The organism is Afipia sp. OHSU_II-C1 (assembly GCF_000497575.1).
Taxonomy (GTDB): domain Bacteria; phylum Pseudomonadota; class Alphaproteobacteria; order Rhizobiales; family Xanthobacteraceae; genus Afipia.
This window is the reverse complement of record NZ_APJI01000016.1, coordinates 283905-399247: the sequence shown is the minus strand read 5'-3', so window position 1 is coordinate 399247 and position 115343 is coordinate 283905. Positions and strand designations below refer to the sequence as shown.

The 115343-nt window shown below is 59.3% G+C and carries 107 protein-coding genes, 1 tRNA gene and 1 pseudogene (2 of these 109 cut by a window edge); 36 read left to right on the top strand and 73 right to left on the bottom strand.

Going from position 1 to position 115343, the window contains the following annotated elements; genetic code table 11:
• Window positions 1-719, bottom strand: partial view of a hotdog fold domain-containing protein gene (locus I554_RS0119805; RefSeq protein ID WP_024574641.1) — the 5' portion only. Its footprint begins 79 nt before the window's first position; only the first 719 of its 798 coding nucleotides appear in the window; its start codon is at window positions 717-719; the stop codon falls past the left edge of the window.
• Window positions 720-900: 181 nt separating this feature from the next.
• On the opposite strand from I554_RS0119805, the gene I554_RS0119800 reads away from it, so the two are divergent.
• Together I554_RS0119800 and I554_RS0119795 are read left to right on the top strand one after the other, a co-directional pair.
• Window positions 901-1359: a YaiI/YqxD family protein gene (locus I554_RS0119800; RefSeq protein WP_024574640.1), complete on the top strand. Its 459-nt coding sequence runs from the start codon at window positions 901-903 to the stop codon at window positions 1357-1359.
• Between the two features lie 15 nt (window positions 1360-1374).
• Window positions 1375-3195, top strand: a complete 1821-nt coding sequence (locus I554_RS0119795) for an ATP-binding cassette domain-containing protein (protein WP_024574639.1) — start codon at window positions 1375-1377, stop codon at window positions 3193-3195.
• Here the strand turns inward: I554_RS0119795 and I554_RS0119790 are convergent.
• The 9 genes from I554_RS0119790 to I554_RS0119750 all read right to left on the bottom strand — a co-directional run bounded on the left by I554_RS0119790 (window position 3192) and on the right by I554_RS0119750 (window position 13217).
• Entirely contained in the window at window positions 3192-4406 is a 1215-nt protein-coding gene (locus I554_RS0119790; protein ID WP_024574638.1) for a TIGR03862 family flavoprotein, read from the bottom strand. The genes I554_RS0119795 and I554_RS0119790 overlap by 4 nt on opposite strands.
• Before the next feature lie 2 nt (window positions 4407-4408).
• The gene (locus tag I554_RS0119785; protein ID WP_024574637.1) at window positions 4409-5341 is read right to left on the bottom strand and encodes an SDR family NAD(P)-dependent oxidoreductase; all 933 of its coding nucleotides are present in this window, start codon (window positions 5339-5341) and stop codon (window positions 4409-4411) included.
• 33 nt (window positions 5342-5374) lie between these two features.
• On the bottom strand, window positions 5375-5839 hold the full coding sequence (locus I554_RS0119780) for a MaoC family dehydratase (protein WP_024574636.1): 465 nt from the start codon (window positions 5837-5839) through the stop codon (window positions 5375-5377).
• Window positions 5840-6024: 185 nt separating this feature from the next.
• The gene (locus I554_RS0119775) at window positions 6025-7752 is read right to left on the bottom strand and encodes an AMP-binding protein (RefSeq protein ID WP_024574635.1); all 1728 of its coding nucleotides are present in this window, start codon (window positions 7750-7752) and stop codon (window positions 6025-6027) included.
• Between the two features lie 9 nt (window positions 7753-7761).
• Window positions 7762-8646, bottom strand: coding sequence for a 3-hydroxyisobutyrate dehydrogenase (gene mmsB / locus I554_RS0119770; RefSeq protein WP_024574634.1), 885 nt, complete (start codon window positions 8644-8646; stop codon window positions 7762-7764).
• A gap of 29 nt (window positions 8647-8675) precedes the next feature.
• Window positions 8676-9764 (bottom strand): enoyl-CoA hydratase/isomerase family protein, encoded by a 1089-nt coding sequence (locus tag I554_RS0119765; protein ID WP_024574633.1) that lies wholly within the window; start codon window positions 9762-9764, stop codon window positions 8676-8678.
• Complete coding sequence (locus tag I554_RS0119760; RefSeq protein ID WP_024574632.1) at window positions 9761-10906, bottom strand: isobutyryl-CoA dehydrogenase; 1146 nt, start codon at window positions 10904-10906, stop codon at window positions 9761-9763. Before I554_RS0119760 ends, I554_RS0119765 begins: the two co-directional genes overlap by 4 nt.
• Window positions 10907-10982: 76 nt before the next feature.
• Complete coding sequence (locus I554_RS0119755; protein WP_024574631.1) at window positions 10983-12479, bottom strand: CoA-acylating methylmalonate-semialdehyde dehydrogenase; 1497 nt, start codon at window positions 12477-12479, stop codon at window positions 10983-10985.
• Window positions 12480-12590: 111 nt separating this feature from the next.
• Window positions 12591-13217, bottom strand: a complete 627-nt coding sequence (locus I554_RS0119750; protein ID WP_024574630.1) for a TetR/AcrR family transcriptional regulator — start codon at window positions 13215-13217, stop codon at window positions 12591-12593.
• A 165-nt stretch (window positions 13218-13382) separates the two neighbouring features.
• Here I554_RS0119750 and I554_RS0119745 point away from each other — a divergent pair, with 165 nt between their 5' ends.
• From I554_RS0119745 to fabF, 3 genes are all read left to right on the top strand, one after another.
• Window positions 13383-14153, top strand: a complete 771-nt coding sequence (locus tag I554_RS0119745; protein WP_024574629.1) for an enoyl-CoA hydratase — start codon at window positions 13383-13385, stop codon at window positions 14151-14153.
• A 178-nt stretch (window positions 14154-14331) separates the two neighbouring features.
• Window positions 14332-15525: an acetyl-CoA C-acyltransferase gene (locus tag I554_RS0119740; RefSeq protein ID WP_024574628.1), complete on the top strand. Its 1194-nt coding sequence runs from the start codon at window positions 14332-14334 to the stop codon at window positions 15523-15525.
• Window positions 15526-15655: 130 nt separating this feature from the next.
• The gene (gene fabF, locus I554_RS0119735; protein WP_024574627.1) at window positions 15656-16918 is read left to right on the top strand and encodes a beta-ketoacyl-ACP synthase II; all 1263 of its coding nucleotides are present in this window, start codon (window positions 15656-15658) and stop codon (window positions 16916-16918) included.
• Window positions 16919-16939: 21 nt separating this feature from the next.
• Here the strand turns inward: fabF and I554_RS0119730 are convergent, their stop codons facing one another.
• Window positions 16940-17449, bottom strand: a complete 510-nt coding sequence (locus I554_RS0119730; protein WP_024574626.1) for a helix-turn-helix domain-containing protein — start codon at window positions 17447-17449, stop codon at window positions 16940-16942.
• Window positions 17450-17554: 105 nt separating this feature from the next.
• On the opposite strand from I554_RS0119730, the gene I554_RS0119725 reads away from it, so the two are divergent.
• From I554_RS0119725 to I554_RS0119710, 4 genes are all read left to right on the top strand, one after another.
• The gene (locus I554_RS0119725) at window positions 17555-18532 is read left to right on the top strand and encodes a zinc-dependent alcohol dehydrogenase family protein (protein WP_024574625.1); all 978 of its coding nucleotides are present in this window, start codon (window positions 17555-17557) and stop codon (window positions 18530-18532) included.
• Between the two features lie 120 nt (window positions 18533-18652).
• Window positions 18653-19516 carry a class I SAM-dependent methyltransferase gene (locus tag I554_RS0119720; RefSeq protein WP_024574624.1) on the top strand — a complete coding sequence of 288 codons (864 nt, stop codon included), beginning with the start codon at window positions 18653-18655 and terminating at the stop codon, window positions 19514-19516.
• Window positions 19517-19612: 96 nt separating this feature from the next.
• On the top strand, window positions 19613-19849 hold the full coding sequence (locus I554_RS0119715) for a DUF6496 domain-containing protein (RefSeq protein ID WP_024574623.1): 237 nt from the start codon (window positions 19613-19615) through the stop codon (window positions 19847-19849).
• Window positions 19850-19989: 140 nt separating this feature from the next.
• Window positions 19990-20562, top strand: a complete 573-nt coding sequence (locus tag I554_RS0119710) for a DUF4189 domain-containing protein (RefSeq protein ID WP_024574622.1) — start codon at window positions 19990-19992, stop codon at window positions 20560-20562.
• A 12-nt stretch (window positions 20563-20574) separates the two neighbouring features.
• On the opposite strand, the gene I554_RS0119705 is transcribed toward I554_RS0119710, so the two are convergent.
• From I554_RS0119705 to I554_RS0119690, 4 genes are all read right to left on the bottom strand, one after another.
• Window positions 20575-21453, bottom strand: coding sequence for a transglutaminase family protein (locus I554_RS0119705; protein WP_024574621.1), 879 nt, complete (start codon window positions 21451-21453; stop codon window positions 20575-20577).
• A complete protein-coding gene (locus I554_RS0119700) occupies window positions 21450-23957 on the bottom strand; it encodes a circularly permuted type 2 ATP-grasp protein (RefSeq protein WP_024574620.1) in 2508 nt (835 codons plus the stop codon). Before I554_RS0119700 ends, I554_RS0119705 begins: the two co-directional genes overlap by 4 nt.
• A 52-nt stretch (window positions 23958-24009) precedes the next feature.
• Window positions 24010-27339, bottom strand: coding sequence for a transglutaminase family protein (locus I554_RS0119695; protein ID WP_024574619.1), 3330 nt, complete (start codon window positions 27337-27339; stop codon window positions 24010-24012).
• A gap of 83 nt (window positions 27340-27422) precedes the next feature.
• Window positions 27423-29351, bottom strand: coding sequence for a sigma 54-interacting transcriptional regulator (locus I554_RS0119690; protein WP_024574618.1), 1929 nt, complete (start codon window positions 29349-29351; stop codon window positions 27423-27425).
• Window positions 29352-29516: 165 nt separating this feature from the next.
• Here I554_RS0119690 and I554_RS0119685 point away from each other — a divergent pair, with 165 nt between their 5' ends.
• From I554_RS0119685 to cynS, 4 genes are read left to right on the top strand one after another with little or no spacing between them, the layout of a single operon-like run.
• Window positions 29517-30899, top strand: coding sequence for a CmpA/NrtA family ABC transporter substrate-binding protein (locus tag I554_RS0119685; protein ID WP_024574617.1), 1383 nt, complete (start codon window positions 29517-29519; stop codon window positions 30897-30899).
• A gap of 2 nt (window positions 30900-30901) precedes the next feature.
• On the top strand, window positions 30902-31741 hold the full coding sequence (gene ntrB, locus I554_RS0119680) for a nitrate ABC transporter permease (RefSeq protein ID WP_024574616.1): 840 nt from the start codon (window positions 30902-30904) through the stop codon (window positions 31739-31741).
• 4 nt (window positions 31742-31745) lie between these two features.
• Window positions 31746-32660 (top strand): ABC transporter ATP-binding protein, encoded by a 915-nt coding sequence (locus tag I554_RS0119675; RefSeq protein WP_024574615.1) that lies wholly within the window; start codon window positions 31746-31748, stop codon window positions 32658-32660.
• Window positions 32661-32686: 26 nt separating this feature from the next.
• On the top strand, window positions 32687-33175 hold the full coding sequence (gene cynS / locus I554_RS0119670; protein WP_024574614.1) for a cyanase: 489 nt from the start codon (window positions 32687-32689) through the stop codon (window positions 33173-33175).
• A gap of 1 nt (window position 33176) precedes the next feature.
• Here cynS and otnK read toward each other — a convergent pair whose 3' ends face one another.
• Genes otnK through ltnD form a run of 3 tightly spaced genes read right to left on the bottom strand, consistent with a single transcriptional unit; the run spans window position 33177 to window position 36176 of the window.
• Window positions 33177-34451 carry a 3-oxo-tetronate kinase gene (otnK, locus tag I554_RS0119665; RefSeq protein WP_024574613.1) on the bottom strand — a complete coding sequence of 425 codons (1275 nt, stop codon included), beginning with the start codon at window positions 34449-34451 and terminating at the stop codon, window positions 33177-33179.
• Window positions 34448-35242, bottom strand: a complete 795-nt coding sequence (gene otnI, locus I554_RS0119660; protein ID WP_024574612.1) for a 2-oxo-tetronate isomerase — start codon at window positions 35240-35242, stop codon at window positions 34448-34450. The genes otnK and otnI overlap by 4 nt, the downstream gene beginning before the upstream one ends.
• A gap of 34 nt (window positions 35243-35276) precedes the next feature.
• A complete protein-coding gene (gene ltnD, locus I554_RS0119655; protein ID WP_024574611.1) occupies window positions 35277-36176 on the bottom strand; it encodes an L-threonate dehydrogenase in 900 nt (299 codons plus the stop codon).
• Between the two features lie 138 nt (window positions 36177-36314).
• Between ltnD and I554_RS0119650 the strand changes: the two genes are divergently transcribed.
• The 4 genes from I554_RS0119650 to I554_RS0119635 all read left to right on the top strand — a co-directional run bounded on the left by I554_RS0119650 (window position 36315) and on the right by I554_RS0119635 (window position 40398).
• Window positions 36315-36986, top strand: a complete 672-nt coding sequence (locus I554_RS0119650; RefSeq protein ID WP_024574610.1) for an aldolase — start codon at window positions 36315-36317, stop codon at window positions 36984-36986.
• 117 nt (window positions 36987-37103) lie between these two features.
• On the top strand, window positions 37104-38456 hold the full coding sequence (locus I554_RS0119645; protein WP_024574609.1) for an esterase-like activity of phytase family protein: 1353 nt from the start codon (window positions 37104-37106) through the stop codon (window positions 38454-38456).
• Window positions 38457-38702: 246 nt separating this feature from the next.
• Window positions 38703-39980, top strand: coding sequence for a PQQ-dependent sugar dehydrogenase (locus tag I554_RS0119640; RefSeq protein ID WP_024574608.1), 1278 nt, complete (start codon window positions 38703-38705; stop codon window positions 39978-39980).
• Between the two features lie 73 nt (window positions 39981-40053).
• Window positions 40054-40398: a cytochrome c gene (locus I554_RS0119635; RefSeq protein ID WP_024574607.1), complete on the top strand. Its 345-nt coding sequence runs from the start codon at window positions 40054-40056 to the stop codon at window positions 40396-40398.
• Window positions 40399-40450: 52 nt separating this feature from the next.
• Here the strand turns inward: I554_RS0119635 and pip are convergent, their stop codons facing one another.
• The 6 genes from pip to pqqA all read right to left on the bottom strand — a co-directional run bounded on the left by pip (window position 40451) and on the right by pqqA (window position 44875).
• Entirely contained in the window at window positions 40451-41431 is a 981-nt protein-coding gene (gene pip / locus I554_RS0119630; RefSeq protein ID WP_024574606.1) for a prolyl aminopeptidase, read from the bottom strand.
• The gene (pqqE, locus tag I554_RS0119625; protein WP_024574605.1) at window positions 41421-42623 is read right to left on the bottom strand and encodes a pyrroloquinoline quinone biosynthesis protein PqqE; all 1203 of its coding nucleotides are present in this window, start codon (window positions 42621-42623) and stop codon (window positions 41421-41423) included. Before pqqE ends, pip begins: the two co-directional genes overlap by 11 nt.
• Window positions 42620-42928, bottom strand: coding sequence for a pyrroloquinoline quinone biosynthesis peptide chaperone PqqD (pqqD, locus tag I554_RS0119620; protein WP_024574604.1), 309 nt, complete (start codon window positions 42926-42928; stop codon window positions 42620-42622). Before pqqD ends, pqqE begins: the two co-directional genes overlap by 4 nt.
• A gap of 5 nt (window positions 42929-42933) precedes the next feature.
• On the bottom strand, window positions 42934-43698 hold the full coding sequence (gene pqqC / locus I554_RS0119615; RefSeq protein WP_024574603.1) for a pyrroloquinoline-quinone synthase PqqC: 765 nt from the start codon (window positions 43696-43698) through the stop codon (window positions 42934-42936).
• A complete protein-coding gene (pqqB, locus tag I554_RS0119610; protein WP_024574602.1) occupies window positions 43695-44618 on the bottom strand; it encodes a pyrroloquinoline quinone biosynthesis protein PqqB in 924 nt (307 codons plus the stop codon). Before pqqB ends, pqqC begins: the two co-directional genes overlap by 4 nt.
• A 176-nt stretch (window positions 44619-44794) precedes the next feature.
• Complete coding sequence (pqqA, locus tag I554_RS25740) at window positions 44795-44875, bottom strand: pyrroloquinoline quinone precursor peptide PqqA (RefSeq protein ID WP_009031067.1); 81 nt, start codon at window positions 44873-44875, stop codon at window positions 44795-44797.
• 365 nt (window positions 44876-45240) lie between these two features.
• Between pqqA and I554_RS0119600 the strand changes: the two genes are divergently transcribed.
• Entirely contained in the window at window positions 45241-45549 is a 309-nt protein-coding gene (locus tag I554_RS0119600) for a hypothetical protein (RefSeq protein WP_024574601.1), read from the top strand.
• Between the two features lie 26 nt (window positions 45550-45575).
• Here the strand turns inward: I554_RS0119600 and phnN are convergent, their stop codons facing one another.
• The 8 genes from phnN to phnG are packed head-to-tail and all read right to left on the bottom strand — an operon-like array spanning window position 45576 to window position 51864.
• Window positions 45576-46154, bottom strand: coding sequence for a phosphonate metabolism protein/1,5-bisphosphokinase (PRPP-forming) PhnN (phnN, locus tag I554_RS0119595; protein WP_024574600.1), 579 nt, complete (start codon window positions 46152-46154; stop codon window positions 45576-45578).
• Window positions 46151-47308: an alpha-D-ribose 1-methylphosphonate 5-triphosphate diphosphatase gene (locus tag I554_RS0119590; protein WP_024574599.1), complete on the bottom strand. Its 1158-nt coding sequence runs from the start codon at window positions 47306-47308 to the stop codon at window positions 46151-46153. The genes phnN and I554_RS0119590 overlap by 4 nt, the downstream gene beginning before the upstream one ends.
• Before the next feature lie 10 nt (window positions 47309-47318).
• Window positions 47319-48017 carry a phosphonate C-P lyase system protein PhnL gene (gene phnL, locus I554_RS0119585; protein WP_024574598.1) on the bottom strand — a complete coding sequence of 233 codons (699 nt, stop codon included), beginning with the start codon at window positions 48015-48017 and terminating at the stop codon, window positions 47319-47321.
• A gap of 7 nt (window positions 48018-48024) precedes the next feature.
• On the bottom strand, window positions 48025-48807 hold the full coding sequence (gene phnK / locus I554_RS0119580; protein WP_024574597.1) for a phosphonate C-P lyase system protein PhnK: 783 nt from the start codon (window positions 48805-48807) through the stop codon (window positions 48025-48027).
• On the bottom strand, window positions 48807-49682 hold the full coding sequence (locus I554_RS0119575; RefSeq protein ID WP_024574596.1) for an alpha-D-ribose 1-methylphosphonate 5-phosphate C-P-lyase PhnJ: 876 nt from the start codon (window positions 49680-49682) through the stop codon (window positions 48807-48809). The genes phnK and I554_RS0119575 overlap by 1 nt, the downstream gene beginning before the upstream one ends.
• Window positions 49679-50785, bottom strand: coding sequence for a carbon-phosphorus lyase complex subunit PhnI (locus tag I554_RS0119570; protein ID WP_024574595.1), 1107 nt, complete (start codon window positions 50783-50785; stop codon window positions 49679-49681). Before I554_RS0119570 ends, I554_RS0119575 begins: the two co-directional genes overlap by 4 nt.
• Window positions 50786-50788: 3 nt before the next feature.
• Entirely contained in the window at window positions 50789-51409 is a 621-nt protein-coding gene (phnH, locus tag I554_RS0119565) for a phosphonate C-P lyase system protein PhnH (RefSeq protein WP_034462111.1), read from the bottom strand.
• Entirely contained in the window at window positions 51406-51864 is a 459-nt protein-coding gene (gene phnG, locus I554_RS0119560) for a phosphonate C-P lyase system protein PhnG (RefSeq protein ID WP_024574593.1), read from the bottom strand. Before phnG ends, phnH begins: the two co-directional genes overlap by 4 nt.
• A gap of 130 nt (window positions 51865-51994) precedes the next feature.
• Here phnG and phnF point away from each other — a divergent pair, with 130 nt between their 5' ends.
• Complete coding sequence (gene phnF / locus I554_RS0119555) at window positions 51995-52726, top strand: phosphonate metabolism transcriptional regulator PhnF (RefSeq protein ID WP_024574592.1); 732 nt, start codon at window positions 51995-51997, stop codon at window positions 52724-52726.
• A 9-nt stretch (window positions 52727-52735) separates the two neighbouring features.
• On the opposite strand, the gene phnE (I554_RS0119550) is transcribed toward phnF, so the two are convergent.
• The 4 genes from phnE (I554_RS0119550) to phnC form a co-directional block, all read right to left on the bottom strand.
• Window positions 52736-53587, bottom strand: a complete 852-nt coding sequence (gene phnE / locus I554_RS0119550) for a phosphonate ABC transporter, permease protein PhnE (protein WP_024574591.1) — start codon at window positions 53585-53587, stop codon at window positions 52736-52738.
• A complete protein-coding gene (phnE, locus tag I554_RS0119545) occupies window positions 53584-54468 on the bottom strand; it encodes a phosphonate ABC transporter, permease protein PhnE (RefSeq protein WP_024574590.1) in 885 nt (294 codons plus the stop codon). Before phnE (I554_RS0119545) ends, phnE (I554_RS0119550) begins: the two co-directional genes overlap by 4 nt.
• A gap of 66 nt (window positions 54469-54534) precedes the next feature.
• Window positions 54535-55473 carry a phosphonate ABC transporter substrate-binding protein gene (gene phnD, locus I554_RS0119540; RefSeq protein ID WP_024574589.1) on the bottom strand — a complete coding sequence of 313 codons (939 nt, stop codon included), beginning with the start codon at window positions 55471-55473 and terminating at the stop codon, window positions 54535-54537.
• 99 nt (window positions 55474-55572) lie between these two features.
• On the bottom strand, window positions 55573-56385 hold the full coding sequence (gene phnC, locus I554_RS0119535; protein WP_024574588.1) for a phosphonate ABC transporter ATP-binding protein: 813 nt from the start codon (window positions 56383-56385) through the stop codon (window positions 55573-55575).
• Window positions 56386-56614: 229 nt separating this feature from the next.
• Between phnC and I554_RS0119530 the strand changes: the two genes are divergently transcribed.
• The 3 genes from I554_RS0119530 to I554_RS0119520 are packed head-to-tail and all read left to right on the top strand — an operon-like array spanning window position 56615 to window position 59186.
• Entirely contained in the window at window positions 56615-57274 is a 660-nt protein-coding gene (locus tag I554_RS0119530; RefSeq protein ID WP_024574587.1) for a chloramphenicol acetyltransferase, read from the top strand.
• Window positions 57271-58461, top strand: a complete 1191-nt coding sequence (locus I554_RS0119525; protein WP_024574586.1) for an alpha-D-ribose 1-methylphosphonate 5-triphosphate diphosphatase — start codon at window positions 57271-57273, stop codon at window positions 58459-58461. The genes I554_RS0119530 and I554_RS0119525 overlap by 4 nt, the downstream gene beginning before the upstream one ends.
• 23 nt (window positions 58462-58484) lie before the next feature.
• Entirely contained in the window at window positions 58485-59186 is a 702-nt protein-coding gene (locus tag I554_RS0119520) for a DUF1045 domain-containing protein (RefSeq protein ID WP_024574585.1), read from the top strand.
• Window positions 59187-59192: 6 nt separating this feature from the next.
• Here the strand turns inward: I554_RS0119520 and I554_RS0119515 are convergent, their stop codons facing one another.
• The 4 genes from I554_RS0119515 to I554_RS26970 all read right to left on the bottom strand — a co-directional run bounded on the left by I554_RS0119515 (window position 59193) and on the right by I554_RS26970 (window position 65352).
• Window positions 59193-61220 carry an exopolysaccharide transport family protein gene (locus I554_RS0119515; protein WP_034473449.1) on the bottom strand — a complete coding sequence of 676 codons (2028 nt, stop codon included), beginning with the start codon at window positions 61218-61220 and terminating at the stop codon, window positions 59193-59195.
• A gap of 189 nt (window positions 61221-61409) precedes the next feature.
• Window positions 61410-62894 carry a hypothetical protein gene (locus I554_RS0119510; RefSeq protein WP_024574583.1) on the bottom strand — a complete coding sequence of 495 codons (1485 nt, stop codon included), beginning with the start codon at window positions 62892-62894 and terminating at the stop codon, window positions 61410-61412.
• Window positions 62891-64162: a cellulase family glycosylhydrolase gene (locus tag I554_RS0119505; protein ID WP_024574582.1), complete on the bottom strand. Its 1272-nt coding sequence runs from the start codon at window positions 64160-64162 to the stop codon at window positions 62891-62893. Before I554_RS0119505 ends, I554_RS0119510 begins: the two co-directional genes overlap by 4 nt.
• Entirely contained in the window at window positions 64162-65352 is a 1191-nt protein-coding gene (locus I554_RS26970) for a VpsF family polysaccharide biosynthesis protein (RefSeq protein WP_244432799.1), read from the bottom strand. Before I554_RS26970 ends, I554_RS0119505 begins: the two co-directional genes overlap by 1 nt.
• A 201-nt stretch (window positions 65353-65553) precedes the next feature.
• Between I554_RS26970 and I554_RS0119495 the strand changes: the two genes are divergently transcribed.
• Window positions 65554-66639: a glycosyltransferase family 4 protein gene (locus tag I554_RS0119495; RefSeq protein WP_034473446.1), complete on the top strand. Its 1086-nt coding sequence runs from the start codon at window positions 65554-65556 to the stop codon at window positions 66637-66639.
• A gap of 15 nt (window positions 66640-66654) precedes the next feature.
• On the opposite strand, the gene I554_RS0119490 is transcribed toward I554_RS0119495, so the two are convergent.
• Window positions 66655-68067 (bottom strand): hypothetical protein, encoded by a 1413-nt coding sequence (locus I554_RS0119490; RefSeq protein ID WP_024574579.1) that lies wholly within the window; start codon window positions 68065-68067, stop codon window positions 66655-66657.
• 98 nt (window positions 68068-68165) lie between these two features.
• On the opposite strand from I554_RS0119490, the gene I554_RS0119485 reads away from it, so the two are divergent.
• A complete protein-coding gene (locus I554_RS0119485; protein WP_192817772.1) occupies window positions 68166-69245 on the top strand; it encodes a glycosyltransferase in 1080 nt (359 codons plus the stop codon).
• On the opposite strand, the gene I554_RS0119480 is transcribed toward I554_RS0119485, so the two are convergent.
• Genes I554_RS0119480 through I554_RS0119465 form a run of 4 tightly spaced genes read right to left on the bottom strand, consistent with a single transcriptional unit; the run spans window position 69220 to window position 75416 of the window.
• Entirely contained in the window at window positions 69220-70695 is a 1476-nt protein-coding gene (locus tag I554_RS0119480; protein WP_024574577.1) for an oligosaccharide flippase family protein, read from the bottom strand. The genes I554_RS0119485 and I554_RS0119480 overlap by 26 nt on opposite strands.
• A complete protein-coding gene (locus I554_RS0119475; RefSeq protein ID WP_024574576.1) occupies window positions 70692-72710 on the bottom strand; it encodes an alginate lyase family protein in 2019 nt (672 codons plus the stop codon). The genes I554_RS0119480 and I554_RS0119475 overlap by 4 nt, the downstream gene beginning before the upstream one ends.
• A gap of 14 nt (window positions 72711-72724) precedes the next feature.
• Window positions 72725-74008 (bottom strand): glycosyltransferase family 4 protein, encoded by a 1284-nt coding sequence (locus tag I554_RS0119470; protein WP_024574575.1) that lies wholly within the window; start codon window positions 74006-74008, stop codon window positions 72725-72727.
• On the bottom strand, window positions 73989-75416 hold the full coding sequence (locus tag I554_RS0119465; protein WP_024574574.1) for a nucleotide sugar dehydrogenase: 1428 nt from the start codon (window positions 75414-75416) through the stop codon (window positions 73989-73991). Before I554_RS0119465 ends, I554_RS0119470 begins: the two co-directional genes overlap by 20 nt.
• Window positions 75417-75765: 349 nt before the next feature.
• Between I554_RS0119465 and I554_RS27370 the strand changes: the two genes are divergently transcribed.
• A complete protein-coding gene (locus I554_RS27370) occupies window positions 75766-76020 on the top strand; it encodes a hypothetical protein (protein WP_152528585.1) in 255 nt (84 codons plus the stop codon).
• A 19-nt stretch (window positions 76021-76039) separates the two neighbouring features.
• Here I554_RS27370 and I554_RS0119455 read toward each other — a convergent pair whose 3' ends face one another.
• The 9 genes from I554_RS0119455 to I554_RS0119415 form a co-directional block, all read right to left on the bottom strand.
• Window positions 76040-76687, bottom strand: a complete 648-nt coding sequence (locus I554_RS0119455; protein WP_024574572.1) for a glutathione S-transferase family protein — start codon at window positions 76685-76687, stop codon at window positions 76040-76042.
• Between the two features lie 3 nt (window positions 76688-76690).
• Window positions 76691-77434, bottom strand: coding sequence for an SDR family NAD(P)-dependent oxidoreductase (locus tag I554_RS0119450; RefSeq protein WP_024574571.1), 744 nt, complete (start codon window positions 77432-77434; stop codon window positions 76691-76693).
• A gap of 35 nt (window positions 77435-77469) precedes the next feature.
• On the bottom strand, window positions 77470-78669 hold the full coding sequence (locus I554_RS0119445; RefSeq protein ID WP_024574570.1) for a CoA transferase: 1200 nt from the start codon (window positions 78667-78669) through the stop codon (window positions 77470-77472).
• 53 nt (window positions 78670-78722) lie between these two features.
• A complete protein-coding gene (locus I554_RS0119440) occupies window positions 78723-79424 on the bottom strand; it encodes an ABC transporter ATP-binding protein (protein WP_024574569.1) in 702 nt (233 codons plus the stop codon).
• A complete protein-coding gene (locus tag I554_RS0119435; RefSeq protein WP_024574568.1) occupies window positions 79417-80163 on the bottom strand; it encodes an ABC transporter ATP-binding protein in 747 nt (248 codons plus the stop codon). The genes I554_RS0119440 and I554_RS0119435 overlap by 8 nt, the downstream gene beginning before the upstream one ends.
• Window positions 80160-81164: a branched-chain amino acid ABC transporter permease gene (locus tag I554_RS0119430; RefSeq protein ID WP_024574567.1), complete on the bottom strand. Its 1005-nt coding sequence runs from the start codon at window positions 81162-81164 to the stop codon at window positions 80160-80162. Before I554_RS0119430 ends, I554_RS0119435 begins: the two co-directional genes overlap by 4 nt.
• Window positions 81161-82039, bottom strand: a complete 879-nt coding sequence (locus I554_RS0119425) for a branched-chain amino acid ABC transporter permease (protein ID WP_024574566.1) — start codon at window positions 82037-82039, stop codon at window positions 81161-81163. Before I554_RS0119425 ends, I554_RS0119430 begins: the two co-directional genes overlap by 4 nt.
• A 56-nt stretch (window positions 82040-82095) precedes the next feature.
• Window positions 82096-83307, bottom strand: coding sequence for an ABC transporter substrate-binding protein (locus tag I554_RS0119420; protein WP_024574565.1), 1212 nt, complete (start codon window positions 83305-83307; stop codon window positions 82096-82098).
• A 198-nt stretch (window positions 83308-83505) separates the two neighbouring features.
• Complete coding sequence (locus I554_RS0119415; protein WP_024574564.1) at window positions 83506-84375, bottom strand: AraC family transcriptional regulator; 870 nt, start codon at window positions 84373-84375, stop codon at window positions 83506-83508.
• Between the two features lie 174 nt (window positions 84376-84549).
• Here I554_RS0119415 and I554_RS27365 point away from each other — a divergent pair, with 174 nt between their 5' ends.
• The gene (locus I554_RS27365; RefSeq protein ID WP_152528584.1) at window positions 84550-84783 is read left to right on the top strand and encodes a hypothetical protein; all 234 of its coding nucleotides are present in this window, start codon (window positions 84550-84552) and stop codon (window positions 84781-84783) included.
• Window positions 84784-85140: 357 nt separating this feature from the next.
• Here I554_RS27365 and I554_RS0119410 read toward each other — a convergent pair whose 3' ends face one another.
• From I554_RS0119410 to I554_RS25735, 6 genes and pseudogenes are all read right to left on the bottom strand, one after another.
• Window positions 85141-85989, bottom strand: coding sequence for a universal stress protein (locus tag I554_RS0119410; RefSeq protein WP_024574563.1), 849 nt, complete (start codon window positions 85987-85989; stop codon window positions 85141-85143).
• Window positions 85990-86073: 84 nt separating this feature from the next.
• Window positions 86074-87261, bottom strand: a complete 1188-nt coding sequence (locus I554_RS0119405; protein ID WP_034462117.1) for a cyclic nucleotide-gated ion channel — start codon at window positions 87259-87261, stop codon at window positions 86074-86076.
• Between the two features lie 161 nt (window positions 87262-87422).
• Window positions 87423-90122, bottom strand: a complete 2700-nt coding sequence (locus I554_RS0119400) for a bifunctional acetate--CoA ligase family protein/GNAT family N-acetyltransferase (RefSeq protein ID WP_024574561.1) — start codon at window positions 90120-90122, stop codon at window positions 87423-87425.
• Window positions 90123-90180: 58 nt separating this feature from the next.
• A complete protein-coding gene (locus I554_RS0119395) occupies window positions 90181-91293 on the bottom strand; it encodes an MlaD family protein (protein WP_024574560.1) in 1113 nt (370 codons plus the stop codon).
• 4 nt (window positions 91294-91297) lie between these two features.
• Window positions 91298-92074, bottom strand: a complete 777-nt coding sequence (locus tag I554_RS0119390; RefSeq protein ID WP_024574559.1) for an ATP-binding cassette domain-containing protein — start codon at window positions 92072-92074, stop codon at window positions 91298-91300.
• A gap of 2 nt (window positions 92075-92076) precedes the next feature.
• Window positions 92077-93212 (bottom strand): annotated as a pseudogene (locus I554_RS25735) (MlaE family lipid ABC transporter permease subunit).
• A 117-nt stretch (window positions 93213-93329) separates the two neighbouring features.
• On the opposite strand from I554_RS25735, the gene I554_RS0119380 reads away from it, so the two are divergent.
• The 4 genes from I554_RS0119380 (at window position 93330) to I554_RS26510 (ending at window position 97582) form a co-directional block, all read left to right on the top strand.
• A complete protein-coding gene (locus I554_RS0119380) occupies window positions 93330-94949 on the top strand; it encodes a bifunctional aminoglycoside phosphotransferase/ATP-binding protein (protein ID WP_244432795.1) in 1620 nt (539 codons plus the stop codon).
• A complete protein-coding gene (locus I554_RS26965) occupies window positions 94946-95461 on the top strand; it encodes a hypothetical protein (protein WP_152527696.1) in 516 nt (171 codons plus the stop codon). Before I554_RS0119380 ends, I554_RS26965 begins: the two co-directional genes overlap by 4 nt.
• A 139-nt stretch (window positions 95462-95600) precedes the next feature.
• On the top strand, window positions 95601-96728 hold the full coding sequence (locus I554_RS25730) for a DUF4010 domain-containing protein (protein WP_244432794.1): 1128 nt from the start codon (window positions 95601-95603) through the stop codon (window positions 96726-96728).
• Between the two features lie 695 nt (window positions 96729-97423).
• Window positions 97424-97582, top strand: a complete 159-nt coding sequence (locus tag I554_RS26510) for a hypothetical protein (RefSeq protein WP_244432793.1) — start codon at window positions 97424-97426, stop codon at window positions 97580-97582.
• A gap of 359 nt (window positions 97583-97941) precedes the next feature.
• Here the strand turns inward: I554_RS26510 and I554_RS0119355 are convergent, their stop codons facing one another.
• From I554_RS0119355 to I554_RS0119345, 3 genes are read right to left on the bottom strand one after another with little or no spacing between them, the layout of a single operon-like run.
• On the bottom strand, window positions 97942-98778 hold the full coding sequence (locus tag I554_RS0119355; RefSeq protein WP_024574556.1) for an ABC transporter ATP-binding protein: 837 nt from the start codon (window positions 98776-98778) through the stop codon (window positions 97942-97944).
• Window positions 98775-99578: an ABC transporter permease gene (locus I554_RS0119350; protein WP_024574555.1), complete on the bottom strand. Its 804-nt coding sequence runs from the start codon at window positions 99576-99578 to the stop codon at window positions 98775-98777. Before I554_RS0119350 ends, I554_RS0119355 begins: the two co-directional genes overlap by 4 nt.
• Entirely contained in the window at window positions 99578-100954 is a 1377-nt protein-coding gene (locus tag I554_RS0119345; protein WP_244432792.1) for an ABC transporter substrate-binding protein, read from the bottom strand. The genes I554_RS0119350 and I554_RS0119345 overlap by 1 nt, the downstream gene beginning before the upstream one ends.
• A 54-nt stretch (window positions 100955-101008) precedes the next feature.
• Between I554_RS0119345 and I554_RS26960 the strand changes: the two genes are divergently transcribed.
• Both I554_RS26960 and I554_RS0119340 read left to right on the top strand, forming a co-directional pair.
• On the top strand, window positions 101009-101251 hold the full coding sequence (locus I554_RS26960) for a hypothetical protein (protein WP_152527695.1): 243 nt from the start codon (window positions 101009-101011) through the stop codon (window positions 101249-101251).
• A gap of 274 nt (window positions 101252-101525) precedes the next feature.
• Complete coding sequence (locus tag I554_RS0119340; protein ID WP_024574553.1) at window positions 101526-102218, top strand: Crp/Fnr family transcriptional regulator; 693 nt, start codon at window positions 101526-101528, stop codon at window positions 102216-102218.
• A 23-nt stretch (window positions 102219-102241) separates the two neighbouring features.
• On the opposite strand, the gene I554_RS0119335 is transcribed toward I554_RS0119340, so the two are convergent.
• The 9 genes from I554_RS0119335 to I554_RS0119295 form a co-directional block, all read right to left on the bottom strand.
• Window positions 102242-103204: a HEAT repeat domain-containing protein gene (locus I554_RS0119335; protein WP_024574552.1), complete on the bottom strand. Its 963-nt coding sequence runs from the start codon at window positions 103202-103204 to the stop codon at window positions 102242-102244.
• Between the two features lies 1 nt (window position 103205).
• Window positions 103206-103439 carry a ferredoxin family protein gene (locus I554_RS0119330; RefSeq protein ID WP_024574551.1) on the bottom strand — a complete coding sequence of 78 codons (234 nt, stop codon included), beginning with the start codon at window positions 103437-103439 and terminating at the stop codon, window positions 103206-103208.
• Between the two features lie 13 nt (window positions 103440-103452).
• A complete protein-coding gene (locus I554_RS0119325) occupies window positions 103453-105189 on the bottom strand; it encodes a fumarate reductase/succinate dehydrogenase flavoprotein subunit (protein WP_024574550.1) in 1737 nt (578 codons plus the stop codon).
• A gap of 10 nt (window positions 105190-105199) precedes the next feature.
• Window positions 105200-105493: a gamma-butyrobetaine hydroxylase-like domain-containing protein gene (locus tag I554_RS0119320; RefSeq protein WP_029659639.1), complete on the bottom strand. Its 294-nt coding sequence runs from the start codon at window positions 105491-105493 to the stop codon at window positions 105200-105202.
• A gap of 75 nt (window positions 105494-105568) precedes the next feature.
• Entirely contained in the window at window positions 105569-106387 is an 819-nt protein-coding gene (locus tag I554_RS0119315) for an ABC transporter permease (RefSeq protein WP_024574548.1), read from the bottom strand.
• Window positions 106388-106390: 3 nt separating this feature from the next.
• Window positions 106391-107188, bottom strand: a complete 798-nt coding sequence (locus I554_RS0119310) for an ABC transporter ATP-binding protein (protein WP_024574547.1) — start codon at window positions 107186-107188, stop codon at window positions 106391-106393.
• A gap of 24 nt (window positions 107189-107212) precedes the next feature.
• Complete coding sequence (locus I554_RS0119305) at window positions 107213-108199, bottom strand: NrtA/SsuA/CpmA family ABC transporter substrate-binding protein (protein WP_024574546.1); 987 nt, start codon at window positions 108197-108199, stop codon at window positions 107213-107215.
• Window positions 108196-109638, bottom strand: coding sequence for an allophanate hydrolase (gene atzF, locus I554_RS0119300; protein WP_024574545.1), 1443 nt, complete (start codon window positions 109636-109638; stop codon window positions 108196-108198). Before atzF ends, I554_RS0119305 begins: the two co-directional genes overlap by 4 nt.
• A complete protein-coding gene (locus tag I554_RS0119295; protein WP_024574544.1) occupies window positions 109635-111086 on the bottom strand; it encodes an amidase in 1452 nt (483 codons plus the stop codon). Before I554_RS0119295 ends, atzF begins: the two co-directional genes overlap by 4 nt.
• 385 nt (window positions 111087-111471) lie before the next feature.
• Between I554_RS0119295 and I554_RS26505 the strand changes: the two genes are divergently transcribed.
• Window positions 111472-111684, top strand: coding sequence for a hypothetical protein (locus I554_RS26505; RefSeq protein WP_244432791.1), 213 nt, complete (start codon window positions 111472-111474; stop codon window positions 111682-111684).
• Between the two features lie 26 nt (window positions 111685-111710).
• Entirely contained in the window at window positions 111711-112100 is a 390-nt protein-coding gene (locus I554_RS26500; RefSeq protein WP_244432790.1) for a recombinase family protein, read from the top strand.
• A 460-nt stretch (window positions 112101-112560) separates the two neighbouring features.
• Here the strand turns inward: I554_RS26500 and I554_RS0119285 are convergent.
• Window positions 112561-112634: transfer RNA gene (locus I554_RS0119285), tRNA-Gln, on the bottom strand.
• A gap of 433 nt (window positions 112635-113067) precedes the next feature.
• Here I554_RS0119285 and I554_RS0119280 point away from each other — a divergent pair.
• Window positions 113068-114828 carry an ATP-binding protein gene (locus I554_RS0119280; RefSeq protein ID WP_024574542.1) on the top strand — a complete coding sequence of 587 codons (1761 nt, stop codon included), beginning with the start codon at window positions 113068-113070 and terminating at the stop codon, window positions 114826-114828.
• A gap of 105 nt (window positions 114829-114933) precedes the next feature.
• Window positions 114934-115343 carry the 5' portion of a peroxidase-related enzyme gene (locus I554_RS0119275; RefSeq protein WP_024574541.1) on the top strand. The gene runs 172 nt beyond the window's last position, so the window shows 410 of its 582 coding nt (coding positions 1-410); it begins with the start codon at window positions 114934-114936; its stop codon lies beyond the right edge, outside the window.

The window sequence follows — 115343 nt, the reverse complement described above, 5'->3', positions numbered from 1 at the left end:
ATCACGCCATCCAGCTCGACGAACTTGTGGCCCTTGCGGTCGTAGTTGCCGGTAACTTTCGCACGCACGGTAAGTTCGTCCTCAACCGCCGCCGTCGCCAGATAACGGATCGTGCTGCCGACATGAATCCACGGACCGAGGATGGCGTTTTCCATCAGCGCCCAGTTCATGGTCCGCAGCAGCATCCCGGTATGAACGATCTTCTCATTCGCATAGATCGGATCGGTTTCGCGAGCATCGCGCAGATACTCCGCAGAGCCTTGCGCGCCCAGCGTGAACGGCGGAATCGAAAGCCACTGACCGGTTCGATAGGTTTGCTCGCTGGCGGGAGCAGTTTTGCCGGCGACAGCGGCGATCTGGAAATCGCTGAGCGAAATTTTCGGCGTATCGGACGGCATTGAGGCCGTGCCGGACGCGCACAGTTCGCCGCGGCTCTCCACCTTGATGGCAAGACCGTCACCGGTCTCTTCCGCCGTCACAACCGCAGTCTCGCCGTCGTAGACCGGCTTGAAGAAGCGGCCGTCCATCAACCCGCGTTCCAGAAACGGCCGGCCCCATTTCGCCACCGGCATGTGGGTCATGTAGGCGAACACATCGACGCCGGGCACCAGGCCGCCCTGAAATCCGAAGCGGCGCGCGACCTGGTCGTCGTGCATCTTGTTTTCGGAATTCTTGGCGAGATTGTAGGCGTGGACGCTGTAGGGCTTGAGCGCGGTCATCAGTTTCCTCGGATTTTCTGCGTTAATTGGAGAGATGGTACGCAATGGCCAGTCCAAGGCAAGTCGTGCCCGTGCATGCCTTGCACGACCGCCGCGCGTTCCACTCGCCATTTCGGCCAGTCTGGGCTACCAGCATCCGCCTGCCGAACTTTTGCCAATCCAAAGGGTAAGACCTGATCCCATGACCCGCATCTATGTCGATGCCGATGCCTGCCCGGTGAAGGACGAGATTTACCGCGTCGCGGAGCGGCATCGGCTGCCCGTCAGCGTGGTCGCAGGAAATTTCATCCGCGTGCCGAACCATCCGCTGATCGAGCGGATCGCCGCAGGCTCGGGGATGGATGCCGCCGACGACTGGATTGCGGAACGCGCGCAAAAAGGCGATATCGTCGTCACATCGGACATTCCGCTGGCAGCGCGATGCGTCAAAGCCGGAGCCGATGTGATCGCGCCCAACGGCAAGCCATTCTCCGAGGAATCGATCGGCATGACGCTGGCGGTGCGCAACCTGATGACCGACCTGCGCTCCAGCGGCGAAGTCACCGGCGGGCCGCGCTCGTTTTCGCCGCGAGACCGCTCCGCGTTCCTGTCGGCCCTCGACCAGACCATCCGCCGCACCCAGCGCGCGCAACAGAAGTAAGAGCACCGCGACGACATGGCGCCTCCCCTCATCCAGTTGAAAGATATCGCACTGACCTTTGGCGGTACGCCGCTGTTGTCCGGCGTCGAGCTTGCGGTCTCGGCAGGCGAGCGCGTCTGCCTGATCGGCCGCAACGGCTCCGGCAAATCGACGCTGCTGAAGATCGTCGCGGGATTGGTGGAAGCAGATAAAGGCAGCCGCTTTGTGCAGCCCGGCGCGACCATCCGATATCTGCCTCAGGAACCGGATTTCGACGGCTTCAAGACTACGCTGGCCTATGTCGAAGCCGGAATGAATCCGGGCGACGATCACTACCAGGCGCAGTATCTCCTTGAGCAACTGGGTCTGACCGGCACGGAAGATCCGGCCAATCTCTCCGGCGGCGAAGCGCGCCGCGCGGCGCTGGCGCGCGTGCTGGCGCCCTCGCCCGACATCTTGCTGCTCGATGAGCCGACCAACCACCTCGACCTCACCACCATCGAGTGGTTAGAGGGCGAACTCGCCAGCCGCCGCAGCGCGCTGGTGATCATCAGCCACGACCGCCGTTTCCTCTCCAACCTCTCCCGCTCGACCGTCTGGCTCGACCGGGGCGAGACACGCCGCATCGAGAAGGGCTTCAGCGCGTTCGAGGAATGGCGCGACGAGGTGCTGGCGGAAGAAGAGCGCGACCAGCACAAGCTGGATCGCAAGATTGTCGCGGAAGAACACTGGCTGCGTTACGGCGTCTCCGGCCGCCGCAAGCGCAACGTCAAGCGCCTCGGCAACCTGTTCGAACTCCGGCAGCAGCGTCGCGACTATCGTGGAACCGCCGGCAAGGCGAACCTTGCCGCCGCGGAAGCCGAGACATCCGGCAAGCTGGTGATTGAAGCCAAGCACATCGGGAAATCATACGGCGAGCGCAAGATCGTCGATGATTTCTCAACGCGCGTGACGCGCGGCGACCGTATCGGCATCATCGGCCCCAACGGCGCAGGCAAGACGACGCTGATTGGGTTGCTGACGGGTGGCGATGCCCCCGACACCGGCACCATCCGCCTCGGCGCCAATATCGAAATGGCGACGCTCGACCAGCACCGCGAAAGCCTCGATCCGAAAACCACGCTGGCGGATGCGCTCACCGGCGGACGCGGCGACAGCATCATGGTCAATGGCACGCCCAAGCATGTCATCGGCTATATGAAAGACTTTCTTTTCGCCAGCGAGCAGGCGCGCACCCCGCTTGAAGTCCTGTCGGGCGGTGAGCGCGGACGGCTGATGCTGGCACGTGCGCTGGCGAAGCCTTCGAATCTGCTGGTGCTCGACGAACCCACCAACGATCTCGATCTTGAAACGCTAGATGTGTTGGAGGAAATGCTCAGCGACTATCAGGGCACGGTCATTCTCGTCAGCCACGATCGCGATTTTCTCGACCGCGTCGTCACGTCCGTCATCGCGCCGGAAGGCAACGGCAAATGGATCGAATACGCCGGCGGCTATTCGGACATGCTGGCGCAGCGCGGCGCGGACTTGCAGGAAAAGAACATCAAGGCGGTGACCACCGAAACTTCAAAATCCGCAAAAAGCACTGCCAACGCACCGGCGACGTCATCGAAGCGCCGCCTCAGCTTCAATGACAAGCACGCGCTGGAAACATTGCCGAAGACGATAGCCAAGCTACAGGCCGAGATCGCGAAACAGCAGAAACTGCTCGACGACCCTGAGCTTTATGCGAAGGATCGCAAGAAATTTGACGCTGCTTCCGCTGCGATTGCCAAGGCGCACGGCGAATTGGATGCTGCGGAAGAAAAATGGCTGGAGCTTGAAATGCTGCGCGAGGAAATCGAAAGCGGGGTCTAACCCTTCAGATAATTCAGCGCGCCATGCCCCGCCGCAACGCCTGTCGCGAAGCAGGCCTGCAACAAATAGCCCCCGGTCGGGGCCTCCCAGTCCAGCATTTCGCCGGCGACAAAGACGCTGGGCATTTTTCGCAGCATGAACTGCGCATCGATCTCACTGAAGGCAATTCCGCCCGCGGTTGAAATCGCGCGATCAAGCGGTGCGACACCGGTGAGCTTGATGGGAACGGCATCGATGAAAGCGGCGAGCGCTTCGGAATCCATCGCCGACAGGTTCAGTCCGCCCCCAATCGCCGCTTCCTGCAGCAACCCGATGGCAACGGGTGAAAGACCCGCAGCTTTTCGCAAGTAAGTCGACATCGACTGCTTTTGCCGCGGCGTGCTGACGCGCGCGGTCAGATCGGACATGGCAAGGTCGGGCCGCAGTGCGACATGGAGAGCGGCCTCACCATGCGCGAGCACGGCCTCGCGCAACGGTGCCGACAGCGCATAGATTGCGCCGCCTTCAATGCCGTCGCGTGTAATCGTCGCTTCGCCGCGCACAGTCTCTCCGCCGAAGGACAAGGCAACGCCTTTCAGGGGCTGCCCCTCAAAGCGGTTGCGGAACAAATCCGACCATCGGACATGGAATCCAGAATTCGCAGACCGCAGCCGTGCGATGTCGATGCCCTTAGCCTCGAACGAATCGATCCAGCCACCGTCTGCGCCTAACTTGGGCCAGCTTGCGCCGCCGAGCGCAATGACCGTCGCATCAGGTTTCAGTGACTTGAGGCCTTCGGGTGCCTCGAACTGCAACGCGTTACTTGCATCCCATCCCAACCAGCGATGGCGAAGCGCCAACTGCACGCCGGAGTGATCGAGGCGCCGCAGCCATGCGCGCAGCAAGGGCGATGCTTTCATGGCTTGCGGAAAGACCCGCCCGCTTGTACCCACGAAGGTCGGCTGGCCGAGGGCTTCGCTCCATGCGCGCAACGCATCGGGCGGAAACGCTTCTATCGCGGCACGCAGATGCGGGGCGGCTTCGCGATAGCGCGGAAGGAACGCATCCAGCGGTTCGCTGTGGGTGAGATTGAGCCCGCCGCGTCCGGCCATCAGAAACTTGCGCCCGACCGACGGCATACGATCGTAGATCGTGACCCGCGCGCCGCCTGTCGCTAAAACTTCAGCCGCCATCAGTCCCGCAGGACCGGCACCGATGACGGCAATATTCAAGTTTAGCCGCCCATCGACGGCAGCTTGATACCCGCTGCCTTCGCGGCCTGCTCCACATATTTGAAGGTCTGGAAGAACGCGCCGCCAAGATCACGCGCGGTCGACATGTCGCCGATCTTCGCGAAGTTCGCCGCGATGGCGTCCGGCGTCCACTGATCCTGCGGCAGGTTGAGACCCTCGGTCTCAACGACCTTGATGACCGCGAAAGAGCCCGCGCCTGCACCCATGATGGTTCGGGTCGGCGCATCTTCGCTCAAAAGATAAAGCACCGCCGGGGTGATCGCTTCAGGCTTCATCAGCGCCAGGATTTCCGGTCCGATCAGGCCTTCGGTCATGCGCGTCGCTGCCGTCGGTGAGATCGTGTTGACGCGAATGTTGGTCTTGCGGCCTTCCTCGGCGAGGACATTCATCAGTCCGACCATGCCGGCCTTTGCAGCAGCGTAATTCGCCTGCCCGAAGTTACCGAACAGACCCGACGATGAGGTCGTGACGACGATGCGGCCATAGTTGCGCTCACGCATGCCTTCCCACACTGCGCGGCAGCAGTTGAACGTGCCGGTCAGATGCACGGCGATAACCTTTGCGAAATCCTCCGGCTCCATCTTGGCGAAGGACTTGTCGCGCAGGATTCCGGCGTTCGCCACCATGAGATCGACGCTTCCCCATTTCATCGAGGCGCGGGCGACCATCTCCTTGACCTGCTCGAAGTTCGAGACATCCGCACCGTCGGCCATCGCCTCGCCGCCGGCCTGGCGGATTTCTTCGACCACCGCTTCTGCCGGGCTGACCGAACCACCGCTGCCATCGCGCGCCGCACCCATGTCATTGACGACAACCTTCGCACCAAGCTTCGCCAATCCCAGCGCATGCGCGCGACCGAGACCTGCACCTGCGCCGGTTACCACCGCAACGCGTCCATCGAATCTGATTGCCATGATCGTCCCTTAACGTTCGGGGAAAGAAATACGTTATGCGAAGAAGTGCATTCCGAGCCAGTCCGCAACCAGCGCAGGCTTGGGCTCTCCCTCGATTTCCAACGTCGTGTTGGTGCGCGCCAGCAACTCCTTGGGCGACTTCATGGTCGCCTCGGAAAGCACGAAACGCGCGCGCACGCGCTTGCCCGCACGCACGGGCGTGAGAAACCTTATCTTGTCGAAGCCGTAGTTGATCGACATCGCTGCGCCATTCAGAGTCGGCATGGTCGCATAGGCGAGCTTCGGCAGCACCGACAGCGACAGGAATCCGTGCGCGATGGTTCCGCCAAACGGCGTCTCGCGCTTTGCGCGTTCCGGGTCGATGTGAATGAACTGAAAGTCTTCGGTCGCATCGGCGAACGCGTCGATCTGCTTCTGATCGATCGTATGCCATTCCGAAACGCCAAGCTCTGTGCCCACGAGCTTCAGGTAATCATCAAGATTCATCGCAGCGCCCACGAACCATCTCCCGGCTGAAATTCGAACTGGGTTGGCACATTCCACAGATCAGCCGTCCGGCCAAGCAAAATCTGCTGGCCGGCACGGTTGCACGAACGGCATTAGCCCTCGTCGAGTGCGGCGTCCGTATGCCGTTTCAAACAAACTGTGCAAGGTAAATACGCCTGGAAATAGTCTCCAGCGCGTTACCGGGCCGCTCCCTGACTGCTTTGCAATTCCGGAAAATCCTCTTCCCGGAATTCCTGACCACGCAGCGGATCCCTGCGGTCGTTCTCGTGCTCCAGGCGGCGAAGCTGCACGCGGCGAATCTTGCCGGAGATCGTTTTCGGCAATTCCGTCACCAGTTCGATCCGGCGGATGCGCTTGAATGGCGCGAGGCGCGAATGGACGTACTGAAAGATTGACAGCGCGGTATCGCGGGACATGGCGGTGCCGGGAACCACCGAGACATAGGCCTTCGGAAGCGCAAGACGGATCGGGTCCGGCGTCGGCACGACTGCGGCCTCGGCCACCAGTTCGTGCTCCAGCAGCACGCTCTCCAGCTCGAACGGGCTGATGCGGTAATCCGAGGACTTGAACACATCGTCGGAGCGGCCAACGAAGGTCAGGTAGCCGTCGTCATCGAGGAACGCCACGTCGCCGGTCTGGTAGACATCCCCGTCCGCGCCCTTTGGCTTGCCGTCGTCACCCTGATAGCCGAGCATCAAGCCCGCCGGACGATCGGCACCAAGGACGAGGCGAACCTCACCCTCTTTCGCCGGGTTTCCGTCGGCATCTGCAACCCGCACCGTATAGCCCGGCATCGGCCGGCCCATCGATCCGATCTTCACCGGCTGGCCGGGCGAGTTACCTGCAAGCGCCGTGGTCTCGGTCTGGCCATAGCCGTCGCGGATGGTCAGCCCCCACGCCGCCTTGACCTGATCGATGACCTCTGGATTGAGCGGCTCGCCGGCGCCGCAAACCTCGCGCACCGATACCTTGTAGTCCGCCAGCCGCTCCTGAATGAACAGCCGCCACACGGTCGGCGGCGCGCACAACGTGGTCACGCCGCAACGTGCAACCGTTGTAAGCAGACCCTTCGCGTCGAAACGCGGCTGGTTGACAATGAAGATCGTCGCGCCGGCATTCCACGGCGAGAAAAAGCAGCTCCACGCATGCTTGGCCCAGCCCGGCGATGAAATGTTGAGATGGACGTCACCCGGCTGGAGGCCGAGCCAGTACATCGTGGACAGCGATCCAACCGGATAGCTGCGATGGCTGTGCAGGACGAGTTTCGGCTTTGCCGTCGTCCCCGACGTGAAGTAGAGCAACATCGGATCGCTGGCGTTCGTGACGCCATCCGGCGCGAACGTCTCGGGATAGTTCGCCGCATCCTCGAACTTGCGCCAGCCTTTGTGCTCTGACGTAGCGGCCACCACAATCCTGGTGAAATCGTCCTCGCCAAGGCCCTCGAATTTCGCCACTTGGTCCTGCGTGGCGACGACAACCTTCGCTTTGCCGCGGTTGAGACGGTCGCGCAGTTCATCCGCCGTCAGCAATGTGGTCGCCGGGATGACAATAACGCCAAGCTTCATGGCGGCGAGCATGGTTTCCCACAGCGGGACCACGTTGCCGAGAAGCATCAGCAGGTGGTCACCGCGCTTGAGCCCAAGATCGCGCAGAAAGTTCGCCGTCTGGTTGGAGCGCCGCGACAGCTCCGCAAACGACAGTTTCGTCTCAGTGCCAGTGGCGGCATCAACGATCCACAGCGCCGTGCGGTCGCGGCTTTCGGGGTCGCGCGCGAGTCCTGCATCGAACCAGTCGAGCGCCCAGTTGAACTGCTTTTCATCCGGCCAGCGGAACTCCGCGATGGCCTTGTCGTAGTCGGTCCGATGCTTGAGCAGGAAAGCGCGCGCGTCCCGGAATGTTGTCATCAAGAGATCCTATTTCGCCAGCCCGCGAAGATGCTTGATGATCCCTGAAAAATCCACTCCACCGTGGCCAGCCTTCTCGAACGCGTCATAGATACTTTCGGCATGGGCGCCCAGCGGTGTCGCCGCTCCTGCGGCCTTTGCGGCTTCCTGCGACAGACGCAGATCCTTCAGCATCAGCGCCGCGGCGAACCCGGGCTTGTACTCGTTGTTCGCAGGCGACGCCGGAACAGGACCCGGCACAGGGCAATAGGAGGTCAGCGACCAGCACTGGCCTGACGACGTGGACGCGACATCGAACAGCGCCTGATGCGACAGGCCGAGCTTCTCGCCCAGCGCGAAAGCCTCCGAAACGCCGATCATCGAAATACCGAGGATCATGTTGTTGCAGATCTTGGCCGCCTGTCCTGCACCGGCTTCACCGCAGTGAACGACCTTCTTGCCCATGTTTTCCAGAACAGGTTTGGCAGCCGCGAAAGATGCATCGGTCCCGCCGCACATGAACGTCAGGGTGGCGCCCTTTGCGCCACCGGTGCCGCCGGACACCGGCGCATCAATCGACGGCAGATTGTGTTCGGTGGCATGGGCATGTGCCAGCCGCGCGCTTTCCACGTCGATGGTCGAGCAGTCGATCATCAGCGTGTTCTTGCCGACTGCCGGGATGATTTCCTTCCATACGCCCAAAACATGCTTGCCCGCAGGCAGCATCGTGACAACGATTTCGGCGCCCTTCACCGCATCCAGGGCAGTCGCCGCTATGCCTACGCCGTCCGCCTTGGCAGCATCCTTGGACGCCTGCACAAGATCGAAGCCCTGCACCTTGTGCCCGGCCTTGACGAGGTTGGCCGCCATGGGTCCGCCCATGTTGCCAAGACCGATGAATGCAATGTTTGCCATTTCCTGCCCTCTTTATTGCTGCTCCGGAATCAAGCCGGGAAGATCAGCGTGTATTTTCCGTTCGGTGCGAAGTACTTCCCGACGATATCTGGCGTCACATCCTCGATCCGCGATGGCGACCACTTCGGATTTCGGTCCTTGTCGATGATCGCGGCGCGGACGCCCTCGACGAATTCAGCGCTCGTAAAAACAGCCAGCGCCGAATTGTATTCGCGAATAAGACATTCCTTGAGCGACTTGGAGTTTCGCGCACGGCGAAGCAACTCCAGCGTCACCTTGAGCGCCGTCGGCGACTTCTCCAGGAGCGCCTTGAGCGTAGCGAGCGCAAATTCCGAGCCGTCGCTTTGCAACGCGGTCACGCTCTCTTCGATCGTGTCGTGTGCGAACGCGCGGTCAATCAGATCGCGGTGTTGCGCGATGGGTGTCTGAGCGTCCTGAATGCCAAAGCGCGCCAGTATGGCGCGAACGTCGTTGCTTTTCGCCTGCAATGGCGCATTGGCCAGCGCGTCGCGAAGTGCAGGCCAGTCTTTCGTAGCGATCAATACATCCGCGGCGCCCGCATAAACCGCATCGGCACCGCTCATCGTCTGGCCGGTCAGCGCGAAATAGGTCCCGATCTCGCCCGGCGCGCGTGACAGCAGCCACGTTCCGCCGACATCCGGGAAGAAACCGAGGCCGACCTCCGGCATCGCCATTTTCGTCTTTTCGGTCACAACCCGATGCGCGCTGTGCGCCGAGAGCCCGACGCCGCCGCCCATGACAAGACCGTCCATGTAAGCGACATACGGCTTCGGATACTCCGGAATGCGCGCGTTCAGGATGTATTCCTCACGCCAGAACACCGGGCCGAGATCGCCGCCCGCTTTCGCGCTTTCATAGAGACCGCGGATGTCGCCGCCCGCGCACAAACCACGTTCGCCCGCGCCTTCCAGCAGCACCAGCGATACACCGGGATCGGCCTCGAATGCATCAAGCGCAGTCACGATCTCGCGAGTCATCTCAAGCGTCAGCGCGTTGATCGTCTTGGGACGGTTGAGCCGGATGATTCCAGCGGCACCTTCCCGGCAAATGATCACATCCTTCCCGGGTGTCTCCGTCATCGCCGCATGTGCGCTCATCGCGCGCCCTCTATCAACTTGCGGGCCACAATCACACGCATGATTTCGTTGGTCCCTTCGAGAATTTGATGCACGCGCAGGTCCCTGACAATTTTCTCGATACCGTATTCCGCCAGATAGCCATATCCGCCGTGCAATTGCAGCGCCTGATTGGCGATTTCAAACCCGGCATCGGTACCGAAACGTTTGGCCATCGCGCAAAGCATACTCGCGTCGGGGTCCTTGCGGTCCAGCGATGCGGCAGCGCGCCACAGGAACGTGCGTGCGGCTTCCAGTTCAGTGGCCATGTCGGCAATGCGGAACTGCAAGGCTTGAAACTCATCGAGGCGTTGACCGAACGCCCTGCGCTCTTTCGTGTAGGCGAGCGATTTGTCGAGCGCGGACTGCGCGCCGCCAAGCGAGCATGCGGCAATATTGAGACGTCCGCCGTCAAGGCCCGCCATCGCGATCTTGAAGCCGATACCCTCCTCACCAAGGCGATTTGCAACCGGCACGCGGGCGTTCTCGAAAATCACTGCACGGGTCGGCTGGGCATTCCAGCCCATCTTGCGCTCGTTCGCGCCGAACGAAACGCCCGGCGTATCGCGATCGATCACAAGCGTGGAGACGCCGCCTGCGCCCTCGCCGCCGGTACGAACCATTGCGACGTAAATGTCGCTGGTTCCGGCGCCAGAGATAAATTGCTTCTGTCCGTTGAGCACGTAGTGATCGCCGTCACGCACTGCGCGGGTCGAAAGTGCTGCGGCATCCGAGCCTGCGCCCGGCTCGGTCAGAGCGTAGCTCGCGATCAGTTCCATGGTGCACAGACGCGGCAGCCATTTCTGACGCTGCGTGTCCGAGCCATAGGCATCGATCATCCACGATGCCATGTTGTGGATCGAGATAAACGACGAAACGGTCGGGCACCCCGTCGCCAGCGCCTCGAATATCAGCGCGGCGTCGAACCGCGTCAGCGCCGAGCCGCCGACATCGTCACGAATGTAGATGCCGCCCATGCCGAGCGCCGCCGCTTCGCGCATCACATCGACGGGGAAGAATTTTTCCTCGTCCCATTTCTGTGCAAATGGAGCGATTTTCTCGGCCGCGAATTCGCGCGCCATGTCGCGAACCGCGATTTGATCCTCGGTTAGAGCGAACTGCATTGCGCCCCCATCACGCTTTGGAAATCTGATAATGCCGGGCAACCGCCGAGGCGGCTGCCCGGAGCACGCTTCTTTATCAGTTCATCGTTGGGATGGTGAACTCTGCGCCGTCCTTGACGCCGGAGGGCCAGCGCGAGGTGACGGTCTTGGTCTTGGTATAGAAGCGGATCGAATCTGGTCCGTGCTGGTTGAGATCGCCGAACCCGGACTTCTTCCAGCCGCCGAAGGTATAGTAGGCGATCGGCACCGGGATCGGCACGTTGACGCCCACCATGCCGACATTGACCTTGGCCGCGAAGTCGCGCGCCGCGTCGCCGTCGCGGGTGAAGATCGCAACGCCGTTGCCGTAGTCGTGATCCGACGGCAGCGCCAGCGCCTCGCTATAGTCATGCGCGCGCACCACCGACAGCACCGGGCCGAATATCTCTTCCTTGTAGATCCGCATATCCTTCGTGACGTTGTCGAACAGACAGCCGCCCATGTAGAAGCCCTTCTCATAGCCCTGCATCTTGAAGCCGCGGCCATCGACCGCGAGCGTCGCGCCTTCCTTGACGCCGATCTCGACGTAGTCCTTCACGCGCTCCAGCGCCGCCTTGGTCACCAGCGGGCCGAAATCCGCGCTTGGATCGGTCGAGGGGCCGATCTTCAGGCTCTCGACCCGCGGGATCAGCTTCTCCATCAGCCGGTCCGCGGTGGTCTTGCCCACCGGCACCGCCACCGAGATCGCCATGCAGCGTTCGCCCGCCGAACCGTAACCCGCGCCGATCAGCGCATCGACGGTCTGGTCCATGTCGGCGTCCGGCATGATGATGGCGTGGTTCTTGGCGCCGCCGAAGCACTGCGCGCGCTTGTTGCTGGCCGCGGCGCGCTCATAGATGTACTGCGCGATCGGCGAGGAGCCGACAAAGCCGACGGCGCGGATATCCGGATCGTCGAGGATCGCGTCTACCGCTTCCTTGTCGCCGTTGACCACATTGAGGATGCCCGCGGGCAGTCCCGCCTCCATCATCAGGGCCGCCAGAGCCATCGGCACGCCTGGATCGCGCTCCGAGGGCTTGAGGATGAAGGCGTTGCCGCAGGCGATCGCCGGGGCGAACTTCCACATCGGGATCATCGCCGGGAAGTTGAACGGGGTGATGCCGGCGACCACGCCGAGCGGCTGGCGCATCGAATAGATGTCGATGCCGGGGCCGGCGCCCTCGGTGTACTCGCCCTTCATCAGGTGCGGAATGCCGCAGGCGAACTCGACCACTTCAAGGCCGCGCTGGATGTCGCCCTTGGCGTCGGGCACCGTCTTGCCGTGCTCGCGGGCCAGCAAATCCGCCAGCTTGTCGTAGTCGCGCTGCACCAGCTCCAGGAACTTCATCATCACCCGCGCGCGGCGCTGCGGATTGGTGTTGGCCCACGCTTCCTGCGCAGCCTTCGCATTCTCGACCGCAGAGCGCACCTCCGCCTTGGTCGCCAGCGCAACCTGCGCCTGCACCTCGCCCGTCATCGGCTCGAACACGTCCCCAAAACGCCCCGACGTGCCTTTGACCTCTTTGCCGCCAATAAAATGACCGATCGTGCGCATGCGTATCCTCCAAAAGCGTGTGTTTGGAGGCTTTTAGCATCGCGACGACGGCGTTTGGAACCGGGTTCTGCGCACAGCACGGTGGCGCGCAATGCAAAGAGACGGGGTAGCTCAGTTCTCGGTTTTCGCCGCTTTGGGCTTCTTCGCGCTCGGTTTTGCTGAATTCTCGGATCGCAGGGCCGCCTGGCGACCAGCGCTGAGGATTTCGTCGGAGAATTCACTCGTACCCGCGGCACGCGCCAGAATCATCGCCCCCATCATGGTTGAGATGACACCAATGGCTTCGCGGCGCGCTGTCTTCGCCGGCAGATCCGGGAACTGCTCGACCAGCATCGCAATCATGTCTTCAAGCTTGCTGGCAAAAGCCTTGCGGGTTTTCGGACTCGCGCGGGACACCTCGACGCCCAGCGACGGCAACGCACAGCCGTTCCCTGCATCGTCGCGGTGCTCGGTCGTGAGGTAACCATTTACGATCGCGGCGAGACGCTTGCCTTCGGGCTCCTGTTCCGCGCGTTTGCGCCACCGTCCGGTGGTCTGCTGCATCGCGTGGGCGAAAGCCTCGCTGATCAGCGCATCGCGCGACGGAAAGTGCGCGTAGAACCCTCCGTGGGTAAGACCGGCTTCCTTCATCAATTCGGCAACACCGAGGCTCGCCGCACCGCGCTCGCGCAGCCGTACGGAAGCGTTCTTCACGATCCGCGCGTGGGTCTCAGCCTTGTGATCTTTTGAATAGCGCATTGCTGCCTCATCAAATGTCCCGTGTCATATAATAACACATTCCCCAGCCCGAAGCGCTTACTTTGCAACGTAAAATAGCTGCCATGCGCGATTTGACGACGAGAGAGAGATCGCGCACCATTTGCGTCCCCCGCGCTGCAACGCGCAAATGTCAGGTCCATCAAAATGCAAACAATCAATGACCATTGCAACGTCGTACGCGGCGACAACGGCATCGCACAATTAACAATTTGCAACGCCGGTCCGCTCAACATCCTGAACTCCGCTGTCATCCGCGGCGTTCGCGAGGGACTGGAGCATCTCGCCGGAGACACCAGCATTCGCGTGCTGGTCGTGAGGGGCTCGGGCGAGAAAAGCATGATCGGCGGCGCGGACATCAAGGAGATGGCGACGCTCGATCAGGCCTCGGCTGAAAAATTCATCACCGGCTTGCGCGACCTGTGCGAGGCAGTTCGGCAGTTTCCTGCTCTCGTCATCGCGCGCCTGCGCGGATGGTGCCTCGGCGGCGGGCTGGAGTTCGCCGCGGCCTGCGATCTTCGCATCGCGTCGCTGGACGCGAAGTTCGCGATGCCCGAAGTAAAGGTCGGCATCCCGTCAGTCATCCATGCGGCATTGCTGCCGCGACTGATCGGATGGGGACGCGCCCGCTGGCTGATCCTGACGGCGGCAACCATCGATGCGCCCACTGCGCTCAACTGGGGACTGGTCGATCAGGTCGTGCCCGAGACCGAACTCGATTCAGCCATCGCAGCAACCGCTGCGACGATCGCGGAATGCGGACCCGAAGCCATGCGAAGCCAAAAGGCGCTGCTGAAGCAATGGGAGGAACTTCCCCTCACCGAATCCGTCAATCTCAGTGTCGGAGTGTTCGGCAAGTCGTTCCTGACCGGCGAGCCCCAACGCCACATGCAGGCATTTCTCGACAGACGAAAATAACTCATCTGTCGCACGAAAATATCTCATGCCATTGGCATGCCAAGGCATGTTTTAAACGTCTGGCTGCTTGTCCGCACCTGATTCATGCTTTTATTGTCAGCACGCGGATTGCTATTTCCGCATCTTTTCATATGATGCATGTCATCTAACACGGTGCTCCGTGAACCAGGAGAGTTGCATGTCTACGTCCGATCCCGTTGTCATCGTATCCGCAGTCCGCACTCCCCTTGGCCGCTTTCAGGGCGACCTGTCTTCGTTCAGCGCGCACAACCTCGGCTCGCACGCGATCGGTGCGGCGCTGGAACGCGCAAAACTTTCGCCCGAGCGAATCGACGAAGTTTTCATGGGCTGCGTTCTGCCCGCCGGACAAGGGCAGGCCCCTGCCCGCCAGGCGGCACGCGGCGCGAAGCTGCCCGATGCCACCGGAGCCACCACCGTCAACAAAGTGTGCGGTTCGGGCATGAAGGCCACCATGCTCGCCCACGACATCATCAGCGCAGGCTCGGCAGACATCGTCATCTCCGGCGGCATGGAGAGCATGACCAATGCACCGTATCTGCTTCAAAAGGCGCGTGGCGGTTATCGCGTCGGCCACGACCGCATCATCGACCACATGATGATGGATGGTCTTGAGGACGCCTATGAGACCGGCCGCTCGATGGGGGATTTCGGCGAAGCCGCCGCGGAAGCCTATCAGTTCAGCCGCAAGGATCAGGACGAATATGCAATGGAGACGCTGACCCGCGCACGCAATGCCGTCGAGAGCGGAGCGTTCAAGAAGGAGATCGCGCCTATCTCCGTGAAAGAGAAAGCCGGCGTTCGTGTCGTCGAGAACGACGAACATCCGTTGAAGGTCGATCCGGCTAAAATTCCGAATCTGAAACCGGCATTCCGCCCCAACGGCACCATTACGCCAGCGGCTTCCTCGGCCAATGCCGATGGGGCAGCCGCGCTGGTTCTGACGCGCCGCTCGATCGCCGAACGTGAGGGTCTGCCGATCCTCGCTGAAATCAAGGGACACTCGACGCACAGCCAGGCTCCGGACTGGTTCACCACTGCGCCTATCCCGGCAATTCGCAAGCTTCTGGAAAAGATCGGCTGGACCGCGAGCGACGTCGATCTCTACGAAATCAATGAAGCCTTTGCCGTGGTACCGATGGCCGCCGCGCGCGATCTCGGGATTCCTCGCGACAAGCTCAACGTCAACGGCGGCGCTTGCGCGCTCGGCCACCCCATCGGCGCAACCGGCGCACGGCTGATCGTGACGCTGCTGCATGCGATGGAAAAGAACAACGTCCAGCGTGGCATCGCCTCGCTGTGCATCGGCGGCGGCGAAGCAACCGCCATCGCAGTCGAGCGCAAGCTGAACTGATCGCGCGTCGCGCAAACTTGTAGTGCATCGGCGGGATTTCCGCCGGTGTCATGTGCCGCACACCCGACAAGCGGGCTGCGTTGTTCCTGTGCAAGCAACCTGTGGTGAGATCGTGAAACGAAGCAGCGCGATACGACGGATTGTCGTTACTGGAATGGGCGCCGTGTCCCCGCTTGGCACCGGTGTCGAGGCCAACTGGTCGCGGCTGATTGCCGGGCAATCCGGCATCCGGGCACTGTCCGATAATGTCGCAGCCGACCTGCCTGTGAAAGCCTGCGGCATCGTTCCCGATATCGTCGAAGATCCGGAATTCGGGTTCGATCCCGATCGCGCCATTCCCAAAAAAGATCAAAAGAAAATGGACCGCTTCATCCAGTTCGCCATGATGGCGGCGGACGAGGCCATCGCGCAGGCCGGGTGGAAGCCCGAAGATGCGCGGTCACGTGAACGCACGGCAACCATTATCGCCTCTGGCGTCGGCGGATTTCCTGCGATCGTCGACGCGGTCCGCACCACCGACGAACGTGGCGTGCGGCGCCTCTCGCCCTTCACCGTGCCGTCGTTCCTCGTCAATCTTGCGGCGGGACAGGTTTCCATCAAGCATGGCTTCAAGGGAGCGCTTGGAGCGCCGGTGACCGCATGTGCGGCAGGCGTCCAGGCCATTGGCGATGCCGCGCGCCTTCTCCTCGCCGGAGAAGCGGATGTCGCCATCGCCGGCGGCGCAGAAGCCTGCATTGATCGTGTCAGTTTAGGTGGCTTCGCTGCAGCACGCGCGCTCTCGACCAACTTCAACGATGAACCACAGCGGGCGTCACGCCCGTTCGACCGCGACCGCGACGGCTTCGTCATGGGTGAAGGCGCAGGTATCGTGGTCATCGAAACACTCGACCATGCGCTGAGCCGCGGAGCGACGCCGATCGCCGAACTCGTCGGCTACGGCACGACGTCCGATGCCTATCACATGACTGCCGGTCCGGACGACGGTGATGGCGCGCGGCGATCGATTGAAATAGCGCTGCGGCAGGCCGGCATTTCGCCGATTGAGGTTCAGCATCTCAATGCACATGCGACCTCGACACCTGTCGGCGACAACGGCGAACTTGCGGCGATCAAGTCCGTGTTCGGAACAGAAGGCCGGGTAGCGGTCAGCTCGACGAAGTCTGCAACAGGTCACCTGCTCGGTGCAGCCGGCGGACTTGAGGCGATCTTCTCCGTGCTGGCTCTGCGCGATCAGATTGCGCCTGCAACGCTCAATCTGGATCATCCGGACGCGGCGGCTGAAGGTGTGGACCTCATCCGCGGTGCTGCGCGGCCGATGGCCATGGAACATGTGCTGTCGAACGGATTCGGCTTCGGCGGCGTCAACGCAAGCGTCCTGTTCCGCGCTTGGTAAGGCGCGGCCAGACCCGGAAAGCTAAACTGGCTTGCGCGTCAGCCGTTTGTTCTTCGCGGTGAGGTAGTCTCGCGTAACGGCTGTTGCGCCTCGTCCGGGCTTGTACATCAATTCGTCCGAAGAAACTGCGCGCCCGGACGTGGCTTGCATAACGAGTGGTGCAATCGCCGATCCGCTGACACGATCGAACGCCACGACCGGTTCATTGCCGCGTCCCGATACCCAGCGGTCGCCCCATTGCAGAATCGCCATCAGCGCGACCTGAAACTCCTTCGCCTTCAACGTCGGAACATACTCGAACCGCGTTCCCCGCTTGCCAACGTCGATCTGCGTCAGCATCCCCTTCTCAACGAGGTGCCTGAGCCGATCGGCGAGTGTGTTTCGTGCAATGCCAAGTCCGCGCGTGAAGCCCTCGAACGTGCGGACGCCGGCAAGCGCATCTCGCAGGACCAAAAGCGACCATGAATCGCCAAGTACGGCGAGCGAACGGGCGATCGAGCAGTTTAAACGGCTGAAAGAAGGCTCCCGCATACCAGTCATTTTCCTCGTTTAGTTGCCAATTAAGACTAGTTGCAATATCGAACTATCTAGAACATTTCGCATCAAGCCGCCAAGCGGTGATTATGGGAGAGCAGCATGCACAGCGTTCAGATCAACGCTTTCGGCAAGCCATGGGAAGTTGTAGAGACCGTCAGTCTCTCCGATCCCGGAGCACCGGGTGCCGGCGAGATCGTCGTCGACATGGAATTTTCTCCGATCAATCCATCCGACCTCGTGCTCATCCGGGGTCTTTACGGCGTGAAACCGAACTTGCCGGCGCCAGTTGGCGCCGAAGGCGTCGCGCGCGTTGCCAAAATCGGCTCCGGCGTGACCGGAATCAAGGAAGGCGATCGTGTTCTGTTTCCGCGGGGCGCATCGACCTGGCTCACACGCGCCAAGGTCAAGGCCGACGGTCTCTTTGCATTGCCGGCGAACGCAGACCCGCAGCAGCTTTCGATGCTGATGGTCAATCCGCCGACGGCGTATCTCATGCTGACCGAGTATGTCGCCCTCAAGAAAGGTGACTGGGTGATCCAGAGCGCGGGAAATTCCGCCGTCGGACGCGCCGTCATCGCCATCGCAAAGAAGATGGGCATTCATACCGTCAGCGTCGTACGCCGCCCCGAACTGATTGAGGAACTCAGGAAGCTTGGCGCCGATGTGGTGCTGGTCGAAGGTCCGGATCTGGCCAAGCGTGTCAGGGAAGCGACCGACAAGGCCAGGATCATGCTCGCGCTCGACAGCGTCGGCGGACCCGGCCTGATGCCGCTGAACGATTGTCTCGCCAACGGCGGCACGCTCGTCGCATACGGCGTGATGAGCGGCGGACCCGGCCCCTTCTTCACGGCTCCGAATATTTTCCGCGACCTGACGCTCAAGGGATTCTGGCTGTTGAACTGGTTTAACAAAAACTCGCCGGAACGCGCTCTCGAGGTTCAGAAGCAAGTGGCGAGCTGGATCGCGGACGGAACAATCTATACGCCGGTGGAAGCGACCTACCCGCTCAGTGAGTCCAAGGCCGCGATTTCCCACGCTGCCAAAGGCACGGGCAAAATCCTGTTCAAGGGCAGCTGAGAAATCGCTTCAAAACCGGAAGCGAACGTTCATCGGCGCTTCGATGATGATGCATGGGTGGGCTCCCCTGTTCAGGGCGGCCGGACTGGCCTACAACAATCGGCATCATCGGAGTATCCCATGACCCAACCTGCTGTCGACGCCCGCAACGCCGATCAGATTGCTTACTGGAACGGCCCAGGCGGCCGGCACTGGACAGACCGGCAGCAGCTCCAGGACGTTGTGCTTGCGCCGGTATCCAAGATCCTCATTGAGCGCGCCGCCGTAAAAGCAGGGGAAACTGTCTTCGATATCGGCTGTGGCTGTGGAGCCACGTCCTTTGATCTCTTGACGCAGGTTGGCCCCGGCGGCCACGTCACCGGTGTCGACATTTCCGAACCAATGCTGGGCCGGGCCCGAGAGCTTGCTCCGCCAAACATGCCGATCGAATTCGTGCTGGCGGATGCAACGGTATATCCGTTCCCTCCTGCAAGTGCGGATATGCTGTTCTCGCGTTTCGGGGTCATGTTCTTCGCACAACCTTCGGATTCGTTCGCGAACATGCGCAAGGCGCTGCGGCCAGGCGGTCGCCTCGCCTTCGCCTGCTGGCGGACACCGCGCGACAATACATGGATGATGCTCGGCCTTCAGGAGGCCTACAAATACGTGCCGAAGCTTCCTGAAATGAAACCGGACGATCCCGGCCCATTCTCATTCGCGAGCGAGGAACGGGTCCGGAGAATTCTTGGCGAGGCCGGCTTCTCGAATGTGGAAATGGACCGAGTCGACTTATTGCTCGACATCGCAACCGGCCGCGGCCTTGAAGCGGCCATCGAGACGACCCTTGCCATCGGTCCCACCAGCCGCGCGCTCGAGAATCAGCCGCCGGACAAGATCGAAGCAACCACGCAATCGATTCGCACGATGCTTGCCTCGCATCAGAAGGGCGACACCATCCCTCTCGGCGGATCGATCTGGATCGTTACGGCGACGAACCCACGCTAGTTCACGTCACACCTGAATCTCCGTCGCATCGCCCAACCGGAACATAAGCCTTCCCGCCGCTTTATTCGTATCCTGCAACCGACTGCGGAGACAATGATGGCGCGGAAGTACTCGAAGGGGGCAGCCAAAAAAGTCGCGCGTGCGATGCACAAGCGGAAAAAAGGAACATTGAAGAGCGGACGATCGGGCAAAAAGGTCACGAGCCGGAAGCAAGCCATCGCGATTGGCCTGTCCGAAGCCAGACAAGAAGGGAAAAAGGTGCCAGCGAAAAAGTCCGCATCAAAGGCACGAAAAACGAAAAAGGCAAAGAAGGCGAAGCGGTCGAAATCATAGATGCGCAGATACGGGATGTATCGGGATTACCGCGTAATGCCTATGGCTGATGTGGTTTTCCACCGGCCCCAGCCTGCCCGCTCGACAAGGCCAAGGCGGACTTTTAGTCTGCGCGCCGAACCCCGGGGACAGGCGGAGCGATGCGATCCAAGATCTGTTGTACGCTGGCGCTTGCCGTTGCCTTGTTCGTGCAGCTTGGAGCAGCAGTCGCACAATCCGACACCAGTGTTGAGATCACCTTCTGGAATTCGGTGAAGGACTCGAGAAACCCTGCTGAAATCTCGGCCTACCTCGATAAATATCCGAACGGTACATTCGCTGCGCTCGCCAGAATCCGGCTGGACGCACTGAAGCAGAAAGCCGTCCAGCCCTCTGGCGAACAATGGGCGGCCATCGGATTTGCGGCGCGCGGCGCCTGGGGCGCCGTATGGCAGAAAGCGACGCGGGACGAGGCCGAAGCGCGAGCCCTGACCCTTTGCGTCAACAACGGCGGACGTGGCTGCAAGGTTTCATCCACAACCAAATGCGGTGCGATGGCGTTCTACACCACGCGTATCCGCCGAACCCGTTACTGGGGTGCATTCACCGCCGAAGGTCCGACGCTCGGCCAAGCCATCGATGCTGCCTCGGCGCGCTGTCGCAAGGAAGGCCGCAGCCCGTCAGATTGCAACATCCGGGCTTCTTTCTGTGCAGATGGCAGCCACCGGGGGTGATCCGGGGCACTTTTATTCTACGGGGATGACGTCTACCGCCACCGCAAGCTTCTGCTTGCGAGATCCGACGATAATTCCATCGACCGGTGATACGTCGGTGTAGTCGCGTCCGACCGCCAGAACAACATGATCGTTGCCGATCACCAGATCGTTGGTGGGATCGAAACCCATCCATCCAATCTCGTCACCACACCAGACAGAAACCCATGCGTGCGTCGCGTCCGCACCCTGGAGCCGCGATCTCCCCGGTGGAGGCGTGGTCCTCAGATAACCGCTCACATAAGCCGCCGGCAACCCGAGGCCGCGCAACCCAGCGATCATAATGTGCGCGAAATCCTGACAGACCCCTCGCCGCTTCCTGAAAACGTCCAGCAGCGGCGTCGAAATCTCCGTTGCCTTCGAGTCGTAGACGAAGTCACGATTGATCCGTCGCATCAGGTCGGCCACCGAGGAAAATATCGCGCCACCGGCCGGAAAACACGCCGCAGCATAATCCGTAACGGATGGCTGGATTGATACGAGCGGGCTGGCGAACAGATATCCGACGGGCGAAACCGCCGCGAGCCCATTGGATGCGAAGGCAGCCTCGCGGACCTGCTCCCATCCGGGAGAGACCATGTCGCGTTGCGGAGCCGTGCGGGCAACGTCCACGCGTGATCGCGCATCGATGCGCAGAACGCGATGGGCGGTCTCGATCACGATGCTTTCGGTACGGATTCCGAAGAAGTCCGTTCTCACCGTGCGATCGAGCGGTACCGGCTTGATCTCAACGCGGTGAGAAATCAACTGCTGGCCATCGCCGCTTTTCGGTTCAAGCCTCAGCGAGCAGCGCGCAAAGCTGACCGGGCTCTCATAGGAGTACGTGGTGACATGACGAATGTCGTAAATCACGCAAACCCCGTCAGCTTCTCCGGTCTCAAGGCGAGACTGCCGTGCGGGAAGTAGTGCGATCCGATGGCGTCGGCTAGGTTCAGCAGATCCTGCTCGAGCGAGAACAGGGTCTTGGCATCGAACGACTCCGCCTCTCCCGCGATCATTGAGGCCTGAAGAGTCACAGCGAGACGGTGCGGAGGATCGATCAGGCCGCCTTCACGCATGCTGGGGAGACTGGCGATGTGCTCATTAAGCGCAGCGATCTGAAACGCCACCGAGCGCGGATTGAAGGCATCGAGAACAACCAGATCGCGCACCGGCGCGAGTACCGGTCCGACAAGATAACGCGAACGATAGGTGATCTGGCAATCGACCAGCGTCAACAGCAGATCGAGGTCCTCGGCTGTCGCCTTGTCGTCGGCAAACTGGCGTGCAAAACGTGCCGTATTGATGGCGCGCTCGACCCGGCGGCCCATCTCGAGAAAGCGCCAGCCCGCGGCGCGATTCATATTCTCCTGCGCAAGGCCTGCGAACGTCGCCAGCGATTGCAGAGTCCATTCCGCGGCTTCGAGCAAGGCTTCGTCGTCCTCCGCCTTTTCCGACAGGCGTTCCACCATTCCGGTGATGACATGCCAGGCATCCGGCGAAAGCCGCTCGCGCAATGTCGTCGCGGTGCGTTGCGCCGACCTGACAAGCGCCAGTGCCGACCCGAACTTATCCTTGGCTTGCAGCGCCTGCGCTGCAGTGGTCGCAAGCTTGGCGCGGGACGATGGCGAGGTGGCGCCCCAGGCAACAAGCAGGCGCTGAATGCGCTCGATCACCGGCTGCATCGGCGACGGCCCCTTGCCGGGTTCGCGCAAGGCCCCACCCAGTGCGCGAACCAGCCGCAAGGTCGCCTCGGCGCGTTCGAGGTAGCGGCCTAGCCAGAATAGATTGTCCGCAGCACGGCTGGGCACCCATCCGGCAATGCGTCTGATGCGTACGGCGTCACTCGGCGGTAGCAACGTGGACGTTGCGACTTCCTTCTCCGACACAACCCAGACGTCAGCGGCGCGAGCGCCCTCGCCCATTGAGACCGCACGCGCATCAGGCTTGTCGGCGATGCGGCAAAACCCGCCCGGCAGGATGGTCCAGCCGTTCGGCGTGGCGGCGGCGAAAACCCGGAGAACGAACGGGCGTGGAGAGATATGCCCATTGTCCCAAACCGGCGTCGTGGAGAGGCGCACCATCTCCTGCCCGACATAGTCGATGCCGCGCTTGCCGATAGCATCGACCAACCGCGCGCGCTCATCTGTGGACAGGGAACTGCCGACAATCGGACCACGGCCCGGGAAACCAGGCACAGACGGCCCGTAAGCACCCTCGATCGCCATGTCATCGAGGCGCGAAAGCACCTCGTCACGGGCGGATTTCTGCCCGCACCACCACGTGGCGATATGCGGCATCTTCAGGTCTTCGCCGAAGAAGCGCTGGCTCAGGCTCGGCAGGAAACCGAGCAGCGTCCGCGCTTCCATCACGCCGGAGCCGGGCATGTTGGCGACGGCGACACCACCCTTCCTGATGACGTCAATCAGCCCCGGAACGCCGAGCATGGAACGTGCGTCGAGTTCGAGGGGATCGAGGAAATTCGAATCCACCCGCCGCAGCAGCACATCGAGGCGCTTCAGACCGGCAACGGTGCGTACGTGCAGCCGATCCTCGCTCACCGCAAGGTCATCGCCTTCCACCAGCAGAAATCCGAGATAGCGCGCCAGCGTGGCATGTTCCGAATAGGTTTCGCTGGAATTACCCGGCGTCAGCAAACCGATGCGCGGCTCGTCGCGATCCGCGATGGCACGCAGGCTGTCGCGGAACGCTTCAAAAAACGGCGCAACGCGTTCGACGTTCATCGACGTGTAGAGATTTGTCAGTGCACGCGACAACACCAGCCGGTTTTCGAGTGCATAGCCCGCACCGGACGGCGCCTGTGTACGATCGTTCAGCACCCACCAGCGCCCGTCGGGTCCACGGCCGATGTCGGCGGCATAGAGATTGAGATACTGTCCGCCGGGCGGCGTCACACCGCAAACCGAGCGCAGATACTCTGCGCTCCCGGCAATGGCCGCTGCGGGCAATGCGCCTTCGGCAATCAGTCTGCCTTCACCGTACAGATCGCGCAGGATCTGCTCGAAAAGCTCCGCGCGCTGGGCGACCCCTTCCGATATTTGCTTCCATTCCACCTCGTCGATCAGCAGTGGCAAATGGCTAAGCGGCCAGGAACGGTCCGCAGCTTCCCCGGGGGCGCGATATGTGACGCCGGCATCGCGCATATGCTGATCGGCGGATGCGAAGCGGCGCTCGATCTCGCCGGACGAAAGCGCCGAGAACGCGTCAAAGAAACGGGTCCATACCTCGCGGGGCTGGCCCTCGGCGTCCAGAAACTCGTCCGGAATTCCGGGCAACGGCGCGTAGCCGCGGGTGCAATCCAGAAGATCGCGCTGTGCCGCTCGCTGTGCCTTTTCTCCGCTATCTGTGTCCGCCATCCCGACTCGCCTTCTGCCTTTCGCGACAACTTCGCCGATTATGGCGGCGGCCTCAATGCGGGAACGGTGTCCGAAGGTCCAGAGTCAGGGGAAATTCGAGGGTTCTTTCCTCGGGTGGCACATTTATTGGGCCCGGCGTGTGCCCATGGTCCTGAAAGCGGGCAAGCCGCCGCGCCTCGGCCTCGTAGCTGTTGACCGGCTTGGTATCGTAGCTGCGCCCACCCGGATGGGCGACATGGTAAACACAGCCGCCCAGCGAACGGCCATTCCATGCGTCTAGGATGTCAAAGGTCAGCGGCGCATGAACCGGAACCGTCGGATGGAGACCCGACGATGGCTGCCATGCCTTGAAACGAACGCCTGCGACCGCCTCGCCTGCGCGCTCGGTGTTGGTCATCGGCAATCGGCGGCCATTGCAGGTGATCACATGCCGTCCTTCGATGAAGCCGCTAACCTTGACCTGCAAGCGCTCGACAGACGAGTCAACATAACGCACCGTGCCGCCGCCGGAGTTTTCCTCGCCGAGCACATGCCACGGCTCCAGGGCCTGCCGCAGCTCAAGCGTTACGCCGCTATGCTGGACGCTGCCGAAAAGCGGAAAACGAAACTCAAGTTGCGCTTCGAACCATTCCGGCTCGAAATCGTAGCCAGCCTGCTTCAGGTCCGAGAGCACGCTTCTGAAATCTTCCCAAAGAAAATGCGGCAGCATGAAGCGATCATGCAACGTCGTTCCCCATCGCACGAAGCGGCCATCCTGCGGCTCACGCCAGAATTTCGCGATCAAGGCCCGGATAACCAGTTGCTGCGCGAGGCTCATGCGCGCATCGGGTGGCATCTCCAATGCACGGAATTCAACAAGACCTAGGCGGCCCGTGGGGCTATCCGGCGAGTACAGCTTGTCAATGCAGATTTCCGCGCGATGGGTGTTGCCGGTAATATCGACCAACAAATGGCGGAACGTGCGATCGACCAGCCACAGCGGCACCTTCTCGCCTTTCGGCGGAATCTTCGAGATCGCAATCTCCAACTCATAGAGCGCGTCATGCCGGGCTTCATCGATGCGCGGAGCCTGACTGGTCGGGCCGATGAACATGCCGGAGAACAAATACGATAGCGACGGATGGCGTTGCCAGTATAGCACCACGCTCTTGAGCAGATCGGGGCGCCGCAGAAATGGCGAGTCCGCAGGCGTGCGGCCGCCGACAACGACGTGGTTGCCGCCGCCAGTGCCAGTGTGACGGCCATCGATCAGGAAACGGTTCGCACCAAGGCGAACATGCGCGGCCTCCTGATAGAGACTGATGGTCGTATCGACGATTTCGCGCCAGTTCTTCGCCGGATGAATGTTGATCTCGATCACGCCGGGGTCGGGAGTGACCTTAATGACCTCGACACGCGGATCGTAAGGCGGCGCATAACCCTCGACATGAACCTGCAGCTTCATGTCTTCTGCGGTTGCCTCCACCACCGCGATCAATTCGAGATAGTCTTCGAGCTTCTCCACCGGCGGCATGAACGCGCAGAGAATGCCGTCGCGAATCTCGATCGACAGCGCCGTGCGGACACCGCCCTTTCCGCCAGCCTGCTGCTCCTGAATGAACTGGCGCGGCCCGCCATCGGCCAATTCTCCACCATCGAATACGGGCGGCCGAGCGACCGGCTCGGATGAATCAGCCGTAGCATCGAACACCGGCAGCGCTTCGCGTTCTTCCGTCGGATCCTGTTCGACGATGTAGGGATAATCCTCCGGCGGAATCCATTGCAGCGAATTCATCGGCAGCCGCAGACCCAGTGGCGAATCGCCGGGCATCAGGAACAGATTTCCCCGCCGGAGATTCCATTTCTCGCTCCGCCAGCGGCTGGCCGCCTTCGCATTCCAGCGCTGTACCGGCAGCACGAAGCCACGCGGCACGTTCAGTCCCTGCTGAAACACCTGCGCCATGCGCGAGCGTTCTTCCGGATCGGCCAGCTTCGAATCGCTCGGATCGACATTGCCCGGAAGGCTGTTCTCCTTCAAAAGCCAGTGCGCCTGATCCTCATAGGCCGGCAGCACATTGCCTGCATCGATGCCGAGTTTTTCTGCAATGCCCGCTGCGAATTTTTCCGCCTGCTCGATCTTCGCGGAGCGTGGCCCGTCCATCGGCGCGATCAGATCAGGATTGCGCCAAATCGGCACGCCGTCCTTGCGCCAGAAGAGCCCGAAAGCCCAGCGCGGCAGGCTTTCACCGGGATACCACTTACCCTGCCCGTAATGCAGCAGACCACCCGGCGCGAAGCGGGTGCGCAAGCGGCGGATGAGATCATCGGCAATGCCACGTTTGGTCGGACCAACCGCGGCAATATTCCACTCAGCGGATTCGAGATCGTCCATGGAAACGAATGTCGGCTCGCCGCCCATGGTCAGCCGCACATCGTCGGCTGCGAGGTCGGCATCCACCTTCTCGCCCAACGCGTCGAGACGCCGCCATGAGTCATCAGAGAATGGTTTGGTGATACGCGGCGCTTCGTTGACGCGCGTCACCTTCATCTCAAATCCGAAATCGACATTGGCCGAACTGACATTGCCGCTGATTGGCGCAGCAGTCCGGTAATGCGGCGAAGCCGCGACGGGGATATGCCCCTCGCCTGTCAGCATGCCCGACGTCAAGTCGAAACCGATCCATCCGGCGCCGGGCAGATAAACCTCGGCCCATGCATGAAGATCGGTGAAATCAGCCTCGACTTCACGAGGCCCTTGCAACGGGTCGATGTCCGGACGCAACTGAATGAGATAACCAGAGACAAAGCGAGCCGCCAACCCAAGATGACGCAGCGCCTGAATCAAGAGCCACGCGGAGTCGCGACAAGAGCCCGCGCCGCTCCGCAGCGTCTCATCTGGCGTCTGAATCCCCGGCTCCATACGGATGACGTAGTTGATCCTGTCGCGCAGCTTCGCGTTGAGCTCAACAAGGAAGTTTACGGTGTTGGTCGGTCCGCGCGGAATGCTCGCAAGATATTCCGCGAGCAACGGGGTGACCGGCTCGGTCTTCAGATACGGCGTAAGCTCGTCGGCAAGGTCAGCCGGATATTGAAATGGAAACGTTTCCGCGTACGGCTCGACAAAAAAATCGAACGGATTGACCACCGCCATATCGGCGATGAAGTCCACCTCGATCTTGAATTCCAACGTCGGCTCGGGAAACACGAAGCGCGCGAGCCAGTTCCCCTGCGGGTCCTGCTGCCAGTTGACGAAATGCTTCTCGGGCAAAACCTTCAGCGAATAGCTGGAAACCCGTGTGCGCGAGTGTGGCGCCGGCCGCAACCGGATGACCTGCGGGCCGAGGCTGACGGGCTGGTCGTACCTATAATGTGTGACGTGATGCAGGGCGACGGCGATGGACACTGCGCAACAACCTCAGTGGCTTGTTTTTTGAGCAGAACACCTGGCTAAGCCTCTATCAAGCGCTAACAACGGGCAAGCCCTGCCTAACGCATTGGCGAATCGAGGTTTCGTGCCGAAATGCCGAGCGATTTGATGCGCGATGCCAAGGTGGTCGGCTTGATCGCAAGCAGTTCCGCCGCGCCGTCCTTGCCAAAAACCTTGCCGCCGGATGCCTTCAGCGCGGCCAGGATATTGTTGCGTTCGTGCTCCCGCATCTCATCGTCCGTCATGATAACTTGAGGCGCGCCATTCCTGGGACGCCGTGACGCTACGGGGAGTTCGGTTCCGGTTTGCTGAATGGGCAGATCGATCCGCAGCCGGCCGTTCTGGGCCAGAATGGCGGCGCGTTCGATCACATTCTGTAACTCGCGGACGTTGCCCGGCCAGTCGTACTGCATCAGGCGACGCACATCGCCTTCCGATAATCGAAGGTTGGATTTGAGCGATTTGCTCTCGCTGCTCAGGAAATGCTGCGCGAGTAACGGGATGTCCTCACGACGGTCGCGCAGCGGCACGGTTTCAACCGGAAACACGTTGAGCCGGAAATAGAGATCCTCGCGAAAGCGCCCCTGCTTCACTTCCTGCTTCAGTTCGCGATTGGTCGCCGCAATAACGCGGACATTGACGGCGCGTGTCCGCTCCTCACCAACGCGCTCGAAATGCCCTTCCTGCAACACGCGCAGCAGCTTGCCTTGGAGCTCCAGCGGAATTTCACCGACTTCATCGAGAAACAACGTCCCACCGTCGGCCAGTTCAAACCGTCCGACACGATCGCGCAACGCCCCGGTGAACGCGCCGCGGACATGGCCAAAAAATTCACTCTCGAACAGTTCGCGCGGAATGGCTGCACAGTTGACCCGGATCAGCGGGCGGTCGCTACGCTGGCTCGCCTCGTGGATAGCCCGTGCGATCAGTTCCTTGCCGGTCCCGGATTCGCCGGTGATCATTACGGTCGCGTCAGTCGGCGCAACGAGGCTGACCTGCCGCAGCGTCTTCTGCACTGCCGCGGTACGCCCGATGATGCCGCGCGGGTTGGTTTCGGTGCGGATTTCTTCCTGCAAATAGGCGTTTTCCTGCTCAAGACGCTCGCGCAGCTGGTCAACCTCGGCGAGCGCCGCGCGAAGCTTTTCATCAGCTTCGCGGCGCTGACTGACATCGCGGAACACAATCACCGCGCCAACCACCACGCCGCGATCGCGGATCGGCGTGGACGTGTATTCGACCCAGACCGGCGTGCCGTCCTTGCGCCAGAACACCTCGTCATCCACCTGATGTACCGCGCCGTCGCGGAACGCGGCATAGATCGGACAGTCCTCGTGCGGATAATGCCTGCCGTCGTGGTGTGTATGATGCACGGTCGCGTGAATATTGGTGCCGACTAGCTCCTCCGCCGACCAGCCGAGAATGCGCTCGGCGACCGGATTGACGAATGTGGTCTTGCCTTCGGCGTTGACCCCATAGATGCCCTCGCCCGCCGCGCGCAGGATCAACTGGTTCTCGCGCTCGATATCACGGAAGACACGCTCCACGCGTTGCCAGGCAGCAATACCGCCGCGCATGTGATCCTCCGCCGTAACGTCGACAAACCGCCGGCGACGCTGTTCGAGGTCACTCATCGCCAGCAGCACTAGCGGCGTGCCCTCCTGCGGGATGAGCGACCCGGTATATTCCAGCCGCAGCTTGTTACCCGCGGCATGACGCGGTGTCAGCGACGTGGTCCAGAATGAGCCCCTGTCGAACACTGCCTGGGTGAACACAATCAGCGCCGGCACCTGACCGGCATGCAAGGCGCTGATCTTCATCTGCCGGAGCAGTGCACGGTCGTATCCAAGCAACGCGCATACGGCGGGATTGGCCTCCACGATGCGGTCGCCATGAGGATCCAGCAACATCGTCGGCTCGGCCGAAAAATCGAACGCGGCGCCCCACAGATCGGGGCCCCTCTCCGGTATCGGGGACAAGGAGAAGTCCATAAACCCTCACTACGAAATATCGTAATTGACCTACGAATAATCATGTAACACGAAATTTCGTAACCGACAATATTACCGCTGCAGCGTAGGCTTATTGATAAATCGCGCGAAACGGGAATGGCACGCAGCTTGCGTAGTGGACTGAAACGCCATGCAGGAGGTTTCATGTCCACCTTCGACAATCCATTCGATCCAAACCGTCGCCTCTCCTCTTTCGGCTGCGCTTGCGGCCAGCACGCGAACGACGCGGAGCACGATGCAGCACTCCAACTCCAGACCGTTGCCTCACTGGGCGACGAGCAGCGCTATGAAGGCGTCGTCGCATCGGCCGTCATGCGCGCGATGTTTCCGCAAGACGTCGCACGCCGCGCGTTCCTGAAATCGGTCGGCGCTGCGACTGCCGTCGCCGCTGTCTCGCAGTTTTTTCCCCTGAAGACCGCCACCGAGGTTTTCGCGCAGGGCGCGCCGCTTGAAAAGAAGGACCTCAAGGTCGGATTCATTCCGATCACATGCGCCACGCCGATCATCATGGCAAAACCGATGGGCTTCTATGAAAAGCAAGGCCTCAACGTCGAAGTGATCAAGACTGCCGGCTGGGCTGTCATCCGCGACAAGACCATCAACAAGGAATACGACGCGGCGCACATGCTCTCGCCTATGCCCATCGCCATCTCAATGGGCGCCGGCTCCAATCCGATCCCCTATACCATGCCCGCAGTCGAAAACATCAACGGTCAGGCCATCACCCTCGCCATCAAGCACAAGGACAAGCGCAACCCGAAGGGCTGGAAGGGTTTCAAGTTCGCAGTGCCCTTCGACTACTCGATGCATAACTACCTGCTGCGCTACTACCTGGCGGAGCACGGCATCGATCCCGATACCGACGTTCAGATCCGCGCGGTGCCGCCGCCGGAAATGGTCGCCAATCTTCGCGCCGACAACATCGATGGCTTCCTCGGTCCAGATCCGATGAACCAGCGTGCTGTGTATGATGGCGTCGGCTTCATCCACATTCTGACGAAGGATATCTGGGAGGGCCATCCTTGCTGCGCGTTTGCGGCGTCCAAGGAATTCGTCACCACGATGCCGAACACCTATGCCGCGCTGCTGAAATCGATCATCGATGCGACGGCGTTCGCCCACAAGGCCGAGAACCGCAAGCAGATCGCGGAGGCGATCTCGCCAGCGAATTATCTCAACCAGCCGCCAATCGTGCTCGAGCAGATTCTCACCGGCACCTTCGCCGATGGACTCGGCAACATCGTGACGCAGCCGAACCGCGTCGATTTCGATCCGTTCCCTTGGCAGTCGTTCGCAGTCTGGATCATGACCCAGATGAAGCGTTGGGGACAGATCAAGGGTGACGTCGACTACGCCGGTGTCGCGAGCCAGGTCTACCTCGCCACCGATACGGCAAAACTCATGAAGGAAGTTGGTCTGACGCCCCCGACAACTATCACGAAATCGTTCAGCGTGATGGGTAAGCCTTTCGATCCGGCAAAGCCTGAGGATTACCTCAAGAGCTTCAAGATCAGCAAGGCGAGCTAAGCATGACCTCGTCGCTGAAACTTCGCGCGGCCGTGCTGTCGATTGCGATCTTCCTCGCCTTAATCGGCGCGTGGCATCTTGCCACGCGCGGCAGCGGGTCGGTCGCGACCATGAGCCCGGAATACGCAAAGCTGATGGGTGTGACCGCGACCCAGGGCAAATCGGCAATGCCGGGACCGCTCGATGTCGGCGCTAAGCTCTGGCAGCATATCAAGAGCCCCTTCTACGACAACGGCCCGAATGACAAGGGCCTTGGTATCCAGCTCGGCTATTCGATTGCCCGCGTGTTGCTGGGTTACTTCCTCGCCGTGATTGTGGCGATCCCGCTCGGATTCCTGATCGGCATGTCGCCGCTGATCAGCAAGGCACTCGATCCTTTCATTCAGGTTCTGAAACCTATCTCTCCCCTCGCCTGGATGCCGCTGGCGCTCTACACCATCAAGGATTCCAACACCTCCGCGATCTTCGTGATCTTTATCTGCGCGATCTGGCCGATGCTGATCAACACGGCGTTCGGTGTCTCCGCCGTGCGCAAGGAATGGATCAACGTTGCACGAACGCTCGAGGTCGGATCGATGCGCCGCGCCTTCACGGTGATCCTTCCCGCCGCTGCGCCGACCATCCTGACCGGCATGCGCATCTCCATCGGCATTGCCTGGCTTGTCATCGTCGCGGCTGAAATGCTCGTCGGTGGTACAGGCATCGGTTACTTCGTCTGGAACGAGTGGAACAACCTATCGATCACCAACGTCATCATCGCCATTCTGGTCATCGGTCTGGTCGGAATGATGTTCGACCAGATCCTTGCGCGGTTCACGCGCATGGTCACGTTCCCGGAGTGATGTAATGATCGAGAAATTTATCTCTATCGAAGGCATCGCCAAGCACTATCCGGCACCGGATGGCGGGAAGACGACCATCTTCGAGAACCTCTGGCTGTCGATGCCGCGCGGAGAGTTCGGTTGCGTGATCGGCCATTCCGGCTGCGGCAAGACCACCGTTCTTAACATTCTTGCCGGGCTGGACGAACCCTCCGAAGGCACCGTGATCGTGGACGGTCAGGCTATCGAGGGCACCAGCCTCGATCGAGCCGTGATTTTCCAGAGTCATGCTTTGTTGCCGTGGCGCACGGTGATGGGCAACGTCGCCTACGCGGTTTCATCCAAATGGCGCAAGTGGGACAAGGCGCGCGTTCGTGCCCATGCCCAGAAGTTCATCGACATTGTCGGTCTCACCGGGTCCGAGCACAAAAGGCCCTCAGAGTTGTCCGGCGGCATGAAACAGCGCGTCGGTATCGCGCGCGCGCTGTCGATCACGCCGAAAATCATGCTGATGGATGAGCCCTTCTCCGCACTCGACGCGCTGACGCGCGGAACGTTGCAGGACGAGGTTCGCCGCATCTGCCTGGAGACCGGCCAGACCGCCTTCATGATCACGCACGACGTCGATGAGGCGATCTACCTCGCCGACAAGATCTTCCTGATGACCAACGGCCCCGGCGCTGTACTCGCGGAGGTCTTGGAAAATCCGCTGCCGAAGGATCGGGGCCGCATCGATCTCCACCGGCACCCGCAGTATTACGCATTGCGCAATCACATCATCGACTTCCTGGTCACACGCAGCAAGACGTTTGTGGAAACCAACAAGAATCACGACCCGCGCAACGTGCCCGTTGTCCGCCCCGGATTCACGGAGCCAGCAATCGTCACCACCAACGCATCTGCCGATAAGCCAGCGGCCGGCCAGATCAGCGCCGCCTGATTAACTTTCAAAACTGGAGAATTGAAATGAAGCGATCCGATCTCACCGAGAAACTGCTCGACATCAAGCGCGAGAACGGCTGGAGCTGGAAGCATATCTGCGAACAGATCGGCGGCCACTCCGAAGTGCTGGTGGTTGGCGCCATCCTCGGCCAGATGAAACTGACAAAACCGCAAGCCGAGAATGCCGCCAAACTGTTCGGCCTCTCCAAGGTCGAACAAGCGATGATCAATGAGGTGCCGATGCGCGGCGAAGGAATCCAGATGCCGCCCACCGACCCGCTGATCTACCGGCTTTACGAACTGGTGATGGTAAACGGACCGGCGTGGAAAGCGCTCATCGAGGAAGAATTCGGTGACGGCATCATGTCCGCAATCGATTTCGACATGGACATGGAACGCCTCGCCAATCCAAAGGGAGATCGCGTCAAGATCACCATGTCGGGCAAATTCCTGCCGTACAAGTATTACGGCGCGACCGGCAACCAGCAAGAATACGGTTTCAAGGAAGCGTAAATTACGGCATCAGGCGGATGGCGTCGTTGAAGAAATCCGGGCCACCGAAGTTGCCGGATTTCAGCGCCGTCACCGCCTCGCCCTTGCTCCAGCCTACGCACCGCAGCACCGGTACGCCTGCGGCGATTTCTGGTCCCACCAGAAAACCCGGAATGCCAAGGCGGTCGACCACGGCGCCTGAGGTTTCGCCTCCAGCGATCACGAGGCGCCTGACGCCGGCGGCGACCAAACCTTCACTGATGGCCGCCATCGCCTGCTCGATGGCACGGCCTGCAGCATCGCGGCCGTACTTTGCCTGAAGCGCGGAAACTTGATCGGGCGTCGAACTGCTCGCGATCAGAACCGGTCCCTTGCCGAGGTGTTCTCGTGACCAGCCAAGCGCGCGCTGAACCTCGGACGGCCCTGCGACGATCTTTTCAGGATCGAGCCGCAGCACCGGCATGGATTTCTCGGCATGGGCGATCTGCGTCAGCGTCGCCTGCGAGCAGCTTCCGGCAAGGCAAGCGACCGGGCCACCGATCGGCTTTTGATCGGCACTCGCCGAGGCTGCCCTCACCCTGCTCGACGCGACAAGACCGCGGGCGAGCCCAAGGCCCATTCCCGACGCACCCACCGACAAACGATGATCGAGCGCAACCTGACCAATGATCTCAAGCTCAGGATCGAACACGGCATCGATGATCGCAGCACCGATGCCTTGTTTGGCAAAATCGGTCAGCTTTGCGCGGATCGCTTCGGCGCCTTTTGCGACGGTGGCGAGGTCAACCAAACCGACTTTGGATTTACTCTGCCGCGCCAGCACCCGCACAAGATTGGAGTCGTGCATCGGATTGAGCGGATGATCCTTCAGCGGGCTTTCATTCAGCGGCACGCTCCCCACGAACAGATTACCCTGGTAGACCGTTCGTCCCGTTCCGGGAAACGCGGGCGTCACGAGCACGATGGCATCGCCGGAATCGGTGCGCAGTGCATCCATCACCGGCCCGATGTTGCCGGCATCCGTTGAATCGAATGTCGAGCAGATCTTGAATAGGACATGGGCCGCGCCCCGCGCCCGCAGCCACTTGTCCGCGTCACGGGAGCGCGCAACCGCCTGCGACGCCTCAATGGAGCGGCTCTTCAGCGATACAACAACGGCATCGACATCGGGCAGCGGCAGCGCGTCACTCGGAACGCCGATGGTCTGCACCGTGCGCAGCCCGCAGCGGGTCAACGTGTTGGCGAGATCGGATGCGCCGGTGTAGTCGTCCGCAATACAGCCCAGAGCCAGCGTCACGCGCGCGCTCCAGTCCTGGACTTCGCATAAGGCGCGAACCAGCCGAGCCCCTCGGACGTCTCGCCTTTTGGACGGTATTCGCAGCCGACAAAGCCGCTATACCCCAGCCGGTCGAGTTCCTCGAACAGGAAAGGATAATTCAGTTCCTCGCCTGCCGGTTCGTTACGTGAAGGAACACTTGCGATCTGGATATGTCCTATCATCGGCATCATCTGCCGAAGCGCAACGGTAACATCACCATGCACGATCTGCCGATGATAGATATCGAACTGCAATTTCAGATTTGGCATTTTCAAGTCACTGATCACGCTAGCCGCAAAATCAAAATCGTTCAGGAAATACCCCGGAACATCGCGCGGATTGATCGGCTCCAGCATGAGATCGATCTCTTCCTTGGCGAGCGCCTCGGCAGTCCACGCCACCGAGCGGCGGAACGCGTCGACCGCTTTCGGATCGCGGCGGTCGGCAATGCCTGCCATAAGATGCAGTCGTTTAACGCCGGTAGCGGCCGCATAAGGCAACGCCCGCTGGACGCTCGCCTGTACATCCGCGAGGCGGTCTGGCAACGCGGCGAAGCCGCGCTCTCCCTTGTTCCAGTCTCCGGGAAACAGATTGAACAGCGCCTGGGTCAGGCCGTTGCGGTGAAGCCGTTCACCAACCTCGTCAGGCGAATGTTCGTACGGGAACAGAAACTCAACCGCCGAAAAGCCCGCTTTTGCCACCGCGTCGAAGCGATCGAGAAACGGCACTTCGTTGAACATCATGCTGAGATTTGCTGCAAAACGAGGCATTGGATGATTCCGTTTCTTGTTGTTGTAACTTGCTTTATTCACCCGGCAATTTCGTGCCGGTGACACGCGCGTACATCCGCGCCACTGACGCATCGTCGTCGCGGCCCATGCCAGCGGCCGATGTCATCAGAAACATCTGCAATGCAGCCGCCGAGACCGGAACCGGAAATTTCGCGGTTCGCGCCATGTCCTGGATGATACCGAGGTCCTTGACGAAAATATCGACGGCGCTGCGTGGCGTGTAGTCGCCGTCCAGCACGTGAGGCATCCGATTCTCGAACATCCAGGAATTCCCGGCGGATGCTGTGATGACCTCATAAACCTTGGCGATGTCGAGACCCTGCTTTGCCGCAAACGCCATCGCTTCGCTCGCGGCCGCGATGTGCACGCCGGCCAGAAGCTGATTGATCATCTTGAAGGCCGCGCCCTGCCCGGGCTCATCGCCAAGTTCATACAACTTCGCCGACATCGCATCGAGTGCCGCCCTCGCCCCGGCAAACGCAGCCTTGCTGCCGGACGCCAGGATTGTGAGCTCGCCCTGCGCGGCGCGCTGGGCGCCGCCGCTGATCGGTGCATCGAGATAGTGCCGACCGGTTGCTTCGAGCTGTTTTGCCAGGCGCCGCGCGACATCCGGGTCCATCGTCGCGGACGATATAAAAGCCGACCCTTTGGGCAAGGTCTCCGCAACACCTTGCGGGCCGAACAGGATCGCCTCGGTCTGCACGGCGTTCACGACAACACTGACGACCGCATCGGCCTCCCGCGCCGCTTCGGCCGGCGACGCCGCGCCGCGGCCCCCCTCAGCAACCAGCCGCGCAACCGCTTCCGCCGCTACGTCGCAGCCCGCAACGTCGAAGCCGGCCCGCTTCAACGACAGCGCCATACCCAGGCCCATCGAACCGAGGCCGACAACTCCAATGCGTCCAGTGGGCATACGATCTCCCGGATTGTCGTGTGCCCGCGCATTTTGTGGCGGGCGTTGACTGCTTGGTAGCACGGCCCACGGCACGTCCAAAATGGCGTTTGAGCCTTCCTGAAAACCGTGAGAAAAGGCATGCGGAAGGGCTACGGAATGACGGAAACACGGCTTCGCGATCAGATTTGCCAGTTCGGCCGCTCGTTGTTCGAGCGCGGCCTGACCCCGGGATCCTCAGGAAACATCAGCGTCCGCCTCGATGACGGCGGCTGGCTGGTGACACCGACCAACGCCTCCCTCGGGTTTCTGGACCCGGCTCGCATCTCACGATTGAACAGTTCGGGACGTCTGTTGTCGGGTGATGCGCCCACCAAGGAAATCCCGTTGCATGCCGCGCTCTATGAGACGCGACGCAACGCGCGCGCCGTCGTCCATCTGCATTGCACCCACTGCGTTGCCGTGTCCATGCTGCCCGATATCGATCCGCATGCAGCGCTGCCGCCACTGACGCCCTATTACGTGATGCGCTGCGGTACGACCGCGCTGCTGCCCTATTACCGCCCGGGCGACGCGGCGGTCGCCGATGCGATCCGGGGGCTTGCCGGCAAGTACTCGTGCGTGATGCTGTCCAATCATGGACCGGTGGTTGCCGGCGACACGCTAGAAGCCGCCGTGTTTGCCATGGAAGAGCTCGAAGAGACCGCAAAGCTCTATCTGATGCTGCGCGGCATGAATCCCCGTACATTGACGCCCGAGCAGGTCGCTGACCTGGCTTCAGCATTCCCGTCCGCCGCATCGACAGTCGGCGACAAGCAAGGTCCTGGCTGAGCCCCCGCGACAATACGGCACGGAAAAGACGTTTACAGTTATCGAAGTGTCACGCCGACGTAACGGCACTGACACACAGAACACCGACAAGCAGCGCATGTCTTCAAGGAGGATTACATGCGCATTGCTACATTGTCGTTGCTCGCACTGACCGCTCTGCCCGGTCTCGCGGCGGCTCAAACATCCGGTCAAGCCTTCCCCGCCACCCTTGCCGGCCACGCCGTGATGCCTGCCGAGTCCTTTGTCGAAGCCCCCGCGGATGCCCCCGCGGACCTGAAGGTTTCCGGCAAGTTCACCACCGGCACCCGCGTCGATGCCATCGGCAGCGTCGAGGGTAAATCCTTCGACCGCCCGACTGGCGTCAAGTTGCCGTTCAAGGGCCAGCCCTTGCAGGGCCACTCCGGAATCAAGAAAGCCGCTGATGGCACGTTCTGGGTGATCTCGGACAACGGCTTCGGTAGCAAGGCGAACTCGCCGGACGCCATGCTCTTCCTGAACAACTACCGCATCGACTGGACCAAAGGCGCGGTTGAGCGTGTCTCCACCGTCTTCCTGCGCGATCCCGACAAGAAGGTGCCTTTCCGCATCGCCAACGAAGGCACGGAATCCCGCTACCTGACCGGCTCGGACTTCGATACCGAGAGCTTCCAGCCGATCGGCGACAAGATCTGGATCGGCGACGAATTCGGTCCCTACCTGATCCGTGCCGATCGCACCGGCAAGGTCGAGGCCGTGTTCGAAACCGAAATCGATGGCAAGCCCGCCCGCTCGCCCGACCACTATGCGATCACGTCGCCAGCGACCCCGACCACCCCGGTGGCCTTCAACATCCGCCGCTCGAAGGGTTACGAGGGCATGGCCGCCTCTCCGGACGGCAAGTTCCTTTATCCGCTGCTCGAAGGCCCGGCCTGGGACGCCGAGAAGAAGGACTGGGAAAAGACCGCTGAGGGCAAGGAATATCTGCGCATTCTCGAGTTCGATGTCGGCGCAGGCAAGTGGACCGGCCGTCACTGGAAGTATGTGCTCGAGAGCAATGGCCTCGCGATCGGCGATTTCAACATGATCGATGCGACCACTGCGATGATCATCGAGCGCGATAACGGCGAAGGCACCGCCGACAAGGCTTGCGAGGGTCCGAAGAAGCCAGACTGCTTCCACGATCTCGCCAAGTTCAAGCGCGTCTACAAGATCGAAATGACAGACGCCAATGCAAACGGCCCGGTTCGCAAGATCGGCTATATCGACCTGATGAAGATCGCCGATCCTGACAAGAAGGCGCGCAAGCCGCTGAACAATGGCGCCCTTACCTTCCCGTTCTGGACGATCGAAAACGTCGATATCGTCGATCAGACCCACATCATCGTCGGCAACGATAACAATCTGCCATTCTCCACGAGCCGTGAGCCCAACAAGGCTGACGACAACGAGTTCGTGCTGCTGAATGTTGCGGAGTTCCTGAAGGCCCGCTGATTTCAATTTTAACAAACGCAATGAAAGGCCGCCCCGCACCGGGCGGCCTTTTTGCTTCACGACCGGTCATGCCGCGCCGACACCGCCGCTGGGCTGCAATCGCAAATCACAATCACGCGATAGAATTTTCCATGCTGCGCCGCCAGAATGATTTTACGCGCAGGTCGTCTTGCGCCGGCGCAAACCTGCGATAGGCTCTCACCCCGTAAAACGCCAAAAATGACACCCTGCCGGGAGGACAAAATCATGTTTTACGCTTTCAAACATCATGCCCTGAATTCGGTTGCTGCCGCAGCGTTTCTTTGCGCTTCGGCGATTTCGGCGTCAGCTCAGTCGCCAAACAACAACCTCGACAAGCTCGGTAATTTTCAGAAAACAGGCGTTACGGAAATTCCGACTGTTCCGCAGACGGGCCGCAAGGTCGACGCGATCAAGGCGAACCTTGCCAAGATCAAACTACCGCCCGGCTTCAAGATCAGTCTGTATGCGCTCGTGCCAGACGCGCGGCATATTGCCGTAGGACCGCAAGGCGTCGTGACGTTCGTCGGGACGCGGAAGAGCAAGGTCTATGCGGTGACCGACCGCGGCAAGGCTGGCTTTGCGGAAGAAGTGAAGGAGTTCGCGCCTTCAGTGAATTTCACCATTCCGAATGGCGTCTGCTTCTCCAAGGATGGCTTCCTCTTCGTTGTCGAACAGAATCGCGTTCTCAACTTCCCGGCGGCAGAATTCTTCTATGAAAGCCCCGACATCGCAGTGGCCGTCATCGTCCCTCAGGGCGAGTTGATCCCGAAAGAGGACGAAAGCTTCAACCACACAGCGCGCGTTTGCCGCGTCGGGGCCGACAACAAGATTTACATCTCGCTGGGACAGCCTTTCAACGTGCCGGCGAAGAACAAGCTCGATGGCTTCGCGAAGAATGGCATTGGCGGGATCATCAGAATGGATCAGGACGGCAAGAACCGCGAAGTCTATGCCACCGGCATCCGCAACTCGGTCGGCATGGATTTCAATCAAAAGAATAACCAGCTCTGGTTTACGGACAATCAGGTCGACGGAATGGGCGACAACATCCCTCCCGGCGAGTTGAACCGCATCACCCAAGCCGGGCAGAACTTCGGCTTCCCCTATTTCGGCGGCGGCAAGGTTCGCACCGTTGAATACAAGGCCGATACTCCGCCCGCCAATGTGGTCTATCCTGAAGTGGAGATGGACGCCCATGCCGCTGACCTCGGCATGATCTTCTACAACGGCAAATCTTTCCCGGCGAAGTACCGTGGCGGCATCTTCTCCGCCCAGCACGGGTCGTGGAATCGCACGGACCCGATCGGCGCACGCATCATGTTCACGTCGCTCAAACCTGACGGCAGCGCGGACAAGACCGAAGTCTTTGCTTCTGGCTGGTTGACGCCGGATGGCGAATACACCGGTCGCCCGGTAGACGTCGCAACGCTGCGCGACGGCTCACTTCTGGTGTCGGACGATCTCGCCGGCGCGCTGTATCGTATCACCTACGAAGAGAAGTAAGGGACACGTCGCCTGCCGTGAACCAGCTCTCCGGTTCACGGCAGAGCCGATCCAGCAACAAGAAAAGCAGTTCATGCAATCAAAACCAAACAAACACACCGGACCATATCTGGCCGGCCTGCTGGTTCTGCTCGGGGTGGTCACAGCGCAGGCCGCGGGGGACGCCAAGGCTGGACGAAAGAAGGCGCAAATGTGCGCGGCCTGTCACGGCATCGACGGGGTTTCCAAGATGCCTATGGCCCCCAACATCGCGGGTTCACCTGCAATGTATCTGGAAAAACAACTCAAAGCCTTCCGCTCCGAAGAGCGCAAGGAGGAGAATATGAATGTTGTAGCGAAACCGCTATCGGACGCCGACATCGCAGATCTCGCTGCCTGGTATTCCGGGATAACGGTCGACGTCACGCTGCCAAAGTAAGCGTGCGCGACGCGCACCCATCACGCGTGTGAGCGAGACGAACTGTTATCCGCTAGGCGCGTGACAGCTCTTCGATGGCTGCAACGACGGCACCCCTGACCCCAGGATCGTACAGCGAGTGCCCTGCGGTCTCCACCATTCGTAGCTGGGCATCGGGCCATGCCGCTAGCAGCACATGGGCAGTCGACGGCGGACACAGGAGGTCGTAGCGGCCTTGCACGACAACTCCCGGAATGCCCTTCAGACGTCCGGCATTTTCCAAAAGTTGTCCGGGGTTCATGAAGCAGCCGTTTTGAAAGTAATGCGCTTCCATGAACGGCGAGGATGGAAGGCCGCGTGCATCATTCGCTACCGCGGCGAGATCGAGCCTTGTTTTCGAAGGCTTGTGTTCCGACAGAATGCGCTCGGTGTCGTGCCAGGCGCGGGACGCCGGTCCGTGTACGGCTGGCTCCGAATCGAGAATGCGCCGCCAGTACGCATCGAGCGGCTGGTCGCGTTCGTCCGGCGGCAGCACGCTGAGAAAGTCATCGTTCAGATCAGGGTAGAAGCGCCGCAAGCCACCGACAAATGTCCATTCCAGCTCTTCTCGCGTGCCGAGAAAGGTCGCGCGTAGCACTATGCCGCTGACGCGCGACGGATGCATTTGTGCATAGGCAAGGGCCAAAGTCGCGCCCCACGACCCACCGACAACCAGCCATCGCTCGATGCCCAACGTTTTACGAATAAGCTCCATATCTGCGATCAGATGCGGCAGCGTATTGGCCTCGCGCGATCCCTTGGGACGGCTCCTGCCTGCTCCTCGTTGATCGAACAGCACCGCATGAAACCGCAAAGGATCGAACAAGCGGCGATGGTCCGGCTGACAACCGCTGCCGGGGCCGCCATGTAGATAGACCGCCGGAATGCCGTCAGCGCGGCCGACAGTCTCCACATAAAGCTCATGGCCCTGACCTGCCGCGAGATGCTGCGCAGTCAGAGGCGCAAACCTGTCAGCCTTGCCCAACGGGCGTGCATCCGCAGAGTCAGGTCCCATGCGTATCAGCCTCGGGTGTGCCGCCGGCAAAGTTACGATAGACGAAGCGGCTGTTACCCCCGACAGCTTCGTTCATCGCAGTCTTGAAAATTTGCTCGTGTGCCGGCGACAACGCGCAGGCCGGATCGGTGTTGCCGGCATTGCCAGTCAGCGCGAATGCCTGACAGCGGCAGCCGCCGTAATCGATCTCCTTGTATTCACAGCTTTGGCACGGCTCCGGCATCCAGCCTGTGCCGCGATAGCGATTGAACGCTTCCGAGTTCTGCCAGATCCACGCGATGGAATGGTCCCGCACAGATTCAAACGCAAGACCGGTGATCGTTTCCGCCGCATGACATGGCAATATCTTGCCCGACGGCGAGATATTGAAGAACTGCCGCCCCCAGCCGCCCATGCATTTCTTTGGACGCAGCGCGTAGTAATCCGGGACGACGTAGTCGATAGCCAGAATGCCCTTCAGCCGCGCCTCGGCTTCCTCGACGATCCGGGAGGTCTCTTCGATCTGTTCCATCGTCGGCATCAACGCAGCGCGGTTTTTCAGCGCCCAGCCGTAATACTGCACATTGGCGACTTCCAGCCGATCGGCATCGAGATCGACCGCCATCTGGATGATATCAGCAAGCTGGAACAAATTTTGGCGATGCATCACGGCGTTGACCGTCAGCGGCAAGCCGAGTTCACGCGTCCAGCCTGCCACATCGATCTTCCTGGCGTGCGCATCCTTCAATCCGGCGACGCGATCGGCCACACCCTGCTCGCTACCCTGAAAGCTGATCTGCACGTGACAAAGTCCGGCATCGGCCAGAGCTGCAAGCTTGTCCTTGGTTAACGGGACAGCCGAGGTGATGAGGTTCGTGTACAGGCCGACATCGGTCGCATGCTGAACCAGTTCCACCAGATCCTTCCGCGCCGTGGGTTCACCACCGGAAAAATGAATCTGAAGCACTCCAATGGCCGCGAGTTCGCTCAGCACTCGCTTCCACTCGACAGTGGTGAGTTCCGCACCGCCGCGCTCCAGTTCCACAGGGTTCGAGCAGTACGGACACTGCAGTGGGCAGCGATGCGTCAGCTCCGCCAGAACAGCCAGGGGAATTCCAAACGTCTCCGCCTGCGATTTGCGCTGCTCCAGAACCGCCAGTCCGTCCACCGGCCGGGCGTGAACAGGAGAAACATCGGTGAGCGTCGGACTCATGGTTTCGTGTCCCGTGCCTCCGCAAGGAAACCCTTCTCGGCGAGATCGCGCAGCATGGCGATAACGTCCGTGCCAATCGTACCACGATCGGCGGCATATTTGGCAGCGAGCACATCGATGATCTGATTCACGCTGCGTACGCCGTCGCAAAGCTGCAGGATTTCAACTGCAATCTCGTCCGGTGCTAGCACCCGCTCCGGCACCAAAATGACCCAGACCTGCCGGGCCTCATCAAACTTGAGTCTGGCATGCCGGGCCAGCACAGGCCGGCTCTCTTCAGTTATGTCGATCCGGCGGCTTCGCAATGCCATCAGCCCTGCTCCGGCACGAAAGCGCCCGGCGGGATGTGGCCATCGACATATGCATGATAGAGCGCGTCGAGCTGGACCCAGAGCACGTTGGTCTTGAAAATCAGCGCATTGCAGACGGCTTCCCGCTCCTCCGGTGTAGAGGCATGGCGCTTGACGAAATCGAGCGCGAAGTTCGCGTCTCGCGGCGCCTGCTCCATTCGCCGCTTGAAGTAGCTCATAATGTTCGGATTGATGAAATCGTAGTGCGCGAGCATTCCCGAGATTCGCTCCTCGTGCAGGTTCGGCGCGAACAGTTCGGTCAGTGACGAGGCAATCGCCTCCAGCGGCGTCTTGTCGCGAACAAAATGAACATAAGCATCGACAGCGAAACGCGTCGCCGGAAGGATGCCTTCGGCGGATTCCACATAAGCGCTGTCCAGCCCGAGACCTTCGGTCAGCTTGAGCCAGCGCTCGATGCCACCTTCGGTGCCAATATCGCCGTCGTGATCTTCGATGCGGTGCCGCCATTCGAGCCGGATGTTGCGATCGCGGAAACGCGAGATCACCACCGCGTCCTTGATGGGAATGGAACTTTGATAATAGTAGCGATTTAGCGCCCAGGCCTGCACCTGCCCCTTGTTCAATTTGCCGCCATGTAACAGCCGGTGAAAGGGATGCAGATTGTGATACCGCGTTGCTCCAATCTGCCGCAGCGCCGCTTCAAGATCTTCCGCAGAAGCGAGCGGCGTTCCTGCTTTCAATGCGAACACACTCGTTGCGATCAAATGGTGATCTCCATTCCGTCCGAAGGAATCTGCCACCCTGATTTTTCCGCCGCTTTGCGCTCCGCTGAGTCAGGAAACAGAACCGGATTCGAATTGTTGATATGCAGAAAAATCTTGCGAGCGATGCCAAGGTCCGCAAGCGCCGCGAGGGCGCCATTCTCCCCCGACATCGCCATATGCCCCATGCGCTGTCCGGTCTTTGCCCCCAGTCCGGCCGCGATCAACTCATCGTCGCGCCAGAGTGTGCCGTCGAAAAAGATCAGGGGCGCGTCTTGAAGGCGCTGCCGCAAATCGGGAGTGAGTGCTGCGCAGGCCGCCAGAAAATAAAGATATTCTCCACTTCTTTTGTCTGCGATCCGCAACCCGAGCGTATCGCCGGGCTCGTCGCTCTCAGGTTGTGGCGCGCTTTCGAGATACCAGGCGCGCTTACCCGGCACGGCAAACGGCAGGATTTCGAGCCCCGACGGTGACCCGTCCGGAAGCACGGGTTCGAACGCCGTATCAAACTCAATCGGCTGGCGCCGCACCCGCTTCTCGTCGAGCACGTTGAAAATGCTGTTCGACTTGAGAACGGAAAGCACGCGCTGATGGGCATAGATCGTGAATGGCCAGCCCTCACGGAGCGACAAAAGCCCGGCCACAGCATCGACCTCGCCGTTGGTCAGGATAACACCGGAAATCGGGCTATGGCGGAGATGGCCAGGCTTGGGATGAAGCTGTGGCGTCGCGATCACCTGCTGGCGCAAGTCAGGCGAGGCGTTTATCAGAAACCAGTGCTCTCCGTCGGCGCTTATGGCAATCGAGGCCTGGGTCGCCTGCAGTTCAGGCTGGGGGCCGCGGGCCGCGCGGCAGACCTCGCAATTACAATTCCATTGAGGAACACCGCCGCCCGCCGCAGCCCCAAGAACGACGACGCGCATAAAAAAGCTCCGCGCTCGATCAATGCGACCGAACTTCATCGTGACGATATCTCACGTCACGGAACTCGGTGTCACAGACGCAAGAAAAACCGGCGTCGCGCAGGAACGCTCCCGACGGGAAGAATTCCTGACGCAAACCGGACAGCTCAGCTACTGGACTGATAGCGGTACGCGGCTTACTTCCGCGCCGCGCAGGCGTACATGTTGATTTCCATACCAACTGGGACTTCGACAATCTTTGGAGTCTTCCAGGCCATTTTCTTGGTCTCCTTCCCATTCCGGGCGGGACTTTGCGCCACCGCCGACTCCGAGGCTAACACGGACATTCGGGGTGGTGTCATCCATTTTCTGGAGCCTCCGGCACAAGTTTGTGACCGCACCTCGAGAGTGTGCAACGCAACAATTTCCGTTCCGCCCGCACGACGCCGGATAATTTTCCAAACAATGGGCTTTACTTGGATACCTGTCCGCTTGAACCTAGGGCCAACAACGACGCCATGAACGGCGCGATTCTTTGCACAAGCACCCTGATCGATGCACCTTTGGACCGAGCAACGGCGCTCTCCCGCATTGACCCGTAGGGAGGAAACCCAAGTTGAGCCTGCCCCGCACACGCATCAAAATGTCCGATGCAGACATCGTCAGCCGTTTCGAACGCCTCGGCTACAAACTCGCGATCGAACAGATCGCATTCACAACGGAGAGCGTTGAAGATTTCTTCGATGCCCGCGAAACGCTCTGGACCGGTGTGGGCAGTGTCAAAATTTACGAGGAAGGCGGCCTGTTGCTGATCGAGAAAGCGCAGCCGCGCGCCGGCCAGCCCACCCGCGACATAGCGGTTATCAGCCTCGGACACGCGCGCGCCGTGATGGGCGTGCTTAAACCGGACAAGTCCGCGGAATTACCGCGTTATGCCGGCACGATGGCCTAGGGCTCTGCGGCCGCTGCAACACGGTCTCAGGTACGGCCGATGGCTTTCAACAGTTCGGCTGCATGGTCCTCCGCGCGGCCGATATTGTTGATCACGACATCAGCCGCCGGGGCAGCAACCGCCCTGCGGAGCCTGCCGTCGAGTTGGCCGTCGCTGGACCGTGCGCGCGCGGCAAGACGTTGTGCAAGTATCTCCGGTGGAGCCGTCACCGAGACCACCGTGACGTTGGCATACGATCTGCGCGCAAACTCGACAATGGTGCGAGACGCGTTCACGACGACGGCATGTCCGGCCCGGATGTCATCCACGATCGAGCGCGGCACGCCATAGCGCAAGCCATGCGCTTCCCACTGGAAGGCGAAGTCGCCGTGTGCAAGCATCTGGCCGAACCGCATCGGGCTGACTGCTTCGTTGTTTTCGAAGGACGACGCCTCGCGCGTCACAATCCGTTGCGGAAAGACGACATTGGAGTCGCCCGCACAGGCAGCTTGCGCCAGCCCGATCAACGTATCCTTGCCCGCTCCGCTGGGCCCTACGATCAGAACCAGCCGGCCCGGTCCGATCAAATCCGTGCCTGGCACGGACAGTGTCGCGATGTCGGTCATGCTACGCGATGTCCTTCGCGCCACACGCTGCGCACCACCGGCAGATCCTGTGCAAGATGCACGCGGATCAGATCGGCGCGTTTGCCGGCAACGATTTCACCCCGGTCGGCAAGCCCAACAGCTTCGGCTGCTGTTTTGGTAACGGTTCGCACCGCCGCCGCCAGATCGATCGCCGGCACATGTTTCGGCAGTTGCATCGCTGCCATCAGCAGGCTTGAGGGGATATAGTCGGACGACATGATGTCGAGCAGTCCTTCGCGGGCGAGATCGATCGCGGCAATATTTCCCGAGTGAGAACCGCCGCGCACGACGTTGGGCGCCCCCATTAAGACGGCGATACCCGCCTGATGAAGCCCCCTCGCCGCCTCCATGGTGGTTGGGAATTCGGCGACCGACACCCGATCGCGGATGGCGTCGATGACATTTTCCTCGGTGGTGTCGTCATGGCTGGCGAGCGGTATCCCGTAGCTCTGTGCGAGCGCGACGATGGCGCGCATATTCGTTTCGCCGTAGGTCTTTTGATAGACAAAACGGCGCTCAAACATCACATCGAGTTCCGCATCCGTCAGGCCGCCACTCTTGCCGCGATAGTAGTCGCGCAGTTTACCCTCATCGCGGAACTGGCGCTGGCCGGGCGTGTGATCCATCAGCGACATGAGCCGCACGTCCGGCCGGCCAACCAGTTCCTTCGCTTCCTCGACAACGCTTGGCATCGGAATTTCACAGCGCAGATGCAGGAAATGCTCGGCCCGCAGCAGTTTCGCCTCTCGCGCCGAGGAAATAGCCCCGGCCAGAACGCCGGCCTGACCGTCCACGTCCTCAGCGCCCTCCTCGCGCCAGACGCGCAAGGAATCCAGAACCGTTGTGATACCGCTGGTTGCTAGCTGTCCATCATAAGACACCACTGCCGCCACCGGGTCCCAGAACACCTTGGGCCGCGGGACGTAGTGCGCCTCCAGGTGATCGGTATGCAATTCGATCAGCCCGGGCATCAAAAGATCGCCACCCATGTCCTCGCTACCCCTGGGCGCGTCACCCTCGCCAACCTCGGCGATTTTCCCACCAACAATCGCAACCCAGCCCTGTTCGATGACCCGGTCCTTCAGGACCACGCGCGCATTACCAAGGACACCTTCATTCCGTTCGGAGACCATTCTTTTCCTCTTACGCTGCCGCCGCGAACGACGTGACGTCGATAATTCGATCGGCAATCAGATTTCGGACTTCGTCGTCGTGGACGATGGCGACCAGCGCCACACCGCGTATTTTCTTTTCAGCAACCAGATCGACGACAATCTTGCGATTGACACCGTCGAGCGAAGCCGTCGGCTCATCCAGCAACAGGATCGGCATATCGGAGATGAAGCCGCGTGCAATGTTGACGCGCTGCTGTTCTCCGCCGGAGAAAGTTGACGGCGGCAGGGTCCAGAGCCGTTCCGCGATATTGAGTCGACGCAGTAGCTTTCCCGCCCGCGCACAGGCTTCGTCACGAGCGACACCATGCGCGACGAGCGGTTCGGCAACAACGTCGAGGGTTGCAACCCGGGGCACCGCGCGCAGGAACTGACTCACATAGCCGATAGTCTGCCTGCGGACCCGCAGAATATCCCGCGGCTGAGCCGTCGCGACATCAATCATCGTCTCATTATGGCGTACCGAGATGCGGCCTTGATCGCAACGATAGTTGCCGAAAATCATTTTCAGGATAGACGATTTTCCGGCACCCGATGGGCCAGAAAGTACGACACACTCTCCGGCACTAACCTGCATGGACACGCCGGACACAACCGGCAGCCGCACACCGTTTTGCAGATGCATCGTAAATGTCTTGCTCGCGTTTGATATCTCAATCATCGGAGACATAGGACCCTCATGCCGGCAGGATCGAGGAAACAAGGAGCTGGGTGTAGGGCTCATGCGGATCGTCAAGCACCTGATCGGTCAGGCCCGTCTCGATCACCTCGCCACCCTTCATCACCATGACCCGATGCGACAACAGCCGAGCCACCGCGAGATCATGCGTCACAATAACGACCGCGAGCCCCAGTTCGTTGACCAGTCCGCGCACCAAATCGAGCAGGCGCGCCTGAACTGAGACATCAAGCCCTCCCGTCGGCTCATCCATGAAGACGAGGCGCGGCTCGGTAACCAGGTTGCGCGCGATCTGAAGCCGCTGGCGCATGCCGCCGGAATAAGTCTTGGGCGCGTCATCGATCCGATCGGTCGAGATTTCGACACGCTCCAGCCAAGACGACGACGTCTCACGAATTTTACCGTAATGACCCCAGCCTACCGCCATGAGCCGTTCGCCGACATTGGCGCCTGCCGATACAGCCATCCGCAAACCCATCGCCGGGTCCTGATGGACATAGCCCCAGTCGGTGCGAAACAGAAAGCGCCGCTCCGCCTCACCCAGCGTCGCGAGATCGCGGGTGATCCCGTCACGCATGCGATACGACACACGGCCCTTGCTAGGTTGAAGCTGCGTCGACAGCATCTGCAACAACGTGGATTTCCCCGAACCGGACTCGCCGACAATTGCGAGCACTTCGCCGGGGTAGAGCTGGAATGAAACGTCCTTGCAGCCAATATGCCGGCCGTAGGACTTGCTCAGGCCTTCACAGACAAGCAGCGGCTGATCGTTGTCGCGCATCACATCCCCCGATGGTCGGCGCCGAAACCGGCACCCTTATGGCCATCCGCGCGGCGTGTTTCGCAATAGTCCGTATCGGAACACACGAACATCCGGCCGCCCTTATCGTCGACCACGACTTCATCGAGATAGGACGTCTTCGATCCGCACAATGCGCAAGGCGCGTCGAAACGGTAGGTTTCGAACGGATGATCCTCGAAATCGAGCGATGTGACTTTGGTATGCGGCGGAATCGCATAGATGCGCTTCTCGCGTCCGGCACCAAACAATTGCAAAGCCTCACAGTCATCCATTTTCGGATTGTCGAACTTCGGCGTCGGCGATGGATCCATCACATATCGCTCGTTGACCTTCACCGGATAGGCATAGGTTGTAGCGATGTGGCCGTGGCGCGCGATGTCTTCATACAGCTTGACGTGCATCAAGCCGTACTCCCCAAGCGCGTGCATGCGCCGCGTTTCGGTCTCGCGCGGTTCGAGAAACCGTAACGGTTCCGGAATCGGCACCTGGTAGACCAGAACCTGATTGTCATTGAGCGCCGTCTCCGGAATACGGTGACGCGTCTGGATCACGGTTGCGTCCGAGGTCACCGTGGTGGTCTTAACGTTCGCTGTTTTCTCAAAGAATTTTCGGATCGAGATCGCATTGGTCGTGTCGTCGGACCCCTGATCGATCACTTTCAGCGTATCGCCCTGTCCGAGGATGGCAGCTGTCACCTGCACGCCACCGGTGCCCCAGCCATACGGCATCGGCATCTCGCGGCTGGCGAACGGCACCTGATAGCCCGGAATGGCAATGGCCTTAAGGATGGCGCGGCGGATCATCCGTTTTGTTTGCTCGTCGAGATAAGCGAAGTTGTAAACGGGCGCGTTCATTCGGCGGCCTCCGCGAGCGAAACGTCACTCCCCCGCGCGGCCTCGAATTCCTTGCGCAGCTTCCGCAGCAAGCCGAGTTCGGACTGGAAATCCACATAGTGCGGGAGTTTCAAGTGCTCGACGAATCCCGTCGCCTGCACGTTGTCGGAATGCGACATCACGAACTCCTCATCCTGCGCGGGCGAGCGCGATTCTTCGCCCAGCTCGCGCGCACGCAACGAACGGTCCACCAGCGCCATCGACATGGTCTTGCGTTCGCTCTGCCCAAAGGCAAGGCCGTAGCCGCGGGTGAAGCACGGTGCTTGCGTGGCCGCGCCCTTGAACTGATTGACCATCTGGCATTCGGTCAGCGTGATCGACCCGAGCGGCACCGCGAAGCCGGCATCTTCCGCGACGAACTCGACCTCAACCTCACCGAAGCGAATCTCGCCTGCGAATGGATGCGTCCGGCCAAAACCGCGCTGGGTCGAATAGCCCAAGGCCAGCAGAAAGCCCTCGTCGCCTCTCGCCAGGTTTTGCAAGCGCAGGTCGCGATCCGCTGGAAAGCTCAGCGGCTCACGGGTCAGGTCTCCGACAGGTTGGTCGGTATTTGCCTCGGGTGAAGGCTCGATCAGACCGTCTGCGCCGAGAATATCGGTCACGCGCGGCATTGGCGCCTCGTCAACGTCACCCAGTGCTGGTTCCGGGATGGTCGCGCCTTCGGTGAGTGATGGATCGAGCAGCCGATGAGTATAGTCAAATGTCGGCCCAAGAATCTGCCCGCCGGGCACATCCTTGAATGTCGAAGAAATACGGCGTCGCACCTGCATGTTTGCGGTATCGAGCGGTTCGGTCGCACCAAAGCGCGGCAACGTCGCGCGGAATGCACGGAGCAGAAAGATCGCTTCGATCATGTCGCCTCGCGCCTGCTTGATCGCCAGCGCGGCAAGTTCGCGGTCATAAAGTGAACCTTCGGTCATGACACGATCGACCGCCAGCGTGAGCTGTCCGGAAATCTGTCCTAACGAAAGATCAGGGACAGCGGGATCGCCACGCCGCTCATGCGCAAGCAGCCGATGAGCATTCTCAATCGCGCGTTCGCCGCCTTTAACAGCAACGTACATGGATCAGACCTCCTTCACAGCAACGATCGTGCTACGCGGCATCGCCACCAGTTCCGATCCGCAAACCAGCAGCAGATCGACACCCCGCGGAAACAGTGCGCGGTTGGCTCGCATCCGTCCGGGAAAGCCCGAAGGCAGCGCCCCCGCGCGCAATGTGGCCGAGCCACGAATACCGGGACCATTCAGCACCAGTTCCGGTCCTTCGGTGAGCGAATCGACCTGAACCACCAGTGTGGTCGAGCGATCCGGGTATTCCGGCGTTCCGAGCGCAAAGGTTTCAAAGTCCGGCAATGTTACGCCACCGTGAATCAATGCAAAGCTTGCGTAAGATGCATCACGTGTCAGTGGCGCACCGGTGTGAAACCGCAGCCACGCATCAATTTCGAGCTCGGCAGAGAAGCGATCGTCCATCCAGATCGGCGTGTCATGATCGAACAAAGCCAGCGCAATAGCAGCCGTACCTGACATCATTGGAGATGGCGTATGGACAGGTTCGGCGATCGTGTGAACTGAACCGGGACGCGCCAGCGCATCCATCACACCGCGAAACACCGACTGCGACGACTGCACCGGATCGGCAAAGCCACCACCCGATCCGAGACTGGCATGAAGTGTCATCGTCATCCCTCACCTCTGACCAGAGTGTAGAAATCGACCCGCGTCGCCGCTGTCTCCGCCGCCTGACGGGATCGGGCGTCTTCGAGTTCGCGACGCAACGGCGCGATGATATTCTGTTCGACCTCGGCCTTGAATCCAGGGTTCTGGATCAGCGCATCGCACAGAGCGACCAGCCTCGCCTTTTCGCCATCCCGTCCCAGCACATAACCAAAGCCAAGTTCGCCCGAGGCCAGCCGCACCGCGGCGCGGCAAACGCTCGCCTCGCCGAGATTAAACGGGGCACCGTCGCCGCCGATCCGCCCCCGGATCATGACAAGACCGCTCTCGGGTTGCCGGACAGCCTCGTGCGGCGGGACATCGAATGCTTCGAGAGAGGACAAAATCCGCTCTGTTGGCGTATGCGCCAGCACTGACATCGCGGCGCGACGACTGGTTTCTGATGTGACTGGCGGTTCTGTCATGTCCGGCTTGCCGACTCCAAGTTGTCTATGTTAGTAGACAACTTCGTAACGCAGCGCCATGACAAACTGGTGACATCGACATGATTTTCACAGCGTCCGGAACTAGCCGTCGAAAGACGCGGATACGTTCATGAGTTTGTCCGGAGAGCCAACGACAGGTGTCGCACTCTGGCGCCGCGTAGCGGATTCTATCGAGCAGGCCATTGCGGACGGAACCTATGCCCGCGATACGCGCCTTCCCGGTGAACTGGAGATTGCGGAAATCCATCGCGTCAACCGTCATACGGTGCGGCGTGCGCTGGCAGCACTAGCCGAACGCGGCCTGGTCCGCGCAGAGCGCGGCAGCGGCACATATGTGGAAGCCCCGCGCATCGCCTATCCGCTGCGCTCGCGAACGCGCTTCTCGGAAATCGTCGGCGCTGACGGGCATGAAGCCGACGGAAAGCTGCTGCATTCATCGATCGAAGCTGCATCGCAGGATTTGGCGAAGCGCCTCGGCCTCAAGACCGGCGCCCCGCTGCTGCGCATCGATGCTCTGCGTACTGCGGACCGGATTCCGATTTGTGTTGGGACGAAGTGGATGAGCGCGGACCGCTTCCCCGGCGGCGCGGAAATCTACGAGAAACTGCGATCAACCACCAAGCTGGTGGCTCACTTCGGTGTGCGGGACTACCGGCGCGACTGGACCAAGATCACTGCCGCGGTCGCAGAGGCCGGCGATGCCGCGCGGCTCGACCTCGCGCTAGGTCGTCCCGTACTGGTGGTAGACAGCCTCGATGGAGAACCGGACGGAAGGCCGCTGCTTACCTCACGTTCGCGCTTTGCCGCCGAGCGGGTTCAGTTCGTCATCGAAAATCAATAGCTGAAGAAATCAGGCCCGTACTTCGCCTGCCCGGCCAATAATGGCAAAGCGCAGCCGGCTTGAAATCAAGTCAATCACCGCGACCGCCACCAGGATCATCAGGATCAGGGTCGAAACCTTCTGCCATTCCAGTACGCGGATCTGCTCGGCCAGTTGCAGTCCGATGCCACCTGCACCGACGATGCCGATGATGGTGGCCGAGCGCGTGTTGGATTCGATGAAGTAGAGGATTTGTCCCGCAAGCACCGGAAGAACCTGCGGCATCAGGCCGAAGCGAATCTCCTGAAGCTTATTTCCGCCTGCCGCGCGGATACCTTCGACCTGCTTGCGGTCCGCCCCTTCAATAGCCTCGGAGAAAAGCTTTCCAAACGCGCCGAAATCCGAGGTCGCGATTGCCAACACACCGGCAAACGGTCCGAGCCCCACAACATTGATCCATACCAGCGCCCAGATCAGTGTATCTACGCCCCGGATCGAATCCAGGAAACGCCGTACGGGAAAACGAAGGAAAACCGACGGAATGATGTTTCGCGCCGCAAGCAGGCTCACTGGAAGCGCCAGCACCGCAGCCAGCAGTGTACCCAGAAAAGCGATGGAGAGCGTTTCCCCCATCGCCACCAAATAGGTCGGGAACGATGTGCCGGGATCGGGTGGAATCATCAGGGTGATGAACCAGCCGAGTTGCCTGAAACCGGTCACGAGACGGTCAACCGAAAATTCGAGATACCAGCAGCCGAAGAAAAACAGCGCAATCGCGGCCAGCGCGACAGCGAGGGTCTTCAGGCGGACAGCGTGCGATCCCCGGAAAAGGTCCGGATACTGAATCGCAAGCTCCTTCGGATCTCGGGTTTCGGGTGTCATGCGCGCTGATCCGATCCGAAAAGCCTCCCGCGCAACCAGCCGGTGCAGATATCGATAATAAACACCGTGATGATGATCATGATCAAAATCGCGCTGACGTCGGAGTAGAAGAACTTGCGCACCGCCACGACCAGTTCCTGGCCGATACCGCCCGCGCCGACGAAGCCCATCACTGACGCTTCGCGTACATTGATCTCGAACCGCAGCAATGTGTAGCTCGCAAATCCTGGCATCACCTGCGGTAGGACCGCGAAGCGGACCGCAGACAACCAGCTCGCACCGGTGGAGCGGACACCTTCGAGCGGTTTCATGTCGATATTTTCAGCCTGCTCCGAATAAAGCTTGCCCAGCGCACCGATCGAATGAATCGCAATGGCCAGCACACCCGCCATCGGGCCGAGGCCAAAGGCAATCACGAAAATGAGCGCAAATACGATACTTGGAACCGTGCGGCAAAACTCCAGCAACCTCCGCACGACGAACCTCAGAACCGGATTCGGCGACAGGTTGGCGGCGGCGAAAAAGTTGAGCCCAAATGCGCCGAACGCGCCGATAGTGGTGCCGACATAGCTCAGCAGCAGCGTTTCCGCGAGCAGCTTCAGCCATTTCTGCCAGCCCCAGAACCATTCGGCGGGATCGGTCCAGACGCGTTTGCCCGTGTCAAGATTCAGAATGCGGTCGAAGTAACCAACAAAGTTCCCGATCTTCTCCACAAAAACTTTCGGCGCCACCTCGGCGCCAAATCCTGCGACGATCAGCAATGCGACGAATACAACAAGGCCCGCTGCGAAGCGCAGACGCTTGCGTGAAATAGCTGCATTATACGCGGCCTGGAGCGCCGCGATCTGCTGGGGCGGATAGCTGGAAAGACTGATTGTCAAAACAAAACCGCTCTATGAGCGAAAGAGGAAGGGCCGAACAGGTAGGTCCGCCCGGCCCTTCGTCAGTCAGGATGCCTTCTTTTTGCGAAGGCTGTCGACGAACTTGATCAGTTCGATCATGCCATCCCAATCCTTGGTGGTGGCCGGCGCAAAGTCCTTCTTCTGTCCGTCGGACAGCCGATCAAAAGCCACCTTGTCCTTGGTGGGAGCTTCAAAGAAGGCCTTCTCGATGCCTGCCTTCAGATCGGCCGGCATGTCGGTCAGAACGGCGTATGGGCCGTTCAGAATAGGTGCCGACTTGTGAACGATGCGGAAATCTTCCTTCTTCATCGCCGAACCGTCTGCATTCTTGAGCATGCCTTTGGTCAGCATTTGTGCAAGGGTCGAGTCGTTATCGGCCGTCCACTGGTTGGCGGCAACATCGACGGTCCCTTGCGAGAGCGCCAGGAGCGCATTCTCGTGACTGCCGGTGAACACCACCTTGCCGAAATATGATTCCGCATCGGTGATCTGCATCTTGTTCAGCTCAAAGCGCGGAACGTTGTTGCCGGAAGTGGAATTCGGATCGACCAGACCGAGATTCTTTCCCTTCAGATCGTCGATGCTCTTGTAAGGGCCCTTAGCCAGAACGAAGAACATGGAGTAATAGCCGGTAGTGCCGTCGATGTTGCGATCATGGGCGAACGCATCGGTATGCACCCCGGTCAGACGCGCGCGAGCAAACGATGCCGAGCCGTAACTCGCAATGTGGATAGTTCCGGTTCGCTGCCCCTCAATCACCGCCGCGTAGTCGTTGGCGATACGGAGATTCACTTTAACGCCGAGTTCCTTGCTCAGATAGGAAATGAATGGCGCCCAGCGCTCCGTCACGCCCGATGCGTTCTCGGCTGGCACAACGGCGAACGTCAGCTCAGGATACTTGGTCTTCCAGTCCTGAGCAGACGCTGCTGTGGCGCTGAGGGCGAGCGCGGCGGCGCCCGCAATGACGATACGGCGATTGATCATGGTATCCTCTGTGTGGTCGATTATCGAAGGGGTTCAGGGTCGAATTCGGTGACTCAAATCATGACGCAGTCCGAAGACTGCTTCACGACACTGGCACGCTCATGCAACAGCGGCGGCCGGGAAAGCCGGCGCCAGTGTTCCAGGCGCAAAGTTCGGAGCCTCATCCATCACCTCGCCGGCCTCAAGGTCGTAGAGCTCGCGCGCGATCGTATCTGTGAGCGCGGCAGGAGCGCCATCAAAGACCACGCGGCCCGCAGACATGCCAATCAGGCGATCACAATATGTCCGCGCCAGATCGAGCGAGTGGAGATTACATATTACGGTGATACCGAAATGCTTGTTGATGCGCAGCAGCGCGTCCATCACGATCCGCGTGTTGCGCGGATCAAGCGACGCGATCGGCTCGTCCGCCAGAATAATGTCGGGTTGCTGGACCAGTGCACGGGCGATCGCCACGCGCTGCTGCTGACCGCCGGAAAGCTGATCGGCGCGCTGCGCGGCCATCGGCATCATGTCAAACTGCTCGAGCGCGGAAATCGCAATGGCCTTGTCATCCTCCGGCCAGAGCTGGATCAGCGACCGCCACTGCGGCACGCCCGCAAGCCGCCCCATCAGAACATTGGTCAGAACATCCAGCCGCCCAACCAGGTTGAACTGCTGGAAGATCATCGCCGAGCGTGCACGCCAGCGACGCAAATCGCGTCCCTGCAGGGCGGTTACATCAACGCCCTCGAACAGAATGCGCCCGCCGGTCGGCTTCTCCAGCCGATTGATCATACGCAGCAGCGTCGATTTTCCGGCTCCTGAACGACCGATCACGCCAACGAAGCATCCCGGTTCAATCGAGAAAGAGGCATTATCGACGGCCGTCTTCGCGCCAAACCGGCACGTTAATCCGTCCACCTCAAGCATGCGCCGACTCCGTCTGAATATCCTCTCACCTCGCTAGCGTGGGTTTCCTACAGTTGTGTGACATTCACGCCTGTGGCAGACGCTCTACCCGGAAATAGAAAATGCTGTGACGAAAAGCCAATGTCATCCAACTTTCACGATGTCGTCACGAAACGTCATGAAGAGATGTTGTCCTCGCCAAGTGCACCGAACATCGCCGCGCGCAACACCCGTATCGAGAACTTCATTCATGGCCGGCAAGATATTATCCGCTGTCCCCCTCATCGATCCGACTGCGCGGCTGCATGACAGCAGCGCTGGAGCCTATTGCGAGATTGGCGCCCGTACCGTTCTGCACGAGGTCACGCTCGGCGACTATTCCTACGTCGTGAATGACAGTCAGATCGCGTACGCCACCATTGGAAAGTTTTGCTCTATCGCGGCGATGACGAGGATCAACCCCGGCAATCATCCAATGCATCGCGCATCGCAGGCGCACTTTTCTTATCGCGCCAGCGCCTATTTCCCCGGCGAATCCGATGAGTCAGAATTCTTTGCCTGGCGGCGCGGTCATCACGTGGCGTTCGGTCACGATGTCTGGATCGGACACGGCGCCATTGTACTGCCGGGCCGGAACATCGGCACCGGAGCTGTGATCGCGGCCGGAGCCGTCGTCACCAAGGATGTCCCGGCTTATACGATCGTTGGCGGAAACCCGGCAAAGCCGATCCGGCGGCGATTTTCAGAACGTATCGCGGATGAACTGATAGCGCTGTCATGGTGGGATTGGCCGCACGAACGGTTGAGGACCGCGTTGCCCGATTTCAGAAATCTCCCGGTTGAAGGCTTTGTCGAGAAATACCGATGCGTCGCATCAGTGGATCAAACATTGAAGGCAGTTGGCACATGATGGATGTACTGATTGAAGGCGGCGAAGCACTGATCGGAAGCGATCTCATCGATGCATCCATTCATGTTGCAGATGGGAGGATTGCGGAAGTCTCGTCCCGCAGCGGATCGGCTTCCGTCCGCCTCAACAGCGATGGCCTGATCGCTCTGCCCGGTATCGTCGATATGCACGGCGACGCTTTTGAACGCCAGATGATGCCCCGTCCCGGCGTCGATTTTCCGATCGATATGGCATTGGTCGACAGCGACCGTCAGGCGATTGCGAACGGCATCACCACCGTCTTCCATGCCACCACATGGTCGTGGGAGCCCGGCCTGCGCGGAACCGAGAACGCACACCGCCTGCTCAATGCCATCGAAGACATGCAGCCTCGGCTTGCTGCCGACACGCGCTTTCATCTGCGGCAGGAGACATTCAACCTCGACGCCGAGCCCACCATCGCCGAATGGCTGGCCGCCGGACGCGTCGACCTGCTTGCCTTCAATGACCATATGCATATGACCGCCGCGTCGATGAGCAATCCGAAGAAGCGCGCTCGCATGGTGGAGCGCTCCGGGCTCAGCGAAAGCGAATTCGACAAACTGGTCGAGCGGGTGATGGCCAGGGCGGGCGACGTTCCAGCCTCGATTGCAAGGCTCGCCTCGATCGCCCGGGACCATGGCGTTCCATTACTGTCGCACGATGATGAATCACCGGAGCAGCGCTATGGCTTCCGCGAGCTGGGCATCGATATCGCGGAATTCCCGATCAACGAAGAGACGGCGCGCTCGGCCATCGAGAGCGGCGATTTCACGGTGTTTGGTGCGCCGAATGTTGTGCGTGGCGGCAGCCATACAGGGTGGACCAGCGCAGCGGATATGGTGAGCAAGGGTCTCTGCTCTATTCTGGCCTCGGACTATTACTATCCGGCCCCCCTGCATGCGGCTTTCCTGCTGGCCGCGGACAGCATCCTCCCACTCCAGCAAGCTTGGGCGCTGATCTCCGGTGCTCCTGCGGCCGCAACAGGCTTGCACGATCGCGGGCAGATCGCTGCCGGAAAGCGGGCCGACGTCATCCTCGTCGATGCGCGGGAACCGCTCAGGCCGCGCGTGGTCGCGGCAGTGACCGGCGGGCGCGTGGTTCACCTCACCGAACCTGAGCGGATTTTGTCGGCTATACCCGCATTACGTAGGGTTGAACCGGCCTGAGCGAGCGGTTACTCAGGACTTCCATGCCGCGATATCCCCGCTACGCCATCTACTTTGTACCTTCAGCGCAAGGTGCACTTTATCGCTTCGGCGCGGACCTGCTCGGGTACGATGCGTATACAGGCAAGCCGCTGCCCTTCGCCGACGGCATCGAAGCGGAAATCGAAGGCTGGAAACAACTCACGGCCGATCCGCGCAAATACGGCTTTCACGCCACGCTGAAGGCTCCCATAAACCTCCGCTCCGGCAAGACTGAAGACGAGCTTGCCGGAGCCATGGAGGAATTTTCGCGCAAGTCGCGTGTCATCCCCCGGATCACGCCTGTTGTTCGCTCCATCGGGAGCTTCGTCGCCATTGTACCGCGCGACCCTTGCCCCGACCTGCAAAAACTTGCCGCTGATTGCGTCACGGCCTTCGACGACTTCCGCGCACCGCTGACACCCGAGGACCGCGAACGGCGCAACGTGTCCGCGCTAACCGACGTGCAGGTTATGCACCTGGATCGCTGGGGCTATCCCTATGTGTTCGAGGACTTTCGCTTTCATATGACGCTGACGGGTTCTCTCTCCCCCGAGCCGCGCGCGAAAATTCTGACTGCCTTGCAGAAGCGTTTTGTGGCGCTGGATTTTCAATCGGTATCAGTTGATCGCCTGGCGCTGTTGCGCCAAAGCGATACGACGTCCAACTTTACGGTCCTGTCCGATTGGCCGCTGGGTACCGCGTAATTGCGGCTAGGTTTGCATCACTGTGGCGACCAGACGCGTCTGGTAAGGGTTCATTGTTTGAAGGGCACTCGAAACCTTGCGGTGCGAGGTTTTGCCGGCGTCGACCACAACCAGAATAATTCCCACCACGGAAAGAAGGGACGCGAAGTCCTGACCGTCGATGGCTCCCCCGTCGATCAGCGTTGTTCCGTTGTAGGCAAGGGCACAGCCGTTCTGCGTCGACAACGCAGTCTGGGGCAAAGCCTCCTGGCTGCCACGCACGCCGGCAGGAAGGACGCGAAGCTCGCCGACTTCAACTTCAAGCTGATCCAAGGCAACCGGGGTTCGCATCGCGTCGAAAAAACCCGGCCTGCCTTCCAGGCCAAGCAGCTTTGAAATCTGCCTGGTCTCGGTTGCGTCGACAGTCAGGGCACGCATGCCGCGCTCGGCGAACTGTTTCGCCAGCGCCAATGTGAATGCGCTGCTTGCAGCCGGACCATCGGCTCCGACGATCAAGATCGCGCCGGGTGACTTCTCCAAAGCCTGCGTGAGTATGCCCGGCAGTTCGCCAAGTCCATCGACATGAATGGACTTTTCATTCGAAGCAGCGCGGCTTGCCGCCAAAACCGCCTTACGGGACACGGTCGCCAGATTGAATATCTCGCTGCGCTCGTGCAGGGACCTGTCTTCATCCCTGCCGCCCTCAAACTGGTTGAGGAACGCCGCGGCGAAAACTCCCGCAAGCAGTCCGATCACAAGCCCGCCTCCGACAACCAGAGTTCGGGGAACAACGTATTGGGCCGGCTGGATGGCCGCCGGGGAAATAACGCGGGAATTTGTCCGATCCAGCATTCCCTCTTCGCGGACTTCCTTGGCGCGGCGCTGCAACGTTTCATACACAACGCGCTGCGCCGCGACGTCGTTCTCAAGATCCTTCAATTTCTGAACAGGCGGTTGTCCCGACGCCGAAACCTGCCGTGCCGCGATAATCTGCCGGTTGAGTTCGCCTTCAACCGATTTTGTCCGCTGATACTCGGTTTCAAGACTCCGCTGAATTCGCGCGAGTTCGACATCGATGAGTTCGCGAATCTGCTTAACCTGCGCACGAGCCGTGATAACTGCAGGATGCAGCGGACCAAGCGATACAGCGCTGTCAGTTTCGGCCTTCTTGGCTTCAGCGTAACGCGCACGCAAATCGAACATGGTCTGGGACTGAAGCGCCTCGGCAATTGTGTCGATCGGCGGGTTATTCGCGTTGCGCTTGCGCAGAATCTCCATCCGGGCCAGCAGTTCGGCGCCGCGAATCCTCTGCGCGGAAAGCTGGTTGGTCAGATCGGTCAGTTCGCGCTCGCTCAGGAGATTTCCCTGCCCGCCGACCAGGTTGTTCTGAATGCGATAGGTTTCGACCTGTTTCTCCGCATTCGTCAGGTTCTGACGCAACGTGCTCAAACGAGATTCCAGAGCTTTCGCCGTGCGGCTCGCAGCCTCGGTTTGCATCTGCAGTTGCACTTCGAGATAGGCCTGGGCAATTGCATCTGCGATTCGCTTCGACTTCTCTGGCGAAGACGACGTCCACACCGAAACATCGAGAACAAATGTGCGATCCGGGCGGCGAACATCGATCCGTTTGCGCAGCGTGCGGAGTACGGCTCTGGTGCGCGCATCACCCTCAGACGAAGATACTGCCGAGTCCCCGCCATCACCCGCAACAAACTCCGGATCGCTGATCAGGTTGAGTTTGGCAATGACCTTCTCAAGCACTTCGGTCGAGGTGATGACCTGGACCTGGCTCTCGACCACTGCGAACGTTGCATCGGCAGACGCCGCAGCCGGACTGAGATCATTTGGAAGAATTTGGAGCCCGCGCGGATCGATCAAGATCTTGATCTGCGAGACATATCTGGGGGTCATGAAAAGAGCGATCACCAGCGCCAGCAACGTACATATGCCGGTGATGGCGGCGATAAGCTTCTTGCGGCGGCCAAAGGCAGTCGCAAGGCCCCGGAAATCGATGACCGCGGACGGCGCCTCGCGCATGTCGATTGTCATTGCCATGCGCATGCACCTGCTGAGCGCATCGAGAACGACGGACTTGACCGCATACGCATGGGACTGCCTGAACGCAACAAGGTCACCCGAACCAACACATCGAGCTTGTAAGCACTTTGGCCCGGTTATGGTTAATATTGCTTGAAGGACCGGGTCCGGCTGGCCGTCTGATCGCTGCCCCAGAGCACGTATCGGCTAGGCCGAGGCTCCATAAAGATCGATGGTTTCGATCGTGCTTGTACGATTCAGACTGTGCGGCCCGCGCCTCACGCCTCCATCCCGCACCCGTACGGTTTTCTGTACGCTTTGCCGGACATTCTCCAGGTCCAGCAAATCGATACGGCAGAACGCCAGACCCGTGCCGTAGCCTTCCGAACAGTCCTGTGCGGGCCGCCACAGCGCGCCGTCGTGGTGAAAGAAATCGCCCGCCGGGCGGGCGCAACGATGATCGAGGAGAATCGGATTGCCGGCGTGCGGTTGCCACGGACCGATCAGTTCCGGCGCCCAAAAAACGCTGAGCGTATCCCAGTTTGAACCGCGCCAGCTTCGTGTCGCCGCGAACATCCACCACAACCCGCCGTGCTGGCAGACAGTCGCATCCGAAACTTCGACATTTTGCAGCAGAGTTGCTTCATGAACCCAGCGATCCGGAAAGCGCTCGGCGCGATAGAGGTCGACCGTTCTCGACTGCAGGGATTCCGGGATCATCCATATTGCACCGGCATGGGCGAAGACATGCGGGTATGACAAATGGGATTGCGTTTCCAGGACAGGTTTTGGCCGCTCGAAGCCGCCGGATCCCAACACCGATGCCGAGATCAGTCCCTTTCCTGACATCTGGTCGAACTCTTCGACGAAGAGATGCGTCCGCCCATCCGCAATGAACAGAAAAGGATCGGCATAGTACCGCCCGCCGTCATCAGCCAATCGATGGTAGGCGCCCGCACCTGGCAAAGATGTTCTCGGTTCCATTGCATCTATCTGCCGCCACGCAACAAACCACCGCGGCGCTTCATGACAGAGCCGGGCAATACGGACATTCAATTTGCTGGCAAGTGCTGTTGCGCTAAACGACAGCACTCGGCCAGAATGCATTGGGTTTTCCGTTGACGGTCTGGACAACGATTGCACACCACCCGTCAACGGCACAGTCACAGCCTTTACACACAACTGCAAAAGCGCCGAGAAAATCGTATCAAGCGCCCGCACCGCCACCGTCTTGTCTTCAACGGCAGGCAGCCCTGCGATGAGTGCTCGCCCTTCACCGTCGATAATCGTCAAGGCAGGACTGCGAGCATCCAGCACCGCCAGCAAAGCCGCATCATCCGATGCCGTTCCATCGTACAAGATCTTGAGATCCGACAAGGCACCGTTCTGGGCGTGCCCGGTCAAATCCAGCACACGACCACTGTCCGTCGCGTCCCACGTTTCCAGATAAGGCTCGAACGCATTCTCACTAAGAAGATCGCAGGCATGGTCGTCGTGAAGACGAAAGGCGAACTTCTCCAGCATCAGGAGCAGGGTGAACGCGCGAGGCGGCGACGGTCCGTCGGCCAACCGAACAACCGGATTGATATCGGGGTGCCGCGCAAGACGCGTCACCAGCTCATGCTGCCACCGCCACAACCGCGCACGGTTAAGCCATATCGTCACCTTACGCCTGCCTGTTACCTCGATCATGACGGGCAGCCAGGCTTTGGAATTTGAAGGCCGAGTGCATCCAGCGTCGTACGATCCAGCCTGCGTTCATCGGCGCGGTCAACGATCGCCATTCCGCCGCTTCCATTGAGTTCCCAAATCGACCAGCGGAAATTCCGTCGCTCCGCAGCACACCGCACATCCAGCAGCCACGCCGCCCTCGCCCTCTCGCCCGCTGAGTTCGACGCCGGATTATTGCGCGTCGCGCCAAACTCACCGAGCAGAATGCGACGGGTATCGATGTCATTCCGCAAAGCCCATGCTGCGACAGCATCGAAAGCGACATCGATCACCTTGGCGTTCCATCCTTCGCGAAAGTATGCAGTGATCGCGGCCTTTGCCGCGATGGATTGCCGGGATTTGTCGGCCACCGAGAATGCCGAATCTGCCGATATCCGATCCTGTACAATCCGGATGGCTGCGCTCTCCTCTCCCCTGATCGCCGGATATGGCAACGCCTGCATATCGCGCCAGAACCGCTCCCTCGGCTCCGATGACTCAACACCCTGATGTGTGAAGAGATGAGGCTCGTAATAGTGAAAAGAGAAAAGAACATTCTCGTCGTGAAACGGAGCAGGATCGAGAAGCGTCAACCCTCTCCAGCTGCCTCCCTGGGCGCCGGTTACCACTAGGGTCAAGCGCGGCGCCTCGCGGCGGACGGCTCGATACAAAACCTCCATCATAGCCTGCCAGCGAGCTGCTGTCGTGGTGTCGTAGCCTGCTGGTGGCTCGTTGACAGGCTCCAGCGCGATGCGAGGATCGTTCATGTCCGCAAGCAGTCGCGCCGTCCGGGAAATCGCCGCCGCATAGGCCGTAAACAGCGGCCTATCCACACTAATGAAGATCGTCTCAGGACGATATTGAGCGACCTGGGAATTGGAATGGAAATTGACAATCACACTCAGTTGTCGCGCGCGAAATCGCTGAATCGTCATCCGCAAAATGGTGTCGAGCGCATCGCGCCGCTCGCCTGTCATCTGGAGAAACGGTCCCGGATCAACGGTCAACCGGACAAAATCAAATCCCGACGCCTGAACCGCCGCGATCAATTCGTCCGAGACATAATGCTCGGCCGTTGCAAACGGCGGCCACGCATACAACGCGCTGTCAAGCGGAGACACCGACGCCCAGTTAAGGGGCCGATGCACACCAACGCCTCGCCGGAACTTATCAGAGCCGTCAGCCGCGCGCGCGGTCGTCATGGTCACCACCGCGCATGTCATCACCAATATGCGCAGCAGCCACACCATCACGAAATCCAGCGCCCGGATCGAGAGGTAAAGTCACATATCGTCAACAGCGTGATCATCAGGATATCTGCCGATTTGACCGACAGTGCGTTGTTGGTGAGCGCCAAAGCGAAAAACATCACTGTGGCCAGCATGACAATCGCCGACCGCCCCTTCAGCAGCGCCCGGAACAGATTGGCAAGCAGCAATGCGAACAAAATTGCACCGATCAAACCAAACTGGACGGTGAAGACGACGAAAGAACTTTCGATGAACGGCAGGCCGAAGACGTCGAGCGCGATCCGCTGAACCCGGGCGATATCAGCACCGAACAGGAACTCCTTCCAGGTGAGATAGTCAAATACACCGTAAATGCTGACGCGCGCCAGCGAACTCTGATCAACGAAACCGCCTTCGAAGCGGCTCAACGCTCCCACGGCAAACATGACGGCGATGATTGTGATCAGCACGATCAACCCTGCAATCCCGAGCATCATTTTCCGCTGGATCGCATCGACCCGCGATCGCGCAGGCATGGGCTCCAGAACAAGGAATAGCGCGCACGAAACGCAAGCCGCCAGGCTTGCAATACGCGCTCCGGACGCCAAAGCACCGACAAGCAGGATCACAACGCCCATCAGCTTAAACGACGGCCTCCAGCGCGCAACGCTGAGAAAGCAGATGCCGACGGCGCACCATTGCCCCAGTTGCAACGGATGATCGGATAGCCCGGTCGGTCGGAACACATCTTCTCCCGCCGCATAAGGCAGCAAGCGTGTCCTGAGCGCAAACTCGGCGATGCCGACGAGTGCGCTCAGAATGAGGAACAGAAGGATCAATTCACCGAGGTTCGATCGCCATTGATTTGGCAGCGTCATCATGACGAACATTGCCATGCACGCAACGATGTAAGTGTCCAGAATGTATCCGGATGACGTGCTCTGGCCGCTGACCGAGAGCATCAGGAGCAGACCGCAAATGCCTGCCAGGAAAACGATAATTGCGCGGAGAATTCCAACGTCCTGCCCGCTCAGTTCAATGCGAAAATTAAGCAGGATTCCAAGAGCGACCAGGCCAATCCCGTAGAACGCTGGATGGATCTTCTCGATCGTGGACCCTTCCAGTGTCGTATAATTTATAAACTGGTTGAGAATGAGCGCGTTAAGTCCAATTCTCAGCAAGACAAAAAAGACGAATGACAGATACAGCATTCGCAGCAGAATACGGCTGTCGCTCGGCTCGGTGACGGCGTAACCGGAACGGATCATGGGAAGCTGCGCTATTGTGGCCAGTGAAATTAACCGTAGACAATTCGCGTTAACAGTTGGCTAACCAAACGGTGCGTATGGGTGGGTGCTGGTTTCCGCCATGTGCAACGCCGCGGCATGCGACGAATGCAAGAAACTCCGAAAATGTCCTCCGTCCGCGTTCTGTGCGTCACGCCATTCGGTCCTTCAGGAAAGGGCGGAATCGATCGGCTTTACCACTATTTCCGCGAGTTCATTGCCGACAAGAATGTGTCCGGCATTGATCTACGCTTTGCGCAGTCGCGTGGCGATGCGCGAGGCAACCGCTGGATTGCGACATTTCCGCTCATCCTGGCGAAAATCGGAGTTGAGCTGAGCCGATTCCGGCCCCACGTGGTCCATATCAACTTCGCCACCGGCGGAAGCCTGCCGCGCAAGTATGCCATACTGAAGCTCGCGAAAGCATTTGGCGCGCGGACCATTGTCCATTTCCACGGCCAGTTTATCGAAGATCAGATCACCGCGCGTACAGTGCCGGGTCGATTGTTCAGCGCGATCGCCAACCAGGCTGATTGCGTCGTCGCGCTCGGCAAGGTTCATGCCGACGCCTTCGAGCGTATTGGCGTTCAGCGCGAGCGGATTGCGATCGTTCCGAACGGAATTCCTGACTTTGCGACCGGCCTTGTGCTGCCCAAACCAGACACCGGATCGCTGGCGATTCTCTTCTCCGGCCTGCTGACTGAAAATAAAGGTATGCACGTCCTGATTCCGGCCCTCGCCCACCTGCGTCAGACGACCGATAACTGGCACTGCGTGGTCGCCGGCAACGGCGACGTCCCGCACTTCATGGATATGGCCCAAAAGGCAGGGCTTGAGGAGAAGGTGACGTTCACGGGGTGGATCGAAGCCGGCGAAATGCTCGATCACATGCGCAAAGCCGACGTGGTGGTCCTGCCCTCGCGAACCGAAGCATTGCCGCTCAGCCTGATTGAGGGTGCCTGTGCCGGCGCAGCTCTTGTTGCGACCGATGTCGGCAACGTCCGCGATATCGTGGAAGGTGGAGTTAATGGACTTCTTGTCAAACGTGAGCCTGAGCCGATTGCCTCGGCGTTGCTTGAAGTCGCCACCAACCGCTCTCGTTTGGGTGAGATGCAATCTGCCTCTCGTCAAATCTACCAACGGCATTTTACGGTGTCGGCATTCGCCGACCGACTTCGCGACCTTTATCTGCAGGTCGCCAAAGCGCCGTAGCGGCAGATATCCTGTTCAAGTCATGTGCGGGATCGTCAGCCGCTGATCGATAAACTTGCGCTTTCCCCTGCCCGTCATCGGCAGTTCATCGACGATCTTCAAGTGAATTGTGAGGTCGCCCGCGGCACGTTCTGTCATTCGGGTAAGGTAATCCGAAAAATCCGGCTCCTGGCCACCTTCCGTGACCACCATGAGTTCGACCTCCCCCGGAACACGCTGACAGAATTGCACTTCACGCGTCAGATCATGCCTGTCGATCGGCACACACAGCCCGTTAAAGGGAATAAGGGACCCCGACCGGCTCACCAGATATTCGCTGCTTCGCCGCGGCGCCAGGTGGTTCAGAACGAGTCGGTATCTGTTACTCGCGCTCGGCAATTCGACGAGTTGCGCAGCATCGCGTGTGTCATACCGAATGAGAGGCATGCCTCTGAACATCAACCCGGTCGACACCACACGGCCCATCTTGCCGGGCGTGGTGATCGGCCGGTCGTCGTCATCGACCAGTTCCGTATAGCCGTAAATCGGATCGAACTCATATGTATCCGGCTCGTTGGCCCGCTCGACCGCAAACGCAACCTTCTCACTCAATCCATAGAAGGGCACAGTGGTCGCCTGATCGAAGACCTGTGCAAAAAGATCGCGCTGATGTGGAAACAGCTTTTCCGAAATCGGGAAGATTCCGCGAATCTGCGACAACGGCGCCGCTCCGGTCCGGAGCAGATACTGTGCGAAAATCGCTATCGCGGAAGGATAGCCGTGAATGAAGCGGATGTTCTTTTCACGAATGGCGGCCAAGTATGATGCCATCGTCGTATCATCGAGATGAAAAACCGAGAACCGCAGTTCTTTAAGCGCCGGTTCGACCTCCATGTGGGAGTTCTCGCCGTCGATCAAATCAAACCCGCGGAAAACGCAGCGCCAGTCATGCGCCGTAAACCCGGTTCTTGACCATGCATCGTGAATGAAAGCGTATTCGATCGGGCTGCGATTGCGATCGAGCATGATCGACAGCGGTTCACCGGACGACCCATCGGTCGATGCGCGATCAAGACGATCGAGCGGGACAGTGCACATCTCGTCGCGGTGGTCGAGTACGGTCTGCCGCGAAAGGACAGGCAATCGGGACCAGGCCTCGCTTCCCAACAGTTCGCCGGGCGCGATGTGACCGACCACTGGCTTGAGCGTGCGGGTGTAATAAGGCGCATTCCGGATCGCCAGTTGAACCACTTCGCCAAGCGCCTGCTGGCGATAGGACCGGACAAAATCTGTATCCGTTTTTGCGCGATCGATTACGCTGCGCCAATGACGATAGGTCTTGCCGAACTTGATTGAAGTTGGCACGTACCGAAGGAAGCGGCCGAGCTGGGCCCGCGTCGATAGCGGCAACCGGACATATGCACCGCGCGCGACGTCCAGAACTGTCATCGGTTTCCCCCTGATTTGGCGAACACGACTATGTACCGCAGCCAATGCTTCGCCCGCGGTAAATCGGACATTTACCTTAACCGTGCATGGTCAAATTGATGGTTATTCAATCAAAACACGTCGCGGTTTACGTACCTGCCCTGAACAGGGGCGGAGCGGAACGCGTAGCAGCCCTGCTGGCATCCGGCTTCTTCAAGGCTGGCTGGCAGACCACCCTGCTCGTTGATTTCGAAGCATCCGAGAATCGGTCGCTCATCGATCCTGGCGTGCCAATCCACGTGCTCGGAAATTCGCATGCCAGCTCCGTATTCGCCCTTACCGGCTTCCTGCGCTCGCAGAAGCCGGACATGGTCCTTGCGATCGGAGGCGCGGCAAACGTCAAGCTTTCTCTGGCGCGCCTGTTCGCGGGCGGCCAGTCCCGAATCGTACTTTCGTATCACGGACGCTCCGACGTTGGGCGCGGCCGGCTCGGCCACATGTCTTACTCGTTCGCCCCATGGCTTGGGCGGCGCGCTGCTGCAATTGTCTGTGTGTCCGACGGCTTGCTCGATCATCTCCGCGATGACTGGAATGCCCCCGAAAGCAAGCTGACGCGCATCCACAATCCGGTATCCGTTGAAAACGCCATTCCCGCCAGCCATAGCGACCTTCTCCAGCGTCCACCCGTCGTGCTCGGCGTCGGCCGTCTCAATCCGGAGAAGGGATTTATTGCGCTGGTCGAGGCCCTTCCCCGTCTGCGCTCAGATGCGCGTGTCGTAATCTTTGGCGAAGGCTCCGAACGCGCCAATCTGCTGGCCCGCGCAAAACAACTGGGCGTTCAAGACAGACTGGAACTTCCCGGCTATCGCGATGACCCATGGCCCTGTTATGCGCAGGCCCGCTGTTTCGCTTTAACATCGCGCAGGGAGGCCTTCGGCAATGTGGTTGTCGAAGCTCTGGCTTCCGGACTTCCGGTCGTCTCGACACGAAGCGGAGGCCCGGATGAGATTCTGGACCATGGACGCGTCGGCACGCTCGTGGACAACGGCGACATCGAGTCGCTCGCACAGGCCATCAATCAGGCGCTGGCTGACCCTGGGGATCCGGCGCCGCGGATCGCACGGGCACGCACATTCGACGTCCAGACCGCGATCAATAGCTATCTCGACCTGTTCAATACGATACTGACTCGGCGGTAGCCGTCGGCACGGAATCTCCCCGCCAGATTTCCCATGGCCGGTCGAGCATCCGCACCAGGGCAAATCCGGACGCAGAGAGCGTTGACGCATAAACCGCCATGAACGTTGCGGTTCCGCCGAACAATATAATCAGCGGCAGCTGTCCGCCCAGAAGTACGCGCATGCCGAGGGTTGCCGCGGAGGCAAGCCCGAACGAGATCGTCAATCCCGCGATGGCCTTCCAGGGAACAGAAAATGGCAGCAGGCGCGTGGAGAGAAATGCACTGCCGGCAAGTGAAACGAGCGAGGCAAAAGCCGCGATCATGGCAGCGGCCACCGGACCGCCCTGCGGGATCAAGAGTAAACCCAGCAACAGAGAAATCACCGCAGGCGGTGCCATGCTCACAAACTGCAGCCAGTTCTTCTTCGTGATGTAAAACGCGTTGTCGAAGCAGAAATTCTTCAAACTCGCAAACAGGGTGGCAAATGCAATCCAGGGCATGATCCGCACAGCCTCGGCACGATAAGCCTCCGGCAGCACCAGTTCTGCAAACGGCTGCGCAAGCAACGCGATGCCGGCTGCAACGGCGCCGCACAGCAGAATCAGCGTCAGAACATTGCCGCTCTGGACCCGGCCGGCTGCTTCTCGCCCTTCTGATGAGTAGCTGCGGACAAGCATCGGAAACAAATACGGATTCAGCGACCCACTGAACAGCTCAACCGGTTGCCTCGCGAGCGCATAGGCGGCCGCATAAAGCCCGACGCTCGCAGGTCCAAGCGCATGATTGAGGATAAAGCGATCGAGCCAACCGACCGTCTGCGCCAGCAGCGTGACCGATACGATCGGAACTCCGAACAGCAGGGCCGCGCGATAACCCTGACGCGGGAAATAGGGCCATGGCAGATCCCGAAAAGCCACCGCACAGGCCAGCAATCCCAGAACAAGCGTCACCAGGGAGATTCCAAGCGAGGCAGAAAAGAAAGTCGGCTCGATGACCAGGACCGCGCCTACTCCGCATGCAAGTGACAAGACTCCGCGCGCAATCTCGGTGCAGGCGTATAGCAAGTGACATTGCTGCGTCTGCAGCAGTGTCAAACCGAGCCGCAGCACTGCGAAGGCAAGGACGTAAACCGCGACGGCAACCGTGAACCACCCGGACAGACTTGGCTGGACGATCGACAGCAGCAGCGCGCCAAGCAACGACAGCACGCAGGATACAACGGTCAGAACGAGAGCACGGCCAAGCCTGCCCGCCGACGGCAAGCGGTCCTTGCTCTCACTGCTCAATACAAACAACCGCACCCATCCGCCGGTCGCCATATCGAGGATTTCGCCTGTCACGACGATGAGAGCGAACATTCCGTAGTCGTCCATCGACAACAGCCGAGTCAATACCAGAAGCAGGACGAAGGTCGACAGGCGGGGCACGAGATTTGCCCCGAAATAGAGAACGACGTTCAGGCTTTTCATCGAAGACCTGCGGCCGCTAGGTTCGGGACTGGCGCCAGATCAGGCTGCAAGGCAGGCGAAACCCTTTCTCTGATGGCAGCAGATTGAACCTCGATCCGGGTGCTGAATTCCCGCGTTTGCAGGTCATTCGCGTGAAACACGAGGCGCGTTGCGCTTTGCATAACCCCGAACGCCGGTGAATACTCCGCATTTTCAAGCGTAGCCGTTACACCTCTGGCCGAAGTGAAGCGCATCAACACCTCATCGCCACATGTGACAACGATGGCTGCTCCCTCAATCCTCGCCGAGCAGTCCGGGTGCAACAGGAATCCGATGTCGATCGATACCAGTGGCTTTGATGCCTCGTCTCCAGTCGCAAGCAACTTGTCCGTCACCGTCAACCCGGTGGGATCGATGGTCACCGTGCGCTCACACAACAGTCCATGATCGCGGGCATATCCGTCGTGCTGGGCCGACACGTGAACGTCACTGCCAGCCTCGCGGAGACCGAGATACTTCGATACAGCCTTCCGCCGCCAGTTGAATGCACCCGATATCTCGCTCTGATCTGCTCCATTGATGCAAATCGTGTTGTGAGCCGCAGTACCGCGCAGGCGATCGCGGACCCTGCCGCCGGAATGATACAGATATGTTCCCGCATCGACGAGTACCGGCTTTGCATCGAGATGCAGCATCAGCGACAGGGCATCAGCATGTCCATGGGCCGCGATCGACAGATAGCCGAGCGGACCATGGTCGAACACGACGAGCGATTCGCGTCCGCTCATCTGGCTTCGTGAAACCGTATATCCGCCACGCTCAAATGTACGCGTCCCCACAAATGAAGCGGGTGCGCCGGCCGGCCGGCCGACAAGAAGATTTCGCAATTGTGGAGCACCGTAAACGGCAGCAATATCGGAACGGCCCGTCACGGCCGCGATCCCGCTCACGATTGATGCGACATAGAACGGCTCATGACCCGCTCCGGACGCTATCACGCGGCCTTCATCGTCATCACCGATACGGGGGTGATTTCCGGCACCATCAAGCACCCATCGAAGATGTTCGCCGGCGGCGGTGATGCGCGCAACGACGTCATCGGGAAACGGCGCGCCAGCGGCCTCCGCAACGCGAAATGCCAGAAGATACCATTCGCACGTGAAGGCAGTGTAAGTCGGCGACTGTTCCGCACCCACGCCATCATCGTAAATCTGACGGAATGCCTCTGCAATCAGCACATCTCGCGCTTGTAGCGGATCGGTCGCGGTCCCCTGCCAAAGGGTTCCCAGAATGAAGAGGGCCGCCTCCTCCGCGATCAGATGGTTGTTCGCGGACGAATAGCGGGATGGAAAACGTTTAAGCCAGTATTCATGCGCCGCCAGGCATGCGCCGATCTTGCGAGAAAGACGCCCACCTACCCGATCTCGGCCGATCAGCCCGATTGTCAGCAGGATCGAGACAACGCGCAGCGCCAGCTCAATCCCGGAAATCCAGTTGATGCCCTTGAATGGCGGATTCGCATCGATCCAGCTCTCGATCAGATCAAGAGCAGACTGAGCCAGCTCATCATCATTCTCCAGTCTGGACAGCGCCGCGATCACCGGCACGAACTGGAGGCGATTCAGTTCCCAGACAAGTTTCACATCTCCGCGGAGACGATCGTGCCGGAAGTCGATGTCGAAACAGTAGGCGGTATCCGGCCAGCGCAATCCCGACGCGGGATCAAGATGCCAGTCCATCTCCTTCGACAACCCGAAATCATGAGCGAGCGCGCGATAGACACCAGGCCGCGTCGCGGTCGGCGCAACCGATCGCCAGAGCGAACGTGTGTCGGCATCGATCAACCCGAGCCCGCCGGCATCGACCGGGAGAAACGGAAGATCAGTCGCTTCCGCAGCAAACGCAGAGTAGCCATAAGATCGCGTCGCTGATATGCGGCGCTTTCCAGCCTCACGCAGCCGGTGTCCCAGTTCCGGGATGCTCATGGCCCGGAGCCGATTGACGTACCATCCAAGTTTGCCGAACGAACCTGCCATATCGACAGACGATCCTAGCTTGCCTGCGGAGTCGCAGTGACCGGGTTTTTTGCCTTGGGCCGATTGGTCTTGTTCTTGATCAGAGCAGCGTAAGCTCCGAGCAGCTTAGGCGCCTCGTGCTCCCAGGACAGATCCCGTTCGATCCGCTCACGACCGAAGGCGCCCATCGCCGCGCGACGCTCCGGATCGTCAAGGAGTTCGATAATCTTGCCCGCCATATCCCGTGGATCGTTGTGCCGCGCGTAAAGGGATGCATCGGCCGCGGAAACCCGCCCTTCCGTCAGATCGAACTGAACGATCGGCTTGCTCAGCGCCATGTACTCCATGATCTTGTTCATGGTGGACTTGTCGTTCATTTCGTCAGCCTTGTCCGGATTAACGCAGACATCCGCCGTGTTCAGCATTTCGAACAGGTCGTGGTCACTGGCGCGGCCGGTGAATGTGACGAAATCCTGCACACCGAGCGTTTTCGCCAGCGCCTTCATTTCCTCAAGTGCGGGACCTCCCCCGACAAGCCCAAAATGAATGTCCGATCGCCGGAAGTCTTCCACAATCACCTTCACGGCATTCAGCAGCAGATCAATCCCCTCCTGCGCACCCATGACGCCAACATAGCCTACCAAAAAATTCCGGCCCTTCCGCAACTGCGGATTAGGCGGAAGAATTTGAATACGATTGAGATCCGGACCGGAGCGCACGACAAAGACCTTATCATCGCGCATCCCGCCACGCGTCAGCGCAATCCCGCGATACGATTCATTCGTGGCCAGCGAAATATCCGCCGTCAGGAACGTCATCTTCTCGAGCAGCACAAGCAGCCGATAGAAGAAGTCTTTCCGGCCAAATTTCGATACGTATAGCTCCGGATTGATGTCGTGGTGATCGAATACGAACATCTTTCCAAGGAACAACTTGAAGAAGCCGCCGATCAAAAAGATCGTATCCGGCGGGTTGCACGCATGGATCACATCGAATCCCCGCGCGAAAAGAACTTTCCAGCTCAGGAAGAATTCGCAGGCCAGTGCCCAGCCATATTCGAGCGGATAACCCGAAGCACGCCTGGCTTCGAAGGGCATTCCGTGGCGATGGATGTGAACGCCGTCGACGAATTCGTAGCTCTTTTGCGCGTTAAATCCTTTCGGGCAGATCACAGAGACCACGCATCCGGCTTTGGCCATGGTCTTGGCTTCCGACCATACACGCCGGTCGAAAGGTACCGAGAGGTTCTCGACAATGATCAGGACACGAAGCGGCCGTCCGTCCTTGACAAGGCGCGTATCACCAGTTGATTCCGACATAACGCGCCTTCATGTCTGGAGATGCCCACAACCTGGCAAGGTCGAGAACAATCTGGTCCTCGCTGAGCATCGGCTCGATGCTGCGAAACTCAGGAGATGCGTTTCCGATGATAATGACGTCAGCCGCAACCACGGTTTTCCGCAGCGACGTCATCATGATCGAACCGATGTGAGGAATTGCCTTCTCGATGTATTGCCTGTTCACGCCGGTCAGCGCCGAGAGATTGACGCTCGGATCGTAGAGCTTGAGATTGAAACCCTTTCCGATCAGGCGTTCGATCAATTCGACCTGCGGGCTTTCGCGCAAGTCGTCCGTACCTGGCTTGAAGCTGAATCCGAGCACTGCGATATCCCGCTGACCGAACGCAACGACCTTGTTGATCGCTCTTTCGATCTGATTGCGATTGCTGGGCAGGATATTGGAAAGGATCGGCACCTCGACGTCGAGCTGACGTGCAAGATACGTCAGCGCGCGCGCGTCCTTCGGCAGACAGGAGCCACCGAACGCGTAACCAGGCTTGAGGTAGTAAGGCGAAATATTGAGCTTCGTATCTGAGCAGAACACGTTCATCAGCTCGTAGCTGTCAATGTTCAGTGCCTGGCAGATGTTCCCGATCTCGTTTCCGAAGCAAACCTTGAGCGCGTGCCACGTGTTGTCCGCATACTTGATCATTTCGCTGGCTTCGAACGACACCGTGAAAAGCGGCGCGCGAATTCCTTCATAGAGGTTCGCGACCGCAAGCGCAGCAACCGGATCATCCGCGCCGACAACGGTCTTCGGCGGTGCAAAGAAATCGGCGACAGCCGTGCTTTCCCTGAGAAACTCGGGATTGTACGCTACCGAGAGCCCCTCGCCGCAGCGGCGACCGGATTCGCGCTCCAGAATTGGAATAATGGTGTTGCGCATCGAACCCGGAATCATCGTCGAACGCACGATGACAAGGTGGTCGCCCTGCTTTTCCCGAAGCGCGCGTCCGATTTCAGCAATGACGCTGCAGACGGTATCGATGTTGATGCTGCCGTTATCGCGGCTCGGCGTACCGACGCAAATCAGCGAAATATCGGTGTCGCGGATCGCCTGAACGACATCGTCGGTCGCAGTCAGACGTCCCGAACGGACGCCCTGCTGCATGAAGTCGTCAAGACCGGCCTCGACAACCGGCGGCTTTCCCTCGCGGAAGCACTGCCGCTTGATGTCATTGGTATCCAGCCCAATAACCGTGTGGCCCGTACGCGAGAAACACGCGGCCGATACAGCTCCGACGTAGCCCAGGCCAAAGATGCTGATGCGGCGTGGAGAGGAGTTGTTCGGTATGATAGGAGCAATGACCGGCAAGCGATCGGCAACCGCCTGCGCGCTTCCCGGTGCGAGTTCGATCAGATCGGAGCTATCGAGCCATGAATTCATTTGAGCCTCGTCTTTTTTTAAAGTCGTAGGCTGGCGGAGGCGAAAGAGGAAGACAAAGCGGAATGTCATCGCTTGTTAGGCTTACCTTGCCTCAAAATGAGCGCCTCGGTTAACGTTTCGTTAACCTATTGAACAAGGCATAATCGGATCTATAAAATTGGCTCTATAAGCGCGTCAGAACGCGGCTCAGACGTACAAAGCAAGGCGCATGCTCAGAACAATATTCCAAGTGCTTGCCTGGGCCTCCATCCTCGCAATCGTAATTGTTACGGATGGCCCGATCGGATTGCGGCCAGTCACTCACTTGCCAGGCAGCGTTGAAAGATTTTTCGCCCTTCTCACAGTCGCGATGCTGTTCACTCTCGCCTACCCAAACAGAATCTCAATCGTCGGGCTTTCGCTTGTGCTTGCCGTTTTCATCATTGAGTTTGCGCAGGTCGCGTCGCTAGGCCGTCACGCACGCCTGCGTGACGCCGGCGTCAAGGTGCTAGGCGTCTTCGCCGGATTAACGCTGGGGTATTTTCTGCAAGCCGGGATGGCGTTGATACGCACGAGATTCGGGGGCAACCGAAAGGCCCTGCCGAGCGCAGCCAATCAATCCTGAAGCTCGATTGCGCTGCCCGCTAAATTTCCGCGAAATTCGCTGTTTCGCCGGCTCGGTATCCCGCACGTGATGTGACACGCTCAAGGTATGGCGCAGCGCTGTCGCAAATGCCAACTCCGTAATCGATGGCCCACGTCAGGCAAGTCGTCAGCAGTATGTCGGCCGTGGTGAACTGGGCACCCATGAGATAATCGCGACCATCCGACAAAGCCACATCGACATGCCGAAGCTGTTCGCGGAAGTATTCGCCTGCCTTCGCAACAACATGCGGCGCATCCCCATAGATATGCGCCAGTCCCTTGTTGGTACCATGTCGCCTCATGACATAGAGACTGGTTGAGTCCAGCTCGGTCACGATGAAGAAGCACCATTCCAGCCACTTCGCATAGAGTTTTGGACAATCTGGGACGAGCCCTCCGTCTCCTGTCCGATGCTTGTTGGCGAGATATGCAACGATGGCCGCGCTCTCCCCAATGGTCAAATCGCCGTCCTGCAAAAGCGGAATCTTCTGCCTTGGATTCAGGATCGTATACTCCTCCGTCTTGGTCTCACCCGATCGCGGAAGGATGGGCCGCGACCTGTACGGAAGATTCAATTCGTGAAGTGCCCAGTGCGCGCGTATCGTGCGCGTAGTGCCGACACCCCAAAGGATAAGATCGCCTGCCATTTTTCACCAAGTCTCCACCGAGGGGCGCAGATCGAGCTCGTGAGTCCAGCCGTCTTTGGATTGATGGTGAGCAAACCAGTACGCCTCGGCAATGGACGCGGTTTTGGTCAGGCTGTCGGGCGGAATTTCGCTGGCGCTGATTCCGGTTGCCGCCTTCATGCGCTGATGAATAGCTTCGCTGTCGACGCCTGCATCGATCAGGAGATGGACGACATGAATATTCTTCGGTCCGAGCTCACGGGCCATTGCCTGGGCGACGGCGCGCAAGCCGAACTTGGCTGCCGAAAACGCCGCAAAACCCTTTCCGCCGCGAACGCTCGCGGTTGCGCCGGTAAATAGGATGGTCCCGCGGCCCCGTACCGACATGTGTTTGGCCGCCTCGCGCCCCACAAGAAAGCCCGCATAGCACGCGAGTTCCCAGGCTTTGAAGAACAGCTTCTCTGTTGTCTCCAGCAGCGGCTTGTTGACGTTCGATCCAGCGTTGAACAGGCAGACCTCGATTGGGCCCACCTCCTTCTCGACATCCGCGAACAGTTTCTGCACTTCCTCTTCCTTGCGCGCATCGACGCTGTAGGCGCGGACGTCGTGTCCATCGGCTTTCATCGAATCGACAAGCCCCTGCGACTTGGCAGCCTCGCGCCGCGCGACGCAGACCGTATAGCCGCCCTTTGCAAATCTCTGAGCAACCGCAGCCCCGATAGCATCGCCTGCACCGACAAGAAGTGCGACCTTCGTTTTATTCGTCACTGTCCGTTCTCCAGAAGCTGAAACCGTTCGCTCATTTATCCGGCCGCCCTGACCGCTTTGTCGGCGATCATTGCGTCAATAGCTGCGTCCGCGTACCCAAGTTCGCGTAGGACCGTGCGAGAGTGCTCGCCCACCCGCGGCGCCGGCCCGCCAATCGCAGCCCGATTGACCTCGAAGATTGCCGCTGGCTTCGGCTGCCGCACCCGGCCAACCGTCGGCTGTTCGAACTCCTCGATCAACCCGCGCGCCACCACCTGTTCGTTATCGATGATTTCAGCGCGACGAAGAATCGGCGAGCATGGCACGTCGGCAGCGTCGAGTCGCTCCAGCCATTCGGCTGTGGTATGCTTGGCAATGTATTCCTGCATCGTGTTGATGCGGGCCGTCGCGTTGATGAACCGCGCGCTCGGCGTTGCAAAACGCTCGTCCTTCGCAAGCTCCGGATCGCCGGATGCCTTGCAGAAGCCCTGCCACTCTGAATCCGAGATCGTTCCACAGGTGATGTAACCATCCAGGGTCTGGAACACGAGGTCCGGCCGGTCGTTCGGATCTGTTGTCGAGGCTTCAGAGCCAACCACCGTGTACTGCATCATGCCTTCCGGCCACAGATAGGAAATCATGGCATCCAGCATGGCCACCTGGATATGGTCGCCCTTGCCCGTCTTTTCGCGGGCATAAAGGGCGGAAGACACCGCCTGCGCCGTGAAGACCGAGGTGGTTTTGTCACAGACGATGGTGCGGATCATCTGTGGACGGTTCGTGATCGGTTGCGCCTGAATGTCGGCAAAGCCCGACAGCGCCTGAACGATGGGGTCGTAAACCCGCTTCTTGACATAAGGCCCGCTGTCGCCGACGCCGCTGATAGAGACATAGATCAATCGCGGATACTTTTCGCGTAACTCTTCGTGACCGAGCCCGAGGCGCTCCATGGTGCCGGGACGGAAGTTCTGCACCAGCACATCCGCCTGCGACGCCAGTTTGGCCAAGACCTCACGCCCTGCATCACTCTTGATATCGATCGACAGCGAGCGCTTGCCGCGGTTGCACGAGACGAACAGAGCCGAGAACTCACCGGCCGCATCGATCAGGTTCCGGCTGCGGCGGGTGCCATCGCCGCCGATCGGCTCGATCTTGAGCACATCCGCACCCTGATCAGCCAGAAACATCGTCGCATACGGACCCGACACCACCGCTGTCAGATCAAGGACCCGCACTCCACTTAAAGGACCAGGCATATCTTCACTTCCCGTGCTGAAAAACTCGCTTCGGCCTTCGCCATCCGTGAACGTCACACACTCAGATACGTCCGCCTGACGTCTTCATTTGCGATCAATAATTGCGTGTCGCCGGCGAACTGAACCCGTCCCTGACTAAGTACGTAGACATAGTCAGCCAGTTGAGTGGCGAGATGATAGTTCTGTTCAACCAGCAGAATGGGGGTTCCTGACGCCTTGATATCCTTGAGTACGGCTTCGAGTTTCTCGATAATCACCGGCGCCAGACCTTCGCTGGGTTCGTCGAGGATCATCAGATCGGGCCCGGCGACCAGCGCCCGTCCGATTGCCAGCATCTGCTGTTCGCCGCCGGACAGTTGCCCGCCAAGGCTCCTGCGCCGTTCGGCAAGGCGCGGAAATATCTCGAACACATACTCCACTGGCTTGCGCCGCGGCCGATGCTTCGATGCACCAAGAGCAATGGCAAGATGTTCCTCAACAGTCACTGTCGGGAAAATGCCGCGGTCCTCAGGCACGAAAGCGATGCCGGACTTCACAATTCGATGTGTCGGCAAACGCGTAATATCGGTTCCATTGAAAATAACGTGGCCACCTCGCGCCGGCGTCAAACCGAGGATCGAACGCAGCGTCGTTGTCTTGCCGGCACCGTTACGTCCGAGCAGCGCCACGCACTGCGCGGCAGACACGGAGAGATCGACGCCTTGCAGAATGTGGCTTTCACCATAGTAGGTGTGAAGATGTTCGACCCTAAGCATGGTGCTGCCCCAGATATGCTTCGATCACCTGGGGATTGGACTGAATCTCGTGCTTCGTTCCTGTTGCAAGCACCTTGCCGTAACTCAGCACCGTAATGACATCACAGATCGCAAACACGACATCCATATCGTGTTCGACCAGAACGATAGTCAGCTCACTTGACAGGCCATTGATCAGCTTGATCAAGCTGGCGCGCTCATCGGGTGACGTTCCGGCCGCCGGCTCGTCCATCAGCAGGATCTTCGGTTCGGCACAGAGTGCGATCGCCACCTCGAGCTGGCGCTTCTGTCCGTAGGACAGCTCGTTGACATTCCGATGCAGCACGGAGTCAAGGTGCATTTGCTCGGCGGCGAGACGCGCTTTGCCGACGACATCCGAAAATGACGCGCAAGAGCGAAATACCGAGCGCCGCGACGCATCAAACGCCTGGCAGGCAACGCGTAGGTTCTCGAGCACCGTAACGCTCTCGAGCAGCATGTTCTTTTGGAAAGACCGAGACAGCCCACCTCGCGTAACAAGGTCTGGTCGCCCCTGCTGCACCGGGACGCCATGAATGAGAATTTCACCGCTGGTCGGCGGCTGCCATCCCGTGATGATGTTGAACAGCGTGGTCTTGCCGGCGCCGTTCGGCCCGATCACGGCATGGCGCTGACCCGTCGGCACCTTCAGGTCGAGGTCGCTGATAACCTGAAGCCCGCCAAAGGCCTTGCGTAGATTTCTGATCTCAAGCGCGCTCATTGCCGCTTTCCGATCAGCGCAGTGATGGCGCCGAGAACACCGCCGCGGAAAAACGCAACCACAAGCATGAAGAAGATGCCGAAGAACAAGTTGTATTCCTCGGTGATCATGCTCAGCGCCTGCTTGACAACGACAAAGACGGCGGCCCCGACAAACGGCCCAAGGATGACATTAGCGCCACCGATGATGACCATCAGCACGCCCTCACCGCTCATCTGCCAGCTCATCGCATCGGGATTGATGAAATAGGTGTACTGCGACTGCAGGATCCCCGCGACAGCGCAAATCACGGCAGCAAGAGCAAACGATCCAATCTTGTAGTTGGCGACCGCATATCCCATCGATATCATGCGCCGCTCGTTTTCGCGGATGCCGACCAGGACACTTCCGAAAGGCGACGTTACGATGCGCCACAGCGCCAGCAACGCAACAGCAGCAACAACAAGGACGTAATAGTAGAAGCTGGTTGGATTGTCCGCGCTCACAGCGAGCCATGACAGATCGGGGCGCGGAATTCCCGTCATGCCGTCAGAGCCGTTGGTCCACCGCAATTTGATCATCGCGCCATAGAACATCTGGGAAAATGCCAGCGTGATCAGAAGGAACTCGACGCCGCGCGTCCGCGTGCAGATTGCGCCAATGGCAGCAGCAATTACAGCTACCACCACCAGCGTGACCGGCGCAGAAACCCACAGCGGCCACCCCAGCAGCGCCGTTCCGATCGCGATGCCGTATCCACCGAACCCGAGAAACATCGCCTGTCCGAGCGATACGAGGCCCGTGTACCCGGTCAGAAGGTTGATGCCGGATGCAAATACACCCGCGATCATGACTTCGACCGCCAGTGTCATGACATAGCCGGAGGAAAACGACGGCAGCGCGCAAAGGCCGACGCCGAAGAGCGCGAACAACACCGCGCAAGCGCGACGCGACATTGGAAGCGACAGACGCTTCACCCCGCTGGAACCGTTGTCCCGTGCAAGAATGATATCTGCGCTCATGCGACCCTCCCCACCGCGCCAAAAAGGCCCTGTGGACGAAAGATCATCACTGCAATCAGAAGGGCATAAATCGCAAAAAGCTCAGCCTCCGGAAGGTAAGCCTGGGCAAACGTATCGGTCATACCCACGATAAGCGATGCATAGAACGACCCCCTGAGATTGCCGAGACCGCCCACCACCACGACCACGAACGTCGTCACGACGATTCCGATTCCCATGTTGGAGTAGATGCTCATGACCGGTGCGGCGACGACACCCGCAAAGCCGGCGAGAGCGGAACCGAACCCGAACACCAGCGCAAACAGAACATTGATGTTGATGCCGAGCGCCGTGACCATCTCACGGTTGTCGACACCGGCCCGCAGCGTGGCACCGATCAACGTACGGTCGATGACCAGGACAAGCGCGACAGCGATGGCAATGCCAACCGCGATGATGAAAAGCCGATAGAGCGGATATTCGATGCCCAGCAAGGCAACACGGCCTTTGAGGAAATCGGGCGTGGCAATGCTGTGAAATGCCGATCCGTAGATGTACTCGACGGCACCCGCGGTTGCGAACAGCAGGCCGAACGTTAGCAAGGCAAGATCGAGATGCGTCGAGCGTCCGCGCTGAGCCAGCGGTTGCAGAACGAAGAGTTGCAGCACAAAGCCCGCCAGGAACGGCAGCAGCGGGCCTATCAGCAGCGCAAGCCAGAACGAGCCGGTCTTGTTGGCAATAACCAGCCCGAAGTAAGCGCCCATCGTGAAGAACGCGCCGTGGGCCAGATTGAGGATGTTCATTAACCCGAAGATCAGCGTAAGGCCGACCGCGAGCAGGAACACCAGCATGCTTAGCTGGACGCCATTAAGAAGCTGAATCAGAAAAAGCTGCATGTTTCACACAACGTCGAGAAAGCGCGAGCTTCGCCGGAAGCGAAGCTCGCCTCGGATCAGAACGATTTCGTGCAACCCGGCAGATCGCCCGCTCCCGGAAACTGATCCAGCGATTTACGCTGCATCTTGCCGTCGGGTCCCTTGACGATCTCGATCACATAGACCTTCTCAAGCAACGCGCTGTTCTGCGCATTGAACTTGATCTTTCCACGCGGAGCGTCGAACGTCAGGTCGCGCATCGTGGAGATGAACTTGGCGCGATCTTCCGGCATCTGGCCGCCGAGCTTCTCAAGTGTCAGCATGATCGCCTTGCCGTTGTCATAGCCAAGCTCCGCGCTGACGTCGGGTTCCTGCTTGTACTTCGCGGTATAGGCCTTCACGAACTTCTGGTTCGCTTCGGTGGGGATACCCGGATAATGCGTGGCAACGTGCTGCGCATTCAGAGCCAGATCGCCCAGGGCCGGCCAAAGCGCTTCGTCATAAACCCAGTGGTCGCCAATCAGGGGGATCTTGGTCCGTAGTCCGAAATCGGCGTGCTGCTTGACGACCTGGATTGCTTCCGCGCCTGCATAGAAGGCGTAAATAATTTGCGCGCCAGAGTTTGCAGCCTGCGTCAGCGCGGCGCTGTAGTCCTTGGTCTTCTGGAAGGGTGTCCAGATTTCCTCGATCACCTTGCCGCCGTTGTCCTCGAAGCCGCGCCTGAATCCGCCGATGAACGCACGGCCCGCGGAGTAATCAGGCCCCATTGTGACGGCAGTCTTTATCCCCTTGCTGGCCCAATACTTGCCGGAAGCGTACTCGAAGCCATTGGCGCTGAAAGACGTGCGAGCGATGTATGGGCTGCAGAACTTGCCCGTGATCTCGTCGGCGAATGCATTGGCAAACACCATCGGCATCTTGTTCTTGTCGGCCAGTTCGGAGATCGCGATACCGACATTCGAGCCAACGACCCCCGCGACGAGATCGACCTTGTCGGACTGCACGAACTTGTTGAACTTCTGAACTCCCACGCTTGGGGTCAGCTCATCATCGGCGCGGATAATCTCGATGGGACGACCGCTCGCCTTGTTGCCGAACTCCTCCAACGCGACTTGAAAGCCGCGGTCGATGCTTTCCGCCGGGACAGCATAGACCCCCTTGTAGGGCAGCATCAGCCCGATCTTGATCGGTGTCTTTTCCTGCGCATGCGTCGTTACGCTGGCCGATGCCGCAAGGCCTATTGCTGCGGCAAACCCAATGCGCGTGTATCCCTTGAAAGAAACTACCATCCCGCTCTCCCTATGCCGGGCGTTCCGCCCCGAAACTCCCGCTTGACCACGGCCGAGCGGCCGCGGTCTGCGTGGATTTTTGTGGGATAGTGTTAGATCGGGAGGCTGATCCTGACTTGCAGGATAGCGCCAGGACTTCCGGAAAAACGCCATTTAGTCCGGAAAAACCGGTCGGCGCATGTCAGAGAGGGTTGCTGCCTACGACAGACAGCGCTGACGGAACGCGGATGGCGTCACACCGGTCGCTTTCTTGAAACTTGTAGAGAAATGCTGGGCGTGGCTGAAACCGGTCGCGAGGGCGACATCGACAATGCTGTCTTCCGTATCTGACAGTCGGCGCTTCGCTTCATCGATCCGGCGCGAAAGAACGTAGCTATAGGGCGTCACGCCGACGCTTTCCTGAAACGCCCGCAGGAAATGCCGCTTGCTCAGCCCCGCGATCTCCGAAAGTTCCGCAAGACAGATCGGCTGGGTCAGATTCTCCCGAACATATTCCTCAAGGCGCCGAAGACTGCGGCCAGGCAAACCGCCCCGCAACTCGCTGGACGCCTGCTGACTTCTTTCGCTGACCCGGGAAATATGGGCCAGTGCCTGAATCGACCATCCCTCCGCCATGAGGTTGAAAACGTTATCCGGCGAGGCTGCCTCACGGCAGAGTTCGGCGAGGCCGCGGGTCAATCCGTCGTGCTCAAAAGCCACTGTGGGATTCGTAATTGCCTGTTGAAGGCGCTCACCCACGAAAGACGGGTTCAGGAACACCACCGTGTAGTCGAGGGTCGGCCCGACATTCCACTCACCTTCGATCTCGATGGCGGCGGGGAAGATCGCGAGCTTCGACTTGCCCGGAAACCAGCGCTCCACCGGCCGTCCGTCAATCGTGGCTCTCAGGCGTTCGGCTCCCTTGCCGAACCAGAACAGTGACAGCTCCGGCTGGCGAAAATGCCAATGCATTCGTCCTACTGTTTCCCTGCGAAGCACTTCGATGCGCATGCTCGGCGTGTCGGTAATGACCGACGATACAAGATCGCCTCCGACCAACCGGACGTAGTTCTCGCCAACATGTGCCATCCCAAACCCCGCTCAAACGTGAGTTCCAAGATAGAATGCATCAAACACGTCAAAGAAGCGAGCCGGTTTGTTGTTGCGTCGCAACATAATCCCTCCTTGGGGACCTTTGCTTCAAGATGTTGACAAAAGCGGACGTCGACGGGCCGATGACCGCGGCGACGATGCCCGCCTGCGGTGCTGGGAAGCGACACAGCAGGTGTTAAAGCGTTCACTTTCTCTGCGCTGCTCGCGAATTCCGTCATGGCCCAGCACAAGCACAACGATCGCTGCAACCGGCAGGAAGTATCGCGGGTGCAAGCGATCCCGTTATCGCACGGGCGGATCGAGAAACCTCGCGCCGAAAAATGCGAGCCCTTTGGCGATGTCATCAAGGCCGGAGTAACGGCTAAAGAATCTGCGTGTGCGTAAGCGACCCTGTGATTGCTCACGCCGTGCGACCTTGTGAGGGAGCGCGGTGAGAACCGCATCGCAGATGCAGGCGGCCCTAGGCTGAGTAATGACAATCACGCTCGCGAAACAACGCCGCGACCATCTATAAATATTTGATTTATTTTCTATTTTGGCTGGGGGCCCAATACTGATAGCACCCGTCTCCGGGCGAATTCCTTGGCTTGCAAGAAAGCCTTTGATCTGTATCAGAGGCGCGGTTAGTTCCGGTTAGGAACCGGCATCACATCAATGGTGCCCTTGCCAGAACGGCTTGGTCGCCGCAAACGCACCGTAGGCAGCGACAATCGTTGGATTCAATCGTCGCGCACACATGCATCAATGCGAGAGAAACACCGGAACCGGTGGACGCACGAGCATGCTTCTGGTGGCGCCCCCGAGAACAAATTCGCGAAAACGCGAATGACCATAGGCTCCCATCACCAGGAGATCTGCATCGCGCAACGTCAAATGCGACTCAAACACAGTGGCGATGTCGCGGCCCGCGGCATCGACTTCGTCGAGAACCACATTGATGCCGTGACGCGCCAAATATTTAGCAAGTTCCGCGCCAGAGCGTCCGCTGGTAAACACCTTCTCATTGTTCACCGTCAGTATGCAGACCAACTTCGCTTTCTTAAGGAGCGGCAAGGCGTCTGCCACCGCGCGCGCGGAATTTCGGCTGAAATCCCAAGCGACGACCACCGTGTTCAAGGCAACCGCCTTGCTCCATCTCGGTCGTTGCGGCAGAACAACCGTGGGCCGCCCAGAACCGAAGATCAGGGTTTCGGCGAGCCATCGCTCGACGGTATCGACATCTGGCATCGGGACAACGGTGAGATCCCGGAGACGCGCATAGTCGGTGACCAGATCGGGAAATTCCGGCGTCGTGCATTTTTCCAGAATGACCTCCTGAAACACACCCCTTTGCTCAGCGGCTTTCTGGAATTCAGCCAGTTCTTGCGCGGCAGCGGCCACACTTTTCTTCAGCTCGGCGCTTACGAGCGCCGGGACATTCAGCAACGCGCTTCCCAGTGGACTAGCTGGTGCTGGCACTTTCACCTCGCAAGCGATGGCAGAAATACGAGATTCGAGCGCGGCAGCGAGCGCGACAGCATCATCGATCCCGGATGGCTTTGTTCGCTCGGGATAAGTGGTCAGGGAAACCAGAATGTCCTCGAATGCCATAGCGAACTCCTTTTCAAAAAATCTCCTCCTTCGTTATCGTCGAACGCGGGCGCGCTTCTTGATTCATCGCAAACCGATCAAGATCTAGCTTGGTATTGGCGCCTTAGCCTCATGACCAGTCCGCCCGGAGGCAATCTTGTCGATATGTTCGGCAATATGGGGGTCGCGGGAAATTAGCGATCTCAGGTCCGAAGCGTCGAGCACCAGAAGCCTGGAACGCGCGCAGGCGATGACAGTTGCCGATCGCGAGGTCTTTCTGAGCAGAGCGCGCTCACCGAAAAACTGCCCTGCCCCGAGCTTCACCGACTGACCGGGTCGAAGCTCGATTTCGACCTCGCCCTCCGTGACGAAGTACATCGCATGTGCGACGTCACCTCGGCGAGCGATGATCTCCCCCTTTTCGACTTGCCGGGCGCGCAGCAGTTGCATCACATGGGCGATGTCGCCAGCGGTCAAATGAGAAAAGATCGGCACGCGCGCGACCATGCTCCAGGTGACGATGAAGTCGCGCCGATGGATGACGTCCGAGAATGCATTAGCGACGATGCCGACCGGAAGTGCGATCATGACAACACCTCCAACAATGATGACCGCAGCCACCATCTTTCCGGTCGCGGTTGCCGGAACGACATCGCCATATCCAATCGTGCTGAGTGTGACGAGCGACCACCACATAGCGTCCGGTATGGTCCCGAACTTGTCGGGCTGGATCGTCCCCTCGATTGCATGCATGGCACCCGCCGACACCAGCGTGGCGCAAATCAGGATGACGAGGCAGCCGATCAGGGCGCGCCGCTCGCTCCAGAGTACATCGAGCAGGGAGTTCATCCCGGACGAATATCGGCTGAATTTCATTACGCGCAGCACCCGGAGCACGATCAGGACACGAAAATCTGCCGTTTCCAGCATCGCGCCCCAAAGGGGACCAATTGCTAGAAAATCAACGATTCCCTGCCCGCTCAGGATGTAGTTGCGACGCACGGTACGCTCACTCAGCTCCCGGTAAGGTACATGCTCCGGGGCGACCCAGATTCGGGCGGCGTATTCGATACTGAATGCAATGAGGCTGATGATCTCGATGGCGTGAAATAAGCTTCCATACTTGTCGTTCAAGTGCGGCACCGACTCCAGCACTGTTCCACATAGACTCACCACAACAAGGGAAGCGATGAGCCAGGTTACCAGCATTCCAGATCGCGTCTCATGCGGCGAGGCTTCCAAAATTTCGTAGAGACGCCTGCGCGTCCGCGAGGACGCAGTGCGGTAGGTCATAACGCAGCCTTTCGCCGAAATGTGGCAACGGCGAGCGGATCAGCAGGCCCGTCGTATTGAGTGGCTGGATTATCTGGTACCGTGTGGAAAGCGCAGCCGATTGACCCACATCAATACCGAAACAGGCACCAGAGACCAAACGAAGCGGTTCCTGTATCGGATTACCGGGTGTCCAGCGTCAACGTGACATCGCAAAGGTCTGGATCACCGGCTGCCGTCCTTATGCTGAATCCCAACTCGCGGCACATCTCCAGCATGGCAGTATTTTCCTGAAGAACTTCACCGGAAATCCGCTTAAGGCCTTCGGAACGAGCGTACGTAATGATTAGCTGCATCAGCGCCCATCCAAGTCCGTGTCCCTTGAGGCACGATTTCAGGAGGATTGCATATTCGCCATTGTCGTAAACTGAATCGGAATGAAGCCGGACGACCCCGATAATTTCCTTGCCCGATTGATCGAAGGCTACAAACGCCATCGCGCGCGCATAGTCGATCTGGGTCAACCTGGCGATGAACGGATGAGTGAATTCCTTTATTGCGCCGAAAAATCGCAACCGCAGATCGTGTTTGCTGACATTCTGGAGAAATTCGCGAAGTAGCGGCTCATCGGTTGGCTGGATCGGGCGAGCGAAAACCTGTGAGCCATCCTTGAGGTCAAGGTGCCGCTGCCATTCCGACGGATAGGGCCGAACTGCGAATCTCGCATTCCCCGGCCCGGCGAACTTCCGCAGGGTTGGTCCAATAGCGACCCGTGCATCGACCGCAAGTACGCCGCTGTCGTCAGCCAGCAGCGGATTGATATCAAGTTCGCGCACCTGCGGTAGATCGGCTGCCAGCTGGGCCAGCTTGACCAGCGTGAGCGCGACATCATCCCGATTGACGGCCGGCACATTTCGGTAAGCATGAAGCAGCCGCGAGATGCGTGTCCGTTCGATAAGATCGTGAGCTAATCTCAGATCCAGAGGTGGCAGAGCCAATGCCTTGTCGTTAATGACCTCAACCGCTGTTCCGCCATGCCCGAACACGATAACCGGCCCGAAGGTCGGATCGTCCGCGATTCCCAGGATCAATTCTCGCGCGTTTGGCCGCAATATCATCGGCTGCACGATAACGCCTGCTAGTTTCGCATCCGGACGCTTCGCCCTCGCCCTCGCCAGAATACCCCCGGCGGCGGTACGTACGCTATCTGCATCGGAGAGATTGAGCACGACACCGCCAACATCTGACTTGTGCGTGATGTCCCGAGACAAGACCTTCACAACGACCTTCATTCGCTGCGCGAGGAAGGGTGAAGCCAGCGCGGCTGCTTGATCGGCATCGGCGGCAGCAAGCGTCGGCACCATGGGAATTTGATAGGCATCGAACAGCCGTTTCACCTCGATCGGGTCGAGCCAGGAGCGCCCCGCCGCAACGGCGTCCTCGACAACCTTGCGTGCCGTAGCAGCATCCGGGACGAACTCGGCCGGCAAGCTTGGTGGAACCTGGGCGAGTTCCTCGCGAACTTCACGATGATGCACCAGATACATGAAGCCCCGTGCGGCGTCATCCTCGGTGGAGTAGCTGGGAATCGACGCGTCATTGAATGTCTTGGCAATATCGCCATCAGCCCCGACCCAAGCCGCGAGAACAGGCTTCGATACCGAGCGCTTTTCACGGTCGGCGGCAACGACACGTACAACGCTCTTCGCAATGTCGCTTGAAGAAGCGATTGCCGTCTGCACGTTCATCACGAGGATTGCATCGTTGCCGAAATCAGCCAGCAAAACTTTCAGCGCCGCTGCATAGCGGGCCGCATCAGCATCGCCGCCAATATCGACCGGATTATCGCCGGACCATGTCGGGGGCAAAGCGGAATCAAGCTGCGCCTGCACCGATGGTGAGATCTCGGCCGGAATTCCGCCGAGCTCGACCAGCCGATCAACAGCAAGAACGCCGATGCCGCCACCATTCGTCAAAATGGCGAGCCGCTTGCCCTCTGGCTGAATGGCGCGACCGAGTGTTTCCGCGCAATCGAACAGTTCATGCAGATCGAATACCCGCAGCATGCCGGCGCGACGGAAGGCCGCATCGTAGACATCATCGGAACCGGCAAGGGCTCCGGTATGGGTCGCAGCAGCTTTCGCTCCTTGGGCCATCCGACCGGATTTGAGGACGACGACCGGCTTAACGCGCGCTGCAGCACGAGCTGCCGACATGAACTTGCGGGCATCCTTGATTGCTTCGACGTAAAGGAGAATGGCGTGCGTCCCGGGGTCGAGTGCAAAGAAATCGAGCAAATCCGCGATGTCCACGTCAAGCTGATCGCCAATCGACACGATGCCGGAAAATCCAACGTCTTCTCTGGCCGCCCAATCCACCATGCCTGCAGCAATCGCGCCCGACTGCGAGACAAGCGCCAGATGTCCCGGGGCCGGCATGCTTGCTGCGAAGCTCGCATTCAAACTGGCCCTCGGCATCATGCTTCCGAGGCAGTTTGGACCGATGAGCCGCATCCCATGGACTCGCGCCGCCTGATCGGCCGCCTCTGCAAGAGAGCCAATTCCGTGACCAAGTCCAGCGCTGATGATGACGGCCCCTGCAACACCTCGTCCTCCCGCATCAGCGATAATGCCGGGCACTGCTCGCGCAGGCGCGGTTATGATGATCAGTTCGGGGACGAATGGCAGATCGGCGACAGTTGGGACCGTCGCCATCCCGCCAATTTCCGCGTGGTTCGGGTTAACGATGCCGAATTCGCCACGGAATCTCGCAGCGCGAAAGTTTTTGAGGACCGCTAATCCGACCGATCCAGGCCGTGGACTGGCCCCTATAAGCGCGACAGATCGCGGTGAAAGAAGACTGCTCAATCGGTATGTCGACATCTGCTATTCCCAAATTCATGCGAGGAAACCTCCCTTGGTTAGGCCGGCGACCGCCTATCTATCCGATTACGGTCAGAGTCCAGCTTATGAGGTCCTTTGCAATGCTGCCGAATGCTCCGCTAAAGGCGCGCAACGCCGATTCTGGGGTCAGCTCTTCCAGCTTTCTTTTTTCAGCGAAGAGCCTTGATGCAAGGACGCGGCCGTCCTTACCGAGAATCTTGGCCGAGAAGTCAATCTCAGCGACGGGCTCAGAACTCGTTCTGATCTGAAAGCCGCGAATGTCGATCAGAAGCTGATATTCGGCTGCGACGCCATCAATTGCGCGAAGCGGTGCATGTTCGGGATCATAGTTCTCAAAACTCTGAATGATCTTTGCCTGAACAAGTTTCGGCAGGCTGTCGCTCCACTGGAAGTCGGAAAATTCGGGATGACTCCCGCCAGGCGGCATGAAAAGGATACGCTGCGTATCGAACATCAGGATCGATGTAGGATCGGAAATGACAAGCTGCGCCTTGATGCGCTTCCTGGACGACCCGAAATCCTGAGGAGCATCGAGATCATAAATGACCTTGGGAGCGGCGGCAGCTCCTCCCCCCGTCATTCGCTCAAGACCCGCGACGATACCATCAAGCCGGCCGGCATTTCTCGCCAGCCCATCAGAGAATATCTGCAGATTGGAAATCGTGCTCTTCAGGGGCTCCGCGTTTTCAGCCAGTACGGCATCGACACGCTTGAGCGCATCACGGGCGGCCTGAGTCATGCTCTGGCCCGCACCGGGCTCGGCGATAAGCGTCGGCACCGGCCCTGAGGCTGCGAGTTGCACCCCACCCTCCAGAGCAACCACCGGAACGCCGGTCAGCCCCTGAAAGTCCAGACCAACTTTGGTGTCCGCGCGCACCGGCGTGTCCGGCATAACCGAAATTACAGCATTGACGCGACGCGGGCTGTCGGCCGCGAGGCCAAGACTGGTCACCTCCCCAACGCGAATTCCATTGAACAGCACCGCTGCTCCAACCAGCAGCCCCGGCACCGAGCCGTTGAACTGCAAGTTATACGACGTTCGCGCTCCGATCCCCCCGGTATTGTGCAACCAATAGACAAAGCCAAAAACAGCGCCGATAGCTGCCAGAATGAAGGCACCTACGATAACGAAGGGAGCACGCGTTTCCATGATCCTAAATCTTTCTCGGTTGGAGCATCTGGGAGCGCTTGCCGTGAAAATAGGCCTTAACCCACGGATGTTCGGAGCGGAGCAGTTCGCTCATTGAGCCAATCGCTACGATCTTTCCCTCCGCAAGCGCAGCGACGCGATCGCATACAGTGTTAAGACTGGCGAGATCGTGCGTGACCATGAAGACAGTCAGCCCCAGCGTCTTCTGAAGTGTCTTGATCAGAACATCGAAGTCGCCCGCTGCGATTGGATCCAGTCCCGATGTCGGCTCATCGAGAAAAACGATCGGGGGGTCGAGCGCCAATGCGCGGGCCAACGCGACGCGCTTGGTCATACCGCCTGAAAGCTGCGACGGAAATTTGTCCCCATCCTCAGGCGCAAGCCCAACCATCTCGAGTTTCGCAGTAGCAACTTCATCCATTAATGCCTGGGAGAGATCCAACTCCTCGCGTAGCGGAAATTGAACGTTCTGGCGAACGGTCAGAGATGAAAACAGCGCCCCTTGCTGGAAGAGGATACCCCACTTGCCGGCAGCCGTGTGCGTGACATGACGTGCCTCACTTATTTCGGCGCCCATCACCTCGATCCGGCCGCTCCGCCTGGGAATAAGACCGATGATCGTTCGCATCAGAACGGATTTACCGCCGCCCGAGGCACCAACAAGGCCGAGAATCTCTCCCTTGCGGACATCTAGCGTCAGGTGATCGAGCACCGTCTGCCGGCCAAAGCCAACAACGAGTTCGCTGACACGGATCGCAAACTGGTCGACCTCTTCCGCCATCTTCACATTCCGATCGACGCGAAGAACACGGCGAAGATGCCGTCGAGCACAATGACGAGGAAAATCGATTTGACCACGGATGTCGTCGTTTGCCGCCCAAGCGATTCTGCGCTTCCTTTAACCCTGAGACCTTCGCTGCAGGCAACAATACCGATTGCCAGCGCCATGAATGGCGCCTTGATGATCCCGACTTCAAAGCTGGTAACCGATACAGCATCATGCAGCCTTGCCATGAATATTGCCGGGCTCATTCCGCCGTAAAGCCAGGCGACCAGACCGCCACCATAGAGTGCCGCCATCGAGCCGATGAATGCGAGGATAGGAAGGGAGCAGATGAGTGCCAGAATTCGCGGCAGAACCAGCACCTCGACCGCATCGAGGCCCATGGTGGACAGCGCGTCGATTTCTTCACGCATTTTCATCGAACCGAGTTCGGCGGTATAGGCGCTGCCGGAACGGCCCGCCACCATGATGGCGACGATCAGGACACCAAGCTCCCGCAGCACGAGGATGCCGACCATGTCCACGACATAGGACTCCGCGCCGAATTTACGGAAATGAAAGATGCCCTGCTGGGCAATGATCGCACCGATGAGAAAAGTGATGAGGAGGATGATCGGTATGGCCTGCCAACCGACGCGATAGATCTGATAGGCAAGTGAAGTCAGCCGAAGAGACCGCGGCCGGCGTAGAACACCGAACAAAGCAAGACCCAACGCCCCCAGCATCTGAAGAAAGATGGCTACGTCTTCGGTGATACCCGCGGCGTAGCGGCCGAGCTGTTCCAGCCGAACAATGATCGGGTTTTCGGGCTTTTCCGCCGCAGGCTTGCGGCGATTGACCTGGTTCACTTCGGCAATCAATCCAGCATAACGGTCGGATATCCCAATCACGTCTGCGGGGGGCCCAACCGCGGGGCGTGTCGCACGATCTTCTCAAGCAGCCATGCTCCGAGCGTGTCGAGCTCGCCGACATTGCTCAGATCGACCCTTATCGCCCCTGCTCGACTGAGTTTGGGCGAGACGGTCTCGTAAAGATGCTCGAGGGCAGAGGCATGCGTCGCTGTCCACGATCCGCCCGGGCGGAGATTAAGGGCATCACCCTCACTTGCGATATTCAGGACAGGTTCGGAGCTCAAGTTGGATATCCGTTCAAGGCCATGGCTGGATATTTCCTAGGCCACTCCGGACAACACCTCTTGACCTGCCTCAATCCCCGGCAGGAATTGGCCGGTTAGGTTGTGATTGACACGGCGATGCCGAGCATCGAGCACGATGGCGAAATTGTCGCATCACAGGATATGCCCAGTATGACGATACAGCACCGGACTTCGCAGGACGAAGTGCTGAAATTCCTGGCAAACCCTGCGACACACGGCGGCACATCCGTCAAACGATTCGATACCCACGCCGCCTATGTATTCCTGTCGGGCAATCGCGCGCTGAAAATCAAGCGGGCCATCCGCTTTCCTTTCCTCGACTACTCGACATTGAGCAAGCGGAAGACAGCCTGCGAAGAAGAGATGAACGTTAACCGGAAGTTTGCGCCGCAGATCTATCGACGCGTTATTCCCATTACACGCGACAAGAATGGAAGGCTTCACATTGATGGCGACGGGTTTCCGGTCGAATGGGCCGTCGATATGGTTCGTTTCAACGAGCGTCTGACGCTCGATCATGTCGCAGAAGCCGGGCCGATCAATCCCGGCACCGCCACAGCGATCGCCGACGTCATCGCCAACGCCCATTCAGAATCGACCCTTGCTCCGTACGATCCATGGATCCAATCCATACAGTTGATTGTCACGCGCAACAGTGCCGCATTCCACTACCACGGCCATCTCGCGTCCAGCGAGATCGATGAACTGGAACACGCAAGCCTCCGCATTTTTGAGCGTCGCCGCGGGTTGCTGGAACAGCGCGGGCGGCTTGGATTTGTTCGGCGATGCCACGGGGATCTTCATCTGGCAAATATCGTTCTAATCGACGGCAGGCCGGTTCTTTTCGATGCGATCGAGTTCGATACGGATATAGCCTCGGTCGATGTCCTTTACGACCTCGCATTCGTGCTCATGGACCTCATCCGACACGGATCAGACGCCGCAGCGAATCGGGTCCTCAATGAATATCTTGCCAGAACGCCTGAAGACAATTTTGACGCGCTTTCACTTCTACCGCTCTTCATGTCCATGCGCGCGGCCATCCGGGCGAACGTTCTGCTCACCAGGCTCGATGATCAGGGCCATCCAAAGGACATAAGGAAGCAAGCGCAGGCTTATTATGACCTCGCGCGGCGTCTCATCTCTCCCTCGCCGCCTTGTCTTGTTGCAATCGGAGGTCTATCGGGGACCGGCAAGTCCACTCTCGGGCGTATGCTAGCCGGCGCGATCCGGCCACCGGCAGGCGCCATCCTCCTGCGCTCGGACGTGATGCGAAAGATGCTGTTTCACGTCAACGAAATCGATCCACTACCTGTTGCTGCCTACCACTCGGGAACTGCAGAGGCGGTTTACCAAATGATGGCCAACAAGGCCGTTCGCATTCTCGAACAGGGCTACTCCGTGATCGTCGATGCTGTATTTGCCCGCGAGTCTGAACGATCTGCAATCCGCAGCGCTGCTGGAAACATGAACTGCAACTTTGTCGGAATCTTTCTGACGGCCGACCTCGAAACGCGGATTAAACGGGTTGGTCAGCGGTCTGGCGACGCATCCGACGCCACACCTGAAGTTGCAGCACGGCAGGAAACATATGATTTGGGAGCAATAGACTGGACCATCGTTGATGCTTCCGGGCCACCCGAACGGACGTTCGACCGCAGTGCTGCGCTGTTCGCCTCAGATATCCAGCCGACGAAAGCTTGGTCTACGCCTTGAGCGAAACGACCGAAAAACGATCAACAGTTGCACTGCGCCAAAAACTATTCCGGTGGCTGATTGAAAAGGACCTTCGAGGTTCGGTCGAGAAGACGTTGCCAGTGCTTGAAAGCCCGTTCACTGTCGCGACGGATAAAATCGGCCTGATGCTTGCCGCATTCCTCGTAAACCTGTTTGAGGCCATTTGCCGAGTGAGCCTCTGCAATCTTGGACGCGAATTCATTCGCAATCGAGAACTCAGCACTGGTGCGCTCAAGCGCATCGTTTCCCACATCGATCAGTTCTTCAAGAACCGCCTTCTGAACATTAAAAAGCAGATTGATAGATCGTGTGTTCATGCCGACAAGCTGATCGGCAATCCTGCTGGTCCCGTTTCCGTTCGCGGACTTTTCGACATTCTGTGCGTCAGACATGGGATGCCTCCACCATTTGGAAATCTAAAGGTACCTGTCTGCGTTAGAGACCCATTGATCCATCTCAAACATGGACTCATGCTTTCGGGCACTTTCTAAACACCGAGCGTAACGAACGGGCACGGAACTGAGGAGTTGAGTCAATCAAAGCGCGAAGAAGGCCGTTTGACCGACAAGTACCTGCCGAACATTGATGCGATCGGCCCCATTGAGACGAGGGTGATAAGGTGAACGCTGTATGGATCAGAGCCAAATTCTCAGCCGCCTTACCATTTCGCTAGCCATCGGTCTGCTCGTGGGCCTGGAGCGCGGCTGGCGCACGCGCGACGAGCAAGATCATCAACGAGCCGCAGGGTTCCGGACGTTTGCGCTATCGGGCCTACTGGGTGGCGTGACCGGCGCCGTTGCACTTCAAACCAACGGCCTAGTCATTGGAATTGTTTTTCTTGGTCATACAGCGGCATTCGCTGCGTTTCATTGGCTGGAGGCCAAAGCTGAACGTAACCTGAGTGTGACTTCTGTCGTCGCCGGAATGCTGACATTCCTGCTTGGAACAATGTCGGTTACAGGCGATCCTCACATTGCAATCGCCTGCGCCGTTGCAATGACCAGCCTTCTGGCCTTTCGCGAATGGATTCACAGCGGGATCGCTTCGCTCACGTGGCATGAGCTTCGTGCAGTTCTCATTCTTCTCGCGATGTCGTTCCTGCTGCTGCCGATTCTGCCGAACAAGACCATTGATCCCTGGAATTCTGTCAACCTCTATGAAATCTGGCTTCTCGCCATTTTGACCGCTGGGATATCCTTTGTTGGGTATGTCGCGGTCCGGACCCTTGGAGACCGCCTCGGCATTGTTACAACGGCTATCGCCGGCGGCTTGGCATCCTCGACCGTCACGACTCTGACCTTCGCCAGACTCAACCGCGAGCATCCCGGCGCTTTCAGACTCCTGAGTGCCGGCATCCTGATCGCCGGTGCCGTCATGATGGCACGCGTCGCGGTCGTCGCCGTAGCGCTAAATCGAGCGCTGTTGGGTCCGCTTGTCCTGCCGCTTGGCAGCGCCGCCGCAATCCTGTCGGCGGGAGCTTTGATCCTCCTCTTGGGCAGCAGCGAGCGGCACACCCCAAGACTCTTGATACAGAATCCACTGGCGTTCGGAACGGCACTCAAATCGGCTGCCTTTATCGGCGCTCTGATGCTGACCGCCGAAATCACCCGCCAGACATTCGGAGGCACAGGCGTCCTGATGGTCGCCGCTCTGTCCGGTGTGGCTGACGTCGATGCCTTGACCATTTCGATGGCCTTGCTTGGGCGGGGGAGATCTCGATCTAATTATAGCTGCTCGGGCAATCATGCTTGCGGTTAGTGTCAACACAATCTCGAAAGCCATGATTGCCGGGTGGACCGGAGGGCGAGACATCGGAATGCTGGTAGGCGCGATCAGTGGTCTTGCCCTTGCAACGGGGCTTGCCGCGACGACGTGGCAAATTTCCGGATGGATTTGAACGATCAGCAGACGATCACAAAGACGCGTTGGCGGACAATGAGACGGCCAGTTTGACGCAAAAAAATCGACAGTCCTCGTTCTTTTGTATCGAGTGATCGGCAGTCCTCAAAAAAAGAATGTCGATTATGATCTGGATCCTGCGCATACTGCTCTATATCGCGGCTCCGATTACGGCGTTGTTCGTGGCACGCCATGCCCTTAATTTTGCACGCGTTGCGGCGCGGCTGCCATCCCAACAGCACACAATCCGGTCGAGCTTAAAACCATCCGTCTATATATAGGACGACAATCCAGAGCCGCCCCGCGCGACTGCCTCACGCGGCCCCTTTCTTGCTCCGCGACCACCTTTCTACTGGTGACAGCCTCGTCTGCACCAAGTGTCATCATGTTCACCGGCCTTCGGAGGTCCCAGGACAGTTGTCATCGCGAGTTCTATCGCTGTCCTTTTGTATGCGACTATTCTTTATCGAGTGATGCTTGATTGAGATCAAGGAGAGGCCTCATCAGCCGGGCATATGCTTTTCGAACTTAACAAGCTCAGAGGAGTATCTGTCATGGCGGAAGCTGCTAACAAGCTGCCCATTAAGACCGATGAAACTCCGGTTGCTCAGGCCACCAAATTCTCAGACTGGCAACCGTTCGAAAACCTGCGCAATCAGGTAGACCGGCTGTTTCATGATTTTCAGACCGGATTCCTGCATGCGCCGTCTTAGGCGCGGCGCCATTGGCAGGCTCTGTTAATGCCGTCGCGTCAAATGAAACTGAAACGGTGATGGATAACGCCCGCGACGCTTTCCGAAACACACTCCTGGTTGACCGTTTCTATATTCGATGGTCGGAATAGGCTGGCGGCACCTTCAAACGATACTCCGCCTCATTCCATAACGGCTCATTACGCGAAGCCTTAACTATGGTTTCCGGCGCAAACACTGTTCTTTCAATCCATACAGAAAGAACACAATGGATGCGGCGGTTTCAACCCGCAATCCAGCATGTCTTCAGAAATGGAGATGGCAGAGCGAATCCGTCGCAATGAATGAGGATGGTTTCCACTCTTGTACCGAGGGTATTCTCAGACCTCGCCGAGCGGATTCAACCGCGGCAACGGCTCCGACGCATTGGGAATTCTAAGTAACTCAATGAAGTGACGCTTCAAGCGAGTAAACTCGATTTCCGCCACCAGTTCCGGACGCCGTGGCCGCGCGAACGGCACACGAATGTCTTCGATCACCCTGCCGGGCCGTGCACTCATCACAATGACCCGATCAGCCAGAAACAAGGCCTCATCGATGTCATGGGTAACGAACAACGTGGTGGTCGGAATTTTGGTCCAGATGTCGAGCAGAATTCCGTGCATCATGGAACGCGTTTGCGCATCAAGCGCACCGAACGGCTCATCCATCAGCAACACATACGGCCGGTTGATCAAAACCCGCGCAATCTCGACACGTTGCTGCATCCCACCGGACAGTTGCGAAGGATAAAATCCCTCGAAACCCGACAGGCCGACCAGTGCAAGAATTTCCTCCGCTGATCGCAACCGCTCGTTCTTGCTGATCCCGCGCATCTTTGGACCGAACGCGACATTCTCGCGGACTTTCTTCCACGGGAACAACGTGTGCTGCTGGAAGACCATGCCACGATGGGGACTTGGACCTGCGACCGTCTCACCGTCAACAGTCAGGCTCCCAGCGCTGATCGACAGATGTCCGGCCAGCGCTCCGAGAAGCGTCGACTTTCCGCAACCGGAGGGCCCGAGAATGCAGATCAGTTCTCCGGGAGCAACGGAGAAATCGAGCTCTCGCACCGCTTCAAAGGCATCCGCGCCATGTCCAAGTGAGATCGATACCTGATCGACCTCGATCCGGCCCGGTGGTGCGGCCTGTGTCAGGATGTGCGCAACGCTCATCGCGCGACTGCAGGCTGCCGCCAGGGCATCAGAACATGGCCGGATGTTGTCAAAAGCCAGCTGCTGCCCATACCAAACAAGCCGATAACCAGCATGCCCACGATAATGTCGGCATAATTTTGCAGCGTATAAGCTTCCCAGGTGTAGTAGCCGACACCGAACTGGCCGGAGATCATTTCAGCAGTCACAAGGCAAAACCACGATGTACCCATGCCTATGGCAAGACCTGTCACGATACTTGGCGCCGCCCCCGGCAGAACGATCTCACGCAGGATTGCTCTGCTAGTCCCTCCAAGACTTCGCGCCGACGCCACAAGACGGCGATCGACATTCGCCACGCCATGAACCGTGTTGAGAATAATCGGAAACAGCGCTCCGATGAACGTGATAAAGATCATCGACAGTTCCGATGAAGGAAACATCAGGATGGACAGCGGTATCCACGCTACGGCTGGAATCGGCCGAAGCAGTTCCAGCGGAGGCAGCAAGACATCACTGGCAAAGCGCGACTGACCGATTGCGAATCCGAGCATGATGCCAGACAATGCCGCTGCGCCGTAGCCTGCAAAAACGCGCCAAAGACTACTGCTAATATGGGACAGCAGCTTTGGCGAGCGCAGCAAGGCGAATATGGCCTGGAAAACCTCCGTCGGCGGCGGGACATTGCGGAACGTCACAACACCCAGATTGAGCCGCAACGACGAAGCCAGCTGCCATAGCGCGATACAGGCGGCGATCGATGCAATCCGTATTAGAAGACGGGTGCCGCGCGACCCGCCGTCACCAGACTTCTCCACCATCAGCGGCTCACAACGAGGGGTTCCCTCGCACCCGCATAATCAACAACCTGTCCGCCCTTGGCTTTCGCCCAGTCTTCCGCCACGCCCTTCGATAGGAATGCACTCAGTTCTCCATTGGATGCGCGTACGAACCAGGCTTGCTGCGCGAACAGCTTGATGCCGCTTTCGCGATCCTGTGCATAGACAACGCGTACGCTCTTGCCCTCTTTTTCGATTGCAGCAAGCGCCTTCAATGCATTCTCGGGCGATGCATAGTGCCGGACGACAGGCTCGCCCTTGACCCAGATCTGCGCGAGACGAGTTGCATCCACGATATCAGCGCCGGTCACAGCGTCCTTGGCCTTCAGCTGAAGCTGAGAATAATTCTTCAGCTCGGCATCATAGTCGCGTCCAGCCTGTGACAACGCCGTGCGGATATACTTGTCGGTCACGAACTTGTTGATATCGAGATCGCTGTCCGCGCGCTTGAGGAACTTGAAGGTCTCAATCGAGGTCTGCACGGCCTGACGATATTCCGGCTTCCATGTCATGTCACGCGTCTGCAGACCCAGCGGTCCGTGAAACAGGTAGTTCACCTCGGGCTCAATCCCGGTCACCCGCGAAATCAGCTCGCTGTACTTCTCCGGCTCAGCAGCGATCAGGCTGTCTGCTTCGAGCGCGGCGCGAAGGTATGCAACAACGATCTCGGGATACTTCTCAGCGTATTCGGCATCGACAAGACCACCGTGAAACGTGGGCGCATTAGCCTGTGAACCGTCGAAAATTTTCCGGGCAAAGCCGCGCCATGGGAATAGCTCGGCGAAGGGCACGAAGTCCGCATGCGCTTCGATCTTGCTGGCCTGCAGGGCCGGCCCGGCAACCTCAGGCGCCTGCGTGATAATGTTGACATCGGTTTCAGGATTCCAGCCCTGCGCCTTGATCGCCCGCAGCAGCATGCCGTGCGACGTCGACGCAAACGGCACGGAGATGGTCTTGCCCTTGAGCTCTGCGATCGACTGCACAGGCGAGTTCGTGGGGACGACGATACCGTTGCCGCTGCCTTTCGTGCTGCCTGACAGCGTGGCGATAAACAGGCTCCGGCGTCCGGCTTTCTGAAAAGCGACGCCGTTCAGCGAGCCCGGAAAATCCGCCATCGCGCCGAAATCCAGCTTGCCCGCCACCATTTCATTGGTGAGTGGTGCTCCGCTGGTGAAGTTCTTCCATTGAATATCATAGGTGACGCCTGTGTATTTCCCGTCACGCGGAAGATGCTTTTCAAGCAGTTTCAACTCGCGAATGAGCAGTCCACCAGTTGCACAGTTGATCGTCGTATCCTGGGTTCCGACTGCGACACGAATGACGTCTGCATCCGCCGCGCTGGAAAGCCCGACGGCCATTGCGACAATAATACCTGACAACCTGAAACGATTCATTGCTCGGCCCCTGCATGGATGGTCGGCGGCACATTGCGGCCAACACAAAGCGAATTGTCCGGCAAAACTCTGGATCAACAGCTTGTCGCGCAGAAGCAATTACTTGCCCGCATTGAAGCAGAAGAGCTGAGCACTCATCGAAAGACGCATTGGCAGCAAATCAGGTTGAGAATTTTTTACCGCCTGTTTCATCCGCGCAGATTAGTCATTCCAGCCCGCACGTGGTTCGCGCATGACCTTTTCCAACTATCATTAAAATGAATCAAAAGAGTAGACTTTGCTTTCGCAACGCACTTAGCTCGTGTCCTGTCGACGGCGCGCTATCACGAATGAACGGGTCATGACTACGCTCAAATCAATTCAGAAAACGAGTGCACCTCCCTATTTCAACACAGCGCAAGCACCGTTTCGCGCCGACTGGTCCCGGAATCTAACGCCTGAGGCGGGGTCAATCCGGACGCTTCGCGACGACTCGCTCAATAGGAATCCAGGCCGGAGCACACCTGCGGACACGCCTGAAATATCCGCCCTGTTCATGAGCGAATCGATAGACGATCTGAATATCGGCGCGCACTTTCAGGATCGCCTGTCGAAAGAGGAGAAAGCACACATCCGCGAGCTGGGTCGTCAGATCGCGTTCCAGCCCGGCGAAAGCGTCTTCAACCAAGGCGAAAACCACGACGGCATCTTCATTATCGAACGCGGCCAGGTTCGGGTTTTTTATACCGCGCCTTCCGGCCGCGAGATTACCTTGGCTTACTGGACACCCGGACACTTCATTGGGGGCCCTGAGATTTCAGGTGGCGGCGTCCACATGTGGTCTGGCGTCGCTGTAGATGACTGCGAAATCATGCTTCTCTCCAGCGCGACCCTTCAGAGGCTGCTGGCAAATATGCCCAGCTTTGCAATGGCTCTAATCGACGGTCTCGTTGCCAAGGGTAAATGCTATTCGTCCATGGCGCAGATGCTGGGTACCCGCTCTGTAATCGAGCGCCTTGCACAATATCTGCTCAATCTCTCGAAATTGTACGGCTCACAGGATGGAGAGGCGACCGTCATTAATCGCAAGGTAACGCACGACCAGATCGCAGCCATGGTCGGCTCGACGCGGCAATGGGTTACCATGATGCTGAAGCGGTTCCAGGCCAAGCGAATCGTTTCGATCGAGGGCAGCGTCATACGCATCGAGCGCATCGATCTACTCGAACAGATTCTTTTCAAGGAATAGAGTCTGCGGCGGCGCTTCCTAGGTTACGCCGCGTTCAATTGACCGAGAGCCCAGACGATCGTTTTACGCACATCCGGATCTGGATCTGTGACCCTTGCTGTCAATGCCTCGCGTGCGCGCGGGTCCGCGATGTCGCCCAACGCAGCCGCAGCTTCCTTGCGCAACGACGGCAATTGCGCATCGAGTAGAGGCACAATATCGGCAACCGCATCCCGTGCCTTCAGTTTGCCCAGCGACTGCAGGGCCTTCTGCCGGACTTGCCAATAGTCGTCGCTTAGAACGGTGCGTACAGCAGATACCGCAGATGTCAGTCCGATTTTCGCAATTGCCTCGGCCGCGGCAGCCCGCACCTGCCATTCCGAATCCTTCAGCGCATCCGATGCAGCTTGAGCAGCGGCGGCGTTGCGCGCAAAGGCCAACGCATTGATCGCAGCGAGTCGCACATCCGGATTGGCATCGCGCGCAGCCCCGATCAGCGACGGCAGGGATTCAACACGCTTCAAATAGCCGATTACACCGACCGACTGGACTCGGACAGCGGGGTCCGGATCGCCCAGCGCCGCGACGGCTGGCCCCAACGACTCCGGAATGCGAAGCGCCTTCAGCGACCGAAAGATTGACGCCCGCACAAAGGCTGAATCGTGCGAGACAAGCGGCAGGAGCGCCGGGCCAGCTTCCGGATCACGGATTTCCGCAAGGCTTTCGGCCGATGCACCGGCGACATCCGGATCGCAGTCCACGATCCCTTTCACCAGAGCCTCCGCGACGATCGGTCCATCAAACTCGCCCAGTGCACGAACCGCCTGAAATCTGACATCGGATGCAGCATCAGAGATCGCAGACGCGAGATACTCCACCGCATCCGGACTTGCCGTCTCGGCAATCTCGATGACGGCCAGCCGGCGGACAGACGAATCTGGACTTGTCAAACCCTTGGCAACCTCCTCGAGATCGCCGAACGACTCAAACGGCTCGAACGCAGACATGTCAGCGCAGCAGATATGGAATGTTGACCGTCACCGCGCCCGTCGGGCAATCGGTCTCGCATGGCATGCAGTACCAGCATTCATCATATTTCATGTAGGCCTTTCCGGTCAGATCACTGATGCGCAACACATCCAGCGGACAGACGTCAACACAGACTGTGCAGCCTTTGTCGGCAATGCACTTTGCGTCGTCGACAACGACCGGAACGGTTGTGGGTGAAAGAGCAAGAGGCATGACAACTCCAAAATCAGGCGTGCTGACGAATGCGCTGACGGCTGTAGGCCGAGCGTTCTGTCTCCGCGATCGGCACGATATATGGCGCGACGGCGCGTTTCTCGGCAGTCATACATTCGTTCTGTTTGCGAAGAATACTGTGGGAGAACCACTCATCATCATTTTTTTCGGGATAATCGACGCGCTGATGATAAAGCCCCCAGCGGCTTTCAGTCCTGAACAGGGACGCGAAGGCTGCCATGTCCGAGCAATCCAGAATGGATGAGACTTCCAGCGCCCGCATCAATTCATGCGAATCGCGCGCAACCATCCTGTTTTCGAGATCATCACGCACCTCCGCGAGCCGCGCCTGACCGATCTGCATCTTCGCGGTCACCTTTGGCGGCTGCAGATAGTCATTCACAAGGCGCCTGGCCTTGTATTCAAGCTGGTTGGGTGGAATTCCGTCGTCGCGATGTGTCGGCGCAAGGACACGCTCCTGCTCGCGCGCAACCTCGCTACGGTCATACTCCGGAAGATCGACATCGGCGGTAAAGTCGATAGCATGCTCACCGGCAACCACTCCATTGGTGAACGCACCTAGCATGTAGTTGTGCGGCACGCTCGCCATGTCGCCCGCGGCATAAAGACCCGTCACCGTGGTCCGCGCGAACTCGTCGACAAACACGCCCGACGCGCTGTGCCCCGAACACAAACCGATTTCTGAAATATGCATTTCGATCATGCGGTCGCGATAGTCCGTTCCACGGCTCTCATGGAAACGCCCGCGCGACGGCCGCTCGACCTTGTGCAGTACAGCCTCAATCTGGCCGATCGTATCGCTGTGCAGATGATTGAGCTTCAGGAAGACCGGTCCCTTCCCTGACTGCAACTCGTTGTAGAACTCCTGCATCATCTGACCGGACCAGTAATCGCATTCGATGAAGCGATTACCTTCGCTATTCGCTGTGTAGGCGCCGAAAGGGCCTGCCACATAGGCGCAAGCCGGCCCGTTGTAGTCCTTGATCAGCGGATTAATCTGATAGCATTCGATATTCGCAAGGCCTGCTCCCGCGTGATAGGCCATGGCGTATCCATCGCCGGAGTTCGTCGCATTCTCATAGGTGCCCCACAGATAGCCCGACTGCGGAAGACCAAGGCGACCTGCAGCGCCTGTGCACAGAATGACTGCCTTGGCCCTGAGCACCAGAAATTCCGCCGTTCGCGTATTCACGGCAATCGCACCGGCGATTCGTCCATCTTTCGCCGTCAGCAGGCGGGTGGCCATATACCGATTGGAGATCAGCACCCGTTCGCGCCGAAGCTGCCGGTATAGAGCTTTTTTGACGGTGTCCCCGTTCGGCATCGGCAAGACATATGAGCCAAGGTGGTGAACTTTCTTTACGTCAAAATCGCCGTTCTCAGTCTTCTGGAACTTGATGCCAAAGCTATCCAGTTCCTGAATCACGTCAAAGCATCGTGAAGCATATTTATAAACGGGCGCCTGATCGCAAATTCCATCGTTGGCGATGGTGATTTCCTTTGTGTATTGCTCCGGTGTCGCAAAGCCGGGCACAACTGCATTGTTCAGCCCGTCCATGCCCATGGCGATGGCGCCGGAACGCTTTACGTTGGCTTTCTCGAGCAAAATTACACGCGCACCTGGATTGCGCCGCTTCGCCTTGTACGCCGCCATCGGACCGGCAGTTCCGCCGCCTATCACCAGCACGTCGCATTCGATCTCGGATAAGCCGTTTCTGATTTCGTCCATCGTATGATTCCTAAGCCGCCGATGGCGTGGACAGCTCACGCAGGTAGGCCCACGGATAGATGCCGCGGTCGTGTCCATCAGAGAAAAACAGGCGTAGAGCATACGATCCGACAAGCTGAACCGCATCGACGCGAACGCCGTCCGGCAAATTCAATCCTACTCCATCCGACTGCCGGCGGACTTCGCTGGCTGCACGGCTTGCGCGCCGCAACACATCCGCATCGAGACGGCTGACTTCGCCATCCCGCCATGTGATGGTCAGAGCAGTCTGATCCTCGATCAACGCGATTTCTGCTGGTTGCATGTCGATTCCTTTGCGGGCTTCGCTGCGTTGTATTCCGCGGTTGCCATGACAGGCTCGCAATAAATTGCTTTCGGCCTAGCCGGCCTGCCCAGCCTTTCTATCTGTCTGGCCCGGTCGTCCGCGAAGCGCTTTTTCAGCGCCATACCAGGGCAACAGACGCCGGATCGCGCCTTCAAAGAGAAAGTCCGCGACGACCCCCATCAGTCCGAGAACGATGAGGCCGACGAACATGTAGTCGACACGGAAGACCTGCTGGGACATCTGAATGAGGTAGCCGACACCGAAGGCGGCGCCTGCCAGCTCGGACGCCACAAGCAGAACCAGCGCAACCGCGAGACTTACACGCAATCCCGCGATAATGAAGGGCAGCGCTCCCGGGATGACGACAAACGTGAAGTTCCGCCACCCGCTCGCGCCGAGACTGGCCGCCGCCCTCCCCAGCAGCGGATTCGTGTCGCGCACGCCGATATATGTGTTCACCCAGACCGGAAAGAATACGCCCCATGCGATCAGGAATATCTTGGATGTCTCTCCAATGCCGAACCAGAAAACCGCAAGCGGCACGAACGCGAGCGCAGGGATCGCACGGAACATCTGCACCAGCGGATTGATCGTCGCATGCAGCCACGGCAACTGCGCCATTGCGACACCGAGCAGAATCGCAAAGACCGAGCCGCTGACAAATCCGGCAATCGACCTGAACAGGCTTGCCCCAAAATGCCGCTGCAGCTCACCGGACGTCAGGAGTGACCAGCCCGCCTTGATGATGGTGGTCGGCGCAGGAAGCATCACCTCATTGACGAGGCCGCTATGGCTCAGCACCTCCCATGCGCCGAAGAAAGCCAGTGTTCCGGCAATACCGGCAGCTGCGCGGTAGCTCGGTTGGAATGTCATTCCTCACTCCGCGGTGTCGAGACCGATGGCGCGTGCCACGCGATCATAAAGCTCATTGAAAGCCGCCGAGGTCCGCCGCCGCGGCCGCTTGAGCTGGATTGGAATGTCCTCCACCACGCGCCCGGGATTGGGGGACATCACAATGAGACGGCTGCCGAGAACAAGGGCTTCCGCAATGTTGTGCGTAACAAACAGAATCGTCTGCGCGCCCTGCTTCTGAATATCGATCAGTTTTGACTGCAGTGAATTGCGCGTCATCGCGTCAAGTGCAGCGAAAGGTTCATCCATCAGCAGCAGAGCTGGCCTTGTTGCCAGTGCGCGTGCGATCGCCACTCGCTGCTTCATCCCTCCGGACAGTTCGAACGGATATTTCGCTCCGGCATCGGGCAATCCAACCTGCCGGAGCAACTCTTCTGCCACGCCCCGGCGCCTGGAAGCCGGATAGCCCGCCATGCGAAGCCCGAACTCCACATTGGCCTGCGCTGTCAGCCATGGAAACAGCGAATAATCCTGAAAGACAACGCCACGCTCCGAACTTGGCCCCGTCACGCGGCGATCATTGACAAATACCTCGCCATGAGACGGAGCGACGAACCCCGCGAGGATATTCAGCAGCGTGGTCTTGCCGCATCCGCTCGGCCCGAGTACACAGACAAATTCTCCGGGCGCAATAGTGAGCGACACGTTGCCCAAGGCAAAGGTCTTGCCACGACCTGAATCATAGACGTGGCCAAGATCGTTGCAGGCAATCAGCGGGCGCTCTGCCGCCTCCGTGGCCGGAATATCAACTCGTGCATTCATGCGGTGACTCCAGCTAGACAGCAGCTATTTCTTGCGGGCCTGATCCAGCAGGGTCGTGACCACAATGGTGTTGAAGTCAGGCACCTTGACATCCGGGCGTACCAGCTTGTTTTCGATCGCCCACTTCGCCTGCGCTTCGAATTCAGCGACCAGATCCTGCTTGTTGTTTGCAAGATCGAACTTCGTCCGAGGCAGGAAGTTGCGGACGATTTCCGGGTCGATCTTGATCCGTTCGGCAATCAGGTTTGCCGCTGCATTGGGATCTTTCTTGATGACCTCATCGGCATCGACCAGGGCCCTGAGCGCCTTCACGAGAAGCTCCGGCTTGCTGTCAATCGTCGATTGCAGGGCGATAATGGTTGAGAAGCCGACATAAAGTCCGGGCGATCGAATTACATGAAACTTGCCGCCGCCTTGCTTTACCGCAAGCGAGATGTGCGGCTCAGTCCAGATGAAGCCATCAATGGCGCCGCTCGACAGGCTGCCGACGAAATCACCGGGATTGAGACTGACGGCGGTAATATCGGCAAATGTCAGGTTTGCTTCCTTCAGCACCTTGGAAAGGTAGTAATGGGCATTCGTGCCCTGTGAGTAGCCAATCTTGCGACCCTTGATGTCCTTGATGGTTTTGATGTCGGTTTTGGCAACGAGATCGAATGACTCCTGCCGGTTCAACGTCCCGATCACGCGGACGGGCAATCCATTGAGATTTGCAAACAGCACCGGCGTTTCCGCAGCGGTGCCGATCACCACCCCGCCTCCGACCAGCGCATCCAGCACAAGCCGGCCGCTGGGGAACGTCGTGACCTTGGGCGACAGCCCTTGCTTCTCCCAACCCTTGGATTGATCGGCAACGAAGAACTGTCCCCAACCAACGGCCAGACCTTCGCCGATTGTGATATCCTGGGCACGTGCATGCGTTGAGACCGCGCCCAGCAGCGCTGCCAGCAACACCGCAGTGGATTTTGCGAACCGATTGGCCGAATGCCCCATTCCATACGCCTTCTTCAAGTCACCAACTCCGTTTGTGTTTCTGGATATTGAGATTCTGCGAGGTGCCGGACAGCCCGCGCGCCGAGAGGTAAGCCGCCGTCGCGGTGAAGCCTGTCAGCGAGGCTGGCAATCTTGTTGTCAGCAAAAGCCGGGCCGAGGAGCGATACGCCCTGCGGAAGACCATTTGGCAAAAAACCATTGGGCACAGCCAGGGCGGACAGATCTGCGAGATTTGCGAATGTTGTGTATCTGCCGATGCGGGTATTGAGATTGACCGGATCGGCTTCAAGCTCGGAGATCTTATAAATGGTCCCCGTGGTCGGTACGATAAACACGTCGATATCGTGCCAGAGATCGTCGACCCCGCGCTTGAGCGTGTTAAGCCGCTGCTGGCCGGCAAACACATCCGCACCCGATATGCGCGCGCCGCCAAGAAGAATCTCGCGAGTCACCGGCAGAACCGAGTCTGCCCGCTGTTCGAGAAATTCTTTCAGCGCGCCGTAACGCTCCGCAAGCCATGGGCCACGAAACAGCATGTCATTGATTTCGAGGAACGGCGTAAAATCGACCTCAACACGCGTCCCGCCGAGCCGCTCAAGACGACGGACTGCGCCATCGAACTGTTTCGCGGCTTCGACATCTCCAAAGAAATCCAGCTGGCGCGCAGCAGGCACGCCAAAGCGAAAGCGGCTGGGGAAATGGCCAGATGGCTGCAATGCCACCGCCCGCGAAAAGGGGTCCCGCCTGTCATGGGCGCGGATGACATCGAACGCCGCCTGTGCATCTGTCACCGTCAGCGCGAACACCGAAATCGTTTCGATGGACCTGCAGGCCGACACCGTCCCAACGCGGCTGATCAGGCCCCGCGTCGGTTTCAAGCCCACAACATTGTTGAAAGCCGCCGGTACACGGCCCGACCCCCCGGTATCCGTCCCCAATGCAAAGCTCACGAGACCTTCTGCGACCGACACCGCCGCACCCGAGCTTGATCCGCCCGGGATGTAATCCGCGTTGAAGGGATTCTGCGCCACGCCATAGGGCGATCTTACGCCCACAACGCCGGTGGCGAACTGATCCATGTTGGTCTTGCCGATAAGAATGGCGCCCGCGGCCAGAAGCCGCTCGACCGATGGACTGCTCTCAGCGGGCACATAGGAATAGTCCGGGCAGGCCGATGTCGTCGGCAAACCGGCCACATCAATACAATCCTTGACACTGAACGGAACTCCCCACAGCGGCAAACCTCCCTGCTCCAGTGCATTCAGAGCTTCGAGCTCCCGCGCTCGCGACAGGGCAGCATCCCGGCCAACCAGACTGATCCAGACACCGTCGTCTCCCCGTTGCGCGATGACGTCGAAGATCGCTTCGACAACAGTTGACGGCGCGAGTGATCCATCCTTGTAGGCCCTAGTCAGGCGTGGAAGGTCGAGCTCTATAGTTGAAGACCTGCCGCTCATGATGGATTAGTGGGCCTTGCCAGCGGACGGGCGATTTCAAAGGCACGAGCTGCGCGCAGCACCGTCGCATCCGCGAACTTTGCTCCGATGATCTGGAGTCCGACAGGCAAACCTGCCTTCGTCAGTCCGGCGGATATGGAAGCCGCCGGTTGCTGGGTCAGGTTGAAAGGATACGTAAACGGCGAACGGATGGGCCGATCAGCAAGATCAGCCTGCGACGCATTGATGGCAGATGCCGGGTGCGCCGTTGTTGGCGTGATAAGAAGATCCCATGTCTGATGAAACTGGCTGAAGTGGCGGCCAAGCGCCTCACGCCGATCTACAGCCTGAAGATAGGTTACGGCATCGATCGCGCACCCCTGCTCGGCGGCAGCCTGAAGGCCTGGCTCGGTCAACGCGCGCCGATCCGGGGCGAAGCTTGCAAGCAGCTTTGCAGCCCCGGCTTGCCAGAACGTCAGAAAGATCGGAAGCGGATCTTCGATTCCGGGATCGACCAGTTCGACGATCGCTCCATGATCAGCGAACACCTTGACCGCGTCAGCAACGATCTTCTCGATTTCGGGATCAACCTGCGCATATCCGAGAGCGGGACTGTAGGCGATGCGAAGGCCTTTGATCCCGTCCTCAAGTCCCTTGCTCCATGAAATGTCCGCGGGCGGCAACGCATTCCAGTCCCTCAGATCCTGACGCGCGATCACATCGAGCAGCAATGCCGCATCGCGCACCGAACGCGTCAGCGGCGTGACGTGAAAGAGCGTTCCATTCTGCGATGGAGGATAGACGGGCACGCGCCCGAACGTCTGCTTAAAGCCAAAGGCGCCGCTGTGCGCGGCAGGAAGCCGCGTGGAGCCGCCGCCATCCGTCGCGACATGAAGCGGCCCGAACCCGATGGCCGCCGCCGCACCGGAACCACCGCTGCTGCCGCCCGGCGTGTGCGCCACATTCCATGGATTACGTGTGATGCCCGTTAGAAGGCTGTCGCCAAGTCCTTTCCAGCCAAACTCCGATGTCGTTGTCTTGCCGAGCAAGACAGCCCCGTGCTCACGCAAACGGGCCGTTGCCGGAGAGTCCTCGGTCCAGTCCTGATCCGGATCGACAGCCCGGCTGCCGCGTAGCGTTGGCCATCCCTTCGCCAGGACAAGATCTTTCAGCGCGACAGGGACGCCATCCACGAGGCCCAGCGGCTCGCCCCGCGACCATCGTTTCTCGGATTCCTTTGCCGACGCAAGTGCGGCCTCTGCATCAAGCAATGCGAAGGCATTTATGTGCGGATCAATCTTGTGGATGCGATCGAGAATCAAGCGGGTAAGATCGACCGGCGAAAGCTTCTTCGTCCGGTAAAGCTCCACCAGCTCAACGGCCGAAAGATAGGCGACATCATCATGGACCGAATAGTTCGCGTCGTTCGAAGGCACGAATGAAGATGCGGTGGCATTTTGTGTCGGCATATGCGGCTTCCATTTTCTTGCATCAGCAAGTCATGGATAGGCTTCGGCATCTGCGCGATGCAGCAATTAATTGCAGAATTTGTTCTGACAACGAGAAACACAATCATCCGGCTGCCGCGAACTAAAATTCGAGAACATAAGCCTCCACCAGGCCTGAACCAGAGAACAAACTGCACCTCGCGTGTGTGGCGACCATGCTCCGGTCTCCTTCGCGTTATTTCTGAACGCACGGACGTCCCGCTTCCGTAGTGCATGCGTCGGAAATTAATTGCTTCTTGCCGTTGCGCTGCATACAAATTCCGCACAGCTGCGATGGCGCATCGTCAAGCAAAACAGCTCGTCAACCGACGCTATAATTCCAATTTGCCTGAAAGAAACCCAGCGCATGAGTCCTGATCTCCACCCGCATTCCAGCGAGGCTGATACCTTTCATCTTTGGGTGTTCTCCGATGCGCATGTCGCGACCGATCGCGCCGTTTCGGCAGCGATCCGCAACGGAATGGGCTTCATTCCGCCTGCGGGTTACCCTGAGAGCCTGGCTGCAGCGCTGCGGCAATCCGAAGAAGGTGGCGAACTTGGCGGACCATCGTTCCGCTGAACTCGGCAGTTTCGGCTTGCTGGTGCTTGAACCTCGATGCAAAGGGCATCCGGTCAAGAACAAAAAAAGCAAAAAAGTCAGACGCTCGCGTGACATCGCCCTTTACCTACGGTCCCCTGGCCTACCTATTGAACAACCGACTTTATATTGGCGAGGTTCCTCACAAAGACAAATGGCATCCGGGAGAACATCCGCGGATCATTGCAAAAGCTACGTTTGATGCCGTTCAGACGAAACTGGCCGCCAACTCAGTGTCGCGAAAAAATCGACGATCAGAGAGCGGCGCGCTGCTGATGGGCAAACTGTTCGACGACCGCGATAACCGTATGGGTCCGAGCTACTCCACCAAGAAAGGTGTGCGATACCCAACTGAATTCAAAACTGCTGACACCTGCTTACGAGAAAAGTGGCCGTAAGAGCAGTCTTTGGTCTTCGTACAAACCGTACCGCGGTCCTAGGCTTCAGAGAATTTCGCGTCTCAAGGCATTTTTGTAGGGCAATCGCCAGTCCACTGACAATTGAAGGTAAGAGTGAGTCTGCAAATAAGGGGGATTTCTCACTCTTTGGAGGCGTCTAATAGATTTTGCGAAAATTGGGTGGCGGAGGGAATGGGATTCGAACTGCGAGGACGGCGCCCGACTGGTCTGGCCATGGCGCGCTCTACACTGCCCGGTCACAGCGCAGTGGATTATTCTCCGGTCTCCAAACGACGTCTCTAGAAAACGGGAATTATTCAATGGTTAAGCGGAGACTGTGGGGAATTTTCGCTCGAAAATTTCGAATCTTGCCCGCGCAGAGACCCTGCGACGTCGAAAAAGCCCGCTGTTGGCCGGCCTATCAACCGCATAAGGAGGACGTTCTGATTATCGGACTGGCTGGCTGGGGAACTAGGATTCGAACCTAGACAAACAGAGTCAGAGTCTGTTGTGCTACCGTTACACCATTCCCCAATCGATTGCGGACCTTGATCTGACACACGGTGTGGCACCGGCGGATCGCTGTCCAAATCAGCAAATCGATATCGCGCGCTGGATATAAAGCGGTGCTGCGCCGCGGTCTACCCCTGCCTTGCCCTATCCCCTGATCGCGACGCTCGGAAGATGACCGCCGGTCCCTGGCCGGGTGCCGGGTGCCATCCATTAATCCAAGGTAAACAAAGGCTTAATCGCATTCGAGAGACAACTGAACGGCTCGGTCTGTCAGGACGAAAATACCCCTTGAACTACGGGACCTTACCCCATCACGGGATTTCAGCGGTTGCAGCGTCTGCCGACAACCACCTTTGGGAATCGGAAGAGTTCTTCCGGACCGTTTAACATTCCTGCAACAAGCCTTTGTACAATCGGGAGAAATTCGGCCCATTCAGACAGGCTACACCTCTCTATGTTGACTTCTCCGCAGCCAGCCTCGCTCGGGCGCATCATTTCGGTACGCGGCTCGCAGGCACGCGTCGGCCTTATGGCGACGAGCCAGATCAATGATGCCAACGTCCGCGCCACTGTCGGCCAGTTTTTCGGTATCCGGACCGCTACCACTATCATCGTTGCGATGATCACCGAGGTCAGCCGCGAAAACCTGCCGGCAACCGACAATTACATCGCAATTGCCTCAGTCGATCTTTTGGGGGAAATCGGGACTGGCCCTTCCGGTCGCTTCCAGCGGGGCGTCACCAGCTACCCGACAATCGGCGACATGGTGGACGTCCTGACCAACCAGCAACTGCGGACTGTATACGCGCCGTCAAAGGCCGAACAGATCAACATCGGCACGCTGCAACAGGATCCATCCGTTATCGCCTATGTCGATGTCGAGGACATGCTGAGCAAGCACTTTGCGGTTCTGGGCTCCACCGGCGTCGGTAAATCCAGCGGTGTCTCGTTGCTGCTGAATGAGATCCTGCGCGTACGGCCGAATCTGCGCGTGTTCCTGCTCGACGTGCATAACGAATACGGCCGATGCTTCGGCGACAAGGCGCTCGTTCTCAATCCCCGGAATCTCAAGCTGCCGTTCTGGCTTTTCAATTTCGAGGAATTCGTCGACGTCATTTTCGGCGGGCGCCCCGGCGTTCCAGAAGAACTCGAGGTTCTCATCGAACTTATTCCAGTGGCAAAGGCGACCTACACGCAATACCAAAACACGGATCGACTTGGCCTGAAACGCGTCGACGCCAAGACCGTCGGATACACGGCCGATACGCCGGTACCATATCGTTTGGTCGATCTGATTTCGCTGATCGACGAGCGCATGGGCAAACTGGAAAACCGCTCCTCCCGTATCGTCTATCACAAGCTGATTACGCGTATCGAAACCGTCAAGAACGATCCGCGTTACGCCTTCATGTTCGAGAATGCCAACGTCGGCGGCGATACGATGGCCGAGGTTATCAGCCTCCTGTTTCGCATGCCGGCGAATGGCCGGCCAATGACGGTCATGCAGCTCGCTGGCTTCCCGGCGGAAGTCGTGGACTCCGTCGTGTCCGTGCTGTGCCGGATGGCGTTCGATTTCGGATTGTGGAGCGATGGCGCGTCACCGATGCTGTTCGTCTGCGAGGAAGCACATCGCTATGCATCCGCGGATCGCGGCGTAGGTTTCGGACCGACACGCAAGGCCGTGTCGCGCATCGCCAAGGAAGGCCGCAAATACGGCGTCTATCTTGCGCTGGTCACGCAGCGCCCCGCCGAACTCGACGCAACGATCATCTCCCAGTGCAACACGCTGTTTGCGATGCGGCTTGCAAACGAGCGTGACCAGATGCTGTTGCGCTCCGCAGTTTCCGATGCCGCCGCAAACCTTCTGTCGTTCGTGCCCTCGCTCGGAACGCGCGAAGTGCTGGCGTTCGGCGAAGGCGTTGCTCTCCCGACCCGGCTGCGCTTCAAGGAGGTTCCGGCGCATCAATTGCCGCGCAGCGAAGCGACCATTGCGACCACGCCTTCGGCGCTCAGTGGCCACGACATCACCTTTGTCGGCTCGGTGCTGGAGCGATGGCGCGGCGCGACATCCCATCGCGAAACGCCGAACGATCCAATATTCGACCGGGGCATCGCGGAGCGTCCCGTTCCCCGCGTGCCGGAAGCGCCGATGCTGCAACCCTCGCTCGGACTCGATCCCGATCGCTTCTCGTTACTGAAAAAGCCCTTGCGCTGATCGCAGCCCTCCGCGGGACAGCCGTGCACAGCCTCAGCTTTGCGCGAGGGTTGTCCTCGACTATGGTTGTCCCGTGACGCTCCCACTTTCTGCATCGGACCTGACATGACCATGCCTGCCATCAGCCGCTTTCCCGTTCCTGCCCTGAATTCGCTGCCCGACGACATCCGCACGCGCATTCTCGGCGTGCAGGAGAAGTCGGGCTTTGTGCCGAATGTGTTTCTCGCGCTGGCCTATCGTCCGGACGAATTCCGGGCCTTTTTCGCCTACAACGATGCGGTGATGGAAAAGGACGGCGGCCTGAGCAAGGCCGAGCGCGAAATGATTGTGGTTGCGACCAGCGCCGCCAATCAGTGCCATTACTGTGTCGTCTCGCACGGCGCCGTGCTGCGCATTCGTGCGAAGAATCCATTGATCGCGGATCAGATCGCCAACAACTACCGCAAAGCCGACATCACGCCCCGGCAGCGCGCCATGCTCGATTTCGCGGTCAAGGTTTGCCTGGAATCGCAAAA

Coding starts and splice junctions, on each gene's coding strand:
- I554_RS0119800 (WP_024574640.1), top strand. CDS start 901: ATGACCCGCATCTATGTCGATGCCGATGCCTGCCCGGTGAAGGACGAG.
- I554_RS0119795 (WP_024574639.1), top strand. CDS start 1,375: ATGGCGCCTCCCCTCATCCAGTTGAAAGATATCGCACTGACCTTTGGC.
- I554_RS0119785 (WP_024574637.1), bottom strand. CDS start 5,341: ATGGCAATCAGATTCGATGGACGCGTTGCGGTGGTAACCGGCGCAGGT.
- I554_RS0119775 (WP_024574635.1), bottom strand. CDS start 7,752: ATGACAACATTCCGGGACGCGCGCGCTTTCCTGCTCAAGCATCGGACC.
- mmsB (WP_024574634.1), bottom strand. CDS start 8,646: ATGGCAAACATTGCATTCATCGGTCTTGGCAACATGGGCGGACCCATG.
- I554_RS0119765 (WP_024574633.1), bottom strand. CDS start 9,764: ATGAGCGCACATGCGGCGATGACGGAGACACCCGGGAAGGATGTGATC.
- I554_RS0119760 (WP_024574632.1), bottom strand. CDS start 10,906: ATGCAGTTCGCTCTAACCGAGGATCAAATCGCGGTTCGCGACATGGCG.
- I554_RS0119755 (WP_024574631.1), bottom strand. CDS start 12,479: ATGCGCACGATCGGTCATTTTATTGGCGGCAAAGAGGTCAAAGGCACG.
- I554_RS0119750 (WP_024574630.1), bottom strand. CDS start 13,217: ATGCGCTATTCAAAAGATCACAAGGCTGAGACCCACGCGCGGATCGTG.
- I554_RS0119745 (WP_024574629.1), top strand. CDS start 13,383: ATGCAAACAATCAATGACCATTGCAACGTCGTACGCGGCGACAACGGC.
- I554_RS0119740 (WP_024574628.1), top strand. CDS start 14,332: ATGTCTACGTCCGATCCCGTTGTCATCGTATCCGCAGTCCGCACTCCC.
- I554_RS0119730 (WP_024574626.1), bottom strand. CDS start 17,449: ATGCGGGAGCCTTCTTTCAGCCGTTTAAACTGCTCGATCGCCCGTTCG.
- I554_RS0119725 (WP_024574625.1), top strand. CDS start 17,555: ATGCACAGCGTTCAGATCAACGCTTTCGGCAAGCCATGGGAAGTTGTA.
- I554_RS0119720 (WP_024574624.1), top strand. CDS start 18,653: ATGACCCAACCTGCTGTCGACGCCCGCAACGCCGATCAGATTGCTTAC.
- I554_RS0119715 (WP_024574623.1), top strand. CDS start 19,613: ATGGCGCGGAAGTACTCGAAGGGGGCAGCCAAAAAAGTCGCGCGTGCG.
- I554_RS0119710 (WP_024574622.1), top strand. CDS start 19,990: ATGCGATCCAAGATCTGTTGTACGCTGGCGCTTGCCGTTGCCTTGTTC.
- I554_RS0119700 (WP_024574620.1), bottom strand. CDS start 23,957: ATGGCGGACACAGATAGCGGAGAAAAGGCACAGCGAGCGGCACAGCGC.
- I554_RS0119690 (WP_024574618.1), bottom strand. CDS start 29,351: ATGGACTTCTCCTTGTCCCCGATACCGGAGAGGGGCCCCGATCTGTGG.
- I554_RS0119685 (WP_024574617.1), top strand. CDS start 29,517: ATGTCCACCTTCGACAATCCATTCGATCCAAACCGTCGCCTCTCCTCT.
- ntrB (WP_024574616.1), top strand. CDS start 30,902: ATGACCTCGTCGCTGAAACTTCGCGCGGCCGTGCTGTCGATTGCGATC.
- I554_RS0119675 (WP_024574615.1), top strand. CDS start 31,746: ATGATCGAGAAATTTATCTCTATCGAAGGCATCGCCAAGCACTATCCG.
- cynS (WP_024574614.1), top strand. CDS start 32,687: ATGAAGCGATCCGATCTCACCGAGAAACTGCTCGACATCAAGCGCGAG.
- otnI (WP_024574612.1), bottom strand. CDS start 35,242: ATGCCTCGTTTTGCAGCAAATCTCAGCATGATGTTCAACGAAGTGCCG.
- ltnD (WP_024574611.1), bottom strand. CDS start 36,176: ATGCCCACTGGACGCATTGGAGTTGTCGGCCTCGGTTCGATGGGCCTG.
- I554_RS0119650 (WP_024574610.1), top strand. CDS start 36,315: ATGACGGAAACACGGCTTCGCGATCAGATTTGCCAGTTCGGCCGCTCG.
- I554_RS0119645 (WP_024574609.1), top strand. CDS start 37,104: ATGCGCATTGCTACATTGTCGTTGCTCGCACTGACCGCTCTGCCCGGT.
- I554_RS0119640 (WP_024574608.1), top strand. CDS start 38,703: ATGTTTTACGCTTTCAAACATCATGCCCTGAATTCGGTTGCTGCCGCA.
- I554_RS0119635 (WP_024574607.1), top strand. CDS start 40,054: ATGCAATCAAAACCAAACAAACACACCGGACCATATCTGGCCGGCCTG.
- pip (WP_024574606.1), bottom strand. CDS start 41,431: ATGGGACCTGACTCTGCGGATGCACGCCCGTTGGGCAAGGCTGACAGG.
- pqqE (WP_024574605.1), bottom strand. CDS start 42,623: ATGAGTCCGACGCTCACCGATGTTTCTCCTGTTCACGCCCGGCCGGTG.
- pqqB (WP_024574602.1), bottom strand. CDS start 44,618: ATGCGCGTCGTCGTTCTTGGGGCTGCGGCGGGCGGCGGTGTTCCTCAA.
- pqqA (WP_009031067.1), bottom strand. CDS start 44,875: ATGGCCTGGAAGACTCCAAAGATTGTCGAAGTCCCAGTTGGTATGGAA.
- I554_RS0119600 (WP_024574601.1), top strand. CDS start 45,241: ATGTCCGATGCAGACATCGTCAGCCGTTTCGAACGCCTCGGCTACAAA.
- phnN (WP_024574600.1), bottom strand. CDS start 46,154: ATGACCGACATCGCGACACTGTCCGTGCCAGGCACGGATTTGATCGGA.
- I554_RS0119590 (WP_024574599.1), bottom strand. CDS start 47,308: ATGGTCTCCGAACGGAATGAAGGTGTCCTTGGTAATGCGCGCGTGGTC.
- phnL (WP_024574598.1), bottom strand. CDS start 48,017: ATGTCTCCGATGATTGAGATATCAAACGCGAGCAAGACATTTACGATG.
- phnK (WP_024574597.1), bottom strand. CDS start 48,807: ATGCGCGACAACGATCAGCCGCTGCTTGTCTGTGAAGGCCTGAGCAAG.
- I554_RS0119575 (WP_024574596.1), bottom strand. CDS start 49,682: ATGAACGCGCCCGTTTACAACTTCGCTTATCTCGACGAGCAAACAAAA.
- I554_RS0119570 (WP_024574595.1), bottom strand. CDS start 50,785: ATGTACGTTGCTGTTAAAGGCGGCGAACGCGCGATTGAGAATGCTCAT.
- phnH (WP_034462111.1), bottom strand. CDS start 51,409: ATGACGATGACACTTCATGCCAGTCTCGGATCGGGTGGTGGCTTTGCC.
- phnG (WP_024574593.1), bottom strand. CDS start 51,864: ATGACAGAACCGCCAGTCACATCAGAAACCAGTCGTCGCGCCGCGATG.
- phnF (WP_024574592.1), top strand. CDS start 51,995: ATGAGTTTGTCCGGAGAGCCAACGACAGGTGTCGCACTCTGGCGCCGC.
- phnE (WP_024574591.1), bottom strand. CDS start 53,587: ATGACACCCGAAACCCGAGATCCGAAGGAGCTTGCGATTCAGTATCCG.
- phnD (WP_024574589.1), bottom strand. CDS start 55,473: ATGATCAATCGCCGTATCGTCATTGCGGGCGCCGCCGCGCTCGCCCTC.
- phnC (WP_024574588.1), bottom strand. CDS start 56,385: ATGCTTGAGGTGGACGGATTAACGTGCCGGTTTGGCGCGAAGACGGCC.
- I554_RS0119530 (WP_024574587.1), top strand. CDS start 56,615: ATGGCCGGCAAGATATTATCCGCTGTCCCCCTCATCGATCCGACTGCG.
- I554_RS0119525 (WP_024574586.1), top strand. CDS start 57,271: ATGATGGATGTACTGATTGAAGGCGGCGAAGCACTGATCGGAAGCGAT.
- I554_RS0119520 (WP_024574585.1), top strand. CDS start 58,485: ATGCCGCGATATCCCCGCTACGCCATCTACTTTGTACCTTCAGCGCAA.
- I554_RS0119515 (WP_034473449.1), bottom strand. CDS start 61,220: ATGGCAATGACAATCGACATGCGCGAGGCGCCGTCCGCGGTCATCGAT.
- I554_RS0119510 (WP_024574583.1), bottom strand. CDS start 62,894: ATGATCGAGGTAACAGGCAGGCGTAAGGTGACGATATGGCTTAACCGT.
- I554_RS0119505 (WP_024574582.1), bottom strand. CDS start 64,162: ATGGTGTGGCTGCTGCGCATATTGGTGATGACATGCGCGGTGGTGACC.
- I554_RS26970 (WP_244432799.1), bottom strand. CDS start 65,352: ATGCTGTATCTGTCATTCGTCTTTTTTGTCTTGCTGAGAATTGGACTT.
- I554_RS0119495 (WP_034473446.1), top strand. CDS start 65,554: ATGTCCTCCGTCCGCGTTCTGTGCGTCACGCCATTCGGTCCTTCAGGA.
- I554_RS0119490 (WP_024574579.1), bottom strand. CDS start 68,067: ATGACAGTTCTGGACGTCGCGCGCGGTGCATATGTCCGGTTGCCGCTA.
- I554_RS0119485 (WP_192817772.1), top strand. CDS start 68,166: ATGGTTATTCAATCAAAACACGTCGCGGTTTACGTACCTGCCCTGAAC.
- I554_RS0119480 (WP_024574577.1), bottom strand. CDS start 70,695: ATGAAAAGCCTGAACGTCGTTCTCTATTTCGGGGCAAATCTCGTGCCC.
- I554_RS0119475 (WP_024574576.1), bottom strand. CDS start 72,710: ATGGCAGGTTCGTTCGGCAAACTTGGATGGTACGTCAATCGGCTCCGG.
- I554_RS0119470 (WP_024574575.1), bottom strand. CDS start 74,008: ATGTCGGAATCAACTGGTGATACGCGCCTTGTCAAGGACGGACGGCCG.
- I554_RS0119465 (WP_024574574.1), bottom strand. CDS start 75,416: ATGAATTCATGGCTCGATAGCTCCGATCTGATCGAACTCGCACCGGGA.
- I554_RS27370 (WP_152528585.1), top strand. CDS start 75,766: ATGCTGTTCACTCTCGCCTACCCAAACAGAATCTCAATCGTCGGGCTT.
- I554_RS0119455 (WP_024574572.1), bottom strand. CDS start 76,687: ATGGCAGGCGATCTTATCCTTTGGGGTGTCGGCACTACGCGCACGATA.
- I554_RS0119445 (WP_024574570.1), bottom strand. CDS start 78,669: ATGCCTGGTCCTTTAAGTGGAGTGCGGGTCCTTGATCTGACAGCGGTG.
- I554_RS0119440 (WP_024574569.1), bottom strand. CDS start 79,424: ATGCTTAGGGTCGAACATCTTCACACCTACTATGGTGAAAGCCACATT.
- I554_RS0119435 (WP_024574568.1), bottom strand. CDS start 80,163: ATGAGCGCGCTTGAGATCAGAAATCTACGCAAGGCCTTTGGCGGGCTT.
- I554_RS0119430 (WP_024574567.1), bottom strand. CDS start 81,164: ATGAGCGCAGATATCATTCTTGCACGGGACAACGGTTCCAGCGGGGTG.
- I554_RS0119425 (WP_024574566.1), bottom strand. CDS start 82,039: ATGCAGCTTTTTCTGATTCAGCTTCTTAATGGCGTCCAGCTAAGCATG.
- I554_RS0119420 (WP_024574565.1), bottom strand. CDS start 83,307: ATGGTAGTTTCTTTCAAGGGATACACGCGCATTGGGTTTGCCGCAGCA.
- I554_RS0119415 (WP_024574564.1), bottom strand. CDS start 84,375: ATGGCACATGTTGGCGAGAACTACGTCCGGTTGGTCGGAGGCGATCTT.
- I554_RS0119410 (WP_024574563.1), bottom strand. CDS start 85,989: ATGGCATTCGAGGACATTCTGGTTTCCCTGACCACTTATCCCGAGCGA.
- I554_RS0119405 (WP_034462117.1), bottom strand. CDS start 87,261: ATGACCTACCGCACTGCGTCCTCGCGGACGCGCAGGCGTCTCTACGAA.
- I554_RS0119400 (WP_024574561.1), bottom strand. CDS start 90,122: ATGTCGACATACCGATTGAGCAGTCTTCTTTCACCGCGATCTGTCGCG.
- I554_RS0119395 (WP_024574560.1), bottom strand. CDS start 91,293: ATGGAAACGCGTGCTCCCTTCGTTATCGTAGGTGCCTTCATTCTGGCA.
- I554_RS0119390 (WP_024574559.1), bottom strand. CDS start 92,074: ATGGCGGAAGAGGTCGACCAGTTTGCGATCCGTGTCAGCGAACTCGTT.
- I554_RS0119380 (WP_244432795.1), top strand. CDS start 93,330: ATGCCGAGCATCGAGCACGATGGCGAAATTGTCGCATCACAGGATATG.
- I554_RS25730 (WP_244432794.1), top strand. CDS start 95,601: ATGGATCAGAGCCAAATTCTCAGCCGCCTTACCATTTCGCTAGCCATC.
- I554_RS26510 (WP_244432793.1), top strand. CDS start 97,424: ATGGCGGAAGCTGCTAACAAGCTGCCCATTAAGACCGATGAAACTCCG.
- I554_RS0119355 (WP_024574556.1), bottom strand. CDS start 98,778: ATGAGCGTTGCGCACATCCTGACACAGGCCGCACCACCGGGCCGGATC.
- I554_RS0119350 (WP_024574555.1), bottom strand. CDS start 99,578: ATGGTGGAGAAGTCTGGTGACGGCGGGTCGCGCGGCACCCGTCTTCTA.
- I554_RS0119345 (WP_244432792.1), bottom strand. CDS start 100,954: ATGGCCGTCGGGCTTTCCAGCGCGGCGGATGCAGACGTCATTCGTGTC.
- I554_RS26960 (WP_152527695.1), top strand. CDS start 101,009: ATGGTCGGCGGCACATTGCGGCCAACACAAAGCGAATTGTCCGGCAAA.
- I554_RS0119340 (WP_024574553.1), top strand. CDS start 101,526: ATGAGCGAATCGATAGACGATCTGAATATCGGCGCGCACTTTCAGGAT.
- I554_RS0119335 (WP_024574552.1), bottom strand. CDS start 103,204: ATGTCTGCGTTCGAGCCGTTTGAGTCGTTCGGCGATCTCGAGGAGGTT.
- I554_RS0119330 (WP_024574551.1), bottom strand. CDS start 103,439: ATGCCTCTTGCTCTTTCACCCACAACCGTTCCGGTCGTTGTCGACGAC.
- I554_RS0119325 (WP_024574550.1), bottom strand. CDS start 105,189: ATGGACGAAATCAGAAACGGCTTATCCGAGATCGAATGCGACGTGCTG.
- I554_RS0119320 (WP_029659639.1), bottom strand. CDS start 105,493: ATGCAACCAGCAGAAATCGCGTTGATCGAGGATCAGACTGCTCTGACC.
- I554_RS0119315 (WP_024574548.1), bottom strand. CDS start 106,387: ATGACATTCCAACCGAGCTACCGCGCAGCTGCCGGTATTGCCGGAACA.
- I554_RS0119310 (WP_024574547.1), bottom strand. CDS start 107,188: ATGAATGCACGAGTTGATATTCCGGCCACGGAGGCGGCAGAGCGCCCG.
- atzF (WP_024574545.1), bottom strand. CDS start 109,638: ATGAGCGGCAGGTCTTCAACTATAGAGCTCGACCTTCCACGCCTGACT.
- I554_RS0119295 (WP_024574544.1), bottom strand. CDS start 111,086: ATGCCGACACAAAATGCCACCGCATCTTCATTCGTGCCTTCGAACGAC.
- I554_RS26505 (WP_244432791.1), top strand. CDS start 111,472: ATGAGTCCTGATCTCCACCCGCATTCCAGCGAGGCTGATACCTTTCAT.
- I554_RS0119280 (WP_024574542.1), top strand. CDS start 113,068: ATGTTGACTTCTCCGCAGCCAGCCTCGCTCGGGCGCATCATTTCGGTA.